The 112,492-nt window shown below is 70.9% G+C and carries 107 protein-coding genes, 2 tRNA genes, 1 pseudogene and 1 riboswitch (1 of these 111 running past the window's edge); of the genes and pseudogenes, 71 read left to right on the forward strand and 39 right to left on the reverse strand.

The window, feature by feature from the left end; genetic code table 11:
* Positions 1-750: the 5' portion of a LysR family transcriptional regulator gene (locus ACWD3E_RS30425; protein WP_451390779.1), read on the reverse strand. It extends 153 nt beyond the left edge of the window; the window shows 750 of its 903 coding nt (coding positions 1-750); its start codon is at positions 748-750; its stop codon lies off the left edge, out of view.
* A gap of 82 nt (positions 751-832) precedes the next feature.
* Between ACWD3E_RS30425 and ACWD3E_RS30430 the strand changes: the two genes are divergently transcribed.
* Entirely contained in the window at positions 833-1,849 is a 1,017-nt protein-coding gene (locus ACWD3E_RS30430) for an EamA family transporter (protein ID WP_451390780.1), read from the forward strand.
* Positions 1,740-2,381 carry an NAD(P)-dependent oxidoreductase gene (locus ACWD3E_RS30435; protein WP_451390781.1) on the forward strand — a complete coding sequence of 214 codons (642 nt, stop codon included), beginning with the start codon at positions 1,740-1,742 and terminating at the stop codon, positions 2,379-2,381. The genes ACWD3E_RS30430 and ACWD3E_RS30435 overlap by 110 nt, the downstream gene beginning before the upstream one ends.
* Before the next feature lie 43 nt (positions 2,382-2,424).
* Here the strand turns inward: ACWD3E_RS30435 and ACWD3E_RS30440 are convergent, their stop codons facing one another.
* Complete coding sequence (locus ACWD3E_RS30440; RefSeq protein ID WP_451390782.1) at positions 2,425-3,825, reverse strand: aminotransferase-like domain-containing protein; 1,401 nt, start codon at positions 3,823-3,825, stop codon at positions 2,425-2,427.
* Between ACWD3E_RS30440 and ACWD3E_RS30445 the strand changes: the two genes are divergently transcribed.
* Both ACWD3E_RS30445 and ACWD3E_RS30450 read left to right on the forward strand, forming a co-directional pair.
* On the forward strand, positions 3,824-5,149 hold the full coding sequence (locus ACWD3E_RS30445) for an MFS transporter (RefSeq protein WP_451390783.1): 1,326 nt from the start codon (positions 3,824-3,826) through the stop codon (positions 5,147-5,149). The genes ACWD3E_RS30440 and ACWD3E_RS30445 overlap by 2 nt on opposite strands.
* A 247-nt stretch (positions 5,150-5,396) precedes the next feature.
* Positions 5,397-6,059 (forward strand): annotated as a pseudogene (locus ACWD3E_RS30450) (reductase); the annotation flags it as partial.
* A gap of 41 nt (positions 6,060-6,100) precedes the next feature.
* Here the strand turns inward: ACWD3E_RS30450 and ACWD3E_RS30455 are convergent.
* Both ACWD3E_RS30455 and ACWD3E_RS30460 read right to left on the reverse strand, forming a co-directional pair.
* Positions 6,101-6,586: an SRPBCC family protein gene (locus ACWD3E_RS30455; protein ID WP_451390784.1), complete on the reverse strand. Its 486-nt coding sequence runs from the start codon at positions 6,584-6,586 to the stop codon at positions 6,101-6,103.
* Positions 6,587-6,611: 25 nt separating this feature from the next.
* Positions 6,612-7,226, reverse strand: coding sequence for a hypothetical protein (locus ACWD3E_RS30460; RefSeq protein ID WP_451390785.1), 615 nt, complete (start codon positions 7,224-7,226; stop codon positions 6,612-6,614).
* A gap of 269 nt (positions 7,227-7,495) precedes the next feature.
* Between ACWD3E_RS30460 and hemL the strand changes: the two genes are divergently transcribed.
* The 9 genes from hemL (at position 7,496) to ACWD3E_RS30505 (ending at position 16,389) form a co-directional block, all read left to right on the forward strand.
* Positions 7,496-8,812, forward strand: a complete 1,317-nt coding sequence (gene hemL / locus ACWD3E_RS30465) for a glutamate-1-semialdehyde 2,1-aminomutase (protein ID WP_451390786.1) — start codon at positions 7,496-7,498, stop codon at positions 8,810-8,812.
* Positions 8,813-8,850: 38 nt separating this feature from the next.
* Positions 8,851-9,498: a histidine phosphatase family protein gene (locus ACWD3E_RS30470; RefSeq protein WP_451390908.1), complete on the forward strand. Its 648-nt coding sequence runs from the start codon at positions 8,851-8,853 to the stop codon at positions 9,496-9,498.
* A gap of 168 nt (positions 9,499-9,666) precedes the next feature.
* Positions 9,667-10,986, forward strand: coding sequence for a hypothetical protein (locus tag ACWD3E_RS30475; RefSeq protein ID WP_451390787.1), 1,320 nt, complete (start codon positions 9,667-9,669; stop codon positions 10,984-10,986).
* 91 nt (positions 10,987-11,077) lie between these two features.
* Positions 11,078-11,668 carry a TlpA family protein disulfide reductase gene (locus tag ACWD3E_RS30480; protein ID WP_451390788.1) on the forward strand — a complete coding sequence of 197 codons (591 nt, stop codon included), beginning with the start codon at positions 11,078-11,080 and terminating at the stop codon, positions 11,666-11,668.
* A 1-nt stretch (position 11,669) separates the two neighbouring features.
* The gene (locus tag ACWD3E_RS30485) at positions 11,670-12,440 is read left to right on the forward strand and encodes a cytochrome c biogenesis CcdA family protein (RefSeq protein WP_451390789.1); all 771 of its coding nucleotides are present in this window, start codon (positions 11,670-11,672) and stop codon (positions 12,438-12,440) included.
* 3 nt (positions 12,441-12,443) lie between these two features.
* Positions 12,444-14,198, forward strand: coding sequence for a cytochrome c biogenesis protein ResB (gene resB / locus ACWD3E_RS30490; RefSeq protein WP_451390790.1), 1,755 nt, complete (start codon positions 12,444-12,446; stop codon positions 14,196-14,198).
* Positions 14,195-15,280, forward strand: coding sequence for a c-type cytochrome biogenesis protein CcsB (ccsB, locus tag ACWD3E_RS30495; protein WP_451390791.1), 1,086 nt, complete (start codon positions 14,195-14,197; stop codon positions 15,278-15,280). Before resB ends, ccsB begins: the two co-directional genes overlap by 4 nt.
* Before the next feature lie 120 nt (positions 15,281-15,400).
* Complete coding sequence (locus ACWD3E_RS30500) at positions 15,401-15,943, forward strand: FKBP-type peptidyl-prolyl cis-trans isomerase (RefSeq protein ID WP_451390792.1); 543 nt, start codon at positions 15,401-15,403, stop codon at positions 15,941-15,943.
* A 38-nt stretch (positions 15,944-15,981) separates the two neighbouring features.
* A complete protein-coding gene (locus ACWD3E_RS30505) occupies positions 15,982-16,389 on the forward strand; it encodes a hypothetical protein (protein WP_451390793.1) in 408 nt (135 codons plus the stop codon).
* A 16-nt stretch (positions 16,390-16,405) separates the two neighbouring features.
* Here the strand turns inward: ACWD3E_RS30505 and ACWD3E_RS30510 are convergent, their stop codons facing one another.
* The 5 genes from ACWD3E_RS30510 to ACWD3E_RS30530 all read right to left on the reverse strand — a co-directional run bounded on the left by ACWD3E_RS30510 (position 16,406) and on the right by ACWD3E_RS30530 (position 22,134).
* Positions 16,406-16,858, reverse strand: coding sequence for a PPOX class F420-dependent oxidoreductase (locus ACWD3E_RS30510; protein WP_451390794.1), 453 nt, complete (start codon positions 16,856-16,858; stop codon positions 16,406-16,408).
* A gap of 37 nt (positions 16,859-16,895) precedes the next feature.
* The gene (locus ACWD3E_RS30515) at positions 16,896-18,449 is read right to left on the reverse strand and encodes a hypothetical protein (protein WP_451390795.1); all 1,554 of its coding nucleotides are present in this window, start codon (positions 18,447-18,449) and stop codon (positions 16,896-16,898) included.
* Positions 18,449-20,551: a hypothetical protein gene (locus ACWD3E_RS30520; RefSeq protein ID WP_451390796.1), complete on the reverse strand. Its 2,103-nt coding sequence runs from the start codon at positions 20,549-20,551 to the stop codon at positions 18,449-18,451. The genes ACWD3E_RS30515 and ACWD3E_RS30520 overlap by 1 nt, the downstream gene beginning before the upstream one ends.
* A 175-nt stretch (positions 20,552-20,726) precedes the next feature.
* Positions 20,727-21,692, reverse strand: coding sequence for an isopenicillin N synthase family dioxygenase (locus tag ACWD3E_RS30525; RefSeq protein ID WP_451390797.1), 966 nt, complete (start codon positions 21,690-21,692; stop codon positions 20,727-20,729).
* Positions 21,685-22,134, reverse strand: coding sequence for a nucleoside deaminase (locus tag ACWD3E_RS30530; protein ID WP_451390798.1), 450 nt, complete (start codon positions 22,132-22,134; stop codon positions 21,685-21,687). Before ACWD3E_RS30530 ends, ACWD3E_RS30525 begins: the two co-directional genes overlap by 8 nt.
* 148 nt (positions 22,135-22,282) lie before the next feature.
* Here ACWD3E_RS30530 and ACWD3E_RS30535 point away from each other — a divergent pair, with 148 nt between their 5' ends.
* Positions 22,283-24,121, forward strand: a complete 1,839-nt coding sequence (locus tag ACWD3E_RS30535; RefSeq protein WP_451390799.1) for a serine/threonine-protein kinase — start codon at positions 22,283-22,285, stop codon at positions 24,119-24,121.
* 334 nt (positions 24,122-24,455) lie between these two features.
* Positions 24,456-25,415 (forward strand): DMT family transporter, encoded by a 960-nt coding sequence (locus ACWD3E_RS30540; RefSeq protein WP_451390800.1) that lies wholly within the window; start codon positions 24,456-24,458, stop codon positions 25,413-25,415.
* On the opposite strand, the gene ACWD3E_RS30545 is transcribed toward ACWD3E_RS30540, so the two are convergent.
* Positions 25,303-26,193, reverse strand: a complete 891-nt coding sequence (locus ACWD3E_RS30545; protein ID WP_451390801.1) for a LysR family transcriptional regulator — start codon at positions 26,191-26,193, stop codon at positions 25,303-25,305. The genes ACWD3E_RS30540 and ACWD3E_RS30545 overlap by 113 nt on opposite strands.
* Before the next feature lie 3 nt (positions 26,194-26,196).
* A complete protein-coding gene (locus ACWD3E_RS30550; RefSeq protein WP_451390802.1) occupies positions 26,197-26,496 on the reverse strand; it encodes a PLD nuclease N-terminal domain-containing protein in 300 nt (99 codons plus the stop codon).
* Between the two features lie 76 nt (positions 26,497-26,572).
* Between ACWD3E_RS30550 and ACWD3E_RS30555 the strand changes: the two genes are divergently transcribed.
* The 7 genes from ACWD3E_RS30555 (at position 26,573) to ACWD3E_RS30585 (ending at position 32,528) form a co-directional block, all read left to right on the forward strand.
* Positions 26,573-28,030 (forward strand): menaquinone biosynthesis decarboxylase, encoded by a 1,458-nt coding sequence (locus ACWD3E_RS30555; protein WP_451390803.1) that lies wholly within the window; start codon positions 26,573-26,575, stop codon positions 28,028-28,030.
* The gene (mqnP, locus tag ACWD3E_RS30560; RefSeq protein ID WP_451390804.1) at positions 28,027-28,929 is read left to right on the forward strand and encodes a menaquinone biosynthesis prenyltransferase MqnP; all 903 of its coding nucleotides are present in this window, start codon (positions 28,027-28,029) and stop codon (positions 28,927-28,929) included. Before ACWD3E_RS30555 ends, mqnP begins: the two co-directional genes overlap by 4 nt.
* 62 nt (positions 28,930-28,991) lie before the next feature.
* Complete coding sequence (locus ACWD3E_RS30565; RefSeq protein WP_451390909.1) at positions 28,992-29,642, forward strand: UbiX family flavin prenyltransferase; 651 nt, start codon at positions 28,992-28,994, stop codon at positions 29,640-29,642.
* 84 nt (positions 29,643-29,726) lie between these two features.
* Positions 29,727-30,182, forward strand: coding sequence for an Lrp/AsnC family transcriptional regulator (locus ACWD3E_RS30570; RefSeq protein ID WP_451352869.1), 456 nt, complete (start codon positions 29,727-29,729; stop codon positions 30,180-30,182).
* Positions 30,183-30,219: 37 nt separating this feature from the next.
* Complete coding sequence (gene mqnE, locus ACWD3E_RS30575; protein WP_451390910.1) at positions 30,220-31,383, forward strand: aminofutalosine synthase MqnE; 1,164 nt, start codon at positions 30,220-30,222, stop codon at positions 31,381-31,383.
* Between the two features lie 117 nt (positions 31,384-31,500).
* Positions 31,501-31,812 (forward strand): DUF4229 domain-containing protein, encoded by a 312-nt coding sequence (locus tag ACWD3E_RS30580; protein ID WP_451390805.1) that lies wholly within the window; start codon positions 31,501-31,503, stop codon positions 31,810-31,812.
* Positions 31,813-31,829: 17 nt separating this feature from the next.
* Entirely contained in the window at positions 31,830-32,528 is a 699-nt protein-coding gene (locus ACWD3E_RS30585) for a TetR/AcrR family transcriptional regulator (RefSeq protein WP_451390806.1), read from the forward strand.
* Here ACWD3E_RS30585 and ACWD3E_RS30590 read toward each other — a convergent pair.
* On the reverse strand, positions 32,525-33,400 hold the full coding sequence (locus ACWD3E_RS30590) for a MaoC family dehydratase (protein ID WP_451390807.1): 876 nt from the start codon (positions 33,398-33,400) through the stop codon (positions 32,525-32,527). The two genes, ACWD3E_RS30585 and ACWD3E_RS30590, sit on opposite strands and share 4 nt — an antisense overlap.
* A 285-nt stretch (positions 33,401-33,685) precedes the next feature.
* Between ACWD3E_RS30590 and ACWD3E_RS30595 the strand changes: the two genes are divergently transcribed.
* The gene (locus ACWD3E_RS30595) at positions 33,686-35,614 is read left to right on the forward strand and encodes an AMP-dependent synthetase/ligase (protein WP_451390808.1); all 1,929 of its coding nucleotides are present in this window, start codon (positions 33,686-33,688) and stop codon (positions 35,612-35,614) included.
* A 41-nt stretch (positions 35,615-35,655) separates the two neighbouring features.
* Here the strand turns inward: ACWD3E_RS30595 and ACWD3E_RS30600 are convergent, their stop codons facing one another.
* The 3 genes from ACWD3E_RS30600 to ACWD3E_RS30610 form a co-directional block, all read right to left on the reverse strand.
* Positions 35,656-36,513, reverse strand: a complete 858-nt coding sequence (locus ACWD3E_RS30600; protein WP_451390809.1) for a peptidase — start codon at positions 36,511-36,513, stop codon at positions 35,656-35,658.
* A 187-nt stretch (positions 36,514-36,700) separates the two neighbouring features.
* A complete protein-coding gene (locus ACWD3E_RS30605; RefSeq protein ID WP_451390810.1) occupies positions 36,701-38,104 on the reverse strand; it encodes a beta-propeller fold lactonase family protein in 1,404 nt (467 codons plus the stop codon).
* A gap of 304 nt (positions 38,105-38,408) precedes the next feature.
* Entirely contained in the window at positions 38,409-38,957 is a 549-nt protein-coding gene (locus ACWD3E_RS30610; RefSeq protein ID WP_451390811.1) for a hypothetical protein, read from the reverse strand.
* 256 nt (positions 38,958-39,213) lie between these two features.
* Here ACWD3E_RS30610 and ACWD3E_RS30615 point away from each other — a divergent pair, with 256 nt between their 5' ends.
* Entirely contained in the window at positions 39,214-40,113 is a 900-nt protein-coding gene (locus ACWD3E_RS30615) for a LysR family transcriptional regulator (protein WP_451390812.1), read from the forward strand.
* A gap of 70 nt (positions 40,114-40,183) precedes the next feature.
* Here the strand turns inward: ACWD3E_RS30615 and ACWD3E_RS30620 are convergent, their stop codons facing one another.
* Both ACWD3E_RS30620 and ACWD3E_RS30625 read right to left on the reverse strand, forming a co-directional pair.
* Positions 40,184-40,834, reverse strand: coding sequence for a class I SAM-dependent methyltransferase (locus ACWD3E_RS30620; RefSeq protein ID WP_451390813.1), 651 nt, complete (start codon positions 40,832-40,834; stop codon positions 40,184-40,186).
* A 114-nt stretch (positions 40,835-40,948) separates the two neighbouring features.
* Positions 40,949-41,602: a class I SAM-dependent methyltransferase gene (locus ACWD3E_RS30625; RefSeq protein WP_451390814.1), complete on the reverse strand. Its 654-nt coding sequence runs from the start codon at positions 41,600-41,602 to the stop codon at positions 40,949-40,951.
* An 84-nt stretch (positions 41,603-41,686) separates the two neighbouring features.
* Here ACWD3E_RS30625 and ACWD3E_RS30630 point away from each other — a divergent pair, with 84 nt between their 5' ends.
* On the forward strand, positions 41,687-43,297 hold the full coding sequence (locus ACWD3E_RS30630; protein ID WP_451390815.1) for a serine/threonine-protein kinase: 1,611 nt from the start codon (positions 41,687-41,689) through the stop codon (positions 43,295-43,297).
* Here ACWD3E_RS30630 and ACWD3E_RS30635 read toward each other — a convergent pair.
* Together ACWD3E_RS30635 and ACWD3E_RS30640 are read right to left on the reverse strand one after the other, a co-directional pair.
* On the reverse strand, positions 43,294-43,608 hold the full coding sequence (locus tag ACWD3E_RS30635) for an AzlD domain-containing protein (RefSeq protein ID WP_451390816.1): 315 nt from the start codon (positions 43,606-43,608) through the stop codon (positions 43,294-43,296). The two genes, ACWD3E_RS30630 and ACWD3E_RS30635, sit on opposite strands and share 4 nt — an antisense overlap.
* Positions 43,605-44,306: an AzlC family ABC transporter permease gene (locus ACWD3E_RS30640; protein WP_451390817.1), complete on the reverse strand. Its 702-nt coding sequence runs from the start codon at positions 44,304-44,306 to the stop codon at positions 43,605-43,607. The genes ACWD3E_RS30635 and ACWD3E_RS30640 overlap by 4 nt, the downstream gene beginning before the upstream one ends.
* 68 nt (positions 44,307-44,374) lie before the next feature.
* Between ACWD3E_RS30640 and ACWD3E_RS30645 the strand changes: the two genes are divergently transcribed.
* Positions 44,375-44,947 (forward strand): helix-turn-helix domain-containing protein, encoded by a 573-nt coding sequence (locus ACWD3E_RS30645; protein ID WP_451390818.1) that lies wholly within the window; start codon positions 44,375-44,377, stop codon positions 44,945-44,947.
* A 92-nt stretch (positions 44,948-45,039) separates the two neighbouring features.
* On the opposite strand, the gene ACWD3E_RS30650 is transcribed toward ACWD3E_RS30645, so the two are convergent.
* Complete coding sequence (locus ACWD3E_RS30650) at positions 45,040-45,243, reverse strand: cold-shock protein (protein WP_003992177.1); 204 nt, start codon at positions 45,241-45,243, stop codon at positions 45,040-45,042.
* 286 nt (positions 45,244-45,529) lie between these two features.
* On the opposite strand from ACWD3E_RS30650, the gene ACWD3E_RS30655 reads away from it, so the two are divergent.
* From ACWD3E_RS30655 to ACWD3E_RS30680, 6 genes are all read left to right on the forward strand, one after another.
* Positions 45,530-46,390, forward strand: a complete 861-nt coding sequence (locus tag ACWD3E_RS30655; RefSeq protein WP_451390819.1) for a menaquinone biosynthetic enzyme MqnA/MqnD family protein — start codon at positions 45,530-45,532, stop codon at positions 46,388-46,390.
* 93 nt (positions 46,391-46,483) lie between these two features.
* Positions 46,484-48,337 (forward strand): protein kinase domain-containing protein, encoded by a 1,854-nt coding sequence (locus tag ACWD3E_RS30660; RefSeq protein WP_451390820.1) that lies wholly within the window; start codon positions 46,484-46,486, stop codon positions 48,335-48,337.
* Positions 48,337-49,068 (forward strand): prepilin peptidase, encoded by a 732-nt coding sequence (locus ACWD3E_RS30665; RefSeq protein WP_451390821.1) that lies wholly within the window; start codon positions 48,337-48,339, stop codon positions 49,066-49,068. Before ACWD3E_RS30660 ends, ACWD3E_RS30665 begins: the two co-directional genes overlap by 1 nt.
* Before the next feature lie 71 nt (positions 49,069-49,139).
* Positions 49,140-50,354, forward strand: coding sequence for a cyclic dehypoxanthinyl futalosine synthase (gene mqnC, locus ACWD3E_RS30670; protein ID WP_451390822.1), 1,215 nt, complete (start codon positions 49,140-49,142; stop codon positions 50,352-50,354).
* Positions 50,355-50,361: 7 nt separating this feature from the next.
* A complete protein-coding gene (locus tag ACWD3E_RS30675; RefSeq protein ID WP_451390823.1) occupies positions 50,362-50,961 on the forward strand; it encodes a hypothetical protein in 600 nt (199 codons plus the stop codon).
* Positions 50,962-51,003: 42 nt separating this feature from the next.
* Positions 51,004-51,699, forward strand: coding sequence for a demethylmenaquinone methyltransferase (locus ACWD3E_RS30680; protein ID WP_451352888.1), 696 nt, complete (start codon positions 51,004-51,006; stop codon positions 51,697-51,699).
* Here the strand turns inward: ACWD3E_RS30680 and ACWD3E_RS30685 are convergent.
* Together ACWD3E_RS30685 and ACWD3E_RS30690 are read right to left on the reverse strand one after the other, a co-directional pair.
* The gene (locus tag ACWD3E_RS30685; protein WP_451390824.1) at positions 51,686-52,003 is read right to left on the reverse strand and encodes a PASTA domain-containing protein; all 318 of its coding nucleotides are present in this window, start codon (positions 52,001-52,003) and stop codon (positions 51,686-51,688) included. The genes ACWD3E_RS30680 and ACWD3E_RS30685 overlap by 14 nt on opposite strands.
* A gap of 169 nt (positions 52,004-52,172) precedes the next feature.
* Complete coding sequence (locus ACWD3E_RS30690; RefSeq protein WP_451390825.1) at positions 52,173-52,682, reverse strand: GNAT family N-acetyltransferase; 510 nt, start codon at positions 52,680-52,682, stop codon at positions 52,173-52,175.
* A 49-nt stretch (positions 52,683-52,731) separates the two neighbouring features.
* Between ACWD3E_RS30690 and ACWD3E_RS30695 the strand changes: the two genes are divergently transcribed.
* On the forward strand, positions 52,732-54,066 hold the full coding sequence (locus ACWD3E_RS30695) for a geranylgeranyl reductase family protein (protein WP_451390826.1): 1,335 nt from the start codon (positions 52,732-52,734) through the stop codon (positions 54,064-54,066).
* A 36-nt stretch (positions 54,067-54,102) separates the two neighbouring features.
* Here ACWD3E_RS30695 and def read toward each other — a convergent pair whose 3' ends face one another.
* Together def and ACWD3E_RS30705 are read right to left on the reverse strand one after the other, a co-directional pair.
* Entirely contained in the window at positions 54,103-54,726 is a 624-nt protein-coding gene (def, locus tag ACWD3E_RS30700) for a peptide deformylase (RefSeq protein WP_451390827.1), read from the reverse strand.
* Positions 54,727-54,854: 128 nt separating this feature from the next.
* Positions 54,855-55,670 carry a C40 family peptidase gene (locus tag ACWD3E_RS30705; RefSeq protein ID WP_451390828.1) on the reverse strand — a complete coding sequence of 272 codons (816 nt, stop codon included), beginning with the start codon at positions 55,668-55,670 and terminating at the stop codon, positions 54,855-54,857.
* A gap of 745 nt (positions 55,671-56,415) precedes the next feature.
* Between ACWD3E_RS30705 and ACWD3E_RS30710 the strand changes: the two genes are divergently transcribed.
* The 15 genes from ACWD3E_RS30710 (at position 56,416) to recQ (ending at position 74,469) form a co-directional block, all read left to right on the forward strand.
* Positions 56,416-56,775 (forward strand): NADH-quinone oxidoreductase subunit A, encoded by a 360-nt coding sequence (locus ACWD3E_RS30710; protein ID WP_003992243.1) that lies wholly within the window; start codon positions 56,416-56,418, stop codon positions 56,773-56,775.
* Positions 56,776-56,788: 13 nt separating this feature from the next.
* The gene (locus tag ACWD3E_RS30715; RefSeq protein ID WP_023547484.1) at positions 56,789-57,343 is read left to right on the forward strand and encodes a NuoB/complex I 20 kDa subunit family protein; all 555 of its coding nucleotides are present in this window, start codon (positions 56,789-56,791) and stop codon (positions 57,341-57,343) included.
* Positions 57,340-58,104, forward strand: coding sequence for an NADH-quinone oxidoreductase subunit C (locus tag ACWD3E_RS30720; protein ID WP_451390829.1), 765 nt, complete (start codon positions 57,340-57,342; stop codon positions 58,102-58,104). Before ACWD3E_RS30715 ends, ACWD3E_RS30720 begins: the two co-directional genes overlap by 4 nt.
* Complete coding sequence (locus ACWD3E_RS30725; RefSeq protein ID WP_451390830.1) at positions 58,101-59,441, forward strand: NADH-quinone oxidoreductase subunit D; 1,341 nt, start codon at positions 58,101-58,103, stop codon at positions 59,439-59,441. The genes ACWD3E_RS30720 and ACWD3E_RS30725 overlap by 4 nt, the downstream gene beginning before the upstream one ends.
* Positions 59,438-60,220 (forward strand): NADH-quinone oxidoreductase subunit NuoE, encoded by a 783-nt coding sequence (gene nuoE, locus ACWD3E_RS30730; protein WP_451390831.1) that lies wholly within the window; start codon positions 59,438-59,440, stop codon positions 60,218-60,220. Before ACWD3E_RS30725 ends, nuoE begins: the two co-directional genes overlap by 4 nt.
* Positions 60,220-61,566 carry an NADH-quinone oxidoreductase subunit NuoF gene (nuoF, locus tag ACWD3E_RS30735; RefSeq protein WP_451352896.1) on the forward strand — a complete coding sequence of 449 codons (1,347 nt, stop codon included), beginning with the start codon at positions 60,220-60,222 and terminating at the stop codon, positions 61,564-61,566. The genes nuoE and nuoF overlap by 1 nt, the downstream gene beginning before the upstream one ends.
* Positions 61,563-64,067 (forward strand): NADH-quinone oxidoreductase subunit G, encoded by a 2,505-nt coding sequence (locus ACWD3E_RS30740; RefSeq protein ID WP_451390832.1) that lies wholly within the window; start codon positions 61,563-61,565, stop codon positions 64,065-64,067. Before nuoF ends, ACWD3E_RS30740 begins: the two co-directional genes overlap by 4 nt.
* Entirely contained in the window at positions 64,064-65,416 is a 1,353-nt protein-coding gene (gene nuoH, locus ACWD3E_RS30745) for an NADH-quinone oxidoreductase subunit NuoH (RefSeq protein ID WP_451390833.1), read from the forward strand. Before ACWD3E_RS30740 ends, nuoH begins: the two co-directional genes overlap by 4 nt.
* Positions 65,409-66,011: an NADH-quinone oxidoreductase subunit NuoI gene (nuoI, locus tag ACWD3E_RS30750; RefSeq protein ID WP_451352899.1), complete on the forward strand. Its 603-nt coding sequence runs from the start codon at positions 65,409-65,411 to the stop codon at positions 66,009-66,011. Before nuoH ends, nuoI begins: the two co-directional genes overlap by 8 nt.
* Complete coding sequence (locus tag ACWD3E_RS30755) at positions 66,008-66,847, forward strand: NADH-quinone oxidoreductase subunit J (protein ID WP_451390834.1); 840 nt, start codon at positions 66,008-66,010, stop codon at positions 66,845-66,847. Before nuoI ends, ACWD3E_RS30755 begins: the two co-directional genes overlap by 4 nt.
* Positions 66,844-67,143 carry an NADH-quinone oxidoreductase subunit NuoK gene (gene nuoK / locus ACWD3E_RS30760; protein WP_023547474.1) on the forward strand — a complete coding sequence of 100 codons (300 nt, stop codon included), beginning with the start codon at positions 66,844-66,846 and terminating at the stop codon, positions 67,141-67,143. The genes ACWD3E_RS30755 and nuoK (ACWD3E_RS30760) overlap by 4 nt, the downstream gene beginning before the upstream one ends.
* Before the next feature lie 15 nt (positions 67,144-67,158).
* Positions 67,159-69,054, forward strand: a complete 1,896-nt coding sequence (nuoL, locus tag ACWD3E_RS30765; protein ID WP_451390835.1) for an NADH-quinone oxidoreductase subunit L — start codon at positions 67,159-67,161, stop codon at positions 69,052-69,054.
* Positions 69,055-69,059: 5 nt separating this feature from the next.
* The gene (locus ACWD3E_RS30770; RefSeq protein WP_451390836.1) at positions 69,060-70,631 is read left to right on the forward strand and encodes an NADH-quinone oxidoreductase subunit M; all 1,572 of its coding nucleotides are present in this window, start codon (positions 69,060-69,062) and stop codon (positions 70,629-70,631) included.
* Positions 70,628-72,286, forward strand: coding sequence for an NADH-quinone oxidoreductase subunit NuoN (gene nuoN, locus ACWD3E_RS30775; RefSeq protein ID WP_451390837.1), 1,659 nt, complete (start codon positions 70,628-70,630; stop codon positions 72,284-72,286). Before ACWD3E_RS30770 ends, nuoN begins: the two co-directional genes overlap by 4 nt.
* A gap of 173 nt (positions 72,287-72,459) precedes the next feature.
* Positions 72,460-74,469 (forward strand): DNA helicase RecQ, encoded by a 2,010-nt coding sequence (recQ, locus tag ACWD3E_RS30780; protein ID WP_451390838.1) that lies wholly within the window; start codon positions 72,460-72,462, stop codon positions 74,467-74,469.
* 63 nt (positions 74,470-74,532) lie between these two features.
* Here the strand turns inward: recQ and ACWD3E_RS30785 are convergent, their stop codons facing one another.
* On the reverse strand, positions 74,533-75,471 hold the full coding sequence (locus ACWD3E_RS30785) for a M56 family metallopeptidase (RefSeq protein WP_451352905.1): 939 nt from the start codon (positions 75,469-75,471) through the stop codon (positions 74,533-74,535).
* Positions 75,472-75,693: 222 nt separating this feature from the next.
* Positions 75,694-76,911, reverse strand: a complete 1,218-nt coding sequence (gene fahA, locus ACWD3E_RS30790; protein WP_451390839.1) for a fumarylacetoacetase — start codon at positions 76,909-76,911, stop codon at positions 75,694-75,696.
* 355 nt (positions 76,912-77,266) lie between these two features.
* Between fahA and ACWD3E_RS30795 the strand changes: the two genes are divergently transcribed.
* Complete coding sequence (locus tag ACWD3E_RS30795; RefSeq protein WP_451390840.1) at positions 77,267-78,079, forward strand: HAD family hydrolase; 813 nt, start codon at positions 77,267-77,269, stop codon at positions 78,077-78,079.
* Between the two features lie 12 nt (positions 78,080-78,091).
* Here ACWD3E_RS30795 and ACWD3E_RS30800 read toward each other — a convergent pair whose 3' ends face one another.
* On the reverse strand, positions 78,092-78,580 hold the full coding sequence (locus tag ACWD3E_RS30800; RefSeq protein ID WP_451390841.1) for a transglycosylase SLT domain-containing protein: 489 nt from the start codon (positions 78,578-78,580) through the stop codon (positions 78,092-78,094).
* A gap of 4 nt (positions 78,581-78,584) precedes the next feature.
* A riboswitch (cyclic di-AMP (ydaO/yuaA leader) is annotated at positions 78,585-78,765 on the reverse strand.
* Positions 78,766-79,402: 637 nt separating this feature from the next.
* Between ACWD3E_RS30800 and ACWD3E_RS30805 the strand changes: the two genes are divergently transcribed.
* From ACWD3E_RS30805 to ACWD3E_RS30820, 4 genes are all read left to right on the forward strand, one after another.
* Positions 79,403-80,413, forward strand: coding sequence for a polyprenyl synthetase family protein (locus ACWD3E_RS30805; protein ID WP_451390842.1), 1,011 nt, complete (start codon positions 79,403-79,405; stop codon positions 80,411-80,413).
* Positions 80,414-80,637: 224 nt separating this feature from the next.
* On the forward strand, positions 80,638-81,849 hold the full coding sequence (locus ACWD3E_RS30810) for a LolA family protein (RefSeq protein ID WP_451390843.1): 1,212 nt from the start codon (positions 80,638-80,640) through the stop codon (positions 81,847-81,849).
* 86 nt (positions 81,850-81,935) lie between these two features.
* Positions 81,936-82,910: an ABC transporter ATP-binding protein gene (locus tag ACWD3E_RS30815; RefSeq protein ID WP_451390844.1), complete on the forward strand. Its 975-nt coding sequence runs from the start codon at positions 81,936-81,938 to the stop codon at positions 82,908-82,910.
* Positions 82,897-83,793 (forward strand): ABC transporter permease, encoded by an 897-nt coding sequence (locus ACWD3E_RS30820; RefSeq protein WP_451390845.1) that lies wholly within the window; start codon positions 82,897-82,899, stop codon positions 83,791-83,793. Before ACWD3E_RS30815 ends, ACWD3E_RS30820 begins: the two co-directional genes overlap by 14 nt.
* Here the strand turns inward: ACWD3E_RS30820 and ACWD3E_RS30825 are convergent.
* The gene (locus tag ACWD3E_RS30825) at positions 83,783-84,382 is read right to left on the reverse strand and encodes a flavodoxin family protein (protein WP_451390846.1); all 600 of its coding nucleotides are present in this window, start codon (positions 84,380-84,382) and stop codon (positions 83,783-83,785) included. The genes ACWD3E_RS30820 and ACWD3E_RS30825 overlap by 11 nt on opposite strands.
* Before the next feature lie 176 nt (positions 84,383-84,558).
* Here ACWD3E_RS30825 and ACWD3E_RS30830 point away from each other — a divergent pair, with 176 nt between their 5' ends.
* Positions 84,559-85,560 carry a hypothetical protein gene (locus ACWD3E_RS30830; protein WP_451390847.1) on the forward strand — a complete coding sequence of 334 codons (1,002 nt, stop codon included), beginning with the start codon at positions 84,559-84,561 and terminating at the stop codon, positions 85,558-85,560.
* A gap of 83 nt (positions 85,561-85,643) precedes the next feature.
* Here ACWD3E_RS30830 and rarD read toward each other — a convergent pair whose 3' ends face one another.
* Positions 85,644-86,606 carry an EamA family transporter RarD gene (gene rarD / locus ACWD3E_RS30835; RefSeq protein WP_451390848.1) on the reverse strand — a complete coding sequence of 321 codons (963 nt, stop codon included), beginning with the start codon at positions 86,604-86,606 and terminating at the stop codon, positions 85,644-85,646.
* A gap of 130 nt (positions 86,607-86,736) precedes the next feature.
* Positions 86,737-87,591, reverse strand: coding sequence for an SDR family oxidoreductase (locus ACWD3E_RS30840; protein WP_451390849.1), 855 nt, complete (start codon positions 87,589-87,591; stop codon positions 86,737-86,739).
* A gap of 103 nt (positions 87,592-87,694) precedes the next feature.
* Between ACWD3E_RS30840 and ACWD3E_RS30845 the strand changes: the two genes are divergently transcribed.
* The gene (locus ACWD3E_RS30845; protein ID WP_451390850.1) at positions 87,695-88,105 is read left to right on the forward strand and encodes a winged helix-turn-helix transcriptional regulator; all 411 of its coding nucleotides are present in this window, start codon (positions 87,695-87,697) and stop codon (positions 88,103-88,105) included.
* 27 nt (positions 88,106-88,132) lie between these two features.
* Here the strand turns inward: ACWD3E_RS30845 and ACWD3E_RS30850 are convergent, their stop codons facing one another.
* From ACWD3E_RS30850 to ACWD3E_RS30870, 5 genes are all read right to left on the reverse strand, one after another.
* Positions 88,133-89,194 (reverse strand): 2-oxoacid:ferredoxin oxidoreductase subunit beta, encoded by a 1,062-nt coding sequence (locus ACWD3E_RS30850; RefSeq protein ID WP_451390851.1) that lies wholly within the window; start codon positions 89,192-89,194, stop codon positions 88,133-88,135.
* Positions 89,187-91,115 carry a 2-oxoacid:acceptor oxidoreductase subunit alpha gene (locus ACWD3E_RS30855; RefSeq protein ID WP_451390852.1) on the reverse strand — a complete coding sequence of 643 codons (1,929 nt, stop codon included), beginning with the start codon at positions 91,113-91,115 and terminating at the stop codon, positions 89,187-89,189. Before ACWD3E_RS30855 ends, ACWD3E_RS30850 begins: the two co-directional genes overlap by 8 nt.
* Before the next feature lie 285 nt (positions 91,116-91,400).
* Positions 91,401-92,060, reverse strand: coding sequence for a LuxR C-terminal-related transcriptional regulator (locus tag ACWD3E_RS30860; RefSeq protein ID WP_451390911.1), 660 nt, complete (start codon positions 92,058-92,060; stop codon positions 91,401-91,403).
* 206 nt (positions 92,061-92,266) lie between these two features.
* On the reverse strand, positions 92,267-93,652 hold the full coding sequence (locus ACWD3E_RS30865; protein WP_451390853.1) for a sensor histidine kinase: 1,386 nt from the start codon (positions 93,650-93,652) through the stop codon (positions 92,267-92,269).
* Positions 93,653-93,800: 148 nt separating this feature from the next.
* A complete protein-coding gene (locus ACWD3E_RS30870; RefSeq protein ID WP_451390854.1) occupies positions 93,801-94,997 on the reverse strand; it encodes a sensor histidine kinase in 1,197 nt (398 codons plus the stop codon).
* Between the two features lie 279 nt (positions 94,998-95,276).
* Between ACWD3E_RS30870 and ACWD3E_RS30875 the strand changes: the two genes are divergently transcribed.
* From ACWD3E_RS30875 to ACWD3E_RS30930, 12 genes are all read left to right on the forward strand, one after another.
* Positions 95,277-95,693: an NADH-quinone oxidoreductase subunit A gene (locus tag ACWD3E_RS30875; protein ID WP_451390855.1), complete on the forward strand. Its 417-nt coding sequence runs from the start codon at positions 95,277-95,279 to the stop codon at positions 95,691-95,693.
* Positions 95,684-96,298 carry an NADH-quinone oxidoreductase subunit B gene (locus ACWD3E_RS30880; RefSeq protein WP_451352923.1) on the forward strand — a complete coding sequence of 205 codons (615 nt, stop codon included), beginning with the start codon at positions 95,684-95,686 and terminating at the stop codon, positions 96,296-96,298. The genes ACWD3E_RS30875 and ACWD3E_RS30880 overlap by 10 nt, the downstream gene beginning before the upstream one ends.
* Positions 96,295-97,644, forward strand: a complete 1,350-nt coding sequence (locus ACWD3E_RS30885) for an NADH-quinone oxidoreductase subunit C (protein ID WP_451390856.1) — start codon at positions 96,295-96,297, stop codon at positions 97,642-97,644. The genes ACWD3E_RS30880 and ACWD3E_RS30885 overlap by 4 nt, the downstream gene beginning before the upstream one ends.
* Entirely contained in the window at positions 97,641-98,609 is a 969-nt protein-coding gene (locus tag ACWD3E_RS30890; RefSeq protein WP_451390857.1) for a complex I subunit 1/NuoH family protein, read from the forward strand. The genes ACWD3E_RS30885 and ACWD3E_RS30890 overlap by 4 nt, the downstream gene beginning before the upstream one ends.
* A 110-nt stretch (positions 98,610-98,719) precedes the next feature.
* Positions 98,720-99,214: a 4Fe-4S binding protein gene (locus ACWD3E_RS30895; RefSeq protein ID WP_451390858.1), complete on the forward strand. Its 495-nt coding sequence runs from the start codon at positions 98,720-98,722 to the stop codon at positions 99,212-99,214.
* Positions 99,211-99,858, forward strand: a complete 648-nt coding sequence (locus tag ACWD3E_RS30900; RefSeq protein WP_451390859.1) for an NADH-quinone oxidoreductase subunit J family protein — start codon at positions 99,211-99,213, stop codon at positions 99,856-99,858. Before ACWD3E_RS30895 ends, ACWD3E_RS30900 begins: the two co-directional genes overlap by 4 nt.
* Before the next feature lies 1 nt (position 99,859).
* Complete coding sequence (nuoK, locus tag ACWD3E_RS30905; protein ID WP_451390860.1) at positions 99,860-100,240, forward strand: NADH-quinone oxidoreductase subunit NuoK; 381 nt, start codon at positions 99,860-99,862, stop codon at positions 100,238-100,240.
* Positions 100,237-102,264: an NADH-quinone oxidoreductase subunit 5 family protein gene (locus tag ACWD3E_RS30910; RefSeq protein WP_451390861.1), complete on the forward strand. Its 2,028-nt coding sequence runs from the start codon at positions 100,237-100,239 to the stop codon at positions 102,262-102,264. Before nuoK (ACWD3E_RS30905) ends, ACWD3E_RS30910 begins: the two co-directional genes overlap by 4 nt.
* Before the next feature lie 6 nt (positions 102,265-102,270).
* Positions 102,271-103,899: an NADH-quinone oxidoreductase subunit M gene (locus tag ACWD3E_RS30915; RefSeq protein ID WP_451390862.1), complete on the forward strand. Its 1,629-nt coding sequence runs from the start codon at positions 102,271-102,273 to the stop codon at positions 103,897-103,899.
* On the forward strand, positions 103,896-105,416 hold the full coding sequence (locus ACWD3E_RS30920; RefSeq protein ID WP_451390863.1) for an NADH-quinone oxidoreductase subunit N: 1,521 nt from the start codon (positions 103,896-103,898) through the stop codon (positions 105,414-105,416). Before ACWD3E_RS30915 ends, ACWD3E_RS30920 begins: the two co-directional genes overlap by 4 nt.
* Positions 105,417-105,572: 156 nt before the next feature.
* Positions 105,573-106,436: a zinc metalloprotease HtpX gene (htpX, locus tag ACWD3E_RS30925; RefSeq protein WP_451352931.1), complete on the forward strand. Its 864-nt coding sequence runs from the start codon at positions 105,573-105,575 to the stop codon at positions 106,434-106,436.
* Positions 106,433-106,825 (forward strand): YccF domain-containing protein, encoded by a 393-nt coding sequence (locus ACWD3E_RS30930; RefSeq protein ID WP_451390864.1) that lies wholly within the window; start codon positions 106,433-106,435, stop codon positions 106,823-106,825. Before htpX ends, ACWD3E_RS30930 begins: the two co-directional genes overlap by 4 nt.
* Before the next feature lie 167 nt (positions 106,826-106,992).
* On the opposite strand, the gene ACWD3E_RS30935 is transcribed toward ACWD3E_RS30930, so the two are convergent.
* Positions 106,993-108,270, reverse strand: coding sequence for an APC family permease (locus ACWD3E_RS30935; protein ID WP_451390865.1), 1,278 nt, complete (start codon positions 108,268-108,270; stop codon positions 106,993-106,995).
* Positions 108,271-108,453: 183 nt separating this feature from the next.
* On the opposite strand from ACWD3E_RS30935, the gene ACWD3E_RS30940 reads away from it, so the two are divergent.
* On the forward strand, positions 108,454-108,720 hold the full coding sequence (locus ACWD3E_RS30940; protein ID WP_451390866.1) for a GlsB/YeaQ/YmgE family stress response membrane protein: 267 nt from the start codon (positions 108,454-108,456) through the stop codon (positions 108,718-108,720).
* 112 nt (positions 108,721-108,832) lie between these two features.
* Here ACWD3E_RS30940 and ACWD3E_RS30945 read toward each other — a convergent pair whose 3' ends face one another.
* Entirely contained in the window at positions 108,833-109,321 is a 489-nt protein-coding gene (locus ACWD3E_RS30945; protein WP_066995592.1) for a YajQ family cyclic di-GMP-binding protein, read from the reverse strand.
* A gap of 225 nt (positions 109,322-109,546) precedes the next feature.
* Here ACWD3E_RS30945 and ACWD3E_RS30950 point away from each other — a divergent pair.
* A tRNA-Tyr gene (locus tag ACWD3E_RS30950) sits at positions 109,547-109,628 on the forward strand.
* Positions 109,629-109,718: 90 nt separating this feature from the next.
* Entirely contained in the window at positions 109,719-109,931 is a 213-nt protein-coding gene (locus ACWD3E_RS30955; RefSeq protein WP_451390867.1) for a hypothetical protein, read from the forward strand.
* Between the two features lie 5 nt (positions 109,932-109,936).
* On the opposite strand, the gene ACWD3E_RS30960 is transcribed toward ACWD3E_RS30955, so the two are convergent.
* Both ACWD3E_RS30960 and ACWD3E_RS30965 read right to left on the reverse strand, forming a co-directional pair.
* Entirely contained in the window at positions 109,937-110,593 is a 657-nt protein-coding gene (locus tag ACWD3E_RS30960) for an NAD(P)H-binding protein (protein WP_451390868.1), read from the reverse strand.
* Between the two features lie 158 nt (positions 110,594-110,751).
* Positions 110,752-112,059, reverse strand: coding sequence for an amidohydrolase family protein (locus tag ACWD3E_RS30965; RefSeq protein WP_451390869.1), 1,308 nt, complete (start codon positions 112,057-112,059; stop codon positions 110,752-110,754).
* A gap of 336 nt (positions 112,060-112,395) precedes the next feature.
* Between ACWD3E_RS30965 and ACWD3E_RS30970 the strand changes: the two genes are divergently transcribed.
* A tRNA-Thr gene (locus ACWD3E_RS30970) sits at positions 112,396-112,468 on the forward strand.
* The last annotated feature ends 24 nt before the right edge of the window (positions 112,469-112,492 follow it).

Here is a 112,492-nt window from a genome sequence, read left to right on the forward strand (position 1 = left end):
CAGCGGGCGGATGAACGCCGAGGGCAGCAGCGCGATGCCGAGCCCGCGCGCGATCAGCCGGGTGATCAGCTCGACGACCCCGGCCTCGTACGCCACGTCGCGCACCAGGCCCGCGGCGGCGAAGGCCCGGTCGGACTGGGCCCGGGCGGGCGTTCCGGCCACGAAGTCCACGAACGTCTCCTCGGCGATGTCCGCCAGGGTGACCCGGGAGGCGCCCGCCAGCCGGTGCCCGGCCGCCACCGCCAGCACATGTTCGTCGTGAGCGAGGACGACGGTCTCCACACCGGACGGCCGCTCGCCCTCCGGCAGGCCGAGGAAGGCGATGTCCAGCTCGCCGTCCCGGATCGCCGCCGCCAGTTCGTCGCTGCGCCCGGAGCGCAGGCCGACGCGCACGTCCGGATGCCGGGCGCGGTACCGCTGCAACAGCTCGGGCACGTCCACCGCCGCCGTCGTCACGATCACGCCGACGCGGAGCCGGCCGCGTACGACACCGGTCGCGGCGGCGGCGTCGGCGACCGCGCGGTCGGCTGCGGCCAGGCACTCGCGTGCGCCGACGAGGAACGCCGCTCCGGCGCTGGTCAGCTCCACCCGGCGGCTGGACCGGGCGAACAGGGTGACCCCCAGCTCCCGTTCCAGGGCGGCGATCCGGTGACTGAGGGAGGACTGCACGACGAAACAGCGTTCCGCGGCACGGGTGAAGTTGCGGGTTTCGGCGACGGCGACGACGTACCGCATCTGCTGGAGATCCACGAGGATCAATCGTCCTTGTTCATGGCTGTCATGACAACCATGTGTTGGACTCATGATGGTGCCGCTGCCGAGACTTCATGACATGCCTCGCATGCCTTCCCCGTCCGCGCAGCGGGCGGCAGACGTCGCCCTGACCGCGCTCGGTCCCGCCTCCTGGGGAACCACGTACGTCGTCACCACCCGGCTGCTGCCGCCCGGGCACCCGATGTTCGCCGGACTGATGCGCGCCCTGCCCGCCGGGCTGATCGCGCTGGCGATCACCCGTGTGCTCCCGCGCGGGGACTGGTGGCGGAAGGCCGCGGTCCTCGGCGTGCTCAACATCGGCGGGATGCCCCTGCTGTTCCTGGCGGCCGAACGCCTCCCCGGCGGTGTCGCCGCCACCCTCAGCGCCGCCCAGCCGCTGCTGATCGCCGGGCTGGCCACCGTGCTGCTCCACGAGCGGCCGACGGCCTGGCGGCTGACCTGGGGTGTGCTCGGCGTGGTCGGCGTCGGACTCGTCGTGCTGGGGCCACAGGCCCGGCTGGACGCCGTCGGCGTGCTCGCCGGCCTCGGGCATACGGCGATCATGGCCGGCGGGGTCGTCCTCGCCAAGCGCTGGGGCCGCCCCGCGGGGGTCGGTCCGCTGACCCTGACCGGCTGGCAGCTGACGGCCGGCGGTCTGCTGATGCTGCCGCTCACTTTCGCGATCGAGGGGGTGCCGCAGCGGATCGACGCCGCGGCGGCGGGCGGCTACCTGTGGCTCGGCAGCATGGCCGGGCTGATCGCGTACACGCTCTGGTTCCGCGGCATCGGCAGGCTGCCGGTCGGCGCGTCCGCAGCGCTGGTGCTGCTGTCTCCGCTGGTCGCGACCGTCATAGGCCTTGCGCTGGGCGAGTCCCTGAGTCTGCTCCAGAGCCTCGGTTTCGTCCTCGCCCTGGCCGCGCTGCTCGCGGCCCAGCTCAACCCTCCGCAGCTCAACCTTCCGAGGAGCAAGAATGATGAAGACAGGCATGACGATCGCCGTGCTCGGCGCCACCGGGATGGTCGGCAGCAGGGTGATCACCGAGTCCCGGGCCCGCGGACACCGGGTGCTGGCCCTGTCCCGCAAGCCCGCGAGTGAGGACCCGGACGTGACGCCGGTCGCGCTCGACGCGAACGACGCGGACGCCGTACGCGAGGCGCTGGCCGGATCCGCCGCGGACGCTGTGGTGCTCGCCGTGCGGACCATGCCGGTCGACCAGGAGTTCCTGGTCGGCACCACCCGTACGGTGCTGGACCTCGCCGCACGGCTCGGGATGCGGGTCCTCGTGGTCGGCGGCGCCGGTGCGCTGCGCAGCCCCGGTGACCGGGAACTGCTGGTCGCCGACAACCCGGCCTATGTGCCGGCGGAGTTCCAGGCCGTCGCCGCCGCCGGGATCGCCCAACTGCGGGCCTGCCAGGCCGATTCGGCCGCCGACTGGGTCTACCTGAGCCCGCCGGCCCTGCTCGAACCCGGTGACCGTACCGGCCACTACCGGCGCGGCACGGACACGTTGCTCACCGGTGCCGACGGCCGGTCATGGATCAGCGCGGAGGACCTTGCCGTCGCCGTGCTCGATGAGCTCGAAGTCCCCGGTCCCGAGCGGCACATCACGGTGGTTCACGGCGGCTGACACCGAGAGGTGCTCAGAGCAGTTCGTCTGCCTCATGCCGTTGTTACGCTCTCGCCGACTCGGCGAGGCGGCGGACGCCCTCGGTGAGGTCGGCGGGGTCCGCGCAGGCCGCGAAGCCGAGTCTCAGGTAGGTGCCCGGTGGCTCGGCGGGGAAGTGGCGGGCGCCCGGGTTGACCGCCACGCCGTGCGCCCGTGCCGCGTCCGCGACGGCGGAGTCCTCGAGGCCGGGCGGGAGCTGGACCCACAGATGCAGGCCGCCCGCGGGGACCCGGACCGGCGTCCAGTCGGGCAGCTCGCGCGCCAGGGCCCCGGACAGCACCGCACAACGTTCCCTCAACTGCGTGGAGAGGGTGCGCAGATGCCGGTCCCACGGCGGCGTGCTCACCAACTCCACGGCAGCCTCCTGCAGGGGCCTGGCGACGAAGAAGTCGTCGACCCGGCGCATCCCCTGCAGTCTGCGCATCACCGGTCCGCGGGCGATCACCGCCCCGATGCGCAGGCTCGGCGAGGCCGGCTTGGTCAGCGAGGTCAGGTGGACCACCGTGCCGTCGCGGTCGTCCGCGACCAGCGGACGCGGCACCGGGCCGCCGTGGCCGAGATGGCGGGCGAAGTCGTCCTCGACGAGGAACGCCCCGGCGGCCCGGGCCACGTCCACGACCTGGCGGCGTCGCACCGGCGCGAGCACGGTGCCGGTCGGATTGTGGAAGGTGGGCTGGCAGTACAGCAGCCGGGCCCCGGTCATGGCGAAGGCGTCGGCGAGCAGGTCGGGGCGGATGCCGTCGTCGTCCATCGGTACGGCCACCGGGCGCAGCCCCGCAGCTCGGGCGGCGGCCAGCGCGCCCGGGTACGTCGGCGACTCCATCAGCACCTGGCTGCCCGGCGCGGCCAGCGCGCGGAACGCCATCGACAGCGCGCCCTGGCCGCCGCCGGTGACCAGCACGTCCTCCGGGCCGACCCCGCCGCCCGCCGCCCGCGCGAAGATCGCGCGCAGCGGTGCGAGGCCCGCGGCGGGTGCCCGGTCCCAGGCGTCGGGGCGACGGGCCGCGCGGGCCAGTGCCGCGGTCAACGCCCTTTCGGGGCGCAGTGACTGGTGCAGATAGCCGCCCGCCATGGCGATCGCCCCGGCGGGCAGCGGATCCGAAAGGCCGTCCGCGGCGCCCGGATCGAAGTCACGACCCGCGAGTGCCACCGCCTGCCAGGAGGTGTCCGGAGCGTCGGCGGCCGTGCGCGCGCGGCGCGGGGCGACGTAGGTGCCGCTGCCCGGGCGGGTCACCACCTCGCCCTCGGCGGCCAGTTGGGCGAACGCCCTGGACACCGTCACCGGGCTGACGCCGTGACGCCCCGTCAACTCGCGGCTGCTGGGCAGCCGGTCGCCGGGCGAGAGCCGGGCGATCTCCTGGCGGAGGATCTCCACCAGTGCACCAGTACTGCTACTGTCAGACATGAGACATGAGAGTAACGCTTCTCACCCTGCTGGAGAATCGCTCCTCGACACGGCCGAGGCGCAGACGGGTGCCGCTGCACCGCCGGAGAGCCTCTGGCGCAACGGCGACTTCCTCAAGTTCTGGCTGGGGGAGACCGTTTCGCTGCTCGGCACCCAGGTGACGACCCTCGCCCTGCCCCTCACCGCCATCCGCGCGTTCGGGGCGAGCGACGAGCAGGTGGGACTGCTGCGGTTCCTGCAACTCGCCCCCTACTTCGGCCTCGCCCTGATCTTCGGCGTGTGGGTGGACCGGGTCCGCCGGCGCAGGGTCATGCTCGCCGCGAACCTCGTCCGGCTGGTCCTGCTGGCGCTCGTCCCCGCCCTGTACTGGGCGCACGCCCTCGACCTGGTCACCCTGACGGTCATCGCGTGCGCCGTCGGTGTCGCGTCGGTGCTGTTCGACGTGAGCTGGATGTCGTACGTGCCCACCCTGGTCCGCGACCCCGCCAACTACGTCGAGGCGAGCGCGAAGATGGGCGTCAGCTCCTCCGCGGCCGATGTGGCGGGGCCCGGGCTCGCGGGTGTACTGGTGTCGGCGCTGACCGCACCGGTGGCGCTGATCGTGGACGCCTTCTCGTATCTGGTGTCCGTGGTCTCCCTGCTGCTCATCCGAACGCCCGAGCCGCGTCCGGAGCAGGGTGCGCGCCGGCACGTCTGGCGGGAGCTGCGGGACGGCCTCGGCTGGGTCATGAAGGACAGGATCCTGCGGGCCCTGGCGCTCGTCGGGTTCTGCTGCAACTTCTCCATGATCACCGTGTGGACGATGTTCCTGCTCCACGGCACCCGCGACCTGCATCTCTCCTCGTCCGCGCTCGGCGGTGTCTTCGCCACAGCCTCCGTGGGCGGCCTGATCGGCGCGCTGATGTCGGGACGGGTCATCAGACGGTTCCGGCTCGGACGGGTCTACCTGGTGGCCCAGTCCGCCCTGCTGCTCGGCCCGAGCCTGATCGCCGCCGCCACCGGGCCCCGACCGGTGGTGATCGCGATGTGCGTCGCGTCCTTCTTCGTCACGTACCTCGGCCTCGGCGTCGCCAACGTCATCATCGTCAGCCTCCGGCAGACGAGCACTCCCGCCTCGATGATGGGCCGGATGACGGCGGCCTTCCGCACCCTGCTGTTCGGCGGCGGCGCCCTCGGCGGCCTGACCGCCGGCCTCCTGACCGGCGAACTCGGCGGCCAGGGCGCCCTGACCATCGCGGCGATCGGCTCCGCCACCGTGGCCCTCGGCCTCCTCACGTCCCCGGTCATCAGACTGACAGCTCTGCCGTCACCGGTGCACCGGTGACCGACGCTTCGGCGTCCGTGCGCTCGACGTTCCCCTGACTCTCACCGGACCCCGGCTCGAGCGAGCACCGGTCGCACCCTGGGTCTCCGGTGAGCTGGACGCGTCGGGTTCGACCAGGGTTCACACCCCTCTGCCAGGCTCTGTGCGCTGTGCTCAACCCCTCATGATCCGGGGCCTGAGACGCCCATGTAATGAGCGGTTCCTACGGTCGCGTAGTGAGAACATGCCCAGCACAGGGGGGAAGGGGGTGGGCCGCCTGCAACCACGCCAGTACTCCATATCCTCAAGCCCTTTGACGGATCCCCACCTGGTGTCGCTGACGGTCTCGGTCGTCCGCTACGAAAGCGTCCGGGGCCGCCCCCGCCAGGGCGTGTGCTCCCCCTTCCTCGCCGACGCCGAGCCCGGCACCCCGGTGCCGGTCCGTGTCCACCGGACGCCGCACTTCCGCCCGCCCGCCGACCCCGCCACACCGGCGGTGATGGTGGGCCCCGGCACGGGCATAGCGCCCTTCATGGGCTTCCTGGAGGACCGCCGGGCCCGCGGCCACCGAGCCCCCAACTGGCTGTTCTTCGGCGAACAGCACCGCGCGACCGACTTCTACTACGAGGAGGAACTGGCCGCCTTCCTCGCCGACGGCACACTCACCCGCCTGGACACCGCCTTCTCCCGCGACCAGCGCGCCAAGGTCTACGTCCAGGACCGCATGCGCGAACACGGCGCCCTGCTCTGGTCCTGGCTCCAGGACGGCGCCCACTTCTACGTCTGCGGCGAAGCCTCCCGCATGGCCAAGGACGTCGACCGGACCCTGCGCGAGACAGCCACCGTCCACGGCGGCCTGGACGAGCCGGAGGCGACGTCGTACGTCAAGCAACTCGCGGCGGACAGGCGCTACGTACGCGACGTGTACTGACGCGGGCCGCGGTGCATCCTCAGCGTGTGAGAGCCGTCGGCTCAGGCCACCTTGTGCTCCTCCTCCAACGCCTCTTTCAGCCGCCGGAGGGTGACCTTCATGGCCTGTCTGTTGTGGGTGACCCGGTCGTGGACGCCGGTCACCACCCGTCCGACGAAGCGCATCAGCAAGCCTCGTTGGTCGATCCAGGTCTCGGTGACCTTGGTCGCTCCGCCGGAACCGATCGGTTCGAAGCCGTAGGACCAGAGGGAGACGCGCAGGCCGGCCGCGCGCACCTGGAAGGTGAACCGCTCGCCGGGATCCGCCGTCACGACGGTGCAGCTGGTCGACCAGGGACGCTGCCGGGCGGAGACGTTGTGCCCGGTGAACCGCGTCCCGGGGCGGACCTGCGCCTGGCCCTCGTCCTTCACATCGGCTCCGGTGCACTCGGGGCTCCAGCGGCCCATGTCGGCCACGTTGGTGACCGCTTCGTACACCACGCCCGGCGAGACCCCGATCACCGTGCTCTCGGACACTTCCCGGTTCAACGGCTGGCTCCTCGAAGTCGAAAGCTCAGGGCCACACAAGGCAATAAGGCTGATGCCCGGCCTCATGCAGCCGGTGGCTGAAGTCCTGCCACTCGTGCAGCAGCTGGTACACGTTGAACGCGTCCCGCGGACCCCCGCGGTCCGGGACCGTCGACCAGATGAAGGCTGCCGCGCCGACCGCCTCCTCGCCGATGCCGCGGATGGGGTCGACGACCGTCATGGGGAGTTTGACGACCGCGTAGTCGGGGTGCAGGACGACCAGTTCGAGGGGCGGGACCTTGTGCAGCGGGACGCCCTCGATGCCGGTGAGGACCATCGCCGCCATCGTCTCAGGCTTGATCTTGGTGAACATGCCGTTCATGCCCAGCTCGTCGCCGCCGAGTTCCTCGGGGCGCATCGAGATGGGGACGCGGGCCGCGGTCGCGCCGTCCGGCGCGCCGAAGTATTTGTACGTCACCCCCACCCGACCACCATTCCTGCTCCCCGCCCGGGGGCCGTCGTACCGCTCGGACTCGTCCGGGACACCCTGTGACTGCCGTGCTTCGGTTGTTTCCTCCGCGTCGCGCCGGTGCCTTCCCCGCCGGGCTCGTCGAGGACCCAGATCATCAGTCCCCTCGCCCAGTCCGCCACCGCGATGCATATCTCCACCCGACTGCTTTTCTAGGACGCGCGGCCCCCGCCACGCAACCTGATCATCGTGTCAGTGACCTCCCCCACGTCCGCCCGCCGAAACGTGCGGTGAAACATGTAAGGGCAGTGTGTAGCCCGTCCAGTCTCGCAGATGGTTCGCGGAGGACACCGTTTCGATCTTGAGGTCGGCCGCGGGCGGGACCGGGTGCGGCCTACCCTGAGGGGGTCACTACGCAACCGGAGTCCGAGAAGTCGGAGAAGTCGCACGTCATGAGTGCCATGAGCGAAACGCCCTATCCCTACGACGCGCCCGCCTCACAGGCGCTCTTCGACCGTGCTGCCGTCGTCACGCCCGGCGGTGTGAACTCGCCGGTGCGCGCCTTCCGCGCCGTGGGCGGCACGCCCCGGTTCATGGTGTCCGGCAAGGGGCCGTATCTGACCGACGCCGACGGGCGCGAGTACGTCGACCTCGTGTGTTCCTGGGGGCCCATGATCCTCGGGCACTCCCACCCCGAGGTCATCGCCGCCGTCCAGGAGGCCGTCGCCCGCGGTACCTCCTTCGGTACGCCCGGTGAGGGCGAGGTCGCGCTCGCCGAGGAGATCGTCGCCCGCGTGGCGCCCGTCGAGCAGGTGCGGCTCGTCAGCAGCGGGACCGAGGCGACCATGTCGGCCATCCGGCTCGCCCGCGGGTTCACCCAGCGGGCCAAGGTGATCAAGTTCGCCGGGTGCTACCACGGGCATGTGGACTCGCTCCTCGCCGCCGCAGGCAGCGGGGTCGCCACGTTCGCGCTGCCCGACACGCCCGGCGTCACCGGCGCCCAGGCCGGCGACACGATCGTGCTGCCGTACAACGACCTCGAGGCCGTGCACGAGGCCTTCCACCGGCACCCGGGCGAGATCGCCTGCGTGATCACCGAGGCCTCGCCCGGCAACATGGGCGTCGTGCCGCCGGACCCCGGCTTCAACCAGGGGCTCAAGGACGCCTGCCGGAAGAACGGCGCCCTCTTCATCTCCGACGAGGTCATGACCGGCTTCCGAACCAGCAGGAACGGCTGGTTCGGGGTTGACGGGGTCGTCCCCGATCTCATGACCTTCGGGAAGGTCATGGGCGGTGGGTTCCCCGCCGCCGCCTTCGGGGGACGGGCTGATGTGATGGCTCATCTTGCGCCCGCCGGGCCCGTGTACCAGGCCGGCACCCTTTCCGGGAACCCCGTCGCCACCGCCGCCGGGCTCGCCCAGCTGCGGCTCCTCGACGACGCCGCCTACGACAAGGTCAACGCCGTCTCCGCGCAGATCCAGGCTCTCGTCACCGAGGCGCTCAACAAGGAAGGCGTCGCCCACCGGCTGCAGAGCGCCTCCAACATGTTCTCCGTGTTCTTCACCGACCGGCAGGTGCGGAACTACGAGGACGCCAAGCGGCAGGAGTCCTTCCGCTACACCGCGTTCTTCCACTCCCTCCTGGCGAACGGCGTCTACCTGCCGCCGTCCTCCTTCGAGTCCTGGTTCGTGTCCACGGCCCATGACGAGCGAGCCATCCAGAAGATCGCCGACGCCCTTCCGGCGGCGGCCCGAGCCGCCGCGGAGGCGACCGCGTGAGCATCAGCAGCGACAAGGACATCACCGTCGTCCACCTCATGCGGCACGGCGAGGTCGAGAACCCGACCGGGGTCCTGTACGGCCGGCTGCCCGGCTACCACCTGTCCGAGCTGGGACGGGAGATGGCCGACCGGGTCGCCGAGCACCTCGCCTCGCGGGACGTCACCTATGTCGTCGCCTCCCCGCTGGAGCGGGCCCAGGAGACCGCCACCCCGATCGCCAAGGCGCACGGGCTGGACCTGGACACCGACGAGCGGCTCATCGAGGCCGACAACGTCTTCCAGGGCAAGACGTTCGGGGTCGGCGACGGCGCGCTGCGCAGGCCGGAGAACTGGAAGCACCTGGTCAACCCCTTCAAGCCGTCCTGGGGCGAGCCGTACGTCGACCAGGTCGTCCGGATGATGGGCGCGCTGAACGCGGCCAAGGACCAGGCGCGCGGGCACGAGGCGGTGCTCGTCAGCCACCAGCTGCCGATCTGGATCGTGCGGTCGTACGTGGAGCGGCGGCGGCTGTGGCACGACCCGCGCAAGCGGCAGTGCACGCTCGCCTCGCTGACGACGTTCACGTACCAGGGCGACAAGATAGTGTCCGTCGGCTACAGCGAGCCCGCCATCGACCTCGTACCGGCCCATCTCCGCGCCGGAGTCAAGCCGGTGAAGGGGAAGAGCAAGGCCTTCGGGGCGTAAGTCCGTGCGCCCCTGCGCCGACCGGCACTTCTGACGGTTCGTTTGGATTGGCTTAGGGGCTTTTTGCCGGACCCGTTGCTAAAAACATAAGTATCCGCGGAACCTCCCCGTTCGTCGCGGCCTCTGAGTGGGTGACCAATCAGCAGGCGTGACGAACGGGGATTTTCCATGCGCACCAGCTCCCGGACCCTCTCCCGGCGGGGAATACTCGGCCTCGGCGCGGGAGCGGCGGCAGCCGCAGGGCTCGCCGGGTGCGGAAGTCTCACATCGTCTGACGGCGGCGGGCACCCGTCCGGTTCCGGGAACCCGGGCGACGGAAAGGGCGGTGAGGGCGCGACGCGTCCGGCGCGCCTCATCGGCGACGGCTCCACCTCCTTCACGGGCAGGCAGCCGCACCAGCCCGCCAAGCCCGAGCCGCTGGAGGCGGGGCAGACCCCGCCGCAGTTCGTGATCTTCTCCTGGGACGGCGCCGGCGAGGTCGGCAACGGCCTCTTCCCGCGCTTCCTGGACCTCGCCAAGGAGCACGGCGCGAGCATGACCTTCTTCCTCTCGGGGCTGTATCTGCTGCCCGAGTCGAAGAAGCGGATGTACGAGCCGCCGAACAACCCGCGCGGCGCCTCCGCCATCGGTTACCTCGCCGACGACCACATCAAGTCGACGCTCGCGGGCGTCCGCCGGGCCTGGCTGGAGGGCCACGAGATCGGCACCCACTTCAACGGGCACTTCTGCGGCGAGACCCACGGCTCGGTGAAGTGGTGGACCCCGCAGCAGTGGCAGAGCGAGATCCGGCAGGCCAAGGCGTTCGTGCAGCAGTGGAAGACCAACACCGGCTGGCACGACCTGCCCGCGCTCCCCTTCGACTACGACAAGGAGCTGGCCGGCGGCCGTACGCCCTGTCTGCTCGGCCAGAACAACCTGCTGCCCACCGCCCGCGCGCTGGGCTGGCGCTACGACGCCTCCTCGCCGGGCGGGCGCCAGGTGTGGCCGGTGCAGCGGATGGGGATCTGGGACCTGCCCCTGCAGCAGGTCCCGTTCCCCGGGCGCTCCTTCGAGGTCCTCTCGATGGACTACAACATGCTCGCCAACCAGTCGGTCAACTCCACCAAGGCGCCCGCCTACAACTACCCGGGCTGGCGCAAGCAGTCGGCGCAGGCGTACATATCCGGATTTCAGCGGGCATACGAGACGAACCGGGCGCCGTTCTTCATAGGCAACCACTTCGAGCAGTGGAACGGCGGGATCTACATGGACGCCGTCGAGGAGGCCTTCAAGCACATCGCGCGGGAGAAGGAGAAGGGGGCGGACGTGCGGCTCGTCTCCTTCAAGCAGTTCGTGGACTGGATGGACGTCCAGAAGCCGGAGGTGCTGGCGAAGCTGCGCACGCTGGACGTCGGGCAGCGGCCCGTCGGCGGGTGGCAGGGCTTCCTCGCGAACGCGAAGTCGGACACCAAGTCGGGCGCCGGGTCGGCCTCTTCCAATGGTGCCTGAAATGCCCTGTGTAAATACCTCCTGATATGCGGGTTTCCGCCCGGCAGGGGGGCGCGCGAACGGCCCGGAAGCGACATGCGAAACTTTTCACATGAGTACCCGTAGCCGCGCCGTCCTGCTCGGCGCCGTGGCCGCCCTGGCGGCCCTGACCCTGTCCGCGTGCGGGAAGGGCGGTACCTCCGGAGGCGGCGGCAACACCAACTTCGTCACCGGCAGAAACGGCATCGCCACCGCCCCGCAGGGCAAGCGCGACGCGGCACCGGACCTGTCCGGCAAGACCATCGACGGCAAGACCGTGGACGTCGCCGACTACAAGGGCAAGGTCGTCGTCGTCAACGTCTGGGGCTCGTGGTGCGGGCCGTGCCGGGAGGAGGCGAAGTACTTCTCCCAGGTCTCCCAGGACTACAAGGACAAGGGTGTCCAGTTCGTCGGCATCAACACGCGGGACACCAGCACCACCCCCGCGGTCGCCTTCGAGAAGGAGCACGGGATCACCTATCCGAGCCTTTACGACCCGACGGGCCGGCTGATGCTCCGCTTCAAGAGGGGCACGCTCAACCCGCAGCTGATCCCTTCCACGATCGTCATCGACCGGAACGGGAAGCTGGCCGCGCGGGCGCTGGAGCCCCTCGACGACACGGCCCTGCTGAAGATGCTCAAGCCGGTCGTCGCGGAGAAGTGACGTGAGCGGACTTCTCACGCTCGCCGCCGTGGGCCCGAACGAGACCGTCCTCAACGGTGCCCTGCTCGTCGCCCTGCCGGTCGCGCTGCTCGGCGGGCTCGTCTCCTTCTTCTCGCCCTGCGTCCTGCCGCTCGTCCCCGGCTACCTCTCCTACGTCACCGGGGTCGCCGGCACCGACCTGGCCGAGGCCAAGCGGGGGCGGATGGTCGCCGGTGCCTCCCTGTTCGTGCTGGGCTTCAGCGCCGTGTTCGTCTCCGGCGGGGCGCTGTTCGGGTACTTCGGCTGGACCCTGCAGGAGCACAAGGACGTCCTGTCGAGGGTCCTCGGCGTCCTCATGATCCTCATGGGCGTGTTCTTCATGGGGCTCATGCCCTGGTTCACCCAGCGCGAGTTCCGCTTTCACAAGCGTCCGGCGACCGGCCTGGTGGGTGCCCCGATACTCGGCGCCCTGTTCGGCATCGGCTGGACGCCCTGCATCGGCCCGACCCTCGCGGCGGTCAACTCCCTCTCCATCCAGCAGTCGAGCGCCGGGCGCGGCGCCCTGCTGATGGTGGCCTACTGCGTCGGCCTCGGCGTGCCCTTCGTGCTCGCCGCCGTCGCCTTCCGCAAGGCACTCGGCGCGTTCGGCTGGGTCAAGCGCCACTATGTCTGGGTGATGCGCATCGGCGGCACGATGATGATCGTGACCGGTGTGCTGCTGCTGACCGGTGAGTGGGACCGGTTGGTGCAGGAGATGCAGACCTGGTCCGACGGCTTCACTGTGGGGATCTGATCGATGAGCAATACGACGACCGACAAGGCCCCGGCCACCGACACCGACCAGGCCCAGGGAACCGACACCGCTTCGGCCGCGGCCGAGGACCAGGACCTGGGGGCGGCCGGCTCGCAGCTGTCCACCGCCCCGCGGGAGGAGCTCGCCTCCGTGCCCGGCATGGGCGTCATCGGCTGGGTCCGCTGGTTCTGGCGGCAGCTGACCTCCATGCGGGTCGCACTGCTGCTGCTCCTGCTGCTCTCGCTCGGCGCGATCCCCGGCTCGCTGATCCCGCAGTCCGGCGCCGACATCACCAAGGTCGACGACTTCCGCAAGGCGCACACCACGCTCGCGCCGATCTACGACAAGCTCGGCCTGTTCCACGTCTACAGCTCGGCGTGGTTCTCCGCGATCTACATCCTGCTGTTCGTCTCCCTCATCGGCTGCATCGTCCCGCGCACCTGGCAGTTCGTCGGCCAGCTGCGCGGCCGTCCGCCGGGCGCGCCCAAGCGCCTGAACCGGCTGCCCGCCTACACCACCTGGCGCACCACCGCCGCCCCGGAAGAGGTCCGCGAGGCGGCGCTCGGCCTGCTGAAGAAGCGCCGCTTCCGCGCCCACCTCGCCGGTGACGCCGTCGCCGCCGAGAAGGGGTACGTGCGCGAGGTCGGCAACCTCGTCTTCCACATCGCGCTGATCGTGCTGCTCGTCGCCTTCGCCTGGGGGCAGCTGTACAAGGCGGACGGCACCAAGCTGATGGTGGAGGGCGACGGCTTCTCCAACGCGCTGCCCATGTACGACGACTTCAAGTCGGGCAGCATGTTCCAGAACGACGACCTGGTGCCGTACAGCTTCGACCTGAAGGACTTCCGCGCCACCTACGAGGTCAACGGCCCCAACCGGGGCACCGCGCGCACCTTCACGGCGAGGATCAAGTACAGCGAGGGTGCGTACGGCAAGGAGAAGGCGACCACCGTCAGGGTCAACGAGCCCCTGAAGATCGGCGACGCCAAGGTCTACCTCGTCAGCCACGGCTACGCCCCCGTCATCACCGTCCGCGACGGCAAGGGCAAGGTGGTCTTCCACGACGCCGTGCCGCTGCTGCCGCTCGACGGGAACATCTCGTCCAACGGCGTGGTGAAGGTGATGGACGGCTACCGCGACCCACAGGGCCGCAAGGAGCAGCTGGGCTTCCAGGCGTTCTTCGTGCCGACGTTCAACCCGAAGGCCGGCACGATGCTGTCGCAGTTCCCGGCGCTGGTGAACCCGCTGCTGGCGGTCAACGCCTACCACGGCGACCTCGGCGTCGACTCCGGCCCGCAGAGCGTCTACCAGCTCGACAAGACCCACATGAAGGCCTACAAGGACGCCAAGGGCCAGCTGCTGAAGAAGCTGCTGCGGCCGGGTGACACCCTGAAGCTGCCGAACGGCGCCGGGTCCATCACCTTCGAGAAGGACATCAAGGAGTGGGCCGGCTTCGAGATGGTCCAGGAGCCGGGCAGCGGCTGGGCGCTCGGCGGTGCCACCGCCGCGATCTTCGGCCTGGCCGCCTCCCTGTTCATCCAGCGCCGCCGCGTCTGGGTGCGGGCGGTGCAGGGCCCCGACGGCGTCACGGTCGTCGAGATGGCCGGGCTCGGCCGCAGTGAGTCCGCCAAGGTGCCCGAGGAACTGGGCGACCTCGCCGGAACCCTCTACGACCAGGCGCCGGGGGCCCCCGACGCCGACACCGACGACGACACCCCCGAATCCCACGTCGTACCTGCCGAAGGGGCTGAGAAGTGACTCTCGCCGCCGCGACCAACGAACACCTGGCGAGCATCAGCAACACGCTGATCTACTCGTCGATGGCCGTCTACACCCTGGCCTTCTTCGCCCACATCGCCGAGTGGCTGTTCGGCAGCCGCAGCAAGGTCGCCCGCACGGCCGCCGCGCTGACCGCCGACAGTGCGCAGCAGCAGGCGAGCGGGCCCGCCGTGACCGTCAAGCAGGCCGGCGGCACGGCTGTGCTGGAGCGGCCCAAGGTGGTCGTGCGCTCCACCTCCGGCGCCCGGGACGTGCCGGACGGGCCGGGCGCGCACGGCGGGGACGCGCAGGGCGACCTCTACGGCCGGATCGCCGTCTCCTTCACGGTGCTCGCCTTCCTGGTGGAGCTGGGTGGCGTGATCACCCGCGCGGCCTCCGTGGAGCGGGCGCCGTGGGGCAACATGTACGAGTTCAACATCACCTTCTCCACGGTCGCGGTCGGCGTGTACCTGGGGCTGCTGGCCCTGAAGAAGAACGTGCGCTGGCTCGGTCTGTTCCTGATCACCTCGGTCCTGCTCGACCTGGGCCTCGCGGTCACCGTCCTCTACACGGCCAGTGACCAGCTGGTGCCCGCCCTGCACTCGTACTGGCTGTACATCCACGTCTCCACCGCGATCTTCTGCGGCGCGGTGTTCTACGTCGGCGCGGTCGCCACGATCCTGTACCTGTTCAAGGACTCGTACGAGAACAAGCTCCAGACCGGCGGCAAGCCGGGCGCCTTCGCGACCTCGGTCCTGGAGCGCCTCCCCGCCTCGGCGTCCCTGGACAAGTTCGCGTACCGGGTGAACGCGGCCGTCTTCCCCCTGTGGACCTTCACGATCATCGCGGGCGCGATCTGGGCGGGCGACGCCTGGGGCCGGTACTGGAACTGGGACCCCAAGGAGACCTGGTCCTTCATCACCTGGGTCGCCTACGCCGGTTACCTGCACGCCCGCGCCACGGCCGGCTGGAAGGGCCGCAAGGCCGCCTACCTGGCGATGCTCGCCTTCGGCTGCTGGCTGTTCAACTACTACGGCGTGAACATCTTCGTCAGCGGCAAGCACTCGTACGCGGGCGTCTGACGCGTCACTCGCCAACTCACCTGCGGCCAAGGCCGGTTCCTTTGACGGGAGTCATGGGGAACCGGCCTTGACTGTTCCTGGCACACGCCAATTCCCCGAATTGCCGTCGGTTGCTCCGAGTTGGGTAAGAAGTCGGGCGACGCCCGGCTCAAGGTGACCGGCAAGGACACCGTGGTGTTCGCCGTCGACATCCTGAACGTCATCGGAAGCCGCGCCCTCGTCCCCGGTGAGCAGCACTCGCTCTCCGACGACCTGCCCGGGGTGCGCATGAACCAGAACGACGGCACCGCGACCCTGACCGTCCCCGACCGTGCCGCTCCCAAGGGCCTGGTCGTCAAGAGCGTGGTGGACGGCGGCGGCCCGGTGGTGAGGGCCGGGCAGACGCTGGTCCTCCAGCACTCCTCGGCCGCCTGGGACGCCGCTCGCGGCAAGGACGAGGCGGACCTCTTCCTCAGCTCCCGCAAGGACGGCGGGCCGCTGTCCGTCGTGATCGGCCGGGGCAATGTCATCGCGGGCTGGGACCGGGCCCTGGCCGGCCGGAAGGCCGGCAGCCGGATCCTCGCCGTCATCCCCGCGAAGCCGGCGTACGGGGCGCATCCGCCGAAGGGCCTGGCACCCGGTGACAGCGTGGTCCCGGTCCTCGACATCCTCGCCGCCGTCTGAGGTCGCTGTCCGAGGGGCGGGTCGGTGACACTGGTGTCATGAGCGGTTCCATCGCACAGGGCAGCAGTCAGACCCACGGGAACACGCACATACTCCACCTTCTGGTGCGGCTCCCGAGGGCCATGGGAGACGTCTGGCCGGCGGTGGCCACCCGCGAGGGGCTCGCGGGCTGGTGCACCGCCGTCGACGTCCTCGAACCCCGGCTGGGCGGCCTGGTCGCCCTGCCCGAGCTGGGCACCGGGCAGGTCACGGCCTGGGACGTGGACCGGGTCGCCGAGTACACCGTGGGGGGCGGCGGCCGGATCCGTTTCCACCTGGAACGGGCCGGCGACATGGCGAGCGTGCTGCGCTTCACCCATGAGTTCCAGGGCGAGGGGGAGTCGGAGGCGGCTTGGCGCGCCCGATTCGAACGCCTGATCGAAAAAATGGAGCCCGCGCAGGGCTAGGCCCTGAAGGCCGGTCCTAGATGTCGAGCGCCGTCCCGTACAGCCGGTCCACCTTCAGCCGGATGACCACCCGGCGCTCGGCGACCAGCTGCTCCAGGAACGCGTCCTCGTCCTCCGGCTGCGCGTCCGCCGGGATCATCCCGAGCAGTTCCCGCCCCACCGCGTCACCGGCAACCGTCGTGACCTCGGAGACCTCGGCCTCGCCCTCGGCGACGGCGAACGACCACACGTCGCCGCCCTGCACGTGCAGCGCGGCACGCGGGTCCCGCTGCAGGTGCTTGAGCTTGACGCGGTCGGCCGTCGTCGAGAACCGCACGATGCGGGCCTCGGCGTCCCAGCTGTAGAGCATGGTGGTCAGGTGGGGATGGCCGGTGCGCTTGACGGTGGCGAGGGTGCCGAACCGCTGCGTGCCGAGCAGGTCGCAGAGGGCGTCGTCGGACAGCGGGCGAGGTGCGGGGCCTTGAGTCATGATGTGATCAACACCCTTGTCCGGCCCGGTATTTCGATTAATGGGACGACGGCGGCAGGCACTGCGTGCCCGGCGGCTTCCCCTCCGGCCAGGCGATCCGTACGAAGCGGGCGCCGCCCTGCGGGGTCAGCTCCACGATCGGTACGGCCTTGTCGTACGGGTTGCCGTGCACGTCCAGGCAGATCCAGCCGCTCGCCCCGTCCACCCGCAGCGAGCCCTTGACCTGCGGCCACTGCAGGCCCACGTCCGCGAGCGAGGGGACCGACCTGCCGTCCGGCACCGCCTCGCGGATGCCGTGCACCGCGAGGCGCACGGTGTCGTAGCCGATGATCAGCTGGCCGTCGTCCAGCGGGGCCGCGCCGACCGGGCCGACCGGCCCCCGGGCCGCGTCCGCCAGCAGCTGCCGCAGCTGCTGGAAGTCCGCCGCCGAACCGCCCGTCTTCGCCGGGTCCTTCGTCCAGGCGTCCGGGTGGGCGAGGGAGGTGTAGCGGACCGAGAGGTTGTGCCGCAGGGCGCTGCGGTCCAGCGTGCTCTCGTGGGTCAGGTACGACGCCTCGTCCCCGGTCAGCACGGTGAACTTCCGGTCCTGGCAGCCGCGTCCGCCCAGCGCGTTGATGAACTGCCGCAGCTGCGTGTGCCGCCCCGCGAACAGGATCGTGTCGGTCTCCCGGGAGGTGTCGCACACCAGGTGCGTGATCTGCCGGAAGGTGTTCGCGGTCGTCCCCTCCTCGCTGCGGTCGGCGGGCGGCGTGAACGGCTGCGGCTCGTACGGCGAGCCCTTGATCAGCGCCGCGAACGACTCCTGCAGCGTGCGCGTGTACGGGTCGCCCGGCTTGTCGTACACCAGCAGCGCCTTGCCCGCGCTCACCTTGGCGAAGGAGGCCAGCGCGCGGGCCTCGTCGGTGTTGGTCGGCGACACCCGGGCCAGGCCCGGGTACGGGTCCTTGCCCTGCTGCCCGTTGGCCAGGTCGTCGGCGGTGATGGAGGAGCCGATCACCGGGATCCCGCGCCGGGTCAGCGCCCGCACGGCCTGCTTGTTGTTGTCGGTGCTCTGCCCGATCCCGGCGACTGCCCGCAGCCGGTCCGCGCTCTTCGTCATCAGGGTCAGCTGCTCGACCGTCTGCGGCCACCGCCCGCCGGTGGCCCCCGGGTTGGCCAGCGCCAGCCGGATCAGCGGGGCCTCCCCGTTGGAGGCGTGGTTGGCCTGGTACTGCGCCAGGTAGGCGCCCTGGAGCTGGTGCTGGATGTCGTTCAGGTTCGTCTGCGCGGCGGAGGTGTACGGCAGCATCAGCGCCACCGTGACGTAACTGCCGGGCTTGAGACGGCCGTTCTCCCGCGCGATCGCCCGTACGACGTCCCGCAGCTGTGGCCGGCCGAAGTCGTAGTCGCCCGTCGCCACGCCCACGCACTCGCCGCTGCCCGGCGGCCGGGAGACCCCCGGCGCGCAGGACCGGTCGGTGTGGGCGACGGTCCGCACCGCGAACACCACCCCGATCACCAGGCCCGCCGTCAGCAGCAGGGCCAGATAGCGGCGCAGCGGGATCTCCCACACGCCCTCGCGTATCCACGTGCCCACACCCCTGCGCGCCATCACGCCTCCCCATTCAGGTCGTCCGGGCCCTCGTCCTCGTCGTCCGGATCGTGGGGGATGTCCAGGGGGCGCCCGGCGAGTGCCGCCGCCGGCCAGTCCCGGGACGCCCGCCACAGCAGCGCGTTGCCCGCGGGCCGCAGGTTGGACAGCTGCTCCAGCTCGAAGCGGAGCCGGTCGCCCACCTTCGGGTCGGGCAGCACCAGCGGATCGGCGAGCTGCCACACCGCGTGCAGCAGCCGCCGTGTCCGCAGGTGCAGGACGGCGTCCGCGCCCTGCGGAGGCCGCTGCCCGGCATCGCCACGGCCCAGCGCGACGGCGGCCCGCCGGTCGGCCCCGCCGGTGGAGTCACGGCCCTCGGCGTCGTGCGCGTGGAAGTACGGCGCCGACGCCACGAAGCGCAGGGTGCGCAGCCAGGCCCGGGTGTCCATGACGGGAAAGGTGTCGCGCAGATGGGCTACTGCCGACTCCGTGCTTCCCAGGGCGAGTTCGTGATGCAGCCGGTAGCGGGCGTGTTCGGCCCCCGGGTAGTGCGCGATCAGCGTCTCGTGCGCCGTCCGCCACGAGGCGTGGTCCGGGTCGCGCAGATGCAGCCGGAGCAGCAGCAGGGTCCGTACGAACGGGTCGCCGACGAACTGGCCGGGCACGCCCGGCAGCCCCTCCTCGGCCAGCAGCGTCTGCAGCGCGCGTACGTCCGCCGGGCCGAAGGTGTCCGGGAGCAGCGTCGCCGCCAGCGCGCAGGCCGAGTCGTGGTCGTGGGCGGCGGCCAGCACGGTCAGCTCGTCCAGGTGCTCGGCGGGTACCAGCCGGTCCAGCAGCGCCTGGTAGGCGGGCAGGCCCGGCTCGTCCTCGTCCGGGCGGACGTCCGTGGTCAGCAGCTCGCCCAGCGAGGACGCCTGCGGCAGATGCTGCGCGGCCGACTCGGCGAGCAGTACGATGCCCAGCGGATTGCCGCCGGTCAACCGGTGTGTCGCATACGGCAGTTGGGGCGGTACGGCGGTGTCGCCGCAGACCGCGCCGACGATGTGCAGGGTGTCGTCCGGGCTCAGCGGCGGCAGCGCGACCAGCAGCGCCCGCGAGGAGGGCGCCGCGTCCGGTGTCCAGTCCGTGCGCCGGGCCACCTCCGCCAGCTCCCGCCGCACCGCGCTGCGCAGCTCCTCGCGGCCCTCGCCGCGCCGGGCCGCGACGAACGCCACCTGGTCCTCGACGCCCTCGGCACGGTCGCGCAGCACCGCCTCCACGAGCCCGGGACCGGGCGGCGACTGGGCGTTGTCGAGCAGCACCAGGGGCCGGCCCAGGCGCTTCATGCGCGGCAGCACGCCCGCGTAGGCTTCGGTCAGGTCGGCGAGCAGCGCCCGCACCAGATACCGCTCGGAGTGCTCGCGGGAGGTGCCGCCCGCGCGGAAGTGCCCGGACAGCAGGATCAGCCCGCGCTGGGCGTGCCCGCCCGCGTTCGGATACGTCCGGTACCACACCGACGCCTTCTGCTGCCGGCGGCTGCTGAAGCCCTCGGCGACCGACTCCAGGGTCGCCTCGATGGCCCCGCCCACCAGCGGTCCGGTGCCGGTGGCCGCGGCGACGACCTTGGCGGCCACCTTCCCGGCCCAGCGCCCGGCGAAGCCGCTGATCCACGAGCCGCTCTCGTTCAGCAGCAGGATCCGCTCGACCTCCCGGCGGATCCGCTCCGAGTCGGCGTCGCCCCAGCCGCCCGCGGCCACCGCGACCAGCCCCGACATCAGCCGCGGGAACGTGATCCGCCCGGCGCCGGTCACCGGCGCGGCCAGCTGCTCGGCGATCACCAGCAGCGCCTGGGCGAGCGGCGACCAGGAGTCGGCGGGCCGCTCCGCCGGGGGCCGCGCGAACTGCTCCTCCGCGCAGTCGATCAGCGCGACCGGCGTATGCCCCTTGTAGGCGTCCCGCAGCTCACCGAGCACCGCGCTCTTGCCCAGACCGCGGGCGCCGGTCAGCACCACCAGGGGCAGCTCGCCCGGGTGCTCGTACGGATGGCCGCGATGCTGGTGCGGGCGCAGGCCCACGAGCCGCGGCGCGAGACCGGGTGGATCGAAGTCGAACAGCGCTCCGCGCCCGTGCAACCGTCTGTGCACCACATCTCCCCCTCAACAGCAGTGTAAAAAGGGGAAGTTGCTCCGGGCCAGGGTCAGTGATGTCCGTTGGGTTACGAAAATGACTGGGGCATGAGGGACCGGGTCGGGCAAGCGGCGCCGCGACCAGGTCCCTGAGCCGCTCGACGTACAGCCGCATGTGCTCGGCCGCAAGTGATCAACCGACGGTGATCGAGTCCAGCTTCTCCCGCAGGTACACGTGCGAGTCGACGGGCGGGTACGCCACCCGGCCCACCGGCGCCGGCACGGACTCCACCAGGGTGCCCGGGGTGCACTCGCCGAAGTACACGAGGGACATCAGCTCCTCGGCGGGCGCGTCGGCGGGCGGCGGCAGCACCCGGTGCCGCCCCGAACGCCACCGGTCGCCGGTCCAACGGGCCAGCAGGTCGCCGATGTTGATGGTGAAGGCGGCCGGGTCGTAGGGCGCGTCCTCCCACCCGCCCGCGTCGGTGTACACCTGGAGCCCGCCCGTGCCCGCCTGCCGGTCGAGGATCGTGACGGTCCCGAAGTCGGTGTGCGGCCCGATCCGGAACTGCCCCGGCTCCGCCTCCCCGACGACCTCCGTCCCCGGATACCAGTTGATGTTGAAGCCGTACGTCGGATGGTCCATGTGCCGGGAGAAGAAGTCGGGTTCGAGCCCGAGCGCGTACCCGAGCAGGGAGAGCAACTGCTTCTCCAGCCCGGCCATGTGCCCCAGGTACTCCTCGCACAACGGCCGGAGCCCGGGTGCCTCGACGGGCCACACATTGGGGGCGTACCACTCGGCGTTGACCACCGGGTCGTCGAACGGTTCGTCCGTCGCGAAGGTCAGCGACTCCTTCAGATCGGGCGGCGTCTCGGTCCCCTCCGCGTACGCGTTGGCCTCGGCCCCGGGCCCGAGCCACCCGCGACCGCCGACCTTCGCCTCGTACCGCCGCTTGACGTCGTCCGGCAGCAGGAAGAAGCCCCGTGCGGCCGTACGGATCCGGGCGCGCAGGCCAGGGTCGACGCCATGCCCGGTGACCAGCAGGAAACCGGCGGTCCGCAGGGCCTGGTCGACGGTACGGGCGAGGCCGGCGCGGGCTTCGGCGTCGCCGTCCAGCCAGGGCCGCAGATCGATCGTCGGAATACGGGGATCACTCACCGATGTCCTCGTTCCACAGGTCAGGGTCGCTGTCGATGAAGCCGCGCATCAGCTCGACGCACTCCGGATCGTCCAGCAGGACGATCTCCACGCCGTGCTCGGCGAGCCAGTCGTGGCCGCCGTGGAAGGTGACGGCCTCGCCGATCACCACCCGCGAGATGCCGAACTGCCGGACCAGCCCACTGCAGTACCAGCAGGGGGAGAGGGTGGTGACCATGGTCGTACCGCGGTACGACCGCTGCCGCCCCGCCGCCCGGAACGCGGCCGTCTCCGCGTGCAGGGACGGGTCGCCGTCCTGGACACGGCGGTTGTGGCCGCGGCCCAGCAGGGTGCCGTCGGTGCCGTAGAGGGCGGCGCCGACCGGGATGCCGCCCTCGGCGCGTCCGGCGCGGGCCTCGGCGAGGGCGGTGGCGAGCCAGGCACGGGCCGTGTCCAGATCCATGGCCTCACTGTCCGGCACGGGGGAGGCCGGGGCAACGGTGACACGGCGACACGGGGCACGGGGGCACGGTCCGAACCAATATGTTGGACCGCCGGGTTGTCGGCCCAGGCTGGTGAATCAGCGTCACATCGGGTGCAGGGAGAGCGAGTTGAACAACGGGGAAAACGGGGAAGACGTCGGCGTCGAGCCGCTGGAGGGCGACGACCCCCGGCGGATCGGGCCGATCCCGCTGGTCGGCCGGCTCGGTGCCGGTGGCATGGGCCGGGTCTACCTCGGGGTGCACGAGGGCCGGTACGCCGCCGTCAAGCAGGTGCTGCCGTCCGTCGTCGCCGAGGACAAGGACTTCGTCCGCCGCTTCGGGCACGAGCTGGACAACCTCTCCCGGCTGCCCGCCGGGGCCACCGCGCCCCTGCTCGCCGGTGACCGCGACGCCCGCCCGCCGTGGTTCGCCACCGCCTACGTGCCGGGGCTGACCCTGAACGCCGCCGTCGAGGCGCACGGCGGGCCGCTGCCGAGCGAGGCGCTGTGGTGGCTGCTGCGGGAGGCCGCGGCCGGGCTGGCGGCCGTGCACGAGCTGGACATGGTCCACCGGGACATCAAGCCGTCCAACGTCATGCTGACCCTCGACGGTGTCACCCTCATCGACTTCGGTGTCGCGCGGGCCGCGGACCAGAGCCAGCTGACCCGGACCGGCATGGTGGTGGGTACCCCCGCCTACATGTCGCCCGAACAGGCTTCCGGCGTCAAGCGGTTGACCGGTGCGGTGGACGTGTTCGCGCTCGGCTCCGTGATGGCGTTCGCGGCGTGCGGACGGCCGCCCTTCGGTGACGAGTCCGGGCACGCGGTGCTCTACCGGATCGTGCACGAACAGCCCGACCTGGCGGAGCTGCACGAACGCGACCCGGAGCTGGCCTCGGTCGTCGCCTCCTGCCTGGACAAGGACCCCGAGGGCCGGCCGACCGCCGCGGAACTGGTTGAACTCGCGGCAGGGCGGGGCCCGTCCGGCCCCGGGCGGTGGCCCGCGGCCGTCCACGAACGGCTCGCGGCGCGCATGGCGTTCGCGGCGGAGGTGCCGGAGGTGCCGGAGGTGCCTGAGCCCCGGCCTGAGGCTTCGGAAGAGGGCGAGCCCGAGGTCGTCGTAGGGCGGACTCAGGAGGAGCTGGGGCGCAAGCGTCGGTCGCGTGTCCTGGTCGCCGTCGTCCCGGTCGTCGTCGCCGGTACGGCGACCCTGGCCATCCAGCTGCTGCCCTACGCCACCGACTCGGGCCGGGCCGACGCGGGCGGGACCCCGGCCGCCTCGGCCACCGCCTCCGCCTCCGCCTCCGCCTCGTCAGGGGTACCCATCGGAGCCCCGTCCGGTACGCCGAAACCGAGCAAGAGCGGCTCGGCTTCGCCCTCCGGTAAGAAGAAGCCCGGCAAGGCGGACCCGGACGGCGGCACCGGCGGCGGTGACCGGGGGAGCGGGACCCACTCCGGTTCCGGTTCCGGTTCGGGCTCCGGCTCCCCGGTCGACAGCTCGGGCGATACCGGCAACTCGTCCGGCGGATCTTCGGGCGGCTCCTCCAGGGGCTCCTCCGGTGGAGCCGTCGGAGGATCAGGCGAAACCTCCACCACCAGCCCAGGATCCGGCTCCTTCCGCCTCAAGAACGGCGAGAACGGCAAGTGCCTGACCCAGATCTACGGCTCCACCGGCCTCGGCAGCTGCTCCGACTCCACCGCACGCTGGACCTTCCGCAGCGCGGCCGGCGGCAGTGTGAAGGTGGTCAACGTGTCGACCGGCTCCTGCCTGAGCGCCAACGGCAACAACCAGGCCGTCTTCGTCGGGGACTGCTCACAGGGCGGCAGCAACCTGCGCTGGACGACGGGCTCCGGCAACTCCCTGCGCACGGTCTACGACGGCGGCTGCCTCGACCTCGCCTTCGGCGGCGGCACGGCCGAGGCGACCTGCCAGTCGGGGGCGTCCTCGCAGAGCTGGGCCAGGATCTGAGGGACGGGACGGCTACGCGCCCCCCCGCAGCAGCAGCTTGCCGGTGCTGGTCCGGGCGCCCATCAGCCGATGGGCGTCGGCCGCCTCCGCCAGGGCGAACAAGGTAGGTGGGAATCTCCTGGCTTCAGCCGGGAGAGCACTTCAAGAGCACCAGTTCCTGGCCCTCGCCCAGCCCGGCACCAGGCCGCGGTCGCCAGTCCGCGCACCTGCGGGTCACCCTCAGTGAGTTGACGAACGTACGACCTGGGACCATCGACATCGCCGATGCCCCCATCGGCAGGACGCCCCACTGGCGCGTGGACCGGCCCCGGCGGCCGTTCGTAGCGTCGTCGGCATGACCTCACAGAACAAGGGCACGGCCCAGCTGACGACCGCGATGGTGCTCTCCGGCACCCTCGGTGTCTTCGTCGTCGAGTCGGGCGCCTCGCCCTTCGACGTCGTCTTCTTCCGCGTCCTGTTCGGCGCCCTGGCGCTGGGCTCCTACGTCGTCGCCCGCGGCTGGCTGCGCGGCCACGGCTTCACCCCGCGCACGCTCGGACTGGCCGTCCTCGGGGGCGTGTTCATCGTCTTCAACTGGGTCCTGCTCTTCCAGGCGTACGAGAACACGTCCATCTCGGTGGCCACGGTGGTCTACCACACGCAGCCCTTCTACGTGGTCCTGCTGGGCGCCCTGCTCTTCCGGGAACGGCTGACGGCCGCCAAGGTGGGCTGGATCGCGCTGGCCTTCGCGGGCCTGGTCCTCGTTTCGGGCGTCACGCCCGCCGACTTCACGAGCGGCGGCGGCACGTACCTGACGGGCATCGGCCAGGCCCTGCTCGCCGCCCTCCTCTACGGACTGTCCACCCTGGTCACCAAGCGGATCAGCGGCGTCCGCCCGCACCTCATCGCCCTCGTCCAGGTGCTGGTCGGCATCCCGCTCCTGCTGCCGTTCGCCGACTTCGGCGCGATGAGCGGCACGGGCTGGCGCTGGGGCTGGCTGGCCGGGCTCGGCCTCATCCACACCGGGGTGATGTACGTCCTGATGTACGCGGCCTACGCCAAGCTGCCGACCTCGAAGATCGCCGTACTCGCCTTCGTCTACCCGGCGGTCGCGATGGTCATGGACTGGGCGGTGTACGGCCACCACATCGGCCTCGTCCAGGCGCTCGGCGTCCCGCTGATCGTGACGGCGAGCCTGAAGGTCACGCTTGCCCGGCCTGTTCGGACACCAGCTTCCGCGCCTGCTCCACGAACAGCCGCGCGTGCGCCGGAAGCCGCTTCCCGGCCCGCCACGCCAGTTGCGTCCGAAGCGTGAACGGCGGCTCCCAGCGAAGCCGTACGAGAGAACCCTTTGCGAGTTCGGCGGCGACCGTCACCTCGGGCAGCAGCGCGATGCCGAGGCCGGCCGCCGCCGCGCGTTTGGTGGCCTCGATCGTGCCGAACTCCATGAACCCGACGTCCCCCAGGGACTTCAGCTCCCGCTCGAACAGGTCCCGGTAGGCGCAGCCGGGTTCGGTGGCGAGCAGGGACTGCCGTAGGAGGTCGTGGGTGCCGAATTCCGCGCCCGCCAAGGGGTGTTGCGGTCCCGCGACCAGCGCCAGCGGCTCCACCGCCAGCACCGCGCTCTCCAGCCCCGGGTGCTCGGTCTCCGCCTCCATCAGGAACCCGAGGTCGTACGTCCCCTGCCGCAGCGCCTGCCGGGTCTCGTCGCCGATGGTGGTGCGCAGGGCGAGCCGCACCCTGGGGTGGCGGTGGTGGAAGTACTCCAGCAGCGGGGGCAGCCGGTAGGAGGTCAGGGACTCCATCGTGCCGATCGTGAGGGTGCCCTCCGGCTCCTCGGCGCCGGTGACCGCCGCCTGCGCCTCCTCGGTCAGCTCGATGATCCGGCGCGCGTACGGCAGCAGCCGCTCGCCCGCCTCGGTGAGCCGGATCCGGCTGCCGAGCCGGTCGAACAGCTCGGTGCCGAGCGAGGACTCCAGTGTGCGGATCTGGCTGGTCACGCTGGACTGGGCGTACGACAGCTCGGCCGCGGCCCGGGTGAAGCTCAGCACCGTGGCGACCTTCTCGAAGGTGACGAGCAGGCGGAGTTCCATGGGTCACTCGCCCTTGGGGTCGTCCTTGCCGAGGGACTTCAGGAACTCGGGGTTGTCGTCCGGGGCGACCCAGGCGCCGCCCGTGCCGGCGACGCCGACGCCGCCGTACGCCGCGGTCCGGCGGGCCCTGCCGGTGATCAGCCAGGCGAGCGGGCCGAACAGCACCTCGCCGAAGAGCAGGATGATGATCACCCACACCACCTTGGGCAGATGGCGGACGTCTTCGTCGGGCGTGTTCAGACAGTCCACGAACGCGTAGATCCACAACGCCAGGACCAGCAGGAACGGCAGATACCTCAGCATCGTCGTGCGCTCTCCCCGTGCTCTGGGACGGCCCCGGTGACCGGCCCAGCGTATCGGGTGACAGATACTGGGTCGCATGGCTTACGACGATCTTCGCTCCCTCCTGCGGGCGCTGGAGCGTGAGGGTGACCTCAAGCGCATCAAGGCCGAGGTCGACCCCTACCTGGAGGTCGGCGAGATCGTCGACCGGGTGCAGAAGTCCGGGGGCCCGGCGCTGCTCTTCGAGAACGTGAAGGGCTCCGCCATGCCCCTCGCGATGAACGTCTTCGGCACCGACCGGCGCCTGCTGAAGGCCCTCGGCCTGAAGTCGTACGGCGAGATCTCCGAGAAGATCGGCGGCCTGCTGCGCCCCGAGCTGCCGCACGGCTTCGTGGGCGTGCGCGAGGCCTTCGGGAAGCTCGGCGCGATGGCGCACGTGCCACCGAAGAAGGTGAAGCCGGACAACGCCCCGGTGCAGGAGGTCGTCCTGCACGGCGACGAGGTGGACCTGGACCGGCTGCCGGCGCTGTTCACCTGGCCGCAGGACGGCGGCTCCTTCTTCAACCTGGGCCTGACCCACACCAAGGACCCGGAGACGGGCATCCGCAACCTGGGGCTCTACCGCCTCCAGCGCCACGACAAGCGCACGATCGGCATGCACTGGCAGATCCACAAGGACAGCCGCAACCACTACCAGGTGGCGGCCAGGCGCGGCGAGCGCCTGCCGGTGGCCATCGCCTTCGGCTGCCCGCCGGCGGTGTCCTACGCCTCCACGGCGCCGCTCCCCGGGGACATCGACGAGTACCTCTTCGCCGGGTTCCTCGCGGGCAAGCGGATCGAGATGGTCGACTGCAAGACGGTCCCGCTCCAGGTGCCCGCGAACGCCGAGGTCGTCCTGGAGGGCTGGCTGGAGCCGGGCGAGATGCTGCCGGAGGGCCCCTTCGGCGACCACACGGGCTTCTACACCCCGCAGGAGCCGTTCCCGGCCCTCCGGATCGACTGCGTGACGATGCGGAAGCGCCCGCTGCTCCAGTCGATCGTCGTCGGCAGGCCCCCCACGGAGGACGGCCCCCTCGGCCGCGCCACGGAGCGTTTCTTCCTGCCGCTGCTGAAGATCATCGTCCCGGACATCGTGGACTACCACCTGCCCGAGGCAGGCGGCTTCCACAACTGCGCGATCGTCTCGATCGACAAGAAGTACCCCAAGCACGCGCAGAAGGTGATGCACGCGATCTGGGGGGCGCACATGATGTCCCTCACCAAGCTGATCGTGGTCGTGGACTCCGACTGCGACGTCCACGACCTGCACGAGGTCGCCTGGCGCGCCCTCGGCAACACCGACTACGCCCGTGACCTCACGGTCGTGGAAGGCCCCGTCGACCACCTCGACCACGCCTCCTACCAGCAGTTCTGGGGCGGCAAGGCCGGCATCGACGCGACGAAGAAGTGGCCCGAGGAGGGCTACACGAGGGACGGAGGCTGGCCGGAGATGGTCCTGTCGGACCCGAAGACGGCCGCGCTGGTGGACCGTCGCTGGCGGGAGTACGGCCTGTGACCAGCGCATCCGCTGCGCTTGCGCAGCCAGGACGGACCAAGGCGTTCCTTCGCCTGGTGATGATCGAGCACTCGGTCTTCGCGCTGCCCTTCGCCTACATCGCCGCGCTGACCGCGATGTACGAGTGGGACAAGAACATCCACTGGAGCCGGCTGCTGCTGGTCACCATCTGCATGGTCGGCCTGCGTACGTTCGCCATGGCGGTCAACCGGATCATCGACCGGGAGATCGACGCCCGTAACCCGCGTACGGCACACCGGGAACTCGTCACGGGCGCGATGTCCGTCCGCCACGCCTGGACCGGCGCCCTGATCGCCCTGGTGATCTTCCTCGGGGCGGCGGCCCTGCTGAACCCGCTCTGCCTGGCCCTGGCCCCCGTCGCGGTGATCCCGATGGTGGTCTACCCCTACGGGAAGCGCTTCACGAACTTCCCGCAGGCCATCCTGGGCCTGGCCCAGGCGATGGGCCCGGTCGGCGGCTGGCTGGCCATCTCCGGCACCTGGAACTGGGACGCGGTGATCCTCGGCCTGGCCGTGGGCATCTGGATCGGCGGCTTCGACCTGATCTACGCCTGCCAGGACGTGGAGACCGACCGCCAGGTCGGCGTCATGTCGGTCCCGGCCCGCTTCGGCGTCCCGGCGGCGATCTGGGGCGCCCGCGTCTGCCACGCGATCACGACGGCCCTCTTCGCCTGGTACGCCCTGCGCACCGACGCCGGCGCGTTCTTCTGGCTGGGCCTGCTGATCGTGGCGGGAGCGTTCGTCTACGAACACACGATCGTCCGCCCCCACGACCTGTCCCGCGTGAACAGGGCGTTCTTCAGCGTCAACGGGTTCATCGGCATCGCGCTGTTCGTGTGCTCCCTGCTTGATCTGCTGGTCCGGGGTCTGACGGTCTGAGTGCATCGCGCCCCAGTCCCCGCCGGTACGCTCAAGGTGTGAACGCAGGAGAAAAGCAGCGCGTGCCTTGGATCGTGGGGGTGTCCGGGGCGTCCGGTACGCCCTATGCCGCCGCCGTGCTGCGTGCGCTCCTGGACGCGGGGGAGGCCGTCGACCTGGTGGTCAGCCGGGCCTCGCGGCTGACCCTGCTGGACGAGACGCAGATCTCCTTCCGGGACGCGCACTGGCAGGACGACCTGCGGGAATGGCTGTCGCTCGGGGCCGACGGGAAGCCCGGGACCTTCGATGTCGACGTGGCAAAGATGCGGTACTGGAGCGCCGGGGACCTCGCCGCCGGGCCGTCCTCCGGGTCGTACCGCTCCAAGGGCATGCTGATCGTGCCCGCCTCGACCGCCTGCGTGGCCGGTGTCGCGCTCGGTCTGTCGAAGGACCTGCTCCAGCGCGCGGCCAGCGTCACGCTCAAGGAGCGCCGCCGTCTGGTCGTGGCCGTACGGGAGAGCCCGCTGAACGGGCAGACCCTGCGGCACCTGGTCGCCCTGGACGACGCGGGCGCGAGCGTGGTGCCGGCCTCCCCGGCGTTCTACGCGGGCGCCACCCACATCCAGGACCTGGTGGACTTCGTCGCCGGGCGGGTGCTGGACGCGGCGGGCGTCGGGCACCGGCTCTACCGCCGCTGGGAGGGCGAACTCGGGGGCGGGACCCGGACGACGTGAGAGCACCGGCAGTCAGCTGAGCAAGTCGCAGTACCTCTCATCACTTCAGGAACACAGAACTTTCCAGGGGAAGGCTTCGATCGCATGGACGCCGTGGACAGGCAGCTCATCCAGGCCCTGAGGGAGAACGGCCGGGCCTCCTACGCGGAGCTGGGGCGCCTCGTCGGCCTGTCGGGCCCCAGCGTCACCGACCGCATCAACCGGCTGGAGGCGGCCGGTGTCATCACGGGCTACCGCGCCACCGTGAACGCGGCCTCCCTCGGCCTCGGTGTCACCGCGCTGATCGGCATCTCGCTCTCCGACGCCGCCGACCACGAGGACGTGGCCCAGCGGCTGAAGGAACTCCCCGAGATCGAGGACTGCTGGTTCATCGCCGGTGACGACTCCTTCATGCTCAAGGTCCGGGCGGCGGACGTCGACGGCCTGGAGAAGATCATCCGCCGGCTGTCCGGCACGAAGGGCGTCTCCCGGACCCGTACCACGATCGTGCTCTCCACCAAGTGGGAGAACCGGGTCGGGGAACTGCCGGAAGAGGTGTAGGGCTACGGTTACTGGGTCGTCGAGGAAAGGGATGAGCATGGACGTCGGGCTCAAGCGCGAGCTGGAGGACAAGGTCCGCTCCGGTGAACGGCTGACCCGCGAGGACGGCATCGCGCTGTACGAGTCGGACGACCTGGCCTGGCTGGGCGGCCTCGCGCACGAGGTGCGGACGCGCAAGAACGGTGACGTCGTGCACTTCAACGTCAACCGGCACCTCAACATGACGAACGTGTGCACCGCGTCCTGCGCCTACTGCTCGTTCCAGCGCAAGCCGGGCGAGAAGGACGCGTACACGATGCGCATCGAGGAGGCGGTCAAGCTCGCCAAGGCGATGGAGAGCGACAACCTCACCGAGCTGCACATCGTCAACGGCCTGCACCCGAGCCTGCCGTGGCGGTACTACCCGCGCTCCCTGCGTGAGCTGAAGGCCGCCCTTCCGAACGTCTCCCTCAAGGCGTTCACGGCGACGGAGATCCACCACTTCGAGACCATCTCCGGGCTCTCCGCCTCCGAGATCCTCGACGAGCTGATCGACGCGGGCCTGGAGTCCCTCACCGGCGGCGGTGCCGAGATCTTCGACTGGGAGGTCCGGCAGCACATCGTGGACCACAGGACCCACTGGGAGGACTGGTCCCGCATCCACCGCCTGGCGCACGAGAAGGGTCTGAAGACCCCGTGCACCATGCTCTACGGCCACATCGAGGAGCCCCGCCACCGCGTGGACCACGTGCTGCGCCTGCGTGAACTCCAGGACGAGACCGGCGGCTTCCAGGTCTTCATCCCGCTGCGCTACCAGCACGACTTCGTGGACATGAAGGACGGCAAGGTACGCAACACCCTCCAGGCCCGTACCCAGATGGCGACCGGCGCCGAGGCGCTGAAGACCTTCGCCGTCTCCCGGCTGCTCTTCGACAACGTCCCGCACGTGAAGGTCTTCTGGGTCATGCACGGCGTGCAGACCGCCCAGCTCGCCCTCCAGCACGGCGCGGACGACATGGACGGCTCGGTGGTCGAGTACAAGATCACCCACGACGCGGACAACTTCGGCACGCCGAACAAGCTGACCCGCGAGGACCTGCTGGAGCTGATCCGCGACGCCGGTTTCCGGCCGGTGGAGCGCAACACCCGCTACGAGATCATCCGCGAGTACGACGGCCCGGACCCGCTGCGCCGCGAGTCGCCGCAGCCGATGCGCGTCTGAAGCCTTCGGCGGACCCAGGGGCTCCGCCCCCCTGTCAAGATCGGCAGGGGGGCGTGCTTCACTGGACGATGCCTCTTGTGGGGTTTCGGACCGTACGACACGGAAGAGTGGATTGAGATGCTCCGCTACACGCTGATGCGCCTCGGCATCTTCGCCGGCTGCCTCGTGGTCGTCTGGGGAGCCGTCTACTCGGGCATCTTCCCGCACGGCTACGGCGACTCGAACTTCCTGTGGGTGCTCCTGCTGTCCCTGGTGCTGTCGGCGCCGCTCAGCTGGGTGCTGCTGCGCAAGGAGCGGGACCGGGCCTCGGAGCGGATCGCGGGCCGGGTCGACCGGATGAAGGCCAACCTGGAGGCCAACATCGAGGCCAACCGCAGCCAGGAGGACGTGGCCGACGACGCCGCGCGGGCGCAGGGCCAGACCTCCTGACGCCATAGGCTTTCCCCATGGGTGGGGCGAAGACCAAGCGGATGCCGCGTGCGGTGCGTGAGCAGCAGATGCTCGACGCCGCAGTACGGATTTTCGGCGAGCGTGGCTACATGGCCGCCTCGATGGACGAGATCGCCGAACTCGCCGGTGTGTCAAAGCCGTTGGTCTACCTGTACCTCAACTCCAAGGAAGACCTCTTCACCGCCTGCATCCGCCGCGAGGCCACCGCTCTCACGGAGGCCGTCCGCGCCGGAGTGTGCCCGGAGCTGCCCGCTGACCGCCAGCTCTGGGACGGGCTGCTGGCGTTCTTCGCGCACACCGGCGAGCACCCCGACGCCTGGTCCGTGCTGCACCTCCAGGCCCGTACCCACGGTGAGCCCTTCGCCGCCGAGGTCGCGGCGATGCGCGAGGAGATCGTCGAGTTCGCCACCCGGCTGATCGCGGTCGCGGCCCGGGACGCACTCCCTCGCGCTCGAACATGCTCGCGCGGGGGGACCCCCATGGTTCCGGGCCTGCCCGAGCGCGAGGTCGCCGGGCTCGCCGAGGCCCTGGTGGGCGCCGCCGAGTCCCTCGCCGCCTGGGCGAACACCACCCCCGGCACGACGCCCCGCCAGGCGGCGGCCACCCTGATGAACTTCGCCTGGTCGGGCCTGGGGAACCTGCTGGAGGGCCGGCCCTGGACTCCGCCCACGCCTCCGGCCCCTGCTGCGGACTAGCCCACCTCTCCCGACAGGTGCAACCTCCCCCACGCTCGAACATGCTCGCGCGGGGGGACCCCCATCCCTCCGCCCCCACGCAGCTCGAAGCGCCCGGAGCCGTCCGCCCCGTACGTCACCGTCCCCGGGAGCAGTACCGGTGCCCGGAAGTGTGCGCGGACCGTGGTCGCGGCGGGGGTGCCGTGGGCGGCCAGGCAGCGGGACACCGTCCACATGCCGTGTGCGATGGCGCGCGGGAAGCCGAAGAGGCGGGCGGTGAGGGGGTGCAGGTGGATGGGGTTGCGGTCGCCGGAGACGGCGCCGTAGCGCCGGCCGATGTCCTCGGCGAGGCGCCACTCGGCCAGCACGGGAAGCGGAGGCGCAGGCTCGTCCCGTGACTGTGCGGACCCGTCGTCGTTCCGGTGCCGGGCGAGGTAGGTGCTCCGCGACTCCCATACGGTGTCCCCGCCGGCCCGCAGTTCGGTGACCACCGTGGCTTCGGTGCCGCGTCGGTGCGGGGCCAACCCGTCGACGTGGACGGCGAGTTCGTACTCCCCGGTGGCGGGCAGGCTGCCGCGGCGGACAAGCTCGATCGACGTGTGGACCAGGCCCAGCAGCGGCAGCGGGAAGTCCCGGCCGCTCATCAGGCGCATGGCCGGCGCGAAGCCGAGGATGTGGGGATACGTCACCGGCAGCGTGTCGTCCCCGGTGGGGAAGCCGCACACCCGCTTGTAGGCGGCGAGCCGGGCCGGGTCGACGCGCAGGCCGGGCAGGACGAGCCGGGTGCGCGGGTACGACGCGTCCGGGGCCGGGCGCTTGAAGGGGGAGCGCAGGGCGCCGCGCGCCAGCAGCGGCGCGAGCGCGGGCGTGCCGGTCAGGTAGCGGTCGGCCATGTGCAACTCCCGCACGGCTGGGGACCAAAGTGGTTACTCTGAAGTAAGGTTACCGAAGGTAAGTCTTTGTCGCCGGTGAGGAGAAGGGCGAAGACGAGATTGACCCGGGACCATCCCCGGACGACCCCCGAACCCGCACAATCCCCCCACAACGGCACCGTACGATCACCCGACTGAACCGCCGGTAATCCCTTTCTGCGGCCCGCCGCCGGTGAACGCCTCGGCAGCCGAGGCCCGTACGCATTGCAGCAAGCAGTCGACCGCTGCACGCCCGAGGAGCCGCCAGTGTCCACCCCGTACCCGAACGCCGCCCTCGTCTCCGCCACCGACTACGACGGCAACCCGGTGCTGGTGACGCCCGAGACGAAACGGCTGGACGGCGCGGTACGGGAGGCGTCCGTACCACCCTTCGCGCCCCCGGTGACGCACGGCTCGCTCGCCGACCTGCCGTTCGACAACGCCGAGGCGGTCCCCGGCTCCGTCGTCCTCAGCCGCAGGCTGTCCGACGGCAGTTGGCGGGACGTCACGGCGGCCGGCTTCGCCGAGCAGGTGCTGGCCGCGGCGAAGGGCCTGATCGCGGAGGGGCTGGTGCCGGGCGACCGCATCGCCGTCATGGCCCGGACGACATACGAGTGGACGCTGCTCGACTTCGCCGCCTGGGCGGCCGGCCTGGTCACCGTGCCGGTCTACCCCACCTCCTCCGTCTACCAGACCCGCTGGATCCTGCACGACTCCGGCGCGGTCGCCCTGGTCACCGAGACCACCGAACAGGCCTCCGCCATCGGCCCCGAACTCCAGCACCTGCCCGAGCTGCGCCACCTGTGGGTGATGGACAAGGGGCACGTGGAGCTGCTGGGCCAGGCGGGCGCGCACGTCCCGGACACCGAAGTGGCCGTACGCCGGGGCATGCTGGGCCCCGACACCCTCGCCACGCTCATCTACACCTCGGGCACCACCGGCCGCCCCAAGGGCTGCGCCCTCTCGCACGGCAACTTCTTCGCCGAGGTCGACAACGCCATCGAACTCCTCTACCCGATCTTCAAGGCGAAGACGGGCGAGGAGCCGTCCGTCCTCCTCTTCCTCCCGATGTCCCACGTCTTCGGACGCATGGTGGCGATCGCCTGCGTGCGCGCCCGTGTCCGGCTCGGGCACGCGCCCAGCCTGAAGGCGCAGGACCTGCTCCCGGACCTGGCCGCCTTCAAGCCGACCTGCCTGCTGACCATCCCCTACATGCTGGAGAAGGTCTTCAACTCCGCTCGGGCCCAGGCGGAGGCGGGCGGCAGGCTCACCGCCTTCGACCGCGCGGTCGCCGTCGCCCGGCGCTACGGCGAGGCACTGGAGGCCAGGCAGACGGGCACCGGAAGCGGCCCGAACCGGGCCCTGAAGACCGCCCGTTCCTTCTACGACCCCCTCGTCTACCGGCGCATCCGGGCGGCGATGGGCGGCCGGGTGAAGTACGCCATCTGCGGCGGCTCCCCGCTCGGCCGGCGCCTCGCCGCGTTCTACGCGGGCGCGGGCATCGAGATCTTCGAGGGCTACGGCCTGACGGAGACCGCCGGCGCCACCACGGTCACCCCACCTCTCAAGCCCCGCCTGGGCACGGTGGGTTGGCCGCTTCCCGGCACCCGGGTGCGGATCGCGGCGGACGGCGAGATCCTGCTCGCGGGCGACCACGTCCTGCGCGGCTACTGGGACCCGCAGGCCGGGGGAGTCGTCCCCGCGACCCGGGACGGCTGGCTGGCCACCGGGGACATCGGCGAGCTGGACGAAGAGGGCTATCTGATCATCACCGGCCGCAAGAAGGAGCTGCTGATCACGTCCGGCGGCAAGTCGGTGGCCCCGGCCCCGCTGGAGAACTGGCTCCGCCAGCACCCGCTGATCTCCCAGGTCATGCTGGTCGGCGACGGCCGCCCCTACGTCTCCGCGCTCATCACCCTCGACCCCGACGGCATCACCCACTGGCGCCAGATGCGCGGCAAGCACCCGGTACCGCCGGAACTCCTCGTCGGTGACGTGGAGTTGGAGTCGGTCCTGCAACGGGCGGTGGAGGAGGCGAACAAGCTGGTCTCGCGACCCGAGTCCATCCGCCGCTTCGCGGTGCTGCCCGTGGACTTCACGGAGGAGGCGGGCCACCTGACCCCGTCGATGAAGCTGCGCCGGGAGCGGATAGCGGCGGACTTCACGAAGGAGATAGCGGGCCTGTACGGGGGCTGAGGCCCTGTGCCAAGCCCGTTTGCGGCAGGCGGGAGAGAAATTCAGGAAACGGCTGTTCCTCCCGCTTCTTGTGGTGCTGGTGTCGGCCTTCGCTCGTTTCGCCGACGGCGTCGGCGGATCACCAGGACGAGTACGCAAGCGGCCAGGGCCGTGGCTGCGGCGGCTGCGGCGTAGAGGAAGGTGCGAGGTCTGGCCTTCTCTTTGGCAAGCGTCACGGTTGCTGTGCTGGTCCGTTCCACTGTTCCGCTCCGCAGCGTCAGCTTGGCTTTCCAAGGACCGTCGGGCAGGCCTGGATCAAGGGGAACGGTGACGGTGCCCATCCCGTGAGAGGCGAGTGTGACGACGGAGGCCACTCGGAAGGGGCCTGCGCTGATGCCGCCGGGGCCGTCGCGAAGGTCGAGTGACCCGTTCAGGTCCACCGCTCGCCTGCCAAGGTTGCGGACGGCTGCGGTAATGCTGGGACGGCCCTGTTTGTCACGCGCGCCCGTCATCGTCTCGATCTTGAAGTCGGAGAGGGGCTCTCCGCCCGGCCCGATGTCCAAGTAGATCCGCAGTCCCACGCGGGTGATGCTGCCGATGTTGTGGGTGGCGTCCGCTGCCATGCGGTTTTCGGCCCATACGACGGCGTAGCGCTCTCCGGCTTGTGCGGTCCGTGCCACATTGATCGTGATTTCGGCTTTGGCTTTCGAATGCGGGCCCAGGATCACGAAGGGGGGTTTGACACGGGTCCACTGAGTCAGTTCGTTGGGTGTGTGCTTCGCGGCGAAGGTGAACCCGTCCTTCTCGATGGAGGCGGCGGCCGCGTACAGGTCGATGCGACGTGCGGCGGACGACTTGTTGGAGATCTCGATACCGCGCTTGATCGTCGTGCCCGGGTTGAGGTGGTCGACGATATACATCCGTGCCCGTGGGTCGTTCCGCAGCGCGACAGGGGCTTCGAGCAGCCGGATGCCGAAGGATCCCGGCCCTTTGTCCGCTGCGCTCGCTGAGGTGATGCCGGCCGGAGTCAGGACACCCAGGGCGATCGCCGCCGCGGCGAGAGCCGCGGCGGCGATCAGGGTGAGGCTCCGGTGTTGCGGCGATGGTTTACGCCACAGAATGGGTCACCGTCCCGGTGTAGGTGCCGGCGACTGCGGCTGCGGGTACGGCGACGTCCAGGGTGGGGTTCCAGCTGACGGAGTTGTTTCCGGAACCGCTCGGATGGCTGAACGCGGTTCGGGCGGAGGCGAGCGTCCCTGCCGTGCCCGCAGTGAACGGTCCGTTGACGGGGGAGATCGAGGCTCCGGGGGTGTAGGTCGTGGCGCTGCCGGTGATGGGGCTGCCGCCGGTGGTGGTGAAGGCATCGGTCAGTGAGGCGGTGGCCACCCAGCTGGCATCGGCCAGCGAACGCTGGTCGCTCACCGTGACCTGGCCGAGCTGGCCGGTGGCGGTATTGCCCGGGGTGACCGCGCTCAGGGTGGCCGAGTTGGGAACGGCGATGGTCAGGCCGTCCGTGGGGGTGACCTGGAATGTGGTCACCTCGCCCCCCTGGTCCGGGGAGGCCGCCGATCCTGCCGGTCCGCCGCCGACGGCGAGGAGGGTGGCGCCGGCCGTGTCGTTGGAGGTGTCGATCACGGACACGTTGTTGGACTTCTCGTTGGAGACGTAGGCCTTGTCACCCTTCCCGGTGACGGTGACCCCGAGCGGGCCGGTGCCGATGTTCGTCGTGATGGTGGTGGAAACGGCGTCAGTGGTGGTGTTGATCACCGACACACTGTTCGCATCGTTGTTCGTGACGTAGGCCTTGGCCCCGTTGGGAGTCACGGCCACCCCTCGGGGGCCGTTGCCTACGGCGATGGGGGTGGCGCCGACACTGTCGGTGGCAGTATTGATCACCGACACGTTGTCCGAGCCTCCGTTGGTGACGTAGGCCTTGGCTCCGTTGGGAGTCACGGCCACCGCGTCGGGAAGCGTGCCGACAGTGATGGTGGAGCTGACCGTGTCGGTGGCGGTGTTGATGACCGACACGTTGTTCGAGCCTGCGTTGGTGACGTAGGCCTTGGCGCCGTTGGGAGTGACGGCCACCCCGATGGGATTCGAGCCGACGGTGATGGGGGTGGCGCCGACGGTGTCGTTCGCGGTGTTGATCACTGAGACGGTGCCATCGGTGGAATTGACCACGTAGGCCTTTGTGCCGTCAGGGGTGACGGCCACCCCCATGGGTCCGCCGCCGACGGCGATGGTCGCGCTTACGGTGTTGTTGGCGGTGTTGATGACCGACACGTTGTTCGAGCCGTTGTTCGTGACGTAGGCCTTGGTGCCGTTCGGGACGATGGCCACGCCGAAGGGAGTGGTGCCGACGGCGATCGGGGCGGCACCGACGGTGTCGTTCGTGGTGTTGATCACCGAGACGGTGTTATCGGCGTCATTGGCCACATAGACGTAGTTCGACGAGGCGGCGGCTGCAGGAGGCGCAGCGGCCACGGGCAGGACCAACGAGGCCACCGCCATCAAACCCACCATGGCCCGTCGCCCAGCTGATACGCGTTCACCCCCTCTCCGCCGTCCGAACCATCCCCGAGGCCGTCCTTCGGGGCGGCCACCAAATTCCGGCCGACAGGCCGGGTATCCGAGCACGGAGACCTCCGCGTCCACGATGGTGACGCCCGTGCACACGCCAAGGCGCCGAGATCATCTGCGATGACTCGGAGGTCAATTTATGGGCATTGCATACCGCGATAACCGGAATTGAAATAGAGCGTGTCGTATTCTTTTTATATGCTAAATAACTCCCTGGGTGGCCGGCCGACGGGACTCAGGCCACTGAATGCGTCACCACGCCCCGGTAGACCCCGGCCACCCCGTCGGCGGGCACATGGACGATCAAAGCGGGGTTCCATGCAACAGAGTTGCTGCCGGAACCGCTCGGATGGCTGAACGCCATACGGACGTTGGCCAGGCTCCCGGGGTGACCGGGGGTGAACGGTCCGTTGAACGCATCGATCGCCGCTCCGGGGTGGTAGGCCACGTGACCTCCGGAGATCGTCTCATCGAAGTCGGGTGAACCGGCCGTGAAGTCCTCGCTCACGGTGACGGTGGCTACCCAGGAGGCATCCCGCGCGGCCCGCTCGTCGGTGACGCGAACTTCGCCGAGGCGGCCGGAGGCCGCGTCCCCCGGAGGCGCACCGGACAGCAAGGCGACGCAGGGAGCGGATACATACAGGCCCCCAGGCGCGACCACCTCGAACCTCACCCGGGTGTCTGCGCTGTCCGCGCGGTCCGCGCTGTCACCCGCGCCGACTGGCGCAGCGCCCAGCGCAGCGACCGCCCCGGCCGCGAGGAGGACGCCTCTCGCCAGTGACATCGCACTACTGTTGCCGTTTGTCATAAGTGCACGATATGTAACAAAATATGACTATACGTCTTTTATGCCACCAAATGGCGGACCCGGTGAGGGTCGGCACCCGCTCCGGCCTGCTCCCGTCTCGTCCGGACTCGACGGGGGCGCGGAGCGGGTTGCCGCCTGGGTCGATCGCGGCCCGCCGTCGATCCTCGTACGGCCTCCGAAGCCAGTCAATCCTTGGGTTTCCTCGCCAAATCCAAGTGTTAGCTTGGGTGTTGTGACGCTGGACGACCTTCGTGTGTTCGTGGCCGTGTGCCGTGCGGGCAGCCTCAGTTCCGTCGCGCGGGAGCTGGGCTGCACCCAGTCGGCCGTCAGCCAGCACGTCAAACGGCTGGAACGGGAGACCGGGGTGGCTCTGCTGGAACGCCAGCCGCGCGGGGTGGTCCCCACGCAGGCCGGCCGCATACTCGAAGCCGCCGCGACCGAGGGGATCTCCGGACTCGACCTGGCGGTACGGCAGTTGCGGGACCTTGTCGACGGGCACAGCGGCTACGTCCGTGTGGCCACCGGCGCTACGACCGTCCGGCACTTCATGTCGGACGCCGTGGTCACGTTCCGCCGCCGCCACCCCCGGGTCAACCTCGAATTCCGGACGGTCAGTTCGGGCCGCGGCAGCTTCGACGCGCTCTCCGACGGCACCCTCGACCTGGCCTGGATCACCGTCGGCCCGCCGGTCCGGGGGATCGAGCAGCGGACGGTGGCGGAGTTGCCGTGGCTGCTCGCCGTACGCGCCGACGACCCTCTGGCCGGGCGGTCCGCTCTTGATGCTGCTGAGCTGGCCGACGTCCGGCTCATCCGGCTCCCGCCGAACTCCACCTCCGCCGCCCACCTCGACGCGGCCTGCGCCGAGCTGGGCGTGAGGTTCGGCTACGACACGAGCGTCGCCGACTGGGATACCGCGTTGCTGCTGGCCGAGCTGGGGGTGGGGCGGGCGGTGGTACCGGCCGTACCCGGGCTGCCGGTGCCGGGGGAGGGGGAGCTGCGGCTCGTCCCGCTGCCGGGGTTGCGCCCGTTGCCGGTCGGCTGGGCCGTGCGCCGCTGGGACGCCCTCAGCCCTCCGGCGCGGGCGTTCGCGGACACGGTCGTCGAATGCCGGTCCCGCGTCGGGGTGGGGTGAGCGACAGGTCCGCCCACACGGTCCAGCCGACGTCCCGGTCCTTCACCTCACCCTCTCCCCGTCCTCGTGGTCAGCCTTCCTTACGGGCGAACAGGAACGCCTGCGGGACCGACTCACCCAGCCCCTTGTCCGGTTCGCGCACGGTGCTGGACCGCAGCACGAAACCGGCGTCGGCCAGCAGCTCGGCGATCTGCTCGGGTCGGCGCCGGTGGAAGGCCACGGTGACCGCGTGCCCCCATGGCCGGTCGGGGTGAAGCGGCGCGTCACCCACCTGGAAGCCGAGCAGGAGTTGCCCGCCCGGGGCCAGCACGCGGTGGAACTCGGCGAAGAGCGCGGGGAGTTCGCCATCCGGAACGTGGATGCTCGAGTACCAGGAGACGGCACCCGCCAGCGAGCTGTCGGCCAGGTCGAGGTCGAGCATCGAGCCCTGCTCGTAGCGGAGTTCGGGGTGTTCGCGGCGGGCGATCGCGAGCATGGACTCGGACAGGTCGATCCCGAAGGCGGACAGTCCGAGGGAGACGAGGTGCGCGGTGACCTGGCCGTCGCCGCAGCCGAGGTCGGCCACGACCCCGCCCGGGCCGACCTCCTCGGCGTACGCGCCGAACAGGGCCCGCTCCAGCGGTGTGCGGCCGATCACGCCCTGGAAGTGCTTGGCGTAGTCCTCGGCGACGGTGTCGTAGAAGGTGCGCGTTGCGTTCAGGAAGTCCTCGGTGTCGGTCATGGGAAGGGACCGTAGCGGGCCGCACTTGAGTGCTGTTCGAGTAGCGGACGGTGGCGGAGTTGCCGTGGTTGCTCGCGCTACGCGCCGAGGACGAGACCCCGACCGTCCTCCTGGTCAGCCTTCCTTCTGGGCGAACAGGAACGCCTGCGGGATCGACTCCGCCAAGCCTTCGTCGCCCGGTTCGCGCACGGTGCTGGACCGCAGCGCGAAACCGGCGTCGGCCAGCAGCTCGGCCATGTCCTGTGGGCGGCGCCGGTGGAAGTCCAAGGTGACCGCGTGCCCCCACGGCTGGTCGAGGCGACGCGGCACGTCGCCCACCTGGAAGGCGAGCAGGAGTTGCCCGCCCGGGGCGAGTACGCGATGGAACTCGCCGAACAGCGCGGGGAGTTCGTCCAGGGGCGTGTGGATGCTGGAGTACCAGGAGACGACACCCGCCAGCGAGCCGGAGGCCATGGGGAGGTCCAGCATGGAGCCCTGCTCGAAACGCAGTTCAGGGTGGTTGCGGCGGGCGATCGCGACCATGGACTCGGACAGATCGAGCCCGAAGACGGACAGGCCCAGCGAGGCGAGGTGGCCGGTGGCCACGCCGGGGCCGCAGCCGAGGTCGGCCACGGTCCCCCCGGGCCCGACCAGTTCGGCGTACGCACGGAGCAGCGCCCGCTCCAGCGGCTTGTCGACGAGATGGTCGCCGAAGTGGCCGGCGTAGTCCTCGGCCACGGTGTCGTAGAAGGTGCGCGTGGCGGCCAGGAAGTCCTCGGCGTCGGTCATGGGGAGGGACCCTAGCGGGCCGTACTGACAACCCCGTTTAGGCTGCTGGCGTTGCCAAAGCAGTTGAACGGGGGGCGCGGGCCGATGAACCATGCGACGGAGGTTTTCGAGCCACTCCAGGCGGACGATCCACCCGTGGTGGCCGGGTACCGGCTCGCCGCCCGGCTGGGGGCGGGTGGCATGGGCCGGGTCTACCTCTCGCACACGCAGGGTGGCCGTCCCGTGGCGATCAAGGTGGTGCGGCCGGAGCTGGCGGACGACCCGGGCTTCCGGCGGCGGTTCGGCAGGGAGATCGAGGCTGCCCGGCGGGTCCGCGGCGCGTACACCGCCGAGCTGATCGATGCGGACGCGGACGGCGTACCGCCGTGGCTGGCCACGCTGTACGTGCCCGGTTCGTCCCTGACGGAGGCCGTGGCCCGGCGCGGGCCGCTGCCGGCGGCGGCGGTGCTGTGGCTGATGGCAGGCGTGGCCGAGGCGTTGCAGGCCATCCATGCCGAGGGCATCGTGCACCGGGACCTGAAGCCGTCGAACGTGCTGTTGGCCGCCGACGGGCCGCGGGTGATCGACTTCGGCATCGCGCTGGCCGCGGACGGGACCTCGTACACGGCGACGGGGGGCACGATCGGCACACCCTCCTTCATGGCTCCGGAGCAGGCGTCCGGAGGTGAGGTCACGGCGGCGACCGATGTCTTCGCCCTCGGCCAGACCGCGGCGTTCGCGGCGCTGGGCAGGCCGCTGTACGGCGACGGCCAGGCGCTCAACGTGCTGTACCGGATCGTCCACTCGGAACCGGATCTGACCCTGCTGCCCGAGCCGCTGCGTCCGCTGTTCGCCCGGTGCCTGGCCGCCGATCCGGCGGAGCGGGCCACTCCGGCGGAGGTCGTGGAGTGGTGCCGGCAGCGGCTGGGCGCGGACGTCGGCGCGGGCGGGGGGCCCGCCGTGTGGCGGGAGATCACCGGGCCGGAGGTCGCGGTCCCGGCGCCCGTGTCCGACCCCACCCCGGCGTACCCGCAGCCGCTGATCGGGTACGCGCGGACGACGGCCGGGTGGCCGCAGCCGACCCCGGAGCAGCGGAAGGCCCGCAGGCGGCGCGCCGCACTCATCACGGCCGCGGGTGTGGCGGGTGGCGCGCTGCTGGTGACGGCCCTGGCGTGGTCGCTCATGGATGCGAAGGACCGGCGCGGCGAGCGGGACACGGCCGGCTCCAAGACGTCTGCCACGGGCCCGGCCGCACGGTCGTCGGCCTCCTCGCCGGCTTCCGCGCCGGGGTCCGCGTCCGGAGCTTCGCAGTCCTCCTCGGCCACGCCCCGGGAGCCGCAGCCCGAGCCGTACGCCCCGGTGATGCTGGACGCGAAGAACCCGCTGAGCCTCAAGGACCCGGACGCCCGTTCGAAGAACCGGAAGCGGGACATCCGTTTCGATTGCAAGACGGTCAGCTGCGAACTGGAGAGCGACACCAGTGTGTTCGTCCAGATCTTCGGCGGGCACGGCACCACCCTCGACATGTGCCGTCTCATGCTCGCGCACGAGAAGAGACACACCCTCCCGCTGGCCGCGGCGGCGAACGGCACCGAGATCTGCATCAAGGACGCCTCGGGAGACATAGGGCTGTTCGTGATCCAGACGAAGTCGACCGCGATGCCGGACATCGCCTTCCTCCAGGGGGACCTGACGGTCTGGCGGGACGCGGCCTAGCTCACCCCGGCAAGTCGCAGCAGCGCCGTCGTCGCCGCGGCGGCCAGGACCACCACGGCGAAGGGGGCCCGGCGCCAGGCCAGGGCGGCGCCGGTCAGGACCCCGGCGGGGCGGGCCCAGCCCGCGAAGCCGCCGCCCTCGGTCAGGGCACCCGTGGCCAGCAGGGCGACGAGCAGGACGACAGCCCCGGTCATGGCCAGCTCCTGCACCCGGGGCGGTATCTCCACCCGCCCGTGCAGCACGGGCCCCACCAGCCGGAAGGCGTACGTGCCGACGGCCAGGGCCAGGATCACGACGACGGTGGCATTCATGCGGGGGCCTCCACGGGCGACGGTCGGCGGTGCAGGAACAGTCCGGCCAGGGCGAGCAGCACCGGCACCCCGGCAGGCACCGCAGGCGTCACCGCGAGGGCGATCGCGGCGCCGAGCAGGGCGCATCGCCGTACCGTCGCGTCCGCGCGCAGCGACGGCAGGACCAGGGCCACCAGAACCGCGGGGAAGGCGGCGTCGAGGCCGTAGCGGGCGGTGTCGCCGAGGGCGCTCCCGGCCAGGGCGCCCGCCAGCACGCCGGTGTTCCATACAGCGAACAGGCCGAGCCCGGAGATCCAGAACGCCCTCCGCTGCCGTACCGGGTCCGGCTGGGCGAGGGCGAAGGCGACCGTCTCGTCGGTGACGAGGTGGGCGCCCAGGAAGCGGCTCACCCGGCTCGTGCCGATGATCTCGGCGACGGCCAGGCTGAAGGCCGCCGTACGGGTGTTCAGGAGGAGCCCGGTGGCCGCCGCGGCCAGCGGGCCGCCCCCGGCGATCAGGATGCCGACCGCGCTGAACTGGGCCGACCCGGCGTACACCACGAGCGACATCAGCACCGGCACCCATACCGGCAGCCCGCCGGCCACGGAGACGGCGCCGAAGGAGACGCCGACGATGCCGCTGGCCAGCCAGACGAGTGAACTGTCCCGGACGAGGGAACGGTCGCCGGATGTTCGGAGTGTTCGGAGAAGCGAACGCATGTTTCCTACAATGAACAGCAGAACACCTGTCCGTCAAGGCGAACGATCGTACCGATGGAGCGAACGACATGGCCGATGCACCCGGGGCCCCCGCGCGACTCCCGATGGAGTGGATCGCCGCCTCCCTCAAACGCGAGCGCGCCCGCGTCGGCCTGTCCCTGTCCGAGCTGGCCAAGCGCGCCGGAATCGCGAAGTCCACGCTCTCCCAGCTGGAGGCGGCGAGCGGGAACCCGAGCATGGAGACGATCTGGGCGCTCGCGGTGGCGCTCGGGGTGCCGTTCAGTGCGCTGGTGGAGCCGCCCGTGCCCGCCGTACAGGTGATCCGGGCCGGCGCGGGCCCCGCGGTCCACTCCGATCAGTCCAGCTATCTGGCCTCGCTGCTGTCCGCGTGCCCGCCGGGCGCGCGCCGGGACATTTACTACGTGTGGCTGGAGCCGGGGACCGTCCGGGATTCCGAGCCGCACATTCCGGGGACCACCGAGCACATCGTGGTCACGGAGGGGAAAGTGAAGGCCGGGCCGCGCGGGGAAGGCGTGGAGCTGGGGCCCGGGGACTACATGTCGTACCGGGGGGACGTTCCGCATACGTACGAGGCGCTCACCACCGGAACGAAGTTCGTTCTGATCATGCAGCATATGTGAACGCGAATTGAACAGAAAAAGGCAGGAGCCCCGTCGCCGTACGGCGTGGGGCTCCTTGGGTACTGCTCTCAGGTTCTGCGATCAGGCAGAGATCAGACGGGGGTGACGTTCTCCGCCTGCGGACCCTTCGGGCCCTGCGTCACGTCAAAGCTCACCTGCTGGTTCTCCTCGAGGGAGCGGAAGCCGGAGGCGTTGATCGCGGAGTAGTGAACGAAGACGTCGGGGCCGCCGCCCTCCTGGGCGATGAAGCCAAAGCCCTTTTCGGCGTTGAACCACTTAACGGTTCCGGTAGCCATAAGCCCTCCTTGGGCTCAAAAGGGTTGCCCTGCTCCAGAACCTGCAAGTGCGAAACGGTGCTGCACAACGCATCTGTCTGAAAACGACGAGAGCCCGCGGTTACATGCTCCGCAGGCTCTGTACTGCAAGGGAAACCAAACTGCAACTTGCGGCGAGCCTAGCATGCAGGCAGCCGAAAGCAATAGAGGTCAAGATCACTTCACCCGGATGTTTGAACGTCAGGGTGGGCCGCTTGACGGTGGGGTCGGTCCCAGCACCGTACCCCACGGGGTCTAGTCTCGCGATGTGGACAATTCTCGCACCCGGCCGCGCGTGGGCCACATCCAGTTCCTGAACTGCCTGCCCCTGTACTGGGGGCTCGCGAGAACCGGCACGCTCCTCGACTTCGAACTCACGAAGGACACCCCGGAGAAGCTCAGCGAGGGGCTGGTACGCGGCGACCTCGACATCGGGCCCATCACCCTCGTCGAGTTCCTCAAGAACGCCGACGATCTGGTCGCCTTCCCGGACATCGCCGTCGGCTGCGACGGCCCGGTGATGTCCTGCGTGATCGTGTCGCAGGTCCCCCTCGACCGGCTGGACGGCGCCCGCGTCGCCCTCGGCTCGACCTCGCGCACCTCGGTGCGGCTGGCCCAGCTCCTGCTGGCCGATCGCTACGGCGTCCAGCCCGACTACTACGCCTGCCCGCCCGACCTCAGCCTGATGATGCAGGAGGCGGAGGCCGCCGTACTCATCGGCGACGCGGCCCTGCGCGCCAACCTCATCGACGGCCCGCGCTTCGGCCTGACCGTCCACGACCTGGGCGCGTTGTGGAAGGAGTGGACCGGCCTGCCGTTCGTCTTCGCGGTGTGGGCGGCCCGCCGGGACTACCTGGAGCGCGAGCCGTTCATCACCCGCCGGGTCCACGAGGCCTTCCTCGCCTCCCGCAACCTCTCCCTGGAGGAGGTCGGCAAGGTCGCCGAACAGGCGTCCCGCTGGGAGACCTTCGACGAGGCCGTCCTGGAGGAGTACTTCACCACCCTCGACTTCAGCTTCGGCGCCCCGCAGTTGGAGGCGGTCGCGGAGTTCGCGCGCCGGGTCGGCCCGACGACCGGGTTCCCGGCGGACGTGAAGGTGGATCTGCTCCAGCCCTGGGTTCAGCCGTAGGTATGGATCTGCTTCAGCGGTGGGTGGATCTGCTCCGGCCCCAGTCACTACGCTGCCGGTAGTTCAGGCGTACCGGGGGGAGAGATGCACGCCATGCACCCGCTCGGAGCCGACGAACCGACCGCCGTCGGGCCCTACCGGCTGCTCGGCCGGCTCGGCTCCGGTGGCATGGGCCGGGTCTACCTGGGCCGCAGCGCGGGCGGCCGTACCGTCGCCGTGAAGATCGTGCACCCGCACCTCGCGCTCGACGAGGAGTTCCGGGCCCGGTTCCGGCGCGAGGTGGAGGCGGCCAGCCGGGTCGGCGGTGCCTGGACCGCGCCCGTCCTGGACGCGGACCCGGAGGCCGCGGTGCCCTGGGTCGCCACGGCGTACGCGGCGGGCCCGTCCCTGGCCGCGGCGGTCGCCGACGGCGGCGCGCTGCCGGCCCCTTCGGCACGGGCCCTGGGCGCGGGCCTCGCCGAAGCGCTCACCGCGGTGCACGAACTGGGCCTCGTCCACCGGGACGTCAAGCCGTCCAACGTGCTGCTCACCCTGGACGGCCCCCTCCTCATCGACTTCGGGATCGCCCGGGCCATGGACGGCACGGCGTCCCTGACCTCCACCGGTGTGTCGGTCGGCTCGCCCGGCTACATGTCCCCCGAACAGATCCTCGGCAAGGGCACGACGGGCGCGGCGGACGTCTTCTCTCTCGGCGCGGTGCTCGCCTACGCGGCCACCGGCGAGCCGCCCTTCTCCGGTGACAGCTCGGCCGCGCTGCTCTACAAGGTCGTCCACGAGGAGCCGGAACTCGGCTCGCTCGGCGGAGACCTGCGGGAGGTGGCCGAGGCCTGCCTGGCCAAGGACCCCGCGTCCCGGCCGGCCCCCGCGGAGGTGAGCCGCCGGCTCGCCCCCGTAGGCGCCGCCCGCCTGGTCGCGGGCGGCTGGCTGCCGGGCACCCTGGTGGAACAGGTCAGCCGTCGCGCCGTAGAGCTTCTGAACCTGGAGACGACCGCCGGGCCGGAGCCGGCACCGTCCGGGCCGGTGGAGTTCGCCGGCCCTTCGGTGGACGACGTCAACGGACCCGCGGCAGGCGGGCAGACGCCGGCGCCCGCGTGGGGGCCGGGTGCCGGTGCGCCGGTGTCGACACCGGCGCCGCCCGCTTCCAGTACCGGTGGCAGTGGTTCCGCTTTCCCTTCCGGTGTGGGGGTGTTCGGGCCCGCTCCTGTGATGGGGCCCGCTCCCGTGAAGGCAGCCGGTGGCGCGGCGGACACCGGGCCCGGGGGTGCCGCCTTCGGTGCGCCCACGGTCGTACCCGGTACGCAGGACGCGGTGCCGCCCGGCAGGCTGACCGTCAGCGTGTCCGCGAACTCCGGGCCGGGTGACGGCGGGCGCGGGCGGCGGGTCAGCTGCACGGTGGCGCTGGCGGTCGCCGGGGCGGTGGCCGCCGTCTCCGTGGGGCTCGGGGTGCTGCAACCGTGGTCCGGTGGCGGCACGACCGAGGCCGGCAGTTCCCCCGCCACCAAGGCACCGACCGCGGCCGACAGCGAAGTCCCCTCCGCGTCCACGGATCCGGGCGACGGTGCCGGCGACGGCGCCGGGGATCCCGAGAAGCCCGGCACCATCCCGGCCCGTTACCTCGGCACCTGGGAGGGCGAGGCCACCGGCCTCGGCGGCGCCGTGGCCATGGGCACCTTCCGGGTCACGGTCCACCAGGCGGGCGTGGGCGAGGAGTTGGGCACGATGCGGCAGACCGACCAGCTGGGCGCCGTCTGCACCGACGTCCTCACCCTCAAGAAGGTCACGAAGACCCAGGTCCTGGCCACCGCGGCGGGCGCCAAAGCCAATCACCCCGGCTGCAACCCCACGCCCCACCAGGTCGAGTTGACCCCCGTCGGCGACGATCTGCGCTACACCTCGGACAGTTCGGCCGAAGGCAACCCGGTTTCCCGGATGTCGAAGGTCGGTTAGTGGAGCCGGGGTCGTGGCTCCTCGTCCTCGTCGCCGCGCTGTGGGGCGCCGCGGCGGGCGCGCTGCTGCCCCGCGCCGCGTACCGCTTCGCCGTACCGGCGGACGAGCCGTGGCGGGAGCGGTGCCCGAACGGCCACCCGTTCCGGGGCTGGCTGGGCGCCGCACGTTGCGCCGACTGCCCCATGCCCACTCCCTCCGGGTCCGCCTCCCTCGTCCTCGTCACCGCCCTCGCCTGTGCCGCGCTCGCCGCCGCCACCGGTGTCCGGCCGGAGTTGGCGGTCTGGCTGCTGCTCGCGCCCGTGGGCGTCCTGCTGGCCGCCGTGGACTTCCGGGTGCAGCGGCTGCCGGACCCGCTGACCCTGCCGCTCGCGGCAGCCGTCCTCGCCCTGCTCGGCCCGGCCGCGCTGCTGCCCGCGCACGCCGGGCACTGGTTCACCGCGCTGTACGGCGCCCTCGCGCTCGGCGGCGGCTACTACGTGCTGTACCGCCTCAACCCGGCCGGCATGGGCTTCGGCGATGTGAAACTGGCGCTCGGCACGGGCGCCGCGCTCGGCTGGTACGGCTGGCCGACCGTACTGCTCGGCGCCTTCCTCGGCTTCCTGCTGGGCGCGCTCTACGGCGCCGCCCTCGTGCTCGCCCGGCGGGCTGGGCGCAGGACGGCCATCCCGTTCGGGCCGTTCCTGCTGGCCGGGGCCTTCGCGGGGCTGCTGCTCGGCGCGTCCTCGGCCTGACCGTGGACGGCCGGTATGGCTGGCGTAGGCTGGCTCGGTCCGTCCATAACCCTTGACGAAAGGGACGCCCGGTGTCTGAGAAGGCCGACCTCGCTTCCGTTGATGTCACTGCCGTACTCGACCGAGCCGCGGCGGGCGGACGCATCACCCCGGAGGAGGCGCTCGTCCTCTACCGCGACGCCCCGCTGCACGCGCTGGGCGCCGCCGCCGACGCCGTGCGCCGCCGCCTGTACGCCGGCACCGAGCACATCGCGACGTACATCATCGAGCGCAACATCAACTACACGAACGTGTGTGTCACGGCATGCAAGTTCTGTGCCTTCTACGCGCCGCCGAAGGACAAGGCGAAGGGCTGGACCCGCGACCTCGACGACATCCTGCGCCGCTGCGCGGAGACCGTCGAACTGGGCGGTACCCAGATCATGTTCCAGGGCGGCCACCACCCGGACTACGGCGTCGAGTACTACGAGAAGCACTTCAAGGCCATCAAGGAGGCCTTCCCGCAGCTGGTGATCCACTCGCTGGGCGCCTCCGAGGTCGAGCACATGGCCCGGATCAGCGGGGTGTCGGTCGAGGAGGCCATCACCCGCATCCACGAGGCGGGCCTCGACTCCTTCGCCGGCGCCGGTGCCGAACTGCTGCCCGCCCGCCCGCGCAAGGCCATCGCCCCGCTGAAGGAGAGCGGCGAACGCTGGCTGGAGATCATGGAGATCGCGCACAAGCTGGGCGTGGAGTCCACCTCCACCATGCTCATGGGCACGGGCGAGACCAACGCCGAGCGCATCGAGCACCTGCGGATGATCCGTGACGTGCAGGACCGCACCGGTGGCTTCCGGGCGTTCATCCCGTACACCTACCAGCCCGAGAACAACCACCTGAAGGGCCGTACGCAGGCCACGATCTTCGAGTACCTGCGGATGATCGCGATCGCCCGCCTGTTCCTGGACAACGTCCGGCACATCCAGGGCTCCTGGCTCACCACCGGCAAGGAGGTCGGCCAGCTGTCCCTGCACTACGGCGCGGACGACCTCGGCTCGATCATGCTGGAGGAGAACGTGGTCTCCTCGGCGGGCGCCAAGCACCGCTCCAACCGCCTGGAGATCATCGACCTCATCCGCAAGGCGGGCCGCGTCCCGGCGCAGCGTGCCACGACGTACGAGCACCTCGTCGTGCACGACGACCCGGCGAACGACCCCGCCGACGACCGCGTGGTCTCCCACATCTCCTCCACGGCCATCGAGGGCGGCACGGCCCACCCCGAGCTGAAGCTGCTCGCCTCCAACTAGGCGCACTGTGCTGACACTTCACGTCGCCGAGCGGTCTCCCGAGACGGCGGTTCTGGTCGACGGGGCGTTCGTCGCCGCCGTCGGCCCGTACGAGGAACTGGCCGCCGCCGAGCCCCGGGCCAAGGTGCGGCGCTGGCCCGGCATCCTCACCCCGGGGCTGCTGAACCCGTACGGTCCGGAGCTGTTGGAGGCCACGTACCACCCCGACCCCCGTGAGGCCGACGTCCTGGGCACCGAGCCCATCGGCGGGGAGCGGGCGCGGGAGATCTTCCGCGCCGATCCCGCACGCCTCGGCGCGAGCGCGCGACGCGGGGTGCAGCGGATGCTGGCGCACGGCACGGTGGCGGTGGCCGGGGAGCTGCGGTCGCGGGCCGTGGTCGACGCGGTGCGCAGGGCCGGACTCGCGGTGGGGCAGCGGCCCGACCGCCTCCCGGGTCCGGCGGCGCTGTCCCCGGCCCCGCTGGTCCTGCTGCCGCGGCTCGTCCCGGGCGGGCCGGCCCGCTTCGCCGTGTTCGACGTCGCGGACCGCGCCGAACTGGTCCGCCGCGGCGCCGGGACCTGTGTGGCGACCGTGATCGGCGGGCGGTTGGTGTACCGGGGCCGCTGAGCCGCGCGCGGTCCCCTGAACCCGGGCTGCAACAATGAGCGGGTGACCCGCGCTTCCCTGAACAAGCAGCCGCACGAAGTCGCCTCGATGTTCGACGACGTGGCGGAACGGTACGACCTGACCAACGACGTGCTCTCGCTCGGCCAGGACCGGATCTGGCGCAAGGAGGTGGCGAAGGCGGTCGACGCGCGCCCCGCGCAGAAGGTCCTCGACCTCGCGGCCGGTACGGCCACGTCCTCGCTGCCGTTCGCGCAGGCCGGCGCCTACGTCGTCCCCTGCGACTTCTCCCTCGGGATGCTCCGCGTCGGCAAGAGGAAGAACACCTGGCTGCCGTTCACGGCGGGCGACGCGACCCGGCTGCCGTTCAAGGACGACACCTTCGACGCCGTCACGATCTCCTTCGGCCTGCGCAACGTGCAGGACACGGACGCGGCCCTGCGCGAGATGTACCGGGTGACCCGGCCCGGCGGGCGCGTGGTGATCTGCGAGTTCTCGCACCCGACCTGGGCGCCCTTCCGGACCGTCTACACCGAGTACCTGATGCGGGCGCTGCCGCCGGTCGCGCGCGCGGTGTCCTCGAACCCGGACGCGTACGTCTACCTCGCCGAGTCCATCCGTGCCTGGCCCGACCAGCCCGCCCTCGCCGAACGGCTGCAGAAGGCGGGCTGGTCGAAGGTGGCCTGGCGCAACCTCACCGGGGGTGTGGTCGCGCTGCACCGGGGCTTCAAGGAGAGCTGAACCCCGCCACGGCGTACGGGTCGCCGGGCTCGTCCAGTTCCCGTTGCAGTCCACCCGAGGGCGGCCGTGGGATGCGCGGCTCGCGCACGCCTCCGCCGCCCTCGCCCTCACCGAAGTCGAACCACACGTACACCATCGACTCCCGCGGCACCTCGGCGCCGGGCTGCGGATACTGGCGTACGACATGGTCGACGACGGCGCGTTGGAAGTCCGGCCGGTCCGGCGCGCTCAGGAACAGGCCCCGCGCCCTTGCCGTTTCGCGTGCGTCCACGGCCATGAGTCCGACCAGCCGCGGAACACGCACTTCGGGTGTTTTGGGTGTTATGTGCACAGATGTCACCCCCAGCGGTACTGGCAGGGTAACTCCGGTGCGCACCACCCGGAAGGACTCGGTGTCTTTCTGTAACAGATCGCTACTCTGCGTGACTTGAGGGTGCCTCGAGGACTGGTCGAGTGCGAGCTGGTCGTGCGCGCTAGCCGAGTGCGAGGCGGAAGCAGCGCGTCGGCTCGTTCAGGGCGGGGTGGGTGTACGTCTCTGCGGGCTCCATGCCGAGCCGCCGGGTCACCGCGACCGCCCGTTCGTTGACCGGTCGGACCATCGCCACCACGCCCGGCACGCCCGCCGCCCGCACCCGCTCCAGGGTCTCCCGCGCGGCTGCCGTGACGTACCCCTTGCCCCAGTGCGCTCGACCGAGCCTCCAGCCGACCTCGACCTCCCCTACAGGGCCCCAGTCCGGTCGCCAGGGCTGGGCGCCGGTGAAACCGATCACCTCGCCGGACTCGTCCAGCATTGTCCACAGACAGAAACCGTGCTCCGCGTCGTGCCGCCGCTGGCGCGCGGTGAGTTCCTCGTAGTCGGCCAGCGCCGCCCGCTTGCCGCCGTAGAACTCCATGACCTCGGGGTCATCGAACAACCGGTGCCAGGCGACCGCGTCCTCGTGAGTGGGAACGCGCAGACGTACCGCGGGGAGAGGTCGGTTCACGGATGACAGCCCTTCAGCCGGGTGATCAATTCTGCTGAATAGACTGCCCATGTCCAGTGCCGGTCGGCACGCAGTTTTCGAACCTTGGGGAGATCCCGCCGTGACCGAGCCCCTCTCCGAACACACCGCCGACGTGATCGTCGTGGGCGCGGGGCCAGCCGGCTCCACGACCGCGTACCACCTTGCCAGGTCCGGACTCGACGTCCTCCTGCTGGAGAAGACCGAGTTCCCGAGGGAGAAGGTCTGCGGCGACGGCCTCACCCCGCGCGCGGTCAAGCAGCTCGTCGCGATGGGCATCGACGTCTCGGAAGAGGCCGGCTGGCTGCGCAACAAGGGCCTGCGCATCATCGGCGGCGGCCACCGTATCCAGCTCGACTGGCCGGAACTCGCCTCCTTCCCGGACTACGGGCTCGTCCGCAAGCGCGACGACTTCGACGAGCAGCTCGCCCGCCAGGCCCAGAAGGCCGGAGCGCGCCTGTACGAGCGCTGCAACGTGAGCGAGCCGATCATCGACGACCGCACCGGACGCATCACCGGTGTGACCGCCAAGCTCGGCGAGGAGAAGCGCGAGGCCACCTTCCGCGCGCCGCTCGTCGTCGCCGCCGACGGCAACTCCACCCGCCTGTCCCTCGCGATGGGCCTGCACCGCCGCGAGGACCGCCCCATGGGCGTCGCGGTGCGCACGTACTTCACCTCGCCCCGCCACGAGGACGACTACCTGGAGGCCTGGCTGGAGCTGTGGGACCGCCGCGGCCCCCAGGACCGGCTGCTGCCCGGCTACGGCTGGATCTTCGGCATGGGCGACGGCACCTCGAACGTGGGCCTGGGCATCCTCAACTCCTCCTCCGCCTTCCGGGAGCTGGACTGGCGCGAGGTGCTGAAGGCCTGGTGCGCCTCCATGCCCGAGGACTGGGGCTACACCCCGGAGAACATGACCGGCCCGATCCGCGGCGCCGCCCTGCCCATGGCCTTCAACCGCCAGCCGCACTACACCAAGGGCCTGCTGCTCGTCGGCGACGCCGGCGGTCTGGTGAACCCCTTCAACGGCGAGGGCATCGCCTACGCCATGGAGTCCGGCCAGATCGCCGCCGACGTCATCGTCCAGGCCCACGCGCGGTCCACGCCCGCCGGGCGCGAGATCGCCCTCCAGCGCTACCCGCGCGTCCTCAAGGACACCTACGGCGGCTACTACACGCTCGGCCGCGCCTTCGTGAAGATCATCGGCAACCCGAAGATCATGCAGATCGCCACGCAGCGCGGCCTCTCGCACCCGGTGCTGATGAAGTTCGTCCAAAAGCTCCTCGCGAACCTCACCGACCCCACGGGCGGCGACGCGATGGACCGCATCGTCAACGCCCTGAGCAAGGCGGCCCCGAAGGCCTGAGCGCCCCCTGGAGCCGCCTCAGGGCCCTCAGGGGCTTCAGGGGCTCAACTCCCCGGCCTTGGCGGTCCGGCGGGCGTACACCTCGTCCCGCCGGTCCGCCATCTGCCGCAGCGCATCCCTTTTGTCCCGCTTGGAGAGCCGGTCCAGATAGACGTGACCCCGGGTGTGGTCGGTCTCGTGGGCGAGGCAGCGGGCGAAGTACCCCGTGCCCTCGATGAGCAGTGGGTTGCCGTCCTTGTCCTGGCCGCGCACGACGGCCCGGTCCGGCCGTGGTACGGCCATCACGGCACCCGGCACGGACAGGCAGCCCTCGTCCTCGTCCAGCAGCCGCCGTCCGCTCAGTGGCGTTTCGAGCACCGGATTGACGATGTGCCCGACATGCCGGATTCCGTCGTCATCGGGGCAGTCGTACACGAACAGGCGCAGATCGACCCCGACTTGGTTCGCCGCCAGTCCCGCCCCTTCGGCGACATACATGGTGAGGAACATGTCGTCGATGAGCGCGGCGAGGTCGGGCCCGAACTCGGTGACGTCCCGGCACCGCTTGTGCAGCACTTCCTCACCGACCTCGGTGATACGGCGCACCGCACCGCGCCCGGACTCGGGGGCGTAGCGGGGGTGGTAGTCGGCCGGGTTTCCCTGGACGAACACGCGTGGCATCGCGCGGTCTCCTTCACTCGTGGACGGACCGCCAGGCGGCGGCCCGTCCGCAGCATGTCAGGAGACGCGGAAGGGCCGCTGCCCCCGAGCGGCTGCGGCCCTACGCGCGTGAGTGGCGTGCTGTGTGCTCAGAGCACCCGCACGGCGCCGGTCGGCGGGTCGTACGACAGCGGCTTCTCCACGATGCCCGTGGAGGGGTTCTGCGCGCCGACGAACATGCCGTCACCGGCGTAGATCGCCACGTGGTAGGCGCTGCCCGCGCTGCCCCAGTAGAGGATGTCGCCCGGCTGCAGGTTGCTCAGCGAGACCTGGGTGCCCTGGGTCGACTGGTCCTGGGAGACGCGCGGCAGGCTGACGCCGACCTGCTTGAAGGCGGCCTGCACGAGGCTGGAGCAGTCCCACGCGTTGGGGCCGGAGGCACCGAGGACGTAGCTCTTGCCGATCTGCGCCTTGGCGAAGGCGAGAACCGCCGCGGCCGAACCGGTGGCCGTGGACGTGCTGGTGCTCGTGCTGGAGCCGGTGCTCGCCGTGGTGGAGAGCGTCGTCCGCTCCGCGTTGCGGGACGCGCGGGCGGCGGCCTCCCGGCGGGCGGCCTCCTCGGCCTTCTTCTTGGCCTCCGCCGCCTTCTGCTTCGCCTCCGCAAGGTCCGCCTTGGCCTGCTTCGCGGCGTGCGCGGCGGCCGTGTCACGCTCGGCCTGAAGCTCGTAGTTCGCGGCGACCTGCTGCGTGGCGTCCGCGGACTGGGCGACCTGAGCGGACAGGTCGGCCGTCAGGGTGGGCAGTTCGAGGGTCTGCGTCACCGGCTCGGAGGCGTTCGCCGAGCCGGACGCCCCGGCGACTGCCAGGGTGCTGAGGACGCCACCGGCAACTCCGGCCCGCATCGCGACGGTGGACGCGCTGCGGCGGGGCTTCCGGTGGCTGCGTATGTGAGCGGTGTGGGACATGGGAACAACCGGTACCAGGGGCTCCTTCATATCTTCAAGAAACGTGTCCTGCGCCACAGTTGCTCAATCGAGACCCAGAATCCCGGGCACGTCACTCTTTATTGACGCCGTAACGGACATTGTGGACGACGGTGATCAAGCCTTTGATCACGGTCTTTGATCATTACGTCCGAATTGCCCTCCGCCTACCACTGGTTGCGGTCGATGGCCAAGCCCGGTTCTCGGAGGCCTCTTGTCGATGTGGCGGAGGTCACGGAACGGTCACCGGAGGGGCCGCGTCCCGCGCGGGCGGGAGTTCGTGAACGCGTGCACGCATCCAGGCGCCGTCCACATTGCGCCCCACACCTCCCCCTGATGTGTGAACGGCCTCCCGTATCAAGAGGTGGCGTCCAGCACCAATTTGCATGCAGCGGAACTCTCTTGATATTGAGACGCCCCTTCTGGCCTGGAGTGACGGGCGAGAATGTCACTTCTGGTGATCAGCTGAACGCTTCGCGTATGAAGATCACCCATCATCCGACTTCATGATCCTTCGTCAGGTGGTGGAGATCACAAAGCTTGTGGAATACCCCGTGTCGCAGATCACAGAGTGGCGGGCATAAGATGCGAGGCAGTTGGGCTTGTGACCTGCTTCACATGTTCTCGATCTTCGCCCGGGACGAGCGGGGTTCGGGGGACCGGTGAGGCGGATGTGAGCCCAGTGCAACCGCCAGCAGTCAGCGCCGACTGAGAGGAGCGAGGAGCGGTGAACGCGTATGCGCCCATCCTCGTACTGGGAGCCCTCGGGGCAGGCTTTGCGATCTTCTCCGTGGTCATGGCCACGCTGATCGGTCCGAAGCGGTACAACCGCGCCAAGCTCGAAGCCTACGAGTGCGGCATCGAGCCGACCCCCACGCCGGCCGGCGGCGGGCGCTTCCCCATCAAGTACTACCTGACGGCGATGCTCTTCATCGTCTTCGACATCGAGATCGTCTTCCTCTACCCCTGGGCCGTCACCTTCGACGCCCTGGGGATCTTTGGGCTCGTGGAGATGCTGCTCTTCGTGCTCACCGTCTTCGTCGCGTACGCGTACGTATGGCGGCGCGGCGGCCTGGAATGGGACTGAGGGGCCTACTGACATGGGACTCGAAGAAAAGCTGCCGAGCGGCTTCCTGCTGACGACCGTCGAGCAGGCCGCGGGCTGGGTGCGCAAGGCGTCCGTCTTCCCCGCCACCTTCGGCCTCGCCTGCTGTGCCATCGAGATGATGACCACCGGTGCGGGGCGGTACGACCTGGCGCGCTTCGGCATGGAGGTCTTCCGCGGCTCACCGCGCCAGGCCGACCTGATGATCGTCGCCGGCCGGGTCAGCCAGAAGATGGCGCCGGTGCTACGGCAGGTCTACGACCAGATGCCCAACCCGAAGTGGGTGATCTCCATGGGTGTCTGTGCGTCCTCGGGCGGCATGTTCAACAACTACGCGATCGTCCAGGGCGTCGACCACATCGTCCCCGTCGACATCTACCTTCCCGGCTGTCCGCCCCGGCCCGAGATGCTGATGGACGCGATCCTCAAGCTCCACCACAAGATCCAGACCTCCAAGCTCGGCGTGAACGCCGAGGAGGCCGCCCGCGAGGCGGAGGAGGCGGCGCTCAAGGCCCTGCCCACGATCGAGATGAAGGGGCTGCTGCGGTGAGCGACGCGAACGGCACCAACGGCGCGAACGGGTCCGCGAACGGGGTCAACCCCGAGAAGGACCTCTCGGCCTCCAACCTCCCCGGCCAGCGCGGCCGGGGCGGCGAGGAGATCCGCGTCCAGCGCGGCATGTTCGGCGCCGACAACGGCGGCGACACCTCCGGCTACGGCGGCCTGGTCCGCTCGGTCCGACTTCCGGGACCGGCGGCCCGTCCCTACGGCGGCTGGTTCGACGAGGTCGCCGACGAACTCGAGGGCGCGCTGGAGGAACAGGGTCTGCTCCCCGGCAACGCCATCGAGAAGGTGGTCGTCGACCGCGGCGAGATCACCTTCCACATCGAACGCGAGCACCTCGCCCGCGTCGCCCGCACCCTGCGCGACGACCCCGCCCTGCGCTTCGAACTGTGCACCGGCGTCAGCGGCGTCCACTACCCGCAGGACAAGGGCCGCGAGCTGCACGCCGTCTACCACCTGCGCTCGATCACCCACAACCGGCTGATCCGCCTCGAAGTCAGCGCCCCCGACGCCGACCCGCACATCCCGTCGCTGGTCCCCGTCTATCCGACCAACGACTGGCACGAGCGCGAGACCTACGACTTCTTCGGAATCGTCTTCGACGGTCACCCGGCCCTGACGCGGATCATGATGCCGGACGACTGGCAGGGCCATCCGCAGCGCAAGGACTACCCCCTCGGCGGCATCCCCGTCGAGTACAAGGGCGCCCAGATCCCGGCTCCGGACCAGCGGAGGTCGTACTCGTGAGCACGCAGTCAGCATCCGACGCGTCGGCCGCCTCGGCGCGCGAGACCACCGAGGGCACCGTATATACGGTCACCGGTGGCGACTGGGACGAGATCGTCCAGTCCGCGGCCCGCGCCGACGACGAGCGCATCGTCGTCAACATGGGTCCCCAGCACCCCTCCACCCACGGGGTGCTCCGCCTGATCCTGGAGATCGAGGGCGAGACCGTCACCGAGGCCCGCTGCGGCATCGGCTACCTCCACACCGGCATCGAGAAGAACCTCGAGTTCCGCACGTGGACGCAGGGCACCACGTTCGTGACGCGCATGGACTACCTGACGTCCTTCTTCAACGAGACCGCCTACTGTCTCGCCGTCGAGAAGCTGCTCGGCATCGAGGACCAGATCACCGAGCGCGCCAAGATCATCCGGGTGCTCCTGATGGAGCTGAACCGGCTCTCCTCCCACCTGGTGTGCATCGCCACCGGCGGCATGGAACTGGGCGCCACCACGATCATGATCTACGGATTCCGTGATCGTGAAATGATTCTCGACCTCTACGAGCTGATCACGGGCCTGCGGATGAACCACGCGTACATCCGCCCCGGCGGACTCGCCCAGGACCTGCCGCCCGGCGCGGTGGACCAGATCCGCGAGTTCGTGAAGAAGATGAAGAAGAACCTCCCGGAGTACGACAAGCTCGCCACCGGGAACCCCATCTTCAAGGCCCGCATGCAGGACATCGGCTACCTCGACCTGGCCGGCTGCATGGCCCTCGGCGCCACCGGACCGATCCTGCGCGCCACCGGCCTGCCGCACGACCTGCGCAAGACCCAGCCGTACTGCGACTACGAGACGTACGACTTCGAGATCCCGACCGCCGACACCTGCGACGCCTACGGCCGCTTCCTCATCCGCGTGGAGGAGATGCGCCAGTCGCTCGGGATCGTCGAGCAGTGCCTGGACCGGCTCCAGCCCGGCCCGGTCATGGTCCCCGACAAGAAGATCGCCTGGCCCGCCCAGCTCGCCCTGGGACCCGACGGGCTCGGCAACTCCCTCGACCACATCAAGAAGATCATGGGCACCTCCATGGAGGCCCTGATCCACCACTTCAAGCTGGTCACCGAGGGCTTCCGCGTCCCGCCGGGACAGGCGTACGCGGCCGTCGAGTCGCCCAAGGGCGAACTCGGGGTGCACGCCGTCTCCGACGGAGGCACCCGCCCCTACCGGGTCCACTTCCGTGACCCGTCCTTCACCAACCTGCAGGCCATGGCGGCGATGTGCGAGGGCGGCCAGGTCGCCGACGTGATCGTCGCCGTCGCGTCCATCGACCCCGTGATGGGAGGCGTCGACCGGTGACCACCAGTTCCTCGGAGCGGGGCGTCAGCCTGGGTATGCCCGAACTGCCCGCGCCGGCCTACCCGGACGACGTCCGGGCCCGGCTGGAGGCCGACGCGCGCGAGGTGATCGCGCGCTACCCGGACTCCCGGTCCGCCCTGCTGCCGCTGCTCCACCTCGTGCAGTCGGAGGAGGGCCATGTCACGCGCACCGGGATGCGGTTCTGCGCGGACATGCTCGGCCTGACGACGGCAGAGGTCACCGCCGTCGCCACCTTCTACACCATGTACCGGCGGGGGCCGTCCGGCGACTACCAGGTCGGGGTCTGCACCAACACGCTGTGCGCGGTGATGGGCGGCGACGCGATCTTCGAGACCCTCCAGGAGCACCTGGGCATCGGCAACGGTGAGACCACCGACGACGGCAAGGTCACCCTGGAGCACATCGAGTGCAACGCGGCCTGCGACTTCGCGCCGGTCGTGATGGTCAACTGGGAGTTCTTCGACAACCAGACCCCCGCGAGCGCCACGCGCCTGGTGGACGACCTGCGCGCGGGGCACCCCGTCGAGCCGACGCGCGGAGCGCGGCTGTGCACCTTCAAGGAGACCGCCCGGATCCTGGCGGGCTTCCCCGACGAGCGGCCAGGGGCCGTCGAGGAGAGCGGCAGCGCGGGCCCCGCCTCGCTGGTGGGCCTCCGCCTGGCAAGGGGAGAGGCCGCACCCGCGCGCGTGGTCCACCCGCGTGCCCAGGAACCCCAGGACGCGCCGCACGCCGGCCAGGCCGAGGAGGAGGGGGAGTGATGACCGTGGTACCCGAAGTCAAGGACACCAGCCCCGAGAAGCTGCTCGCACCCGTGCTGTCGGCCTTCTGGGACGAGGACCGGTCCTGGACTCTGGACGTCTACCGGAGGCACGAGGGGTACGAGGGGCTCCGCAAGGCGCTCGCCATGTCACCGGACGACGTGATCGCGTACGTCAAGGAGTCCGGACTGCGCGGGCGCGGCGGCGCGGGATTTCCGACCGGGATGAAGTGGCAGTTCATTCCGCAGGGTGATGGGAAACCGCACTATCTAGTTGTCAACGCCGACGAATCGGAGCCCGGGACCTGCAAGGACATCCCGCTCCTCTTCGCGAACCCGCACAGCCTCATCGAGGGCATCGTCATCGCGTGTTACGCCATCAGGTCGTCTCATGCCTTCATCTATCTGCGTGGTGAAGTCGTCCCCGTTCTGCGGCGGTTGCACGAGGCCGTGCGCGAGGCCTACGCGGCGGGCTACCTCGGCGAGAACATCCTGGGCAGCGGACTCGACCTCCACCTCACCGTGCACGCCGGCGCCGGCGCGTACATCTGCGGTGAGGAGACCGCGCTGCTCGACTCGCTCGAAGGCCGCCGTGGTCAACCGCGGCTGCGTCCTCCTTTCCCTGCTGTCGAAGGGCTCTACGCCTGCCCGACTGTTGTGAACAACGTCGAGTCGATCGCGTCGGTTCCCGCGATCCTCCAAAACGGGAAAGAATGGTTCAGGTCGATGGGCAGCGAGAAGTCGCCCGGCTTCACGCTCTACTCGCTCAGCGGCCACGTCGCGAGCCCCGGCCAGTACGAGGCCCCGCTCGGCATCACGCTGCGCCAGCTCCTCGACATGAGCGGCGGCATGCGGCCCGGCCACCGCCTCAAGTTCTGGACGCCGGGCGGCTCCTCGACCCCGATGTTCACCGACGAGCACCTCGACGTGCCCCTCGACTACGAGGGAGTGGGGGCCGCGGGTTCGATGCTCGGCACCAAGGCCCTGCAGTGCTTCGACGAGACGACCTGCGTGGTGCGGGCGGTGACCCGCTGGACCGAGTTCTACGCCCACGAGTCCTGCGGCAAGTGCACGCCCTGCCGCGAAGGGACGTACTGGCTGGTGCAGTTGCTGCGGGACATCGAGGCCGGCAAGGGCGTGATGAGCGACCTCGACAAGCTGAACGACATCGCCGACAACATCAACGGCAAGTCGTTCTGCGCCCTCGGCGACGGCGCCGCGTCCCCGATCTTCTCCTCGCTCAAGTACTTCCGCGAGGAGTACGAGCAGCACATCACGGGCCGGGGCTGCCCCTTCGACCCGGCCAAGTCGACGGCCTGGGCGGACCGCCCGGAGGTGAACGCATGACCGTGACCACCAGCGCCCCCGCCGGAGGGGGAGAGGCGGCGGTCCCGCCGGAGGACCTCGTCACGCTGACGATCGACGGCATCGAGATCAGCGTGCCCAAGGGCACCCTGGTCATCCGGGCCGCCGAGCAGCTCGGCATCGAGATCCCGCGCTTCTGCGACCACCCGCTGCTGTCCCCGGCCGGCGCCTGCCGCCAGTGCATCGTCGAGGTCGAGGGCCAGCGCAAGCCCATGGCCTCGTGCACCATCACCTGCACCGACGGCATGGTCGTCAAGACCCAGCTCACCTCGCCGGTCGCCGAGAAGGCCCAGCAAGGGGTGATGGAGCTGCTGCTCATCAACCACCCGCTGGACTGCCCGGTCTGCGACAAGGGCGGCGAGTGCCCGCTGCAGAACCAGTCGATGTCGCACGGCAGCGCCGAGTCCCGCTTCGAGGGCAGGAAGCGGACGTACGAGAAGCCCGTGGCGATCTCCACGCAGGTGCTGCTCGACCGGGAGCGGTGCGTGCTGTGCGCCCGCTGCACCCGCTTCTCCAACGAGATCGCGGGCGACCCGATGATCGAGCTGCTGGAGCGGGGCGCGCTGCAGCAGGTCGGCACCGGTGAGGGCGACCCGTTCGAGTCGTACTTCTCCGGCAACACCATCCAGATCTGCCCGGTCGGTGCGCTGACCTCGGCGGCCTATCGCTTCCGTTCCCGTCCCTTCGACCTCGTCTCCTCGCCCTCCGTGTGCGAGCACTGCTCCGGCGGCTGCGCCACCCGCACCGACCACCGGCGCGGCAAGGTCATGCGGCGGCTCGCCGCCAACGACCCCGAGGTCAACGAGGAGTGGATCTGCGACAAGGGACGCTTCGCGTTCCGCTACGCGCAGCTGAGGGACCGCCTCGACACCCCGCTGGTCCGCAACGCCGAGGGCGTCCTGGAGCCCGCCTCCTGGCCGGAGGCGCTTCAGGCGGCGGCGCGCGGACTGGCCGCCGCCCGCTCCCGGGCCGGTGTCCTCATCGGCGGCCGGCTGACCGTCGAGGACGCCTACGCCTACAGCAAGTTCGCGCGCGTGGCCCTCGACACCAACGACATCGACTTCCGCGCGCGCGTGCACAGTGGCGAGGAGGCCGACTTCCTGGCGGCCAGGGTGGCGGGCCGCGGCCGTGACCTAGACGGTACGGGCGTCACGTACACCTCCCTGGAGAAGGCGCCCGCCGTCCTGCTCGTCGGCTTCGAGTCGGAGGAGGAGGCGCCCGGCGTCTTCCTGCGGCTGCGCAAGGCCTGGCGGCGGCACAAGCAGCAGGTGTTCGCGCTGGCCACGCACGCCACCCGGGGCCTGGAAAAGGCGGGCGGCACGCTGCTGCCGACCGCCCCCGGCACCGAGACCGAGTGGCTGGACGCCCTGGCGAGCGGCGTCGGCCTGGAGGAGCCGGGCACCAAGGCCGCCGAGGCGCTGCGCACCGAGGGCGCGGTGATCGTCGTGGGCGAGCGGCTCGCCACGGTCGCCGGCGGCCTCACCGCCGCCGTCCGCGCGGCCACCGCGACCGGCGCCCGGCTGGTGTGGATCCCGCGGCGCGCCGGAGAGCGCGGCGCGATCGAGACGGGCGCGCTGCCCTCGCTGCTGCCGGGCGGCCGTCCGGCCACCGACCCGCGCGCGCGGGAGGAGGTCGCCGCCGCCTGGGGGCTCGCCGAACTGCCGCTGCGCTACGGCCGCGACACCCACCACATCGTCGAGGCCGCGGCCACCGGAGAGCTGTCCGCCCTCGTGGTCGCGGGCGTGGAGGTCGCCGACCTGCCCGACCCGGCACGCGCGCGTAAGGCCCTCGAGAGCGTCGGCTTCCTGGTGTCGCTGGAGCTGCGGCCCAGCGAGGTCACCGAGCACGCGGACGTCGTCCTGCCGGTGGCCGCGGTCGCCGAGAAGGCGGGCACCTTCCTCAACTGGGAAGGCAGGGTGCGCTTCTTCGAGGCCGCCCTCAAGCCCGAGCAGATGACCCGCCGCCTCGCCCCGAGCGACGGGCGCGTGCTGCAGATGCTGGCCGACGCCATGGACGTCCACCTGGGCCTGCCGGATCTGCGCACCACGCGCGCGGAGATCGACCGGCTCGGCTCCTGGGACGGGCAGCGGGCCGCCGGGCCCATGGAGTCCGCGGGCGTGCTGCCGCGGCCGGCCGCCGGCGAGGCCGTGCTCGCCGGGCACCGGCTGCTGCTCGACCGGGGCCTCCTCCAGGAGGGCGACGAGGCGCTCGCCGGAACCCGGCACGCCGCACGCGCGCGCGTGTCGTCCGCGACGGCCGCCGAGGCCGGCGTCGAGGACGGCGGCCTCCTCGCCGTCACCGGATCCGCCGGCACGGTCGAACTCCCGCTCCAGATCACCGAGATGCCCGACCGGGTGGTGTGGCTCCCGCTGAACTCCCTCGGCCGGGGCGTCGCCTCCGACACCGGGGCACAGCCCGGTTCCCTCGTCCGTATCGGCCCGGCGGCAGTCGCCGATGAGGCCCCCAAGGAGGTGGAGGCATGAGCCCGTACCTCGCCGCTGAAGACCTCTCGATGTTCGGCCACGACCCCTGGTGGCTGGTCGTCGTCAAGGCCGTCTTCTGCTTCGCCTTCCTGATGGTGACCGTGCTGTTCTCCATCGTCTGGGAGCGCAAGGTCGTCGCCTGGATGCAGCTGCGCATCGGCCCCAACCGGCACGGCCCCTGGGGCATGCTCCAGTCGCTCGCCGACGGCGTGAAGCTGATGCTCAAGGAAGACGTCATCGTCAAGCGCGCGGACAAGGTGGTCTACATCCTCGCGCCGATCGTCGCGGCCATCCCGGCCTTCATGGCGATCGCGGTGATCCCCTTCGGCCCGGCCGGCAACGAGATCTCGATCTTCGGCCACCGCACCACGATGCAGCTCACCGACCTGCCGATCGCGATGCTCTACATCCTCGCGGTCGCCTCCGTGGGCATCTACGGCATCGTGCTGGCGGGTTGGAGTTCCGGATCGACGTACCCGCTGCTGGGCGGCCTGCGGTCCTGCGCGCAGATGATCTCGTACGAGATCGCCATGGGCGCCGCGTTCGCCTCCGTGTTCCTCTACTCGGGGTCGATGTCGACGTCCAGGATCGTCGAACAGCAGCACGACCGCTGGTACATCCTGCTGCTGCCGGTCTCGTTCATCCTCTACATCGTCACGATGGTCGGTGAGACCAACCGCGCCCCCTTCGACATGCCGGAGTCCGAGGGCGACCTGGTCGGCGGCTTCAACACCGAGTACTCGTCCATCAAGTTCGCGCTGTTCATGCTCGCCGAGTACGTGAACATGGTGACGGTCTCGGCCGTGTCGACCACCCTGTTCCTCGGTGGCTGGCGTGCCCCCTGGCCGATCAGCGGCTTCTGGGAGGGCGCGAACCACGGCTGGTGGCCGCTGCTCTGGTTCGTCATCAAGGTCCAGCTGCTGCTGTTCTTCTTCATCTGGCTGCGCGGCACGCTCCCTCGTGTCCGCTACGACCAGCTGATGAAGCTCGGCTGGAAGGTCCTCATCCCGGTCTCCGTGACCTGGCTGATGCTCGTCGCGACCGTACGGGCCCTGCGCAACGAGAACTACGACTTCGCCGACATCGCCCTCTACGTCGGCGGCGGTGTCCTCGCCCTGCTGCTGATCTCCCTCGTCGCCGACATGTTCCGCGAGAAGGCGAAGCCGGCCGAGCAGCCCGCCGCGTTCGACCCGATGGCGGGCGGATTCCCCGTGCCGCCGCTGCCCGGGCAGGAGCTGCCGCCGGTGCCCAGGCGCCGCCCCCGCCAGGAGCGCGAGCTGATTGTCAGTGGCGGGTCGGACACTGTCAGTGACGGATCTTCGGATGGAAAGGAGGCGTCCGATGGCTGAGGAGCCCAAGGACACCACGCCGGGTTTCCAGAACCCCGTGGCCGGCTTCGGCGTGACCTTCAAGGCCATGTTCAAGAAGCGGCTGACCGAGCAGTACCCGGAGCAGCAGAAGACCACGGCTCCGCGGTTCCATGGACGGCACCAGCTCAACCGCCATCCGGACGGCCTGGAGAAGTGCGTCGGCTGCGAGCTGTGCGCCTGGGCCTGCCCCGCCGACGCCATCTACGTGGAGGGCGCCGACAACACCGACGAGGAGCGCTACTCGCCCGGTGAACGGTACGGCCGCGTCTACCAGATCAACTACGCCCGCTGCATCCTGTGCGGGCTGTGCATCGAGGCGTGCCCCACGCGCGCGCTGACGATGACCAACGAGTTCGAACTGGCCGACTCCAGCCGCGCGAACCTCATCTACACCAAGGAGCAGCTGCTCGCCGGCCTCGAAGAGGGCATGGTCGACACTCCCCACGCGATCTTCCCGGGGACCGACGAACAGGACTACTACCGGGGGCTGGTGGTGCAGGCCGCGCCCGGCACGGTCCGCCAGGTCGCCGTGTCCAAGGGAGAGCGGCCCGAGGACCAGGAGGTGGAGGCATGAGCCAGCTCGCCGCCTACACCACCTCCACCGGCGAGGCCTTCCAGTTCTGGGTGCTCGGCACGGTCGCGGTGCTCGGCGCCCTGTGCACCGTCTTCATGAGGAAGGCCGTGCACAGCGCGCTCTGCCTCGCCGGGACCATGATCGTCCTGGCGGTGTTCTACCTCGCCAACGGCGCCTACTTCCTGGGGATCGTGCAGATCGTCGTCTACACCGGCGCGATCATGATGCTGTTCCTCTTCGTGGTGATGCTCGTCGGCGTGACGGCCGCGGACTCGCTGAAGGAGACCATCAAGGGCCAGCGCTGGCTGGCCCTCGTGTGCGGGGTCGGCTTCGGCGTCCTGCTGTTCGCCGGTATCGGCAACGCCTCCCTGAAGGAGTTCGACGGCACCGGCCAGGCGAACGCGAACGGCAACGTGGAGGGCCTCGCGTCCCTCATCTTCACCAAGTACGTCTTCGCCTTCGAAATCACCGGCGCCCTGCTGATCACGGCCGCCGTCGGCGCCATGGTGCTCACCCACCGCGAGCGCACCGAGCGCGCGAAGACCCAGCGCGAGCTGTCCGAGCAGCGCATCCGCGAGGGCAGGCACCTTCCGCCGCTGCCCGCCCCCGGCGTCTACGCCCGGCACAACGCGGTGGACATCGCGGGCCTGCTCCCCGACGGCACCCCGTCCGAGCTGACCGTCAGCAAGACGCTGCGCGAGCGCGGCCAGATCCGTGACGTGTCGACGGAGGCCCTCAACGACCTGCGGGCCCTGGAACAGCGCGCCGAGGAGCGCCTGGAGCGGACCGCGATCGAGCCGGCGACGTTCAAGCGGCCCGAGGAGGCGTCGAAGTGAACCCCGTCAACTACCTCTATCTCGCCGCCCTGTTGTTCACCATCGGTGCGACCGGGGTGCTGATCAGGCGCAACGCGATCGTCGTGTTCATGTGCATCGAGCTGATGCTGAACGCCTGCAACCTCGCGTTCGTCACCTTCTCCCGGATGCACGGCAACCTCGACGGCCAGATCATCGCCTTCTTCACGATGGTCGTCGCCGCCGCGGAGGTCGTGGTGGGCCTCGCGATCATCGTGTCGCTGTTCCGTACCCGCCACTCGGCCTCGGTCGACGACGCCAGCCTGATGAAGCTGTAAGGGGTCGGAAGAATCGTGGAGAACCTGATCGCGCTGCTCATCGCGGCGCCCCTGCTCGGAGCGGCCGTCCTCCTGGTCGGCGGCCGGCGCCTCGACGCCGTCGGCCAGTGGATCGGCACGCTCCTGTCGGCCACGTCCTTCGTGTTCGGCGTGATCCTCTTCGCCGACCTGCTCGGCAAGGACGCGGACCACCGGACCCTGATGCAGCACCTGTTCAGCTGGGTCCCGGTGGCCGGCTTCCAGGCGGACGTCACCTTCCGTCTGGACCAGCTGTCGATGACGTTCGTTCTGCTGATCACCGGCGTCGGCTCGCTGATCCACCTCTACTCGGTCGGGTACATGGAGCACGACGAGCGGCGCCGCCGCTTCTTCGGCTACCTGAACCTGTTCCTCGCGGCGATGCTGCTGCTCGTCCTCGCCGACAACTACCTGCTGCTGTACGTCGGCTGGGAGGGCGTCGGCCTCGCCTCGTACCTGCTGATCGGCTTCTGGCAGCACAAGCCCAGCGCCGCCACGGCCGCCAAGAAGGCCTTCCTGGTCAACCGCGTCGGCGACATGGGTCTGTCGATCGCGATCATGCTGATGTTCAGCACCTTCGGCACCTTCGCCTTCGGCCCGGTCCTCAGCCACACCGGTGACACCTCCGAGGGCAAGCTCACCGCGATCGGCCTGATGCTGCTGCTCGCCGCGTGCGGCAAGTCGGCCCAGGTGCCGCTCCAGTCCTGGCTCGGGGACGCCATGGAGGGCCCGACCCCGGTCTCGGCCCTGATCCACGCCGCGACGATGGTGACCGCGGGCGTCTACCTGATCGTCCGCTCCGGGGCCATCTTCAACGCGGCCCCCGACGCCCGGCTGGCCGTCACCGTGGTGGGCGCGGTCACGCTCCTCTTCGGTGCGATCGTCGGTTGCGCGAAGGACGACATCAAGAAGGCGCTGGCCGGCTCGACCATGTCGCAGATCGGCTACATGATCCTGGCGGCCGGCCTCGGCCCCATCGGCTACGTCTTCGCGATCATGCACCTCGTGACGCACGGCTTCTTCAAGGCCGGGCTGTTCCTCGGCGCCGGTTCGGTCATGCACGGCATGAACGACGAGGTCGACATGCGCAGGTACGGCGGCCTCAGGCAGTACATGCCGGTCACCTTCATCACCTTCGGCCTCGGCTACCTCGCCATCATCGGTTTCCCCGGTCTGTCCGGCTTCTTCTCCAAGGACAAGATCATCGAGGCGGCCTTCGCCAGGGGCGGCACCGAGGGCTGGATCCTCGGCGGCGCAGCCCTGCTGGGCGCGGCCATCACCGCCTTCTACATGACGCGCGTGATGCTGATGACGTTCTTCGGGGAGAAGCGCTGGCAGCCCGACGAGCACGGCAACGAACCGCACCCGCACGAGTCGCCCAGGGTCATGACGATCCCGATGATCGTGCTGGCCGTCGGCTCGGTCTTCGGAGGCGCGTTCTTCAGCATCGGAGACCGCTTCGTGCACTGGCTGGAGCCGGTCACCGGTCACAGCGAGGGCGACTCGCCGATCAGCGCCGGCGTCGTCACCGGCGCGACCATGGTCTGCCTGCTCGTCGGCGTCGGCATCGCCTGGGCGCAGTACGGCCGCCGGCCCGTCCCGGTGGTCGCCCCGCGCGGCTCCCTGCTCACCCGCGCCGCCCGGCGCGACCTGCTCCAGGACGACTTCAACCACGTCGTCCTGGTACGCGGCGGCGAGCACCTGACGCGCTCTCTGGTCTACCTCGACCACACCTTGGTCGACGGTGTCGTCAACGGCACGGCGGCCGGCTTCGGCGGCCTGTCCGGGCGGCTGCGCCGGGTCCAGAACGGCTTCGCCCGCTCCTACGCGGTCTCGATGTTCGGCGGCGTGGCCCTCCTGGTCGCCGCGACCCTGCTGATGAGGGCGGTCTGATACCGATGTCCTTTCCTCTGCTGACAGCGACCGCGGCGCTCCCGGCCCTCGGGGCCGTCGCCACGGCGGCCGTGCCGGCCGCGCAGCGCACCGCGGCCAAGTGGCTGGCGCTGCTGGTCTCGCTCGCCACGCTCGCCCTGGCGGTCACCGTCCTGGTCCGCTTCGACCCGGACGGCGCCCGCTACCAGCTCACCGAATCCCACGCCTGGATCAAGGACTTCGGGGTCCGCTACGAGCTGGGCGTGGACGGTATCGCGGTGGCGCTGATCGCGCTGACCGCCGTGCTGATCCCGTTCATCATCCTCGCGGGCTGGCACGACGCCGACCCGCTGGAGACCGGGAGCAAGCGGTGGCGGCCCACCCAGGGCTTCTTCGCCCTGATCCTGGCCGTCGAGGCGATGGTGCTCATCTCCTTCGAGGCCACCGACGTCTTCGTCTTCTACATCTTCTTCGAAGCCATGCTCATCCCGATGTACTTCCTCATCGGCGGCTTCGGGGACCGTGCCCACGAGCACGGCGAGGCGGCTGCGTCCACGCAACGGACGTACGCGGCGGTGAAGTTCCTGCTCTACAACCTGGTCGGCGGCCTGATCATGCTGGCGGCGGTGATCGGCCTCTACGTGGTGGCCGACAGCTTCAGCCTCCAGGAGATCGTGCAGGCCCGCGCGAACGGCTCGCTGCACATGGCGACGAGCACCGAACGCTGGCTCTTCCTCGGCTTCTTCTTCGCCTTCGCCGTGAAGGCGCCGCTGTGGCCGCTGCACACCTGGCTGCCCAACGCGATGCAGGAGTCCACCGCCCCGGTCGCCGTCCTGATCACCGCGGTGGTCGACAAGGTGGGCACGTTCGCGATGCTCCGCTTCTGCCTCCAACTGTTCCCGGAGGCGTCGAAGTGGGCGACGCCCGTCATCCTCGTCCTGGCACTGATCAGCATCGTCTACGGCGCCCTGCTCGCCGTCGGCCAGCGGGACATCAAGCGGCTGGTGGCCTACGCGTCGATCTCGCACTTCGGCTTCATCATCATGGGCATCTTCGCGATGACCAGCCAGGGCCAGTCCGGCGCCACGCTCTACATGGTCAACCACGGAATCTCCACGGCGGCGCTGATGCTGGTCGCCGGCTTCCTGATCTCCCGGCGCGGCTCGCGGCTCATCGCCGACTACGGAGGCGTGCAGAAGGTCGCCCCGGTGCTCGCCGGAACCTTCCTGATCGGCAGCCTCGCCACCCTGTCGCTGCCCGGACTCGCCCCGTTCGTGAGCGAGTTCCTGGTCCTGGTCGGCACGTTCACGCGCTACCCGGCGATCGGGATCATCGCCACCTTCGGCATCGTCCTGGCCGCGCTCTACACCCTCGTCCTGTACCAGCGGACGATGACGGGCCCGGTCAAGCCCGAGGTCTCGTCGATGCCCGACCTCAGAGTGCGCGAACTGGTGGTGGTCGCCCCGCTGATCGTGCTGCTGATCTTCCTCGGGGTCTACCCGAAGCCCGTGACGGACATCGTCAACCCGGCGGTCAAGCAGACCATGTCCGACGTACACAAGAAGGACCCCAAGCCCGAGGTGGAGGCGGCCAAGTGAGCACAGTAGCCGTCCACAGCCTGTGGACAACCGCGGCAGCCGCGGCCGGCCCGATCTCGAAGATCGACGCGCCGAAAATCGAGTACGGACAATTGTCGCCGACCTTGATCGTCCTCGGCGCCGCGCTGGTCGGGGTCCTCATCGAGGCGTTCGTCCCGCGGAAGGCCCGGTACTACGCGCAGGTGTTCGTGTCCGTCGTCGCGCTCTGCGCCGCGTTCGCCGCGGTCCTCGCGCTCGCGGCCGACGGGTACGGCACCACGAAGGCGCACATCGCGGCCATGGGGGCGATCGCCGTCGACGGACCGGCCCTGTTCCTGCAGGGCACCATCCTGCTGGCCGGTCTGGTCGGCCTGTTCACCTTCGCCGAGCGGCGCCTGGACCCGGCGGCGCACGGCAACCGGGTCGACTCCTTCACCGCGCAGGCCGCCTCCGTGCCGGGCAGCGACAGCGAGAAGGCGGCGGTCAAGGCCGGTTTCACCACCACCGAGGTGTTCCCGCTGCTGCTCTTCGCGGTCGCCGGCATGCTGGTGTTCCCCTCGGCCAACGACCTGCTGACGCTGTTCGTGGCCCTGGAGGTCTTCTCCCTGCCGCTGTACCTGCTGTGCGCGCTGGCCCGCCGCAAGCGGCTGATGTCGCAGGAGGCCGCGGTCAAGTACTTCCTGCTCGGCGCGTTCGCCTCGGCGTTCACGCTGTTCGGTATCGCGCTGCTGTACGGCTACGCCGGCTCGGTGTCGTACGGCCGTATCGCGCAGGTCGTCGACGGCACGGTCACCAACGTGGACCCGGCCCTGGCCAACACCATGGGCAACGACGCGCTGCTGCTGATCGGCGGCGCGATGATCGTGATGGGCCTGCTGTTCAAGGTGGGCGCGGTGCCGTTCCACATGTGGACGCCCGACGTCTACCAGGGCGCGCCGACCCCGGTGACCGGCTTCATGGCCTCGGCGACGAAGGTGGCGGCGTTCGGCGCGCTGCTCCGCCTGCTCTACGTCGTCCTGCCCGGCATGCGCTGGGACTGGCGGCCGGTCATGTGGGCGGTGGCGATCGTCACCATGCTGGGCGGCGCGATCGTCGCGATCACGCAGACCGACATCAAGCGGCTGCTGGCGTACTCGTCCATCGCGCATGCCGGATTCATCCTCGCGGGTGTCATCGCGACCTCGAAGGACGGCGTGTCGTCGGTCCTCTTCTACCTGGCGGGGTACTCGTTCGTGACGATCGGCGCGTTCGCCGTGGTCACGCTGGTGCGCGACGCGGGCGGCGAGGCCACCCACCTGTCGAAGTGGGCCGGCCTCGGCCGCCGCTCCCCGCTGGTGGCGGCCGTGTTCGCGGTGTTCCTGCTGGCCTTCGCCGGCATCCCGCTGACCTCCGGCTTCGCCGGGAAGTTCGCCGTGTTCAAGGCGGCGGCGGACGGCGGTGCGGCGCCGCTGGTGGTGATCGGTGTGATCTCCTCGGCGATCGCCGCGTTCTTCTACATCCGCGTGATCGTGCTGATGTTCTTCAGCGAGCCGAAGCCGGAGGGCCCGACCGTGGCGGTGCCCTCGCCGCTGACTTCGGCGGCGATCGGTATCGGCGTGGCGGTCACGCTGGTGCTCGGTGTGGCGCCGCAGTACTTCCTGGACCTGGCGAACCAGGCGGGAGTGTTCGTGCGCTGACGCGGCGCCTGCCGTGCGGGCGGCGGCCCGGCATCCCTCGGGGGAGCCGGGCCGCCGTGCCGTTCGGACAGTGGGCCGAGCCTGTGGATAACTCCGAGGCTGTCGGTCCGGGCCCCTATCGTGGATGCAGTGGTCGACGGACGGCACACGGGGGACCGACGGGGGACAGGACGATGGACGGGACAGGCGGGATCAGGGAGATGCAGGGCGTGACCGAGGTGCCGGGCGCAGCCGGGAGCGAGGCGCTGGCCACGCTGCACCGGGTGTTCGGGTACGAGGCCTTCCGCGGCGAGCAGGAAGCGATCATCGAGCATGTGGTGGCGGGCGGCGACGCCCTCGTCCTCATGCCGACCGGTGGCGGCAAGTCGCTCTGCTACCAGATCCCGGCCCTGGTCAGACCCGGTACGGGCGTGGTGGTCTCGCCGCTGATCGCGCTCATGCAGGACCAGGTGGACGCCCTGCGCGCCCTCGGTGTGCGGGCCGGCTTCATCAACTCCACGCAGGACTTCGACGAGCGGCGCGTGGTCGAGGCCGAGTTCCTCGCGGGCGAGCTGGACCTGCTCTATCTGGCCCCGGAGCGGCTGCGGCTGGACGCCACGCTCGACCTGCTCTCCCGCGGCAAGATCTCCGTCTTCGCGATCGACGAGGCGCACTGCGTGTCCCAGTGGGGCCACGACTTCCGCCCCGACTATCTGGCCCTGTCCCTCCTCGGCGAGCGCTGGCCGGACGTCCCGCGGATCGCCCTCACCGCGACGGCCACCCGCGCGACCCACCAGGAGATCACCGAGCGGCTGCACCTGCCGTCGGCCCGCCACTTCGTGGCCAGCTTCGACCGGCCCAACATCCAGTACCGGATCGTGCCCAAGGCCGACCCCAGGAAGCAGCTCCTCGCCTTCCTCCGGGAGGAGCACGCGGGCGACGCCGGCATCGTGTACTGCCTCTCGCGCAACTCGGTGGAGCGGACGGCGGAGTTCCTCACCGCCAACGGCATCGAGGCGGTGCCGTACCACGCAGGTCTGGACGCGGGCACCCGCGCGGCGCACCAGTCCCGGTTCCTGCGCGAGGACGGCCTGGTCGTGGTGGCGACCATCGCCTTCGGCATGGGCATCGACAAGCCGGACGTGCGCTTCGTCGCCCACGTGGACCTGCCCAAGTCGATCGAGGGCTACTACCAGGAGACCGGCCGCGCGGGCCGCGACGGTCTGCCGTCCAATGCGTGGATGGCGTACGGCCTGAACGACGTCATACAGCAGCGCAAGCTGATCCAGTCCGGCGACGGCGACGAGGCCTTCCGCCGCCGGGCCGCGGCCCACCTCGACTCGATGCTCGCGCTGTGCGAGACGGCCCGGTGCCGCCGCGGACAGCTGCTCGCCTACTTCGGCCAGGAACCCGCCCCGGCGGGCTGCGGCAACTGCGACACCTGCCTCACCCCGCCGGAGACCTGGGACGGCACGGTCGCCGCGCAGAAGGTGCTCTCGACGGTGGTACGGCTCCAGCGGGAGCGCGGGCAGAAGTTCGGCGCCCTGCAGATCGTGGACATCCTGCTCGGCAAGCGCACCGGCAAGGTGATCCAGTTCGACCACGACCAGCTGTCCGTCTTCGGCATCGGCCAGGATCTCTCCGAGGGCGAGTGGCGGGGCGTCGTCCGCCAGCTGCTGGCCCAGGGGCTGCTCGCGGTCGAGGGCGAGTACGGCACGCTGGTGCTCACCGAGACGAGTGGTTCGGTGCTGCGGAACGAGCGCGAGGTCCCGCTGCGCAAGGAGCCGAAGAAGCCGGCCGCCTCCCGGTCGGGTTCGGGCGCGGGCTCCGCCCGGGGCGGAGGCAAGGCCAAGGCCGCCGCGGCCGAGCTGCCCGACGAACTGCTCCCCGCCTTCGAGGCCCTGCGGGCCTGGCGCGCCGAGCAGGCCCGGGAGCAGGGCGTCCCGGCGTACGTCATCTTCCACGACGCCACGCTGCGAGAGATCGTCACCCGCCGTCCCGCCTCGGTGCGGGAGCTGGGCACGGTCAGCGGCGTGGGCGAGAAGAAGCTGGCGACGTACGGGGAGGGGGTACTGGCGGTGCTGTCCTCCCTGGACGGCTCCGGCACGGCCGCCGCCACCGTGCCCGTGCCCGCGCCCGGTGAGTCCCCGGAGGACGACTGGCCGGAGTGGGGCGAGGAGCCGGAGCCGGACGACTGGATATAGCGAGCTGCCACCCGGGCGCCTGCGGGGGTGGGGTGGGTCTGGGGGCGGCCGCCCCCAGGGGGCTCAGGACAGCGCCGACAGTCCCGGGGCGAACGTGATCAGCAGCGGCAGCAACGGCACCAGTGCGGCCACCGTCGTCGTCAGCGCCCGCTGCCGTCGCAGCAGCCGCGGCGGGGGCTCCAGGAGGCGGTCCACGCGCTCGCCCAGCAGACGGCGGCTGGAGGCGCAGGAGAGGACGCCCCGGTGCTGGTTCAGCTCGATCAGCGCGAGGGCCGTGGTGAGGTGGCCGCAGCGGCGGGACGCGGTGTCGTCGGCGGCGAGTTCGACCAGGCGGTGGGTCTGGTCGCAGAAGTGGGCGAACAGCGGCACGCGCGGGAAGCCCGTGGCGAGCGCCGTGGACAGGTGCAGCAGCCAGTCGTGGTGGGCGCGGGCGTGACCCCGCTCGTGGGTGAGGACCGCGTCCAGCTGGTGGTCGGTCAGGCGCTGCAGCGCCCCGGTGGTGACGACCAGCTGGGGCGGATGGCCGGGCATCCACCAGGCGTCCGGGTACTCGTCCTCCAGCACCAGCATCGGGCCCCGCGCGGCCGGTAGCCCGGCCGGGAGTTCGGGGGCGCGTTCGCGCAGTTGCGCGCGGGTCTGGCCGAGGCGCCGGCGGGCCTCGGCCAGTTCCCGGGCCAGCATCGCCGTCGTCCAGGCGGCCCCGCAGGCCAGCAGCACCGTGAGGGTGACCGCCCACACCGGCGCGGACGAGAGGTCGTACGCAGCGGTGACGGCGGGCGGTGCCGGGGCGAACACGCGGTCGCGGACGGTGTGGAAGACGGCCGCCGCGCCGAGGATCAGCGCGGCCAGGCAGCACATCAGGACCGTGGCGACCAGGCACTGCCACACCCACAGCGCGACCACGGGCTCCCGCTCGGGCCAGCTCGCCCGGGTCAGGGCACGCGGCGCCGGTACGGCGGCCGTCAGGGCGACGACGCTCAGCAGGAGCAGGCAGACGGTCATACCGGGGCACCGTCCTGGTCGGGGTCGGAGTGTGTGCGGGAGAGGGGTGGTGCGTGTCCCGTCAGTATGACGGCGAGGGGCGCCAAGAGGCAGTCCCCGACGGGGATCCGCCCGCCCTCCTTCGAGTCCGGCTCCTTCGCGTGCCGAGTCCGGGGACCGGCGGGGTGACGCTCACCCCGCCGGTCACTCCAGTCTCTTAGCCGCGCCCTCGGCTCCCGGAGGTCAGCCCGACACGATCCGCCCGCTGACCTCGCCCAGGCTCACCCGGCTCCCGTCCGGCCCCGGCGCCCACGCCGACATGGTGACCACGTCGCCGTCCTCCAGGAACGTGCGCTTGCCGTCCGGGAGTTCGAGGGCGTCGCGGCCGTTCCAGGTCAGCTCCAGCAGGGAGCCGCGCTGATGCTGCTCCGGGCCGCTGACCGTGCCCGAGCCGTACAAGTCGCCGGTGCGCAGCGAGGCCCCGTTCACCGTCATGTGGGCGAGCTGCTGGGCGGCGGTCCAGTACATGGTGGAGAACGGCGGCTCGGCGACCACATGGCCGTTGATCGCCACGGAGATCCGCAGGTCGTAGCCGTCCGGCTGCCCGCCCTCGGCCGTGTCGTCCAGGTAGGGCAGCAGCGGGTGCGTGCGCTCCGGCGGCGCCACGCGCGCGTGCTCCAGCGCCTCCAGCGGGGTGATCCACGCGGACACCGAGGTGGCGAAGGACTTGCCGAGGAAGGGGCCGAGGGGCACGTACTCCCAGGCCTGGATGTCGCGCGCGGACCAGTCGTTCAGCAGGCACAGCCCGAAGACGTGCTCCCTGAAGTCGCCCAGCGCGACCGGCGTGCCCAGCTCGGACGGCTTGCCCACGACGAAGCCGACCTCGGCCTCGATGTCCAGCCGGACCGACGGGCCGAAGACGGGGGCGGGGTCGGCCGGCGCCTTGCGCTGCCCGGAGGGTCGTACGACATCCGTGCCGGAGACGACGACCGTGCCGGAGCGGCCGTGGTAACCGATCGGCAGGTGCTTCCAGTTGGGGGTGAGGGAGTCCGCCGCGTCCGGGCGGAAGATCTGGCCGACGTTCCGCGCGTGGTTCTCCGAGGCGTAGAAGTCGACGTAGTCCGCCACCTCGAACGGCAGGTGCAGGGTGACCTCGGACAGCGGGTGGAACAGCGGCTCGACCGTCTCGCGGTGCGCGGGCTCCGTCACCCAGGCGGTCAGCGCGCGCCGCACCTCGGACCAGGCCGTGCGGCCGGCGGCCAGCAGCGGGTTGAGGGTGGGCTTCGCGAGCAGCGCGTGGTGCGGCGAGCCGAGGGCGGTGGCCGCGGCGCCCGCGTCGAGGACGTGGTCCCCGAGCCGGACGCCGACCCTCCGCTCCGTGCTGCCGGAGGGCGAGAAGACGCCATAGGGAAGGTTGTGCGGACCGAAGGGGTCACCCTCGGGGACGTCGAAGGGGGGCATGGGGTACTGCCTCACTCTCATCCGGCGCCTTGCGCGGCGATGCGTTCCATGTGGTCGCGCCACACGTTACGGCGGAGGCAGGTGTCTTGGGCAGTGCCCGAAGGGTTGTGCGGGTGATGACTGAAGAGTTCTTGATGCCCGGAAAAGTCTTGTCGGGGTGGCAATCCCCGGCTTGGCTGCCTTTGGGGGCGGACGGGGTGGATCCGGTCCGCAGGCGGCCCATGGCTGAGGCCGCTCCACTCCTACGAAGGAGGCCATCAGGCAAGCGGATGGCCCCACTTGGGGCTGGGAAGTACATAAGTGCACAGGGTGACAGGGGGAGTCGGGTGGGGCGCGAGGTCCGTATTCTCTGATCATGGCCGCCTCCCCCGCGTATTCACTGATCGCCACCGACCTGGACGGGACGCTGCTGCGCGGCGACGACACCGTCTCCGACCGGTCGCGCGCCGCGCTCGCGCGGGTGGCGCGGGCCGGCGCCCGGCACCTGGTGGTGACGGGCCGCCCGGCACCCAGGGTGCGGCCCCTGCTGGACGACCTCGGATATACGGGGCTCGCGGTGTGTGGGCAGGGCGCGCAGGTGTACGACGCCGGAGCCGACCGCCTGGTGCGGTCGGTGCGGCTCGACCGGGAGCTGGCCGAGACCGCGCTCGGCAAGATCGAGGCCGAGGTCGGGCAGGTCCACGCGGCCGTCGACCAGGACGGCGTGGACGGGCTCACGCTCATCGAGCCCGGGTACCGGATGCCCCATCCGACCCTGCCCGCGGTGCGGGTCGGCCGCCGCGACGATCTGTGGGCGGAGCCCATCAGCAAGGTGCTGCTGCGCCATCCCGACCTGTCCGACGACGCGCTGGCGGCACTCGCGCGCTCGGTCGTGGGCTCGCTGGCGACGGTCACCATGTCGGGGCCGGGCACCGTGGAGCTCCAGCCCGGCGGGGTGACCAAGGCGACCGGGCTCGCGCTCGCCGCCGACCTGCTGGGGATCGGCGCCGAACAGGCTCTCGCCTTCGGCGACATGCCCAACGACATCCCGATGTTCGCCTGGGCCGGCCGCGGCGTCGCCATGGCCAACGCGCACCCCGAACTCAAGGCGGTCGCCGACGAGCTCACCAAGTCGAACGAGGACGACGGCATCGCCGTCGTCCTCGAAAGACTGTTCCCGACCGACTGACCGGGGGGTATGTCAGTACGCGCTGAAGACGTTGTCGATCGAACCGTAGCGCGCGGCGGCGTAGTTGCAGGCGGCGGTGATGTTCGCGACGGGGTCGTAGATGTTGAACGACGTTCCGGCCACGTGGTACGTGTTGAACGTCGGGTCGATGACCTGGAGCAGGCCCTTGGACGGGATGCCCTTGGCCGCGTTGGAGTCCCAGAGGTTGATGGCGTTGGGGTTGCCCGAGGACTCCCGGATGATGTTGCGGTAGATGCCGTTGTAGCTGCCCGGGATGCCCTTCTGAGCCATGATCGCGAGCGACTCGCGGATCCAGCCGTCGAGGTTGTTCGGGTACCCCGCGAGGGTGGTGGCGGCGGTCGTCGTCGTCCCGCCGGCGGCGGATGCGCTCGTGGCGCCGATGAGCGGGATCGCGAGTACGGCGACGCCGGTGCCGGCGGCGGCGAGCGCGCGGAGGAGGCGGTTGTTCCGGGTGCGGCGGGGCTGAACGGCAGCAGACATGGGGAAGTCCTCTCCGGCGCCTGCGAGGTGAGCTGTCGGGTTCGGGCTGGGGAGTGCCCGGCCGGGCCGTCGAGACGGCACGACTTCACCCCTAGCCGTTCCGGTGCGACATGTGTCGACCGGGCCGGCGGCATACCTGGGTCCCCCGCTCCTGCCGTACGAAATGAGTTCGTCGATGGGTCTTTCAGGCGGCGGCAGGATTCGGCGTCCGCCTGATGGCCCGGAACGTATGCGAGAGCACATGTCCGGAACAAGTACCAGATTCGTAGATCAACCCAGTTGACCTTGATCTGTTCTGAATGTGGTACTTGATCCTTTGCAGTTGCCAACACTCAACTCGCCTTTGCGGCAAGGGGTGGGAAGGGGTGGGGGCGACTATTCCCGGCGAGGCGTTCCGGTGGGCGTGAGTGACCCAACTCACGAATGGGCAAAATATGGCAAATCAGGCATGAGGTATTAAGGGGATTCAGGCGATTCGGGGGTTTCAGGGGATTTGCTTCACCCATTGGAGACGGGAAAGTGGTCCGCGTCACAGCTGATTTCGGAGGGTTCGGTGGCCGGCCACGGCTCCCGTCGCGACTCGCCGACGCGGCGCGGGGGCCGGCGCGTCCGGCGGGGTCCGCCATACGTGCGCGTACCCCCTCGTACCGTCCGCCGGTGGGAGTCGTGGGGGTAGGACGTACGGATGTGCATGAGTGTCTCGAGCGGTGGGCGCTATCGGTGATCGAAAGCGGACCGGATACGCTGACTTGAAGTGATAGCGGCGACCTATCGACAAACCGTGTAATCGCCAACAGAGACACAGCAGACAGGAGACCCCTCGTGACCGTCGTCGGGCCGTTCGGGCTGAGCGTGCGGGACCAGGCTCTCGAAGCCGATGTCCAGGCCGGATTGGCGGCTGTCGAGGAAGGTTTGCTCGAAGCCACCAAGAGCGAGGTCCCGTTCATCACCGAGGCCGCGCAGCACCTCGTCCGGGCCGGCGGGAAGCGTTTCCGGCCGCTGCTCGTGATGCTCGCGGCGCGCTTCGGTGACCCGTACGCGCCGAACGTGGTGCCGTCCGCCGTCGTCGTGGAGCTGACCCACCTCGCCACGCTCTACCACGACGACGTCATGGACGAGGCCGCCGTGCGCCGCGGTGTGGACAGCGTCAACACCCGCTGGGGCAACTCCGTCGCGGTCCTCACCGGCGACTTCCTCTTCGCCCGCGCCTCCCAGATCCTCGCCGACCTCGGCCCCGAGGCGGTCCGGGTGCAGGCCCTCGCCTTCGAACGGCTGGTGACCGGTCAGATCCTGGAGACCGCGGGTCCCTCGGACGGCCGTAACCCGGTCGACCACTACCTGGACGTGCTCAGCGGCAAGACGGGTGCGCTGGTGGCGGTTTCGTGCCGGTTCGGCGCCATGATGTCCGGCGCCGACGAGACGGTCGTCGACGTCCTCACCCAGTACGGCGAGCGGCTCGGTGTCGCCTTCCAGCTCTCGGACGACGTCCTGGACATCGCCTCCGACTCGCACGAGTCCGGCAAGACCCCCGGCACCGACCTGCGCGAAGGCATCCCGACCCTGCCCGTGCTCCGGCTGCGCGAGCGGGCGGCCAAGCTGGGGCTGCCCGAGGACCTCGCGCTGTGCGAGCTGCTGGACTCCGACCTCAGCGACGACGCCCGGCACGCCGAGGTGCTCGCCGCGCTGCGCGCACACCCCGCGCTGGAGCAGGCCCGCCGGGACGCCGTCCGCTACGCCGAGGAGGCGCGCGCCGCGCTGGCCCCGCTGCCCGAGTGCGACGCCAAGGCGGCGCTGACGGAACTGTGCGACGCGGTGGTGTTCCGGGCCGGCTGAGCCCGGCTTCGGGACGACCCCTACGGGTCGGGTGGAGCTGCCGCCCTTTCGTGTCATACCGCAGGCGTACACGGAGTTGGCTCCGAGGTCTGACGCTTCCTCACGGCCGATTTGGTCAGATGGGAACCACGGAAATCACCACTCCTCACCGATTCGGGTGAGAATGGCGGCTCAGGTGGACCAGCGTGAGGACAGCCGCCGCCGACGACGGAGGTAAGGCACACATGGCACCGTACGAATCCGACGACGCAATGGACGTCGCGCAGGACGGGGACCTGCGTACCGGACGCCGCAAGGCCGCCCGGTACGTCGTCCCGGTCGCGGTGGTGGGGGTGGCGGCGGCCACGATCGGGCTCGTCCCGGCGCTCGCCGCCTCCGGTGACCCCGACCTGCCGAAGATCACCGCACAGCAGCTCATCGAGAAGATAGCCAAGTCGGACGTGCAGCAGCTGTCCGGCACGGTGAAGATCGACACCGACCTCGGCCTGCCGAACTTCGGCGGCCTGGAGAACAGCCTGATGTCCGGCGCGGCCCGGGGCGGCCACGGCGACGGCTCGACCGCGGACCCGAAGGCGAAGCTCACCGAGCTGGTCTCCGGCACGCACACCCTGCGCGTGGCCCTCGACGGCCCGGACCGGCAGAAGCTGTCGCTGCTGGAGAGCGGCGCCGAGTACAGCCTCATCCACAACGGCAAGGACGTGTGGGGCTACGACAGCAAGAGCAACGAGGTCTACCACGGCTCCTCGGCCGGCTCGGCCAAGGAGCACCGGGCCGAGCCCCCGGCCACGCCCAAGGACTTCGCCGACCAGGCCCTGAAGTCGGTGGACGACACCACGTCCGTCACCGTCGACGGCACCGCCCAGGTCGCCGGCCGCGACGCCTACAAGCTGCTGATCAAGCCCAGGCAGTCCGGCAGCACGGTCGGCGCGATCAGTATCGCCGTGGACGCGAAGACGGGTCAGCCGCTGAAGTTCACGCTGACCCCGGCGAGCGGCGGCGCTGCCGTCCTCGACGTCGGCTTCACCCAGGTCTCCTTCGCCGAACCGGCCGCCCGCACCTTCGACTTCACCCCGCCCAAGGGTGCGAAGGTCACCGAGGAGAAGAAGGAGTCCAGGGCACGGCAGCACGCGCCGAGGCCCGGCGAGGACTTCGGCAAGGGCATGGCGGGCATGGGGGGCCATGACGTCCTCGGCAAGGGCTGGAACTCCATAGCCGTCTTCGACACCGGCGCCAAGGGCGGCATGCCCAGCGGCGACAAGGGCGGTGCGTTCGGCGGCTTCCTCGGCTCGCTCGGCGACAAGGTCTCCGGGAAGTTCGGCAAGGGCACCGTCTTCCACACCCGCCTGGTCAACGCCCTGATCACGGACAACGGCAAGGTGTATGTCGGCACGGTCACCAAGGACGCGCTGGTGAAGGCGGCGAACGAGGGGAAGTAACCCCGAATCAGGGGCGGTGAACCGGGGCAGGGGGGCTCACGGGTCCCCCTGGCGTACGACTGGAGCACGACGAGACGAGGGAGCCGATGGACGCACCGTCCGCCACGCAGCGGGAGCCCGGGGACGCGGTGGCGAGCGTCATCGCCACGCGCGGCCTCACCAAGCGCTACCGCGGTGGGCAGCTCGCCGTCGACGGTCTCGATCTGACCGTCCCGGCGGGCAGCGTCTTCGGCTTCCTCGGCCCGAACGGCTCCGGAAAGACCACCACCATCCGCATGCTGATGGGGCTGATCGAGCCGACCTCGGGCTCCGCCCGCGTCCTGGGCCAAGCCATGCCGCGCTCGGCGCGCGCCGTCCTCCCGCAGGTCGGCGCGCTCATCGAGGGCCCCGCCCTGTACGGCTTCCTCTCCGGCCGGGACAACCTGCTGCGCTACGACGCGGCCGACCCGACCGCCGACCCGCGCACCCGGCGCGCCCGGGTCTCCGCCGCGCTGGACCGGGTCGGACTCGGCGCCGCCGCGGGCAAGAAGGCGAAGGCGTACTCGCTCGGCATGAAGCAGCGCCTGGGGCTGGCCGCCGCGCTGCTCCAGCCGCGCAGACTGCTCGTCCTGGACGAGCCGACCAACGGCCTCGACCCGCAGGGCATGCGCGAAATCCGGGCCCTGATACGGGAGTTGGCCGCCGACGGCACGACCGTCTTCCTCTCCTCCCACCTACTCGACGAGATCGAGCAGGTGTGCACGCACGCGGCGGTCATGGCACAGGGCCGGCTGATCACCCAGGGCGCGGTGGCCGATCTGGCCGCCGGGGCGCGCGGCCGGCTCGTGGTGACGACGCCGGACGCGGCCGAAGCGGCACGCGTGCTGAAGGAGCAGGGCGTCGGGGACGTCGTCGCCGACGGCGCCCGGGTGACCGCCGAGCCGCCCGGACGGGACCTCGCCGAGGTGAACGCCGCGCTGGTCACCGCGGGCGTCCGCGTCCGGGGTTTCACACTCGAACGGGCCTCGCTGGAGGACGCGTTCGTGGCACTGACGGGGGAGGGCTTCGATGTCGCGGGCTGAAACACTCCAGGCGGCACCGGCTGCGGCCGTTGCCGCGCGGCCGAGTCCGCTGTGGACCTTCGGGCTGCTGCGCAGCGAGCTGATCACCACCCTCCGGCGCTGGCGCACCCTCGCGCTGCTCGGTGTGCTGGCCGCGGTGCCGGTGCTGGTCGGGATCTCGGTCAAGGTCGAGACGCGGGGCGGCGCCACGGCGCACGGCGGGAACGGCGAAGGTCCGGCGTTCATCGCTCAGATCACCAACAACGGCCTGTTCCTGGTGTTCACGGCGCTCGCGGCGACCCTGCCGTTCTTCCTGCCGATGGCCGTAGGCGTGATCGCCGGCGACGCGGTCGCGGGGGAGGCGGGCGCGGGCACCCTGCGCTATCTGCTGGTCGCCCCGGCCGGCCGCACCCGCCTGTTGCTCACCAAGTACACGACCGTCATGGCGTTCTGCCTGCTGGCCACCCTGGTCGTCGCCGGCTCGGCGCTGCTCGTCGGCGCACTGTTGTTCCCGCTCGGGGATCTGACGACCATCTCGGGCACCCGCATCAGCTTCACCGAGGGACTCGGCCGCGCCCTGCTGATAGCCCTGGTCGTCGCCGCCTCACTCGTCGGCGTCGCGGCCCTCGGCCTGTTCGTGTCGACCCTGACCAACAGCGGCATCGCGGCGATGGCGACCACCGTCGGCCTGCTCATCACGGTCCAGATCCTCGACCAGATACCCCAGTTGCACGCGCTCCAGCCGTACTTCTTCTCGCACTACTGGCTGTCCTTCGCGGACCTGATGCGCGACCCCGTCTACTGGGACGACCTGATGAAGAACCTCGGCCTGCAGGCGCTGTACGCGGCCGTGTTCGGATCGGCGGCCTGGGCGCGGTTCACGACGAAGGACATCAGCGCGTAGCCGCCAGGGCGGCAGCCGTCTCGTACGGGAAGCGCGCGAGGGGTGCCTCCTGCGCGAAGAACGTCTTCGCGCGTGCCAGCGCGTCGGTGTCCTTCAGGACGTCGCCGGGCCGGGTGCCGTTGCCCAGCAGGACGCCGCCGAAGCGCATCTTCATGTAGGCGGCCGAGTTGTTCAGGGTGCCGACGTAGGGATCGGCGACCGACGGCTCGTGGTCCGCCAGCGCGGCGACGCCCCAGAGGGTGCGCCCGGCCAAGGTGTCCTTGAAGCCGGGGACGCGCAGCCAGCCCGACCAGTAGTCCAGGTAGCGCTTGGTCAGACCGGACACCGAGTACCAGTACAGCGGCGAGACGATCACGATGTCCGTCGCCGCGAGCGTGGCGTCGAGCAGCAGGCCGGTTCCGGTGTCCGCGGGCGGCCGTACGTGGTCGTCGTCGTGCCGCAGGTCCACGAAGTCGGGCAGCGGGTGATCGGCGAGCCGGATCCAGTGCTGTTCGACGTCGCCGGGCAGCTGTTCGGCGGCCTTGCGGGCCAGCAGTTCGGTGTTGCCGTCGGAGCGGGCGCTGCCGAGGACGAAGAGAAAGCGGCGCATGGGTCCCCCAGATGAACGAATAAAGGCACCTGCATTATATGCACACGCAACAAACTTCGGTACGGCTGGTGCGAGGCTGTGACGTCGTGGTGACGCGGAAGCCGAGGGGAACAGACAGACTGGTCGGTAGGACGCGTACAACAGGATCGCGGCGCCGGGGGAGTGAGGGAAAACCGATGTCTCGACTCAGCTTCGAGAAGAAGCGGGTGCAGCAGCCCGTGGCACACCCGGCGTTGGTGCACGTCCGGGTGTCCGGCACGGGCAGCGCGTGGGTGGGCGGGACGGCGGTGGAGGCGGCGCCGGGCGAGGACATCCAGCAGGCCGTCCTGGACCGTCTCCAGCGCCTGGCCATCAGCGTCGGAGGCCCGATACGGGCCACGATCCACGACGAGTCCGCCGGCTGCGTGGTCCCCCTGGAGGTCTCGGCGGACGGCTCCAGCCGGGTGGCGGGACAGCCGACCCGGGTGGGACCGCGGATGGGCGCGGCCGTGCCGCCGGGCACGGTGCAGGCGCCGACGGGCCAGTTCGGTCCGGTGCCGGTCATGGAGGCCCGCCCTGTCGCCGCTGCCGTACCCGACCCGGAACCCGCGCCCGCCGCCCCCCTGCCCGACCCCGAGGCCGGGTTCGTCTCCGGGCACACCCCCGCCCGGGGGTTCGACGCCGTGGCGGAGGAGGTGCTGGGAGACGGGCCCGTGACCGAGACCGCGGAGGGGGCCGAGCTGCTCACCGAGCCGCTGACGCGGATCAACGAGGCCGTGCGGGCGGGCCGTATCGGGGCGGCGGCGGAGCTGGCCGCCGACACGGTCGCCGAGGCCACCGCTGTGCTGGGTGCCCGTCACCCCGAGGTGCTGCATCTGCGCGAACTGACCGCCTACATCGCCTACCTGGCGGGCGATCCGGTCCGCGCCTGCCGGCTCTCCCTGGACCTGGCCCGCTTGCGGCGGGACGCGCAGGACGCGGAGGCGGCGTACGGCAACGTGCAGAGCGCGGCCACCGCCTGGCGCGCGGTGCGCGACCCCGAGGAGGGGCTGCGCCTGGGCCGCGACCTGATCGCCCTGTGGACGGACCTCGCGGCGGAACCGGGCCCCGCGGCCGACGACCCGCACCCCCTGGAGTCCGCCCGAGCCCGCATGATCCGCCTGGCCGACCGGGCGGCGAAGGCCGCCGCCCAGGCGTAGCCGACCCCGACTCCGGCTACTGGAGGCAGAACTCGCTGCCCTCCGGGTCCGCCATCACGAACACTCGCCGCCCGGTTTGCCCGTCAGGCCTCGACCGCAGCCGAGTCGGGAGTCTCCACCCGGGACGGCAGTACGGCTTCTTCCTCCGGTCGCCGCTGCCTCCTGGCGAAGCGCAGGGCGTCCGCCGTGAGGAGGAGCAGGGCCAGCCAGACCAGGGCGAAGCCGGCCCAGCGTTCCGGCGGCATGGCCTCGTGGAAGTAGACGATGCCGAGGAGGAACTGGAAGACCGGGGCCAGGTACTGGAGCAGGCCCAGCGTGGACAGCGGGACGCGGATCGCCGCCGCGCCGAAGCAGACCAGCGGCAGAGCCGTGATGATGCCGGTGGAGGCGAGCAGGGCGGAGTGCCCGGTGCTGCCGGTGGTGAAGGTGGAGTCGCCGCGCGCGGTGAGCCAGAGCAGGAACACGAGCGCGGGCAGGAACTGGACCGCGGTCTCGGCGGCCAGCGACTCCAGACCGCCGAGTCCGACCTTCTTCTTCGCCAGCCCGTAGGCGGCGAAGCTGAAGGCGAGGCAGAGGGAGATCCACGGCGGACGGCCGTAGCCGACGGTCAGGACGACGACCGCGGCGGCGCCGATCGCCACCGCCGCCCACTGCACGGGCCGCAGCCGCTCCTTGAGGATCAGCACGCCCAGCGCGATGGTCACCAGGGGGTTGATGAAGTAGCCGAGGGAGGACTCGACCACGTGGCCGGAGTTCACGGCCCAGATGTAGACGCCCCAGTTCACGGTGATGACGGCGGCGGACAGCACCACGAGCCCCAGCCGCCGCGGCTGCCGCAGCAGCTCTTTGGCCCAGGCCCAGCGCCGTGTGACGAGCAGGGCGACGGCGACGAAGCCGAGGGTCCACACCATCCGGTGGGCCAGGATCTCCACCGCTCCGGCGGGCTTGAGCAGGGGCCAGAACATGGGGACCAGTCCCCACATGCCGTACGCGGCGAAGCCGTTCAGCAGACCTATCCGCTGTTCACCTCTGGACGTCCCGGCCACGGACCCTCACTCTCACCTCGCGCACGCATGCGGCGACGGACGCACGCGAGGACGAAGGTAGCGCCGAGCGGCCCCGGCTGTCATGTCCGTATTGCCATACGGTCATGACAGGTGGTCCCCGGTGCAGGGCTCAGGCCTTGAGTGCTGCGGTGATCGCCTCGGCGAGCGGGGTGGTCGGGCGGCCGGCCAGGCGGGCCAGGTCGCCCGAGGAGATGACCAGCTCGCCCTTTTCGATCGACGCGTCCACGCCGGCCAGGATCGCGGCCATCGGACCGGGCATGCCGGCGCCGGCCAGGATGCCCTCCAGGGCCTCGACCGTGACCTCGCTGTAGCCGATCTCCCTGCCCGTCTGCCGGCTCAGCTCGGCCGCGTACTCGGCGAAGCTCCATGCCTCGTCGCCGCCCAGCTCGTACGTCGCGTTCTCGTGCCCCTCGCCGGTCAGCACCGCGACCGCCGCCGCCGCGTAGTCGGCGCGGGAGGCCGAGGAGACCCGGCCCTCGCCCGCCGCCGCGACGACCGCGCCGTGCTCCAGCACGGGCGCGAGGTGCTCGGTGTAGTTCTCGTGGTACCAGCTGTTGCGCAGGAGCACGTAGGGCACACCGGAGGCGACCAGCACCTCCTCGGTGGCCCGGTGGTCGTCGGCGAGCGGGGCCGTCAGGCCGCCCGGGGCGCTGGTGTACGCGAGCAGCGCCACGCCCGCGGCCCTGGCGGCGTCGATGACGACCGAGTGCTGCCCGACCCGGCCCTTGTCGAACTCGTTGCCGGAGATCAGCAGGACCCTGTCGCCGGCCGCGAAGAGGCCGTCGAAGGTCTCGGGTGCGTTGTAGTCGGCCACGGCGAGCTTCACTCCGCGGGCGGCGAAGCCGGCGGCCTTGGTCTCGTCGCGGACGACGGCGGTGATCTGCTGCGCCGGAACCTTCTCCAGCAGCTGCTCCACGACGTGGCGGCCGAGGTGTCCGGTGGCTCCGGTGACGACGATGCTCATGGTGTGCCCATCTCCTTGGGGTCCCTGTGGGGTGCGAACTGCCACTGACCCTAGGAGAGGCGCTAACCAAGCGAAAGTACCCACTTTGGAGTAAGGTACTGGCATGGCAGTAAGTAAGCAGGGGGCGTCCGCCGAAGCCGAGGCCATGTGCCCGCACCGGCTCGTCCTGGAGCACGTCACGAGCCGCTGGGGTGTCCTGGTCCTGATCGAGCTGCTGGAGCGGCCGTACCGGTTCAGCGAGCTGCGCCGGGCCGTCAGCCGCTGGGGCGGGCGGGGCGTCAGCGAGAAGATGCTCACCCAGACCCTGCAGACCCTGGAGCGCGACGGCGTGGTCCACCGGGACGCCAAGCCGGTCATCCCGCCCCGCGTCGACTACTCCCTGACCGACCTCGGCCGTGAGGCGGCGGAGCAGGTGCGCGCGCTCGCCGAGTGGACGGACCGCCGCATGGACCGGGTGGAGAAGGCCCGCCGTGCATACGACGAGGCCCGGGACCTCCAGTCCCGGGCCTCGTGATCAATGAGCGTTGCTGACAGGCGTGCGTCAGCCGACGACCGTCCAGGTGTCCCCGCCGGCCAGCAGGGCGGCCAGGTCGCCCTTGCCGCGCTGCTCGATGGCCGTGTCGAGCTGCTCGGCCATCGCGGTTTCGTAGACCGGCCGCTCGACGGAGCGGAACACGCCGATCGGGGTGTGGTGCAGGGTGTCCGGGTCGGCCAGCCGGGACAGGGCGAAGGCGGTGGTGGGGGACGCGGCGTGCGCGTCGTGCACCAGGAGGTCCGCCTCGTTCTCCGGCGTCACCGTCACCACCTTCAGATCACCGGTCTGCCGGTCGCGTACGACACCGCGCGTGCCCTCGTGGCCGAAGCGGATCGGCTGCCCGTGCTCCAGCCGGATCAGCGCCTCCTCGGCCTGCTGCCGGTCCTTGAGGGCGTCGAAGGCACCGTCGTTGAAGATGTTGCAGTTCTGGTAGATCTCGATCAGCGCGGTGCCCGGGTGGCCGGCGGCGGCGCGCAGCACCTCGGTGAGGTGCTTGCGGTCGGAGTCGATGGTGCGGGCCACGAACGAGGCCTCCGCGCCGATCGCCAGCGACACCGGGTTGAAGGGCGCGTCCAGGGAGCCCATCGGCGTCGACTTGGTGATCTTGCCGACCTCGGAGGTCGGCGAGTACTGGCCCTTGGTCAGGCCGTAGATCCGGTTGTTGAACAGCAGGATCTTCAGGTTGACGTTGCGGCGCAGGGCGTGGATCAGGTGGTTGCCGCCGATGGAGAGGGCGTCGCCGTCGCCGGTGACCACCCACACGCTCAGGTCGCGGCGGGAGGAGGCCAGGCCGGTGGCGATGGCGGGGGCGCGGCCGTGGATGGAGTGCATCCCGTAGGTGTTCATGTAGTACGGGAAGCGGGAGGAGCAGCCGATCCCGGAGACGAAGACGATGTTCTCCCGGGCCAGTCCCAGTTCGGGCATGAAGCCCTGGACGGCGGCCAGGATCGCGTAGTCACCGCACCCCGGGCACCAGCGCACCTCCTGGTCCGTCTTGAAGTCCTTCATGGACTGTTTGGCCTCGGCCTTGGGGACCAGTTGGAGCAGCCCGTTGGTGGCGTCAGTCATGGATGGCCTCCTTGAGCGCGGTGGCGAGCTGTTCCGCCTTGAACGGCATGCCGTTGACCTGGTTGTAGGAGTGCGCGTCGACCAGGTACTTCGCCCGGATCAGGGTGGCGAGCTGGCCGAGGTTCATCTCGGGGACCACGACCTTGTCGTACTGCCCGAGCACACTGCCGAGGTTGGCCGGGAACGGATTGAGGTGGCGCAGGTGGGCCTGCGCGATCGGGATGCCCTCCGCGCGCAGCCGCCGTACCGCCGCCGTGATCGGGCCGTAGGTGGAGCCCCAGCCGAGGACCAGGGTCCCGGCGCCCTGCGGGTCGTCGACCTCGATGTCGGGCACCGTGATGCCGTCGATCTTGGCCTGGCGGGTACGGACCATGAAGTCGTGGTTGGCCGGGTCGTAGGAGATGTTCCCGGTGCCGTCCTGCTTCTCGATGCCGCCGATGCGGTGCTCCAGACCCGGCGTGCCCGGCAGGGCCCAGGGGCGGGCCAGGGTCTGCGGGTCCCGCTTGTAGGGCCAGAAGACCTCGGTGCCGTCCTGAAGGGTGTGGTTCGGGCCGGAGGCGAACTGGACACGCAGGTCGGGCAGCTCGTCCAGGTCCGGGATGCGCCACGGCTCCGAGCCGTTGGCCAGGTAGCCGTCGGAGAGCAGCAGCACCGGCGTCCGGTACGTCAGGGCGATCCGGGCCGCCTCCAGGGCCGCGTCGAAGCAGTCGGCCGGGGTCTTCGGGGCGACCACCGGGACCGGCGCCTCGCCGTTGCGGCCGAACATCGCCTGGAGCAGGTCGGCCTGCTCGGTCTTGGTCGGCAGACCCGTCGACGGCCCGCCGCGCTGGATGTCGACCACCAGCAGCGGCAGCTCCAGCGAGACCGCGAGGCCGATCGTCTCGCTCTTGAGCGCGAGGCCGGGGCCGCTCGTCGTGGTCACCGCGAGGGATCCGCCGAAGGCGGCGCCCAGCGCGGCACCGATGCCGGCGATCTCGTCCTCGGCCTGGAAGGTGCGTACGCCGAAGTTCTTGTGCTTGCTCAGCTCGTGCAGGATGTCCGAGGCCGGGGTGATCGGGTACGAGCCCAGGAACAGCGGCAGGTCCGCCTGCTGGGACGCGGTGACCAGACCGTAGGCCAGGGCCAGGTTGCCGGAGATGTTCCGGTAGGTGCCGACCGGGAATGCGTGCGTGGCCGGGGCGACCTCGTAGGAGACGGCGAAGTCCTCGGTCGTCTCGCCGAAGTTCCAGCCCGCCCGGAACGCGGTGATGTTCGCCTCCGCGATGTCGGGCTTCTTGGCGAACTTCGACCGCAGGAACTTCTCGGTGCCCTCGGTGGGCCGGTGGTACATCCAGCTCAGCAGCCCGAGCGCGAACATGTTCTTGCTGCGCTCGGCCTCCTTGCGGGACAGGTCGAACTCCTTCAGCGCCTCCACGGTCAGCGTGGTCAGGGGCACCGGGTGAAGGTTGTAGCCGTCCAGGGAGCCGTCTTCCAGCGGCGAGGCCGCGTAGCCGACCTTCTGCAGGGCCCGCTTGGTGAACTCGTCCGTGTTGACGATGATCTCCGCGCCGCGCGGCAGGTCGCCGATGTTGGCCTTCAGTGCGGCAGGGTTCATCGCGACCAGCACGTTCGGCGCGTCGCCCGGCGTGAGGATGTCGTGGTCCGCGAAGTGGAGCTGGAACGAGGAGACACCCGGCAGCGTGCCGGCAGGGGCACGGATCTCGGCGGGGAAGTTCGGGAGCGTCGAAAGGTCGTTGCCGAAGGTCGCCGTCTCCGAGGTGAACCGGTCACCGGTGAGCTGCATGCCGTCACCCGAGTCCCCGGCGAACCGGATGATCACCCGGTCCAGGCGCCGTACGTCCTTGGCTCCGCCCGGTGTGCGCTGCTCACCGACGACGGTTCCGTCGGCCTGTTCGGCTGGGCTGCTGACCTGGCTGGTCACTGAACTTGACCTCCTTCGAGGCGGCTGTCCGGGCATGGTCGTCTCACGGACCATCCCAGGATCAACCCTACGTCGGTTAGGGTCGCCTTCCCGAGGGCATCCGCATGGTGGACGGATTTCTGAGACGGCGTTCCGTGCTTCTCGCGCTGGTCCCGCGTTCGGGACGGTCTTTCGTCGCGGCGCCGAGGAGAACCCGCGCCGCGTTGCCGAGACGATCTTTCGCACTGACTGCTCATGCTTGCTCGCCCCCGAAGGTTTGACCCTGCTGTTGACAGAGTGTCAGCATCACGAGTTCAGATAGGTCAGGACGGCGAGAACACGCCGGTGATCCCCCTCACTCTGGGACAGGCCGAGCTTGAGGAAGATGTTGCTGACGTGCTTCTCCACGGCCCCGTCGCTGACCACCAGCTGCTTGGCGACGGCCGAGTTCGTGCGGCCCTCCGCCATCAGGCCCAGCACCTCGCGCTCGCGCGGTGTGAGCCCGGCCAGCACGTCCTGCTTGCGGCTGCGGCCGAGCAGCTGTGCGACGACCTCCGGGTCCAGCGCCGTACCGCCCTCGGCCACCCGCACCACCGCGTCGACGAACTCGCGCACCTCGGCGACCCGGTCCTTGAGCAGGTAGCCCACGCCCCGGCTGGAGCCGGCCAGCAGTTCGGTGGCGTAGCGCTCCTCCACGTACTGCGACAGCACCAGCACGCCGAGCCCCGGATACTGCTTGCGCAGCCGTACGGCCGCCCGGACGCCCTCGTCGGTGTGGGTCGGCGGCATCCGTACGTCGGCCACCACCACGTCGGGCAGCGCGCCCTGGGCGGCGAGGTCGGCGATGGTCCTGATCAGCGCGTCCGCGTCCCCGACACCGGCCACGACCTCATGCCCGCGGTCCGTCAGCAGCCGGGTCAGGCCCTCCCGGAGCAGTACCGAATCCTCGGCGATGACGACGCGCACTCTGTTCTCCACGATCTCCCGGCCCCCCACAGCCTGATCCTCCGCACCGTTCCTCGGATGACAACCTTTGTACGGAACACAAGCATTCCAGGATTGCGATCGTGGCGCGCTTGAGCCGGGTTATCAGGCATGCGGATTATGTACGGCTGCCGGTTCGGTTGCCGGTGGCCGGCAATGGCCTCTGACGGTTTCGTCCCGTTCTGCTGTCAGCCGCGCCAGGGTAGCTCGGCGATCACCCGGGTGGGGCCGCCCGCCGGCGAGTCGACGACCAGGACGCCGTCCACCGCGTCCAGGCGCCCGGCGAGCCCGGCCAGGCCCGAGCCCCGGGACGTGTCCGCGCCGCCCACGCCGTCGTCCGCCACCTGCAGCATCAGCCGGTCCTCCGAGCGCCACACGTCCACCGTGGCGGACCGGGCGCGGCTGTGCTTGCTGATGTTCTGGAGCAGCTCGGAGACGGTGAAGTAGGCGATGCCCTCGATCGCCGGGGCCGGGCGGGCCGGCAGGTCGACCTCCACCTTCACCGGGACGGTGCAGCGGGAGGCGACGGAGGACAGGGCCGCGTCCAGGCCGCGGTCGGTCAGGACGGCCGGGTGGATGCCGCGGGCGAGATCGCGCAGCTCCTGGAGCGCGGTCTTCACCTCGCCGTGCGCCTCATCCACCATCCGCGCAGCCGCCTTCGGGTCCTCCCGGAGCTTCTCCTTCGCCAGCCCCAGGTCCATGGCCAGCGCGACCAGCCGGGCCTGCGCGCCGTCGTGCAGGTCGCGCTCGATGCGCCGCAGGTCGGCGGCGGCCGTGTCGACCACGACCCCCCGGTCCGACTCCAGCTCCACCACCCGCGCCGACAGCCGCGACGGGCCGAGCAGACCGCGCACCAGCAGCCCGTCCACCGTCGTCAGCGCCCGTACGATCCACGGCGTGGCGAGCGTGAACACCAGCCCGGCCAGCGCGGTCACGGTGATCTCGAACGGGTTGTCGAGGTAGATCCGGTGGTGCTCGTCGCCGTAGAGCTGGAGACCGCCCTGGCCGGTGTACATCGGGAACACCCAGAACCACAGCGGGTAGGTCAGCAGCGACAGGCTGCACGACCAGAAGGTCACCGCGACGGTGAACGAGAACACCGCCCACGGGAACTGCACCAGCGCGTACAGCAGGTTCCGCCAGGACGTGCCGCTCTTGAGGACCGCGCCGACCCATGCCATCGCGCCCGGCGCGCCCATCCGCAGCGGCTCCGGTTCGGCCACCTCCAGGTGCAGCAGCCCGCGCGCCCGCGTCCGCTCCAGCGCGCCGAAGCCGCGGCAGCCGGCGAGCGCCGCCGCGAGCACCGGGATGCCGAGGAAGGTCACGAGCAGGCCCGCGCCCAGGGACACCATCGTCACCGTCCAGGTGAACAGCACGATCGCGACCGGCAGGCTCAGCAGGACGTAGCCGAACTCGCGCCAGGCGCGCGCCTCGAAGGGGGCGCGCAGGACGGCGGGCAGGAAGTGGCGCGGTTCGTCGTCGTAGCTGCGGGGGTCGTAGCCGTGGGAGCCGTGCCCCTGCCCGTACCCCTGCCCGTATCCGTATCCGTATCCCTGCCCGTGTTCCGTGGCCATCGGTCTCGTCCCGTTCCCCTCGTCCGACCGGCGGTGCCGCCGTACCTTCGTCTCCACCCTGCTCTGCCGCAGGTCCGCGGGCCATGGAGGCCGTCGGCCTCTCGAACCGGGGGTTTTCCCCACCCCCACGGATTTCGACCCCTACGGGCTACGGCTCCTGCCGGTCCCGCCACGGCAGTTCCGCGGTGACCACCGTCGGGCCGCCGGCCGGGGAGTCGACCACGAAGAGGCCGTCGACCGCGCCCAGCCGTTCCGCCAGCCCCCGCATCCCGGTGCCGCCGTCCAGCCGCGCGCCGCCTTGGCCGTCGTCGCGGACCTGGATGAGCAGCCGGTCCTCCGCGCGCCACACCTCGACGGAGGCGGAGCGCGCCCCGCTGTGCTTGCTGATGTTCTGGAGCAGCTCGGAGACGGTGAAGTAGGCGATGCCCTCGATCGCCGGGGCCGGCCGGGTCGGCAGATCGGCCGTCACCTTGACCGGCACCGTGCAGCGGGAGGCGACGGAGGACAGGGCGGCGTCGAGGCCGCGGTCGGTCAGGACGGCCGGGTGGATGCCGCGGGCGAGATCGCGCAGCTCCTGGAGCGCCAGCTTCACCTCGCCGTGCGCCTCGTCGACCATCGCGGCGGCGGAGTCGGGGTCCTCCAGCAGCTTCTCCTTGGCGAGGCCGAGCCCCATCGCGAGGTTGACCAGCCGGGCCTGCGCGCCGTCGTGCAGGTCGCGCTCGATGCGCCGCAGGTCGGCGGCGGCCGTGTCGACCACGACCCCGCGGTCGGACTCCAGTTCGGCGATACGGCGCTCCAGCTCGTCCGAGGGCGACAGCAGCCCGCGCACCATCGCCCGGTCCACGTTCGCCAGGCCCCGCGCGATGAACGGCAGCACCGGCCACAGCACGAACAGCGAGGTCAGCATGGTGCAGAAGGTGAAGATGCCCCAGGGCAGCCGGATGAAGTCGTACAGCAGCGTGCGCCAGCCCACCGGGTCCTTCAGCGCCATCCACAGCCGCTGCAGCGGGCCTCCGCGCTTGCCCCCGCGCCGGGCGATCGGCAGCGGAGTCGGCTCCTCCACCCGCACGCCGAGCAGCACGCGGGCCCGGGCCCGCTCCAGCTTGCCCAACTGCCGGGCGCCCAGCAGGCACAGTGCGAGCAGCGGCAGGCCGATCACCGTGACGGTGAGCGCCGCGCTGGTGAACAGCGTCGTGCACACGTAGACGAAGCCGAACAGCGCCGTCGGCAGGTTCAGCAGGAGATGCGCGATCTCCTTCCAGGTGTGCGCGCCGTAGGCGAGCCGGGCCGGGGGCAGGCGGTCGGTGCCGTCGGTCCGGTCGGTGACGGGCGTCAGAGCGGTCATAGCGGCTAGCCTGCCGCGTCATGCACCGCCTGCGCCATGCGGTGCGCCGCCCTCCGGATCCGGGGGAAAACCCCACCGCCGACGAACCCCGTCGCCGCCGACGGGATGCCGCCGGGATGCCATCGGAATGCCGCCCGAGCCTCGCTCCGCGCCTCATGGCGTGACGGGCCGCTTACGGTCTCCTTATCAGGGCCTAGACTCCCGTGCGTACAGATCCTCGAAATCGCGTGGGTCACGGAGTTCACCAAGGTCACGAGGTCGGAGAGCGAGGGACGGACCGTGCGGGAGACGTTGGGGGGCTCGACGGTCGCCGCGGCGGACGTCGCGGCCGGATACTTCCGGTCCTACTCGGCCGTGGGGCTGCTCGCCGTCATCGGCGTGCTCTTCGTCGCGGTCGCCTTCGGCGCCGGACGCCTGCTGCGCCCGGTCGTGCCCACCCCTGAGAAACTTCTGACGTACGAGTGCGGCGTCGACCCCGTCGGCGAGGGCTGGGCACACACCCAGGTCCGCTACTACGTCTACGCCTTCCTGTACGTGATCTTCGCGGTCGACTCGATCTTCCTCTTCCCCTGGGCGACGGTCTTCGCCGCCCCCGGTTACGGCGCGACGACCCTCGTGGAGATGTTCATCTTCCTGGGCTTCCTCGCCGTAGGCCTGCTGTACGCATACAAGAAGGGCGTCCTGACATGGACGTGAACCCGTCTGCCTCGGAGCCCGTGCTGCTTCCCGAGCCGAAGAAGCTGGGCGCCCTCGCGCGCCTCGCCCCCGAGCCCATGAAGGTGGTCCTGAACTGGGGCCGCCGCTACTCGCTGTGGGTCTTCAACTTCGGCCTCGCCTGTTGCGCGATCGAGTTCATCGCCGCGTCCATGGCCCGCCACGACTTCATCCGGCTCGGCGTCATCCCCTTCGCGCCGGGCCCGCGCCAGGCCGACCTGATGGTCGTGTCCGGCACGGTGACGGACAAGATGGCCCCGGCCGTGAAGCGCCTGTACGAGCAGATGCCCGAACCGAAGTACGTCATCTCCTTCGGCGCCTGCTCCAACTGCGGTGGCCCCTACTGGGACTCCTACTCCGTCACCAAGGGCGTGGACCAGATCATCCCGGTCGACGTCTACGTCCCCGGCTGCCCGCCGCGCCCGGAGGCGCTGCTCCAGGGCATCCTCAAGCTGCAGGAGAAGATCGCCCGCGAGTCCCTGGGCGAGCGCTACGGCCACGGGTCCGCCGGCCGGCCCTCGGCCGCCGCCCTGCAGAGCGGCCTGGTGCAGCCCCCGGCCGCGCCCGCCGAGGGGGGCGCACGATGACCACGGCCGGCTGGCTGCCCGCCTCCGCCGAGGAACTCTTCGGCCCGGAGGCCACGGCCGAGGAGTCCTACGACGTCCTGACAGTGGACGTCCCGCCGTCCTCCTGGCTCACCGCCCTGGAGACGGCCCGTACGACCCTGTCCTGCACGTACTTCGACTGGCTGAGCGCGGTCGACGAACCCGGCACGGGCTTCCTCGTCTCGGCCCACGTCGTCGCTCTGCACCCGGTCCGCCGTCTCCTCGTGCGCACGACCGTTCCGCACGAGGCCCCGGCGCTGCCCTCCGCCGTCGGCGTCTACGCGGGCGCGGCCTGGCACGAGCGCGAGACCCACGAAATGTTCGGCGTGGCCTTCGAGGGCCACCCCGCCCTGGACCACCTCCTCCTCCCGGAGACCTTCGAGGGTCACCCCCTGCGCAAGGACTTCGTCCTCGCCGCCCGTGTCGCCAAGGCCTGGCCCGGCGCCAAGGAGCCCGGCGAGTCGGACCATGGCGGCCCCAAGCGCCGCCAGATGCTCCCACCGGGCGTCCCCGACCCCAACGAATGGGGCCCCCTCAAGGGCCAGCTCCCGCCCGCCCCGGCCCGCCCGGCCAGGGCCGCCGGGCGTGCGGCGGGGGAGCGCCCGGCGCGGGCGGCCACAGGAGAGCGCCCGGTACGGCGCACCCGCACGGCGGCGGAGGGCTCGGCGAGCCGGACCGCGGCTGCGACACCGGAGACCGCGCCGGCCGAGACACCGGGGGCGGCTGCGGGAACACCCGCGGGGACTCCCGCGGGAACTCCGCGCCGGTCCCGCAGCGTCTCCGAGGGCTCGGCGAGCCAGCGCGAGGGTGCACCCGACCAGGCTCCCGCCGCGGGTACCGCCGGTGCGCGCCGGTCCCGCAGCGCGAGCGAGGGGTCGGCTTCACAGCGAGCGGAGTCCGCCGCTCCGTCGACGCCGACGGCCGCGCCCCCGCCCTCGGGGCCGCGGCGTGCCCGCAGCGCCTCGGAAGGCTCGGCCTCGCAACGCGCCGGCGCTCCGGCAGCGGCAGCACCTGAGACGCCGAGTGAGCCTTCGGCTCCGGCACCGTCCGAACCGACCGCGCCGACTGAGCCGACCGCGCGGTCCGAACCGACCGCGCCGTCCGAGCCGTCGGCACCGGAAACGCCCGCCCGGCCGGCCCCGCGCGGCACCGCGCCCCGCAGTGCGGACGCCCCCTGGCACCACGCCCGCCCGGCGTTCGACGAGCCCGAACCCGAGGACCGGACACCGGAATCCGAAGACCGGACAGGGACAGGGGAGGACGGGACCCCCGAACCCCCGGCCCCGGAAACCCCGACCCCCGACGACCCCGCAGGAGGACAGCAGTGAACGACTTGCTGGACGTCGCTCTGCGACTCGTGGTCGTGTTCGTCGTCTTCCTCACCTTCCCCCTCATCGTGGGCCAGACCGAGCACAAGGTGATGGCCCATATGCAGGGCCGCCTCGGCCCGATGTACGCCGGCGGCTTCCACGGCTGGGCCCAGCTGATCGCCGACGGTGTGAAGTTCGCCCAGAAGGAGGACGTGGTCCCGGCGGGCGCCGACCGCCGCGTCTTCCAACTGGCCCCCGCCGTGGCCCTGCTGCCGTACCTGCTCGTCCTGCTCGCCATCCCGATCGGGCCGGGCAAGGGCGCCGTCGGCCAGGTCCTGGACGCGGGCGTCTTCTTCGTCCTCGCCGTGATGGGCGTCGGCGTCCTCGGCTCGCTCATGGCCGGCTGGGCCAGCGCGAACAAGTTCTCCCTGCTCGGCGGTCTGCGCACGGCCGCCCAGCTGCTCGCCTACGAACTTCCGATGCTGCTCGCCGCGGCCTCCGTCGCCATGGCGGCCGGCACGGTCTCCCTCCCGGGCATCCTCCACGCCTTCCACTGGTGGTGGGTGCCCTGGCAGATCGTGGGCGCGGTCGTCTTCTTCGTCGCCGGCCTCGCCGAACTGCAGCGCCCGCCCTTCGACATGCCGGTCGCCGACTCGGAGATCATCTTCGGCGCGTACACCGAGTACACCGGTCTCAGGTTCGCGCTGTTCCTGCTCGCCGAGTACGCCGGCATCGTCGTGCTGTGCGGCCTGACCACCGTCCTCTTCCTGGGCGGCTGGCACGGCCCGTGGGGCCACGACGGCCTGGGCTGGCTGTGGACCCTGCTGAAGACCGCGATCCTCGCCTTCGTCGTCATCTGGCTCCGTGTGACCTACCCCCGCCTGCGCGAGGACCAGCTCCAGAAGCTCTCCTGGACCCTCCTCGTCCCCCTCTCCCTCGCTCAGATCGCCCTCACCGGCATCGTCAAGGTGGTGATCTCCTAATGTCCCGCCCGTCACCCGACCACCGCCCCTCAACGACGCCCTCCGGGCGACCCCGCCTGTCGATTCCCGGCTCCGGCCTGGCCAAGGGGCTGGCCGTCACCCTCCGCACGATGACGAGGAAGCACGTCACCGCGCAGTACCCGGACGCCCTGCCCGACCTGCCGCCCCGCACCCGGGGTGTGATCGGGCTGTTCGAGGAGAACTGCACGGTCTGCATGCTGTGCGCCCGCGAGTGCCCGGACTGGTGCATCTACATCGACTCGCACAAGGAGACGGTCCCGCCCGCCGCCCCCGGCGGCCGTGAGCGCAGCCGCAACGTCCTCGACCGGTTCGCGATCGACTTCTCCCTGTGTATGTACTGCGGTATCTGCATCGAGGTCTGTCCTTTCGACGCGCTGTTCTGGTCGCCGGAGTTCGAGTACGCCGAGACCGACATCCACGAACTCACCCACGAGCGGGACAAGCTCCGCGAGTGGATGTGGACCGTCCCGGCGCCGCCCGCCCTTGACCCCGGCGCCGAAGAGCCGAAGGAACTCGCCGCCGCCCGCAAGACCGCCGAGAAGCTGGCGGCCACGCGGGCCGAACCGCAGGAGGGGAAGTCGTGAGCCTCGCCGCAACCGCCGCGCACAGCCACGGCTTCCTGTCCCCGACCGGCGTCGAGATCGCCTTCCTGCTCGTCGGCCTGGCCACCTTCGGCGCCGCACTGGTGACGGTCACCACGAAGCAGCTCGTGCACGCCGCCCTGTGGCTCGTGGTCGCCCTCGGCGGCCTCGCCGTCGAGTACCTGCTGCTCACGGCCGAGTTCATCGCCTGGGTGCAGGTCCTGATCTACGTCGGTTCCGTCGTCGTCCTCCTTCTGTTCGGACTGATGCTCACCAAGGCCCCGATCGGCCGCTCCCCGGACGCCGACTCCGGCAACCGCTGGGCCGCCCTGACGGTCGCCGTCGCCGCCGCCGGCGCCCTGGTGTGGGTGGTCGTGGATGCCTTCCGCACGACCTGGATCGACCTGAACGGTCCGGCCGCCGGCAGCACCCGCGTCACCGGCGAGAGCCTGTTCCGGACCTGGGTCCTGCCCTTCGAGGCCCTGTCCGTCCTGCTGCTCGCGGCACTGGTCGGCGCGATCGTCCTGTCCCGCAAGCTGAAGGCGGAGCAGCCCCCTCGCTCTGACAACTCCCGGACTCCCGCCGAAAGTTCCCCATCCGTCCCGGATGCCCGAAATACTTCGGCCGAGCAGGAAGGCGCCCGCTGAGATGCACCTCGCCTATCCCGCCGTACTCTCCGCCCTCCTGTTCTGCACCGGCCTGTACGGCGTCCTCGCCCGGCGCAACGCGATCCTCGTTCTGATGTCGGTCGAGCTGATGCTCAACGCCGTCAACCTCAACCTGGTCGCCTTCGACGTCTGGCTCAGCCGGGCCGCCGTGGAGACCCTGCACTCCGGCCAGGCGCTGACCCTGTTCACCATCGCCATCGCTGCCGCCGAGATCGGCATCGGCCTGGCGATCGTCCTCGCCGTCTACCGCAACCGCGGCACCTCCGACATCGACAAACTCCGCGACAGCGCCGAGGGTCACGGAAACGAAGGCCCCGACGGCGACACCTCCGCGGCCGGGAAGGCTGAGGCCACCGCGTGACCACGACCACCCTCGCCGTCCTCGTCCCCCTCCTGCCGTTCCTGGGCGCCACGGCCGGTCTGCTGCTCGGCCGCACCACCCCCGGGTTCGTCCGCCCGCTCGCCGTGCTGCCCGCCCTCGCCGCGCTGGTCCTGAGCGCGGTGGTCGCCGCACGCCAGGGCGGCGGGCAGGCCATCGACGCGCACACGGAGCTGACGCCCACCGGCTCGGTGCCGGTCGAACTGGCCCTGCACATCGACGGCTTCGCCGCGCTCGTCGCCGTCCTGGTCGCCTTCGTCGCGACCTGCGTGCAGATCTACTCGACGGGCTACCTGCGCGAGGACCCGCGCTACCCCTCGTACGCCGCTCTCGTCTCCCTGTTCACCTCCGCGATGCTCCTCGTCGTCTACTCCGGCGACCTGATCGTGCTGCTGGTCGGCTGGGAAGTCATGGGCATCTGCTCCTACTTCCTGGTCGGCCACTACTGGGAGACCCCCGAGGCCCGCGCCGCCTCGCTGAAGGCCTTCCTGGTCACCAAGCTCGGCGACGTGCCGTTCCTGATCGGCCTGTTCGCCCTCGGCACCGACGCCGGATCGTTCCGCATCACGCGCGTCCTCGGCGCCGTCGCGAGCGGCGGCCTCGACCACCCGACCCTGATCGCCCTGCTGCTGCTCGCGGGCGTGGCCGGCAAGTCGGCGCAGTTCCCGCTGCACACCTGGCTCCCGGACGCGATGGCTGGCCCGACGCCCGTCTCGGCGCTGATCCACGCCGCGACGATGGTCGCCGCCGGTGTCTACTTCGTGGCCCGTCTCCTCCCGGTCTTCGAGGCCTCCTCGACCGCGATGGTGGTCCTCGCCCTCATGGCCGCCGTCACGATGACCGGCTCGGCCCTCGCCGCGCTGGCCCAGGACGACATCAAGCGCGTCCTCGCCTACTCGACGATCGGTCAGCTCGGCTACATGACCGGCGCCCTCGCCGTCGGCGACCGCGGTGCCGCCGTCTTCCACCTCCTGTCGCACGGCGCCTTCAAGGCGCTGCTGTTCCTCGCGGCCGGCGTGATCATCCACGCCGCCGGCACCAACTCCCTGGCCGCCATGTCCCGGATGACGGGCCTGCGCGACCGGATCCCGGACGCCTACTGGACGATGACCGTGGCGCTGCTCGCGCTCGCCGCGATCCCGCCCTTCAGCGGCTTCTTCTCCAAGGAGTCCGTCCTCGGCGCCGCCGAGCACACCGCCACCGGCCACACCGGGCACGCCCCCGGCAGCGCGGGCTGGGTCGTCCTCGTCGCCGGTCTGCTCACCGCCCTGCTCACCGCCGCGTACGCCACCCGGCTGTGGCTGCTGGCCTTCCGCGGCCGGGGCGCCCAGGCTCCGGACCACGGCCGCCAGCCGCTGACGATGACCGCGGTGCTCTGGGTCCTCGCCGTCCCGTCGCTCGCCTTCGGGGGGCTCGCCTACCGCCTGCTGCCCGACTGGTTCGACGGCCGCGACCTGACGCCGGGCCTGTTCACCTCCGTCCTCAGCACCGGCCTCGCCCTGGTCGGCGGGCTCCTCACCTACGGCGCCTGGCAGCGCACCACCGCGCTCGCCGCCCGCGTCCCGGCCCCTACCCCGGTCGTCGCTCCGGTCGAGCCCGAGCGTCCCCAGGGCGCGGTCGCCGCCCACGCGGAGGGCGACGCCAGCCTGGTCGAGGCCGAGGCCCTCGCCGCCCACGAGCCGGCCTACAGCGACCTCGCCCACGCGCCCGACCCCGGGCGGCTGCTGCTCGGCCCGCTCTACCGGCACGCGGCTGTCGGCTTCCACCTGGACGCCGTGTACTCCGCACTCTTCGTCCGCCCGGTCCTGGCCGGGGCGAGTCTCGTCCGGTTCCTCGACCGCGAGGTCGTCGACACCTACGTCCACGGCGCAGCCGCGCTACCCCGGCTGCTCGGGGCCGCCGTACGGCGCGCCCAGACCGGCAATGTGCAGACCTACGTGAGCGCGCTGCTCGCCGGCACCGTCATCCTGGCGGTCGCCGTCGTCCTCGTCGCCACGGGAGCGTGAGCAGGCGTGATCGATATCAGCGAGTCCGTGATGCAGTTTCTTCTGGCGTTCGTCGTCGTCGGCCCGCTCCTGGGCGCCGTCGCCGCCCTCCTGCCCGCCCCGCCCGGGCTGAAGGGGAAGTCGCCCGAGCAGGCCGTGCTGCGCCACGGCGTGACCGTGACCGGCGCGATCCTCATCGCCGCGATCGTCCTCGCGCTCGGCTTCGACCACGACCATCCGTCGAAGATGCAGGCCACGACCGACATCAGCTGGATCCCCGCACTCGACGTGCGGATCCACCTCGGCATCGACGGCATCTCCCTCCCCCTTCTGGTCCTGACCGCGCTGCTGACCTTCCTCTGCGCGCTGTACTCCTACTTCAAGATGCCGTCGGGCCCGTCCCCGAAGGCATTCGTCGCGCTGCTGCTCGTCCTGGAGTCCGGCACGCTCGCGAGCTTCGCCGTCCTCGACCTGCTGCTGTTCTTCCTCGCGTTCGAGATGGTGCTCGTCCCGATGTACTTCCTCATCGCCCGCTGGGGCGGCGAGGGCCGGACCCGGGCCGCGTGGAAGTTCATCCTCTTCACGCTGCTCGGCTCCGTCGTCATGCTGCTCGGCCTGCTTCTGATCGGATTCAAGGCGGGCACGTTCGACATGGTGGCACTCGCCACTGACAACGGCCGGTCGCTGACCACATCCGTGCAGGTCATCGCCGTTCTGGCGATCGGGCTCGGGCTCGCGGTCAAGACGCCGATGTGGCCGCTGCACAGCTGGCTGCCGGACGCCCACACCGCCGCACCGACCGTCGGTTCGGTCCTGCTGGCCGGTGTCCTGCTGAAGATGGGTACGTACGGCTTCGTCCGGATTCTGCTGCCGGTCGCGCCCCATGGCTTCCACACCTTCGCGCCGTACCTCGCCGCATTCGCCGTCGTCGGCATCATCTACGGATCCCTGGCCTGCCTGGCCCTGGCCAAGCAGGGCGCGAAGGGCGACCTCAAGCGCCTGATCGCCTACTCCTCCGTCGGCCACATGGGCTTCGTGCTGCTCGGCATCGCCACCATGACCCCGACCGGCGTGAACGGCGCCCTGTTCGCCAACATCGCCCACGGCCTCATCACCGGCCTGCTCTTCTTCCTCGTCGGCGCGCTCAAGGACCGTACGGGCACCACCGACCTCGACGCCTTGTCCCTCCCGTCACCCGACCACCACCCCTCAACGAGCGGCTCCGCCGCGCCGAATGAATTCCAGACGGGCGCGGCCCTCTACGGCAAGGCCCCGCGTCTCGGCGGTCTGCTCGCCTTCGGTGCCGTCGCCTCGCTCGGACTGCCCGGCCTCGCCGGGTTCTGGGGCGAGATGCTGGCCCTCTTCGGCGCGTTCAGGCCCGCCGCCGACCTCAGCCGGCCCGCCTTCCTCACCTTCATGGCGATCGGCGCGTTCGGCACCCTGCTGACGGCCGCGTACATGCTGATCGTGGTCCGCCGGGTCTGCATGGGCGGCGTGGAGCAGGAGACGCCGAAACTCGCCGACGTCCACGGGTACGAGTTCGCCGCCTGGACCCCGCTCGTCGCCCTCACCGTCGTCGCCGGACTCTGGCCGAGGGCCCTGCTCGGCCTCACCGACCCGGCAGTGCACCAGCTCCTCGCAGGAGGCACCCGATGAGCGCCCTGGCCCAGCCCCTGGCCGCGTCGCTGGTCCAGTCCGTGGACTGGCTCGCCATCGCCCCGCCGACCATCGCCGCCGTGGTGGCGCTCGTGGTGCTCGTCGCCGACCTCTTCGTGCCCGAGGCGCGCAAACCCGTCCTCGGCTGGATCTCCGTGGCGGGCCTTGCCGCCGCCGCGCTGACGCTCCTGCCCCTCCTCGACGGCGACCGCAGCACCTTCTGCGTGAACGGCACGCGCGCGTGCAGCTACACGGCCGACCGGTTCACCCTCGTGGTCCAGTTCCTGGTGCTCGTCGGCGCCCTGCTGGCCGCTCTGCTGTCCGTCACCACCCTGACGGACGACAACCAGCGGATCCCGTCGGGGGAGTACTGGTTCCTGCTGCTCTCCTCCGCGGCCGGCGCCGCCCTGCTGCCCGCCTCCCGCGACCTGGCCACCCTGATCGTCGCCCTGGAGGTCGCCTCCCTGCCCGCCTTCGCCCTCGTCGGCATCCGGCACGGCGACAAGCGCTCCTCCGAAGCGGCCCTGAAGTTCTTCCTGTCCTCGGTCGCCGCCACCGCGGTGAGTCTGATGGGCATCAGCTTCGTCTACGCCTCCACGGGCACCCTGTACCTCACCCAGGTCGCCCAGCGCCTCCAGCACGTCGACGGGCAGCTGCACACCCTCGCCCAGACCGGCGTCGTCCTCACCCTCATCGGATTCGCCTTCAAGACGGCCGCCGTCCCGTTCCACTTCTGGGTGCCCGACACCTACGTGGGCGCACCCCTGCCCATCGCCGCCTACCTGTCGGTCGTCGGCAAGGCGGTCGGCTTCTCCGGCCTGATCCTCGTCACCGTCGTCGCCTTCCCGTCGTACGCGGACGTCTGGGGGCCCGCGCTCGCCGCCCTGGCCGCCCTCACCATGACCGTCGGCAACGTCGGCGCGCTGCGCCAGCAGGCCACGCGCGCGTACAGCGCCGTACGGCTGCTCGCCTGGTCGTCCGTCGGCCAGGCCGGCTACCTCCTGGTGCCGATCGCCGCAGCCGGGTACGCCAAGGACCCCCAGAAGGCGATCGGCTCCACCGTCGCCTACGCCCTGATGTACGCCGCCGTGAACCTCGGTGCCTTCGCGGTGGCCGCCCTGGTCGGCCGCACGAAGTCGCTGAACCGGGTGAGCGACTACCGGGGCCTGTACGCCACGAACCCGCTGACCGCCCTGCTCCTGGCCTTCTTCCTGCTGTGCCTGGCCGGGCTGCCGCCGGGCATCATCGGCCTGTTCGCCAAGGTCACCGTGTTCGCGTCCGCCGTCGACGCCGGCCTCGGATGGCTCGCCGTCGTCATGGCCGTGAACGTCGTCATCGCCCTCTTCTACTACCTCCAGTGGACGACCCTGCTCTTCCGCGCCCCCGAGGGCGAGCCCGCCCGGCACCGCCTGCCGGCCCCGCTCACCGCCGCGCTCGCCCTCACCGGCGTCCTCGGCGTGGCCCTGTCCGGAGCGCCCCAGCTGGTGCTGCGCTTCGCGGCGACCGGCCTGTTCTGAGCGCCCCTGCCTCGGCCGTAAGTGCACGTCACCCGTACGGCCGAGGAACGGCGCCGCACACGCCGGGGAACTCGTGACCGTCGCCTGGCGTTGACCAGAGCGGGAGGGTCCACTGGACCAAAGGGTTCCCCTGCTGCACCACTTGGAGGGCGTACCGTGCACCGCCGGCACAACGGGCTCAGGACGGCAGTACTCCTCGGGGGGCTGTCCGCGCTCATCATCGTCATCGGCAGCTTTTTCGGGCGCACCGGACTGATCGTCGCCGTACTCATCGCCCTCGGCACAAACGCGTACGCGTACTGGAACAGCGACAAGCTGGCGCTGCGCGCGATGCGTGCGCGCCCGGTGAGCGAGTTCGAGGCCCCGGCGCTCTACCGGATGGTGCGCGAGCTCTCCACACAGGCCCGCCAGCCCATGCCCCGCCTGTACATCTCCCCGACAGAGGCCCCCAACGCCTTCGCGACGGGCCGCAATCCGCGCAACGCGGCCGTGTGCTGCACGGAGGGCATCCTGCGCCTCCTGGACGAACGCGAGCTGCGCGGCGTCATCGGCCACGAGCTGAGCCATGTCTACAACCGCGACATCCTGATCTCCTCGGTGGCGGGCGCCCTCGCCTCGGTGATCATGTTCCTGGTCAACTTCGCCTGGCTGATCCCCATCGGCCGCTCCGACGACGACGAGGGCCCCGGCCTGCTCGGACTGCTGCTGATCATGATCCTGGGGCCGCTCGCCGCCACCCTCATCCAGCTGGCGATCAGCCGCTCCCGGGAGTACGAGGCGGACGCCTCGGGCGCCCAGCTCACCGGTGACCCGCGCGCCCTGGCCGGCGCCCTGCGCAAGCTGGAGGTCGGCACCCAGCAGCTCCCGCTGCCGCCCGAGCCCCGGATCCAGACCGCGAGCCACATGATGATCGCGAACCCCTTCCGCCCGGGCCAGGGAGTCGCCAAGATGTTCTCCACGCACCCGCCGATGGCGGACCGCATCGCCCGACTGGAGAAGATGGCAGGCCGCAACCAGTGAAGACTCTCCTGAACCTCATCTGGCTCGTGCTGAGCGGCTTCTGGCTGTTCCTCGGCTACCTCCTCGCCGGCGTGCTGCTGTGCATCACGATCATCGGCATCCCCTTCGGCATCGCCGCGTTCCGCATCGGTCTCTACGCCCTGTGGCCCTTCGGGTACACCACGGTCGAGCGCAGGGACGCGGGCGCCGCCTCCTGCGTCGGCAACGTGCTGTGGCTGATCCTGGCCGGCTGGTGGCTGGCGCTCGCCCACATCGCCACCGGCATCGCCCTGTGCCTGACGATCATCGGCATCCCGTTCGGCGTCGCCAACTTCAAGCTGATCCCGGTCTCCCTGCTGCCGCTGGGCCGCGAGATCGTCCCCACGGACCAGCCGTTCGCCTCGCGCTGAGCGCCTGACCGCCTGACCTCCTGACCGGCCGCCACCCGTGCGGCCGGGGCGGAGAGTTGTCCACAACGGCCGGGTTGTCCACAGGTCGGCTCGGGCGTCGGCAGTCTGAGGCATTCTGGGATCACCGGCGGGCCGGGCGACTCGCAGGGAGCCCCCCGCCACGGGCGTCATGAGGACCCCGGCTGCTCCCCACGGGCGCCGCGGCGCCCCGCCCACCACCGCCGTATGCCGTACGCGGCCACCCCGGCCGCCAGCACACCCGTGCCCACGACCACCGAGGCCGCCGGCAGCGCGAACGCCAGCGTCGCGCAGCCCACCAGCCCCACCACCGGCACCGCCCGCGACAGCGGGGCCGGACTCAGCGTCCACGCCGAGGCATTGGCCACGGCGTAATAGGCCAGCACACCGAAGGAGGAGAACCCGATGGCACCCCGTACGTCCACCGTCGCGGCCAGCACCGCGACCACCGCGCACACCGCCAGCTCCGCCCGGTGCGGGACTCCGAACCGCGGATGCACGGTGGCCAGAGTCCCGGGCAGATGGCCGTCGCGGGCCATGGCGAGCGTCGTACGGGACACGCCGAGGATCAGCGCGAGCAGCGAGCCCAGCGCCGCCACAGCCGCCCCCACGCGCACCACGGGCACCAGACCCGGCACCCCCGCCGCGCGTACCGCGTCGGCCAGCGGCGCCGCCGAGTGCCCCAGCCGGACCGCGCCGAGAACCGCGAGAGCGGCGACGGCCACGCACGCGTAGACCACCAGCGTGATCCCGAGCGCGAGCGGGATCGCACGCGGGATGGTGCGCGCCGGATCCCTCACCTCCTCGCCGAGGGTCGCGATCCGCGCGTACCCGGCGAACGCGAAGAACAGCAGCCCGGCCGCCTGCAGCACCCCGCCGGCACCCGAGGACAGCCCGATGTCCAGCCGCCCGGCGTCGGCCCGCCCGGAGACGAGACACACGACCACCACGGAAGCGAGGACAGCCAGCACCACGGCCACGATCACCCGCGTCAGCCACGCCGACTTCTGGACACCGCCGTAGTTCACGGCGGTCAGGGCCACCACGGCCGCGACCGCCACCGTGTGCGCCTGCCCCGGCCAGACGTACGCGCCCACGGTGAGCGCCATCGCCGCGCAGGAGGCGGTCTTGCCGACCACGAACGCCCACCCGGCGAGATACCCCCAGAAGGCGCCCAGCCGCTCACGCCCGTACACGTACGTCCCGCCCGATGCCGGGTAGCACGCAGCGAGGCGCGCGGAGGACATGGCGTTGCAGTAGGCCACCACGGCCGCGACGGCGAGCGCGGGCAGCAGCCCGGACCCGGCGGCGCGCGCGGCGGGTCCCGGGGCGGAGAAGACGCCGGCCCCGATCATCGAGCCGAGGCCGACGACCACGGCGTCACGCACCCCCAGGGTGCGGCGCAGACCGGCGCCGGAACGTGTCATGTGCCGCACCCTACTGATCGCCCCAACTCGGGTGGTCGCACCGGGGGGCGGAACCGGGTGGCCCACCCGTGACGTCCTCTTCACCGGCAGAGCACGAGACACGCGCGCGACGGACAGCAGGTCCTCACCGAATTCTCAGCGGCCGGACAGTGCGGGTGCAGCGCGGGAGGGCAGGGTCACGGCATGAGCATCATCGGTTGGATCATCCTGGGACTCGCGGCCGGAGTCATCGCCAAGGTCCTGCTGCCGGGCCGAGACCCGGGCGGCTTCATCGGCACGACGTTCATCGGCATCGCGGGTGCGTTCATCGGCGGCTGGATCTCGGCCCGCTGGCTGGACCACCCGATCAGCAAGCACTTCTTCGACGGCGCGACCTGGACCGCCGCCATCGGCGGCTCACTCGTCCTGCTGATCGCCTACCGCATCCTGTTCGGCAACTCCCGCGACTGAACGACGACCGACTGGACGACGACCGACTGAACGACGACCGAAGGGCGGGCACCGCCCGGTACCCGCCCCCTCGTGTACGTGCCGCGCCTGCCGCACGGGTCGTGCGTGCGGCCTACCGGTAGTTCACGAACTGCAGCGCGAAGTCGAAGTCCTTGCCCTTGAGCAGGGCGATGACGGCCTGCAGGTCGTCGCGGCTCTTGGAAGTGACGCGCAGCTCCTCACCCTGGACCTGGGCCTTCACGCCCTTGGGGCCCTCATCGCGAATGATCTTCGCCACCTTCTTCGCGTTCTCCTGGGAGATGCCCTCCTGGATCGACGCGAAAATCTTGTACTCCTTGCCGGAGAGCTGGGGCTCGCCCGCGTCCAGCGCCTTCAGCGAGATGCCGCGCTTGATCAGCTTGGACTGGAAGACGTCGAGGACCGCGTTCACCCGGTCCTCGGAGTTCGCCTCCATGAGGATCTTGTCCCCGGACCACGAGATCGAGGCACCCACGCCCTTGAAGTCGTAGCGCTGCGAGATCTCCTTGGCGGCCTGGTTGAGGGCGTTGTCGACCTCCTGCCGCTCGACCTTCGAGACGATGTCGAAACTGGAGTCGGCCATGTCCTGTGGCTCCTTGTATCCGGGTGCGTATCGGGTGCGGGCGGGCGTGCGAGGCGGCTGCCGCCGAGCCAGGCATCAAGCCGGGCCGCATCCGCACCAGCCTAGCCACCCCACGACCGAAGGGGCGCAGATCAATGGGGTGGCGAAGTACCCCTCGGCATCGGGTATTGTTTACGTCGTTGCCAGGGAGCACCGCCGAAGAGCGGTTCGAACGGCAGCAACCCCGGCGGTGTGCCCGAGCGGCCAAAGGGAGCAGACTGTAAATCTGCCGGCTCAGCCTTCCCAGGTTCGAATCCTGGCGCCGCCACACTGGGGAAGACCCCCTCCGACTGCGGAAACGCAGCACGGAGGGGGTCTCTTCGTGTTGGCCCTGTCCGAGGCGGGGCACACTGGCGGCATGTCGTCCCGTCGCAGAACCTGTCCGGTGTGCCGCCGTGAAATCGCCGTCGTCGCCGGGCGTTTCGCCCGGCACGACCCGCCCGGGGCGCGGGAGAGCGGGGATCTCGTCTCGTGCTCCGGATCGCGACGGCAGGCGCAACTCGGGGCCGTCCAGCCATCGTTGGACGGCTACGTCCTGCCGGACTTCCCCGGGCAACTCCCGCTCTTCTGACCGAGTCAGGGTCCCGCGATCGACTTCACGGCGACCGACACCGGCGTCGACCCGCTGATCAGCTCCAGCGTCAGGCCCGCCGTCGCCGGCGTGTCCACCAGCTCCGCCAGCACGGCCGCCACGTCGTCCCGCGGGACCATGCCGCGCCCGGTGTCTGCCTCCAGGCGGACATGGCCGGTGCCCGCGTCGTCCGTCAGCGAGCCGGGCCGCAGGATCGTCCAGTCCAGGCCGTCCTGGCGGGTGATGTACGCGTCGGCCTCGCCCTTGGCGCGCAGGTACACGTCGAAGACGTCGTCGCCCTTGTGTGCGGGGTCCGCGCCCATCGAGGAGACCACGACGAAACGGCGTACGCGCGCGCGGACGGCCGCGTCCGCGAAGAGCACCGCCGCGCCCCTGTCCACCGTGTCCTTGCGGGCCGCACCGCTCCCTGGGCCCGCTCCGGCCGCGAAGACCGCCGCGTCGGCGCCCTGCAGGTGGGCCGCGACCTCCTCCACCGAGGCGGACTCCAGGTCGAGCAGGACCGGTTCGGCGCCGGCCGCCCGCAGATCGTCGCCCTGTTCGGGCTTTCGGATGATCCCTGCGACCTCTTCCCCTCGCGCGGAGAGCAGCCGCTCCAGCCGCAGCGCGATCTGACCATGACCACCAGCGATGACAATGCGCATGCTTTCGACCGTACGCCGGGGAGGCCCCGTCCGCCGCATGAGTTCAGCGGGGTTGCCGGGGGTGCACGATGCCGTTCCGGGGCGTGCGCCGCGGGAGCCTGCGCCCGGCGTGCGTTCAGCCCGGACGCGCCGATACGTCCCCGCTCACGCCCTCCGGCTCACGACAGCTCCCCTCGCCCCTGTCGCGGCAGCCCCAGCTCCGCTGTCACCGCCGAGTTGCAGTACTCGCGGACCGCGCTCGTGCGGGCCACCACGCGGCCCCGGTGGACCACGATGCGGCTGTAGGCGAGGGAGAGCGCGCCCGCCAGATGGTTGCCGCGTACGGCCAGGAGTTCGGCGGGGAAGCCCGCCTCCACGCGGACCTCGGGCAGGCCCAGGACCGTACGGGCCGAGGTGCTCACCGCGTCGTACGCGTCCTCCGGGCGCAGGACATGGCCGGCGGCGAGGCGGTAGGCCGCCTCCAGGGGGTCGCCGCGGCCGACGGGGTTGGAGACGTCCCGCAGGGCGCCGCTGCCGGCCGCCACCCGCACCCCGGCCGCGCGCAGCAGCCGTACCGGGGGCATGCCGCGCCGGTCGGCGGCGCCGCAGCCGCCCTGGGGCAGGCAGACGACCGTCATGCCGGCGGCTGCGAGCTGATCCGCGAGCCGCGAGGCGGCCTCTGCGGGAAGGCGCGCGAGACCGGCGCACGGACCGATCGTCACGCCGGCGCGCAGGCCCCCGGCCATCGTCGCGAGCCGGGACAACCGGGCCGGGTCTGTGGCATCCGTGTGCAGGTCCACCGGGCACCCCTGCTCGGAGGCCACCTCCAGGACGGCCTCCACATAGCCCGTGGGGTCCGGGTCCAGGTCCGGGCAGCCGCCCACCACCGAGGCGCCCATCTTCACCGCGTCCCGCAGCATCGCCAGCCCGTCGGCCCCGGCGGCCCCGGTCAGCAGGCGCGGCATGGCCACCGTGGCCAGCTCCGTGAGCCCGCGCAGCGAGCGGCGGGCCCGCAGGACGGCGCCGAGCGCGCCGAGGCCCTGGACGTCGCCCACGCGCACGTGCGCGCGTACCGCCGTCGCCCCGTGCCCGAGCTGGAGCAGGGCCGCCTCCGTGACCCGGCGCTGGACGTCCTCGGGGTCGTACGACACCGGCCCGGGGCGCTCGGCGGACAGCGCGGTGTCGCCGTGGGCGTGCGGTTCCGCCGGGGCCGGGAGGAGCAGGTAGCCGCTCAGGTCGAGGCGCGTGGCACCCGTGGTCGTACCTGTAGCCGTACGGGCGGGACCCGGCGCCGGCCCCCGTGGCAGGCCCGGCGCCAGGCTGCCGGCCGTGCCGACCGCCTCGATGCGCCCGCCGCCCAGCCGTACGTCCACGGTCCGGCCGTCCGTGAGCCGCGCCCCGCACAGCAGGAGCGCGCCCGGGTCGGGCTGCCCCGAGGACCCCGACGAGTTCGACGGCGGGTGCGGCTGCGGCTGGCTGTCGGGCATCGCGCTCCTGGGGTAGGGGGGGGCCGTGAGGCGCCCAAGATCACGCAGAGCGAGTCGAGCCTAGGGTGGCGAGCCACGCAGGGCGCGCAGGAGCGCAATAGTCGTACCGGTGTGGTCCGCCCTGGGCGGTGCGCGTGTCGCCCGCGCGCGTGGCCCGCACGGTTCGTCCTGGCGCAGCCTCTGACACCGCCTCACGCGACTGCGGGAGACCTGGGTTCCAGGGGGCCCGCGAAGCCGTCGGGAGGCCCGGGAACAGGCCCGGGAAGGGGGCCGTCACGGGTGCCGGGATACGGATTTGGGTGAACGGCTGCGGACCGTGTAATGTCTTCATCGCTCGCCCCAATAGCTCAGTCGGCAGAGCGTCTCCATGGTAAGGAGAAGGTCAACGGTTCGATTCCGTTTTGGGGCTCTGGTGTGAGAGGTTCCCGCCGCA

This window comes from Streptomyces sp. NPDC002676, assembly GCF_053592455.1.

Coding starts and splice junctions, on each gene's coding strand:
- ACWD3E_RS30430 (WP_451390780.1), top strand. CDS start 833: ATGCCTCGCATGCCTTCCCCGTCCGCGCAGCGGGCGGCAGACGTCGCC.
- ACWD3E_RS30435 (WP_451390781.1), top strand. CDS start 1,740: ATGACGATCGCCGTGCTCGGCGCCACCGGGATGGTCGGCAGCAGGGTG.
- ACWD3E_RS30445 (WP_451390783.1), top strand. CDS start 3,824: ATGAGACATGAGAGTAACGCTTCTCACCCTGCTGGAGAATCGCTCCTC.
- ACWD3E_RS30440 (WP_451390782.1), bottom strand. CDS start 3,825: ATGTCTGACAGTAGCAGTACTGGTGCACTGGTGGAGATCCTCCGCCAG.
- ACWD3E_RS30460 (WP_451390785.1), bottom strand. CDS start 7,226: ATGCATCGCGGTGGCGGACTGGGCGAGGGGACTGATGATCTGGGTCCT.
- hemL (WP_451390786.1), top strand. CDS start 7,496: ATGAGCGAAACGCCCTATCCCTACGACGCGCCCGCCTCACAGGCGCTC.
- ACWD3E_RS30470 (WP_451390908.1), top strand. CDS start 8,851: ATGCGGCACGGCGAGGTCGAGAACCCGACCGGGGTCCTGTACGGCCGG.
- ACWD3E_RS30475 (WP_451390787.1), top strand. CDS start 9,667: ATGCGCACCAGCTCCCGGACCCTCTCCCGGCGGGGAATACTCGGCCTC.
- ACWD3E_RS30480 (WP_451390788.1), top strand. CDS start 11,078: ATGAGTACCCGTAGCCGCGCCGTCCTGCTCGGCGCCGTGGCCGCCCTG.
- resB (WP_451390790.1), top strand. CDS start 12,444: ATGAGCAATACGACGACCGACAAGGCCCCGGCCACCGACACCGACCAG.
- ACWD3E_RS30505 (WP_451390793.1), top strand. CDS start 15,982: ATGAGCGGTTCCATCGCACAGGGCAGCAGTCAGACCCACGGGAACACG.
- ACWD3E_RS30510 (WP_451390794.1), bottom strand. CDS start 16,858: ATGACTCAAGGCCCCGCACCTCGCCCGCTGTCCGACGACGCCCTCTGC.
- ACWD3E_RS30515 (WP_451390795.1), bottom strand. CDS start 18,449: ATGGCGCGCAGGGGTGTGGGCACGTGGATACGCGAGGGCGTGTGGGAG.
- ACWD3E_RS30530 (WP_451390798.1), bottom strand. CDS start 22,134: ATGGATCTGGACACGGCCCGTGCCTGGCTCGCCACCGCCCTCGCCGAG.
- ACWD3E_RS30540 (WP_451390800.1), top strand. CDS start 24,456: ATGACCTCACAGAACAAGGGCACGGCCCAGCTGACGACCGCGATGGTG.
- ACWD3E_RS30545 (WP_451390801.1), bottom strand. CDS start 26,193: ATGGAACTCCGCCTGCTCGTCACCTTCGAGAAGGTCGCCACGGTGCTG.
- ACWD3E_RS30550 (WP_451390802.1), bottom strand. CDS start 26,496: ATGCTGAGGTATCTGCCGTTCCTGCTGGTCCTGGCGTTGTGGATCTAC.
- ACWD3E_RS30555 (WP_451390803.1), top strand. CDS start 26,573: ATGGCTTACGACGATCTTCGCTCCCTCCTGCGGGCGCTGGAGCGTGAG.
- ACWD3E_RS30570 (WP_451352869.1), top strand. CDS start 29,727: ATGGACGCCGTGGACAGGCAGCTCATCCAGGCCCTGAGGGAGAACGGC.
- mqnE (WP_451390910.1), top strand. CDS start 30,220: ATGGACGTCGGGCTCAAGCGCGAGCTGGAGGACAAGGTCCGCTCCGGT.
- ACWD3E_RS30580 (WP_451390805.1), top strand. CDS start 31,501: ATGCTCCGCTACACGCTGATGCGCCTCGGCATCTTCGCCGGCTGCCTC.
- ACWD3E_RS30585 (WP_451390806.1), top strand. CDS start 31,830: ATGGGTGGGGCGAAGACCAAGCGGATGCCGCGTGCGGTGCGTGAGCAG.
- ACWD3E_RS30590 (WP_451390807.1), bottom strand. CDS start 33,400: ATGGCCGACCGCTACCTGACCGGCACGCCCGCGCTCGCGCCGCTGCTG.
- ACWD3E_RS30600 (WP_451390809.1), bottom strand. CDS start 36,513: ATGTATATCGTCGACCACCTCAACCCGGGCACGACGATCAAGCGCGGT.
- ACWD3E_RS30605 (WP_451390810.1), bottom strand. CDS start 38,104: ATGGCGGTGGCCTCGTTGGTCCTGCCCGTGGCCGCTGCGCCTCCTGCA.
- ACWD3E_RS30610 (WP_451390811.1), bottom strand. CDS start 38,957: ATGTCACTGGCGAGAGGCGTCCTCCTCGCGGCCGGGGCGGTCGCTGCG.
- ACWD3E_RS30620 (WP_451390813.1), bottom strand. CDS start 40,834: ATGACCGACACCGAGGACTTCCTGAACGCAACGCGCACCTTCTACGAC.
- ACWD3E_RS30625 (WP_451390814.1), bottom strand. CDS start 41,602: ATGACCGACGCCGAGGACTTCCTGGCCGCCACGCGCACCTTCTACGAC.
- ACWD3E_RS30630 (WP_451390815.1), top strand. CDS start 41,687: ATGAACCATGCGACGGAGGTTTTCGAGCCACTCCAGGCGGACGATCCA.
- ACWD3E_RS30635 (WP_451390816.1), bottom strand. CDS start 43,608: ATGAATGCCACCGTCGTCGTGATCCTGGCCCTGGCCGTCGGCACGTAC.
- ACWD3E_RS30640 (WP_451390817.1), bottom strand. CDS start 44,306: ATGCGTTCGCTTCTCCGAACACTCCGAACATCCGGCGACCGTTCCCTC.
- ACWD3E_RS30645 (WP_451390818.1), top strand. CDS start 44,375: ATGGCCGATGCACCCGGGGCCCCCGCGCGACTCCCGATGGAGTGGATC.
- ACWD3E_RS30650 (WP_003992177.1), bottom strand. CDS start 45,243: ATGGCTACCGGAACCGTTAAGTGGTTCAACGCCGAAAAGGGCTTTGGC.
- ACWD3E_RS30660 (WP_451390820.1), top strand. CDS start 46,484: ATGCACCCGCTCGGAGCCGACGAACCGACCGCCGTCGGGCCCTACCGG.
- ACWD3E_RS30695 (WP_451390826.1), top strand. CDS start 52,732: ATGTCCAGTGCCGGTCGGCACGCAGTTTTCGAACCTTGGGGAGATCCC.
- def (WP_451390827.1), bottom strand. CDS start 54,726: ATGCCACGCGTGTTCGTCCAGGGAAACCCGGCCGACTACCACCCCCGC.
- ACWD3E_RS30705 (WP_451390828.1), bottom strand. CDS start 55,670: ATGTCCCACACCGCTCACATACGCAGCCACCGGAAGCCCCGCCGCAGC.
- ACWD3E_RS30715 (WP_023547484.1), top strand. CDS start 56,789: ATGGGACTCGAAGAAAAGCTGCCGAGCGGCTTCCTGCTGACGACCGTC.
- nuoF (WP_451352896.1), top strand. CDS start 60,220: ATGACCGTGGTACCCGAAGTCAAGGACACCAGCCCCGAGAAGCTGCTC.
- ACWD3E_RS30740 (WP_451390832.1), top strand. CDS start 61,563: ATGACCGTGACCACCAGCGCCCCCGCCGGAGGGGGAGAGGCGGCGGTC.
- nuoH (WP_451390833.1), top strand. CDS start 64,064: ATGAGCCCGTACCTCGCCGCTGAAGACCTCTCGATGTTCGGCCACGAC.
- nuoI (WP_451352899.1), top strand. CDS start 65,409: ATGGCTGAGGAGCCCAAGGACACCACGCCGGGTTTCCAGAACCCCGTG.
- ACWD3E_RS30755 (WP_451390834.1), top strand. CDS start 66,008: ATGAGCCAGCTCGCCGCCTACACCACCTCCACCGGCGAGGCCTTCCAG.
- ACWD3E_RS30770 (WP_451390836.1), top strand. CDS start 69,060: ATGTCCTTTCCTCTGCTGACAGCGACCGCGGCGCTCCCGGCCCTCGGG.
- recQ (WP_451390838.1), top strand. CDS start 72,460: ATGGACGGGACAGGCGGGATCAGGGAGATGCAGGGCGTGACCGAGGTG.
- ACWD3E_RS30785 (WP_451352905.1), bottom strand. CDS start 75,471: ATGACCGTCTGCCTGCTCCTGCTGAGCGTCGTCGCCCTGACGGCCGCC.
- fahA (WP_451390839.1), bottom strand. CDS start 76,911: ATGCCCCCCTTCGACGTCCCCGAGGGTGACCCCTTCGGTCCGCACAAC.
- ACWD3E_RS30795 (WP_451390840.1), top strand. CDS start 77,267: ATGGCCGCCTCCCCCGCGTATTCACTGATCGCCACCGACCTGGACGGG.
- ACWD3E_RS30800 (WP_451390841.1), bottom strand. CDS start 78,580: ATGTCTGCTGCCGTTCAGCCCCGCCGCACCCGGAACAACCGCCTCCTC.
- ACWD3E_RS30810 (WP_451390843.1), top strand. CDS start 80,638: ATGGCACCGTACGAATCCGACGACGCAATGGACGTCGCGCAGGACGGG.
- ACWD3E_RS30815 (WP_451390844.1), top strand. CDS start 81,936: ATGGACGCACCGTCCGCCACGCAGCGGGAGCCCGGGGACGCGGTGGCG.
- ACWD3E_RS30820 (WP_451390845.1), top strand. CDS start 82,897: ATGTCGCGGGCTGAAACACTCCAGGCGGCACCGGCTGCGGCCGTTGCC.
- ACWD3E_RS30825 (WP_451390846.1), bottom strand. CDS start 84,382: ATGCGCCGCTTTCTCTTCGTCCTCGGCAGCGCCCGCTCCGACGGCAAC.
- ACWD3E_RS30830 (WP_451390847.1), top strand. CDS start 84,559: ATGTCTCGACTCAGCTTCGAGAAGAAGCGGGTGCAGCAGCCCGTGGCA.
- ACWD3E_RS30840 (WP_451390849.1), bottom strand. CDS start 87,591: ATGAGCATCGTCGTCACCGGAGCCACCGGACACCTCGGCCGCCACGTC.
- ACWD3E_RS30845 (WP_451390850.1), top strand. CDS start 87,695: ATGGCAGTAAGTAAGCAGGGGGCGTCCGCCGAAGCCGAGGCCATGTGC.
- ACWD3E_RS30850 (WP_451390851.1), bottom strand. CDS start 89,194: ATGACTGACGCCACCAACGGGCTGCTCCAACTGGTCCCCAAGGCCGAG.
- ACWD3E_RS30865 (WP_451390853.1), bottom strand. CDS start 93,652: ATGGCCACGGAACACGGGCAGGGATACGGATACGGATACGGGCAGGGG.
- ACWD3E_RS30870 (WP_451390854.1), bottom strand. CDS start 94,997: ATGACCGCTCTGACGCCCGTCACCGACCGGACCGACGGCACCGACCGC.
- ACWD3E_RS30880 (WP_451352923.1), top strand. CDS start 95,684: ATGGACGTGAACCCGTCTGCCTCGGAGCCCGTGCTGCTTCCCGAGCCG.
- ACWD3E_RS30885 (WP_451390856.1), top strand. CDS start 96,295: ATGACCACGGCCGGCTGGCTGCCCGCCTCCGCCGAGGAACTCTTCGGC.
- ACWD3E_RS30895 (WP_451390858.1), top strand. CDS start 98,720: ATGACGAGGAAGCACGTCACCGCGCAGTACCCGGACGCCCTGCCCGAC.
- nuoK (WP_451390860.1), top strand. CDS start 99,860: ATGCACCTCGCCTATCCCGCCGTACTCTCCGCCCTCCTGTTCTGCACC.
- ACWD3E_RS30920 (WP_451390863.1), top strand. CDS start 103,896: ATGAGCGCCCTGGCCCAGCCCCTGGCCGCGTCGCTGGTCCAGTCCGTG.
- ACWD3E_RS30935 (WP_451390865.1), bottom strand. CDS start 108,270: ATGACACGTTCCGGCGCCGGTCTGCGCCGCACCCTGGGGGTGCGTGAC.
- ACWD3E_RS30940 (WP_451390866.1), top strand. CDS start 108,454: ATGAGCATCATCGGTTGGATCATCCTGGGACTCGCGGCCGGAGTCATC.
- ACWD3E_RS30945 (WP_066995592.1), bottom strand. CDS start 109,321: ATGGCCGACTCCAGTTTCGACATCGTCTCGAAGGTCGAGCGGCAGGAG.
- ACWD3E_RS30955 (WP_451390867.1), top strand. CDS start 109,719: ATGTCGTCCCGTCGCAGAACCTGTCCGGTGTGCCGCCGTGAAATCGCC.
- ACWD3E_RS30960 (WP_451390868.1), bottom strand. CDS start 110,593: ATGCGCATTGTCATCGCTGGTGGTCATGGTCAGATCGCGCTGCGGCTG.
- ACWD3E_RS30965 (WP_451390869.1), bottom strand. CDS start 112,059: ATGCCCGACAGCCAGCCGCAGCCGCACCCGCCGTCGAACTCGTCGGGG.